The sequence below is a fragment of the Chryseobacterium sp. P1-3 genome, from assembly GCF_000738495.1.
In the GTDB taxonomy this organism is placed as follows: Bacteria; Bacteroidota; Bacteroidia; order Flavobacteriales; family Weeksellaceae; genus Chryseobacterium; species Chryseobacterium gallinarum.
The window spans coordinates 1-81367 of sequence record NZ_JPEQ01000006.1 but is presented as its reverse complement, the minus strand read 5'-3'; the positions used below and the strand labels follow the sequence as shown (position 1 = coordinate 81367).

Genomic DNA, 81367 nt, shown 5'->3' with positions numbered 1-81367 from the left:
TATCATTTTCCCAATGTTTAAAATGTTTTGATCTTTCATTGTGTATTTAAGTTTGGGTTAAAGTAAAAAAAACAGTAATTTCCGGACGGACCATAAACCTGAGCTGAAAAGAATGTCCGAGTGCCCGATTGATGTACAACCTCCTTCCATCTTCCAGATCAATTTCCCCTGAAACGTACCTTTTATTTTTTACAGGTAATACAGGAGTGATAATTCCGGGGACCCTGCATTGTCCACCATGCGTATGTCCACTCAAAATCCAGCCCTGATAGCCGTTCCAGATATTCCGGTCACAGGCATCCGGATTATGGCAGAGCACAATATTCGCTTTTGATAAATCATATTGATTCATAACTTTTGAGGGTCGAAAATTGGGAGACCACAGATCATCAAAACCTATAAAATTCAGGCCATGACTATGCTGCTGATCATTTCTCAATATTGTAATTCCATAATCCCTGAGAATCCTGCAAATATTTTCTGCACATCCGGTATCTTTCCAGTTTCTGCCGTAATCATGATTCCCCAGAATTCCAAAAGTTGCCAATGATCCCATAACTGCTTCTTTCATTACCTTTTTTAAGTCTTCCTGTTCCTGCGCTGTTCCATGGTTTACAAAATCACCTGTGTAGACTACAAAATCAGGGTTAAATCCTTTAGCTTCCCGGAAAGATTTAATCAAAAAATTCCAGTCGAAGCGGTCCCCAACATGCAGATCGGAAATCTGCATCAGTATTTTTCCTTCCAGCCACTGAGGCAGATTTTTAACGGGGAGTTTTCTTTGAACGAATTCTACCCAGAAAGGTTCTACCTGCCACGAGTATAATGCAGGAAAAGCCCCTGCTATTGAAAGATACGTAAGTCTTTTAATGAATTCTTTTCTCGTCATATTAAATAATAGTAAATCTGGTCTAACTTCCCGCAAACGGACTTCCGAAAACTCCTACTGCCAGCTCGAGCCAGATCAATGCAAGGGCGAGTAAAATTAAAATGCAGGCCAATGTCTTCCGGCTTTGTTTTTTGATTTTATTTCTGACCAGGTTGATCAGAAAGGCCGTTGTAAATAATAAGACTCCTGCAATCAGGAAATCTGATGCCGACCATCTCACTTCACTAGAAAACAGATTCCCCAGCAATGGTATGCACAGTAAAATCAATGGAACAATGTAAATTGCGAGTGTTTTTTGTTTTTGTGTCATCATATTATTTTATTTTTATTATAAAGTACTTTGTATTTCAAAGTTATTTTTTAAAAAAATATAGGGTTAACGTCCTAATAATTTTTCCAATGCATCAAGATGTGCTGTAAAAGCCTGTCTTCCAATTTGTGTTACACGGTAAGAGGTTTTAGGCTTCTTTCCTACAAATTCTTTCTTTACTTCAATATATCCTGCTTTTTCCAAAGCATTACTATGGCTGGCCAGATTTCCGTCAGTAATTTCGAGCAAATTTTTCATTTCTGAGAAATCAACCCAGTCATTCACCATAAGAACGGACATAATGCCCAGTCTCACACGGCTTTCAAATTCTTTGTTGAGTTGATTTATTTTTATCATAATGGGGTAATCAGTCGCTTATTCGGCAGCTACTTTAAAAAGTAAACAAAAGAGCTGCAAATTTAGCTTTTATTTATATTTCTTGTGCATAATAAGTCCATAAACAATATGCAGAACGCCAAAACCAACAGCCCAGAATACCAGTCCCCATCCCAAAAAAAATAAAGCAAGTAATCCCAGGATGATTTCACAATATCCTAAATATTTAACATCCGGCAGGGTATATCTTTCCGCACTCACCAGAGCCAGCCCGTAAAAAACCAAAGTTGCAGGTGCAATCCAGACAAAAAGATGACTTGACAGGAGTGCCAGACAAAAAATTCCTCCTGTCACTAAAGGTACTGCAAAGGTTATTAAAAGCCGTTTTGTAGTAGCATCCCATATTCTCAGGCCTTTCTTTTTACTTTTATGAGCTGTAAAAATATATCCGCTGAGAATGGCGACAACTAAAATCACAATCCCGATAAGTGCAAGTTCCTTTACTAAAGCCGGAGCAAAGAAATTTCTATTTCCTTCAAAGTAATTGATTCCTTCTCTCTCTAAAACAAGGTATACGTATACCGCTCCGATCAGCGCTGCCAAACCAGCAACAACGCCGGATAACCCGCTTAGCGAAATAAACCTGGAAGACCGTTCCATCATGGAACGGATATGGGATAAGTCTTCGTGATAGTTTTTTGTCTCCATAAAAAGAACTTTGAATTACAAAGTTAATATTTATTTTTAAAATGCAAAATATTTTTTTGAAATTTCCATTGCTTGTTTATTATTCTGTTGTGCTAAAAAAAGGACCCCGCCGAAGCAAGGTCCTACAATATATTAAAAAGTGTTGATTATTATAAAGGATTCTGAACAACTAATGGATTTGCATTGATTTCTGCTCTTGGAATCAGAAATTCCCAGCGGGGATCAGTATTAGCAACTGTCATCACGTTATTGGTAACTACTGAAGAATGGTTTGCTCCACTTCTGTCCAGCCCCAGATTTAACCTTTTCAGATCCAGGAATCTAAAGCCCTCTCCCCAAAACTCCAGTCTTCTGCTGTTAAGAATTTCAGTGATATAGGCTGCTCCTGTACTTGTAGCTCCCGGATAAGCAGTATTCCTGTTTTTTGCAAATTCATTAAAAACTATTTTTGAACCAGCCTCATCACCTAATCTGGCTAATGCTTCAGCCTCTATAAGATACATTTCTGCAGCTCTCATGTAAGGCACATCCACTCTGCTGTCCGCCTGGCTTGCAGCAAGAAATTTCTGACTTGTATAAGGAAACTTGGAATATGTTGAAGGCAATCCCAATGCCGTGTGTGCTCCTGAAGGATCAAAGTTTTTGGTTCTTATGTCCGTAGAAGGGAATGACAGAAATAGTTTACTGTTAATAGCCTTTGGAGCCTGTCGAATATTGGTTGAGTTAAAGTTTCGTGACATATAAGCTCCGAAGTTTGAAAATGTATCTCCTTGATCAGCAATAATCGTAGCTCCCCACATCCACTCATTATTTCCTGCAAGGCTATTAAAACCGGCTGTATATGTTGCATTGTCCATTAAAGGAAATCCTACTCTGGCAGATTTAGCAGCAGCTGCAGCTGCTGTATAATTCCCTTGTGTCAATGCAATTCTGGCTCTCAATCCAAGAACCACCTTATCATTAAAATGAGATTTCGTAGCTCTGGTTCCCGTAAGTCTGGCCGCTGCTTCATCAAGATCTTTATTGATCTGAGCATATACTTCTTCCACTGTATTTCTTGCCAGGGGGACTTCATTAGCTACCAGTCTGATGGGTACACCGAGCTGGGTATTAGCAGCGCCAGGTACATATCTTTTACCATAAATCTGAACCAGCATATAGTAACAAAAAGCTCTGAAAGCATAAGCTTCCCCAATAGCCATTTTTATTGTAGCAGCATCAGAAGCGTTTGGCGCAGGAACGGAAGGTCCATTAGCAATAACAAGATTGGCATTTCTGATAAGAGCGTAGTAAAACTGATAAGGGTAAAAATCATTGGATGCATTTTCATTTACCTGATCCTGCCATCTGACTGTAGAGACGTACCATCCATTTCCTGTAGATGGAAAGACCAGGTCATCAGCTAAAGCATCCATCATAATCATAATTCCACCCTGTCCATTTTGTCCTTGATTATCGTTTTGCCTGTAATACATATCTCTATGCATTCCATTAATAATGGCCATAAGATTTGAGGCACTTGAGTAAGCAGCCTCCTCTGAGGCAGCTGTAGTAGGATCCGTTTCAAGATAATCACTCTGACATGAAACCATTCCTGTAAAGACTGAAAGAACAACAGCCCATTTTATATATTGCTTTTTAACACTTTTCATAATTTATTTATTTAAAATGACACATTAAATCCTATAGTTACTACTCTCGCCGGAGTATACCTGTTTGATGCTGTACCGTTGAATGCCTGAGCTGGCTCCAACCCTTTTCTCGCCGTTTTACTCCATAGATTTTCACCGGAAACAAGGATTTTTAAGCCTGACACTCCAAGCTGAGATAAGGTTTCAGGACTAAAACTATAGCTTAAAGTGGCCTGTCTGAATGTAATAAAATCCGAACTCACCAACCATCTTGACGAATTACCAGCATTTGAACTGGTATACGTTGAGGAGTTCAATGCAGGAACATCAGTAACCTGTCCCGGAGTAGTCCATCGATCCAGAATATCTGTGCTTAAAGCTCCACCTTGTGAGTAACTGGACATTAATGCGGCATAGTTGGAATCATACGTTTTTCCACCTATCTGATAGGTAAACATTGCAGACAATGACCATTGTTTATAAGTAATTGATGTTCCAAAACTTCCAAACAAGTCAGGAATGGCTGTTCCTGAATAATCATACTTTGCTTTATTAAAATTGGTTGTTACTTTAGTACCGTTAATTGTTCTGATATCTGCAGCAGTGGTATTTGCATATGCATCAGCAGCCAGGAATAAAGGTGAGCCATCTGCAGGATCTACGCCATACCATTGTCTTAACCAATAGTCATATACAGAATGTCCTACAGAAATCTTTTTTGTACCATTGATGATTTCCGTTATTCCGTTGGAAAGTTCTGTAACCTGGTTTTTAAGAGTGGATGCATTGGCATTGATATTCCAGATAAAGTTCTGGTTTCTGATAATATCTGCATTAATACTGAATTCAAATCCACGGTTATACATGGTTCCCACATTTCTGCTGATCGTATTATCCGGAACTCCGGAAGAAACAGGAAGAGGAACAGGAAAAATCAAATCTTCCGTAACCCTGTTGTAATATTCTACAGAACCTGAAATCCGGTTATTCAAAAATCCGAAATCAATTCCAAAGTCTGTTTGTTTGTTCGCTTCCCAGGTAATGGTAGGATCCGCCAAGAATCCAAAAAGAATTCCAGGTTCCTGAGCGTTATTATACCCTAAAGTATAAGTACTTTTATACATATAATAGCTATCTGTCCTGTCATTTCCGACTTCCCCATAAGAAGCTCTAAGTTTTAATTCGCTTACAAGGTTGGAATCATTTAAGAAATCTTCTCCTTTTAATCTCCATCCAGCACCTAAAGACCAGAATGAATCCCATCTTACATCTTTATTGAATCTTGAAGAGCCGTCCCAACGAATAGAACCTGAAAGCAAATATTTCGATTTATAATCATAATTCAATCTTGAGAATACACCTTCTTTTCTGTAATTATCTGATCGGGAAGTAAGGGATGCAGGTGTTACGAAATTGATCAGCTCATCATTATCATCAACGATTTGTCCTTTTTTATATCCATATAGATATTCATAGGTAAACTTATAATTTTCATGTCCTAAAAGGAATTCAAAATTATGATTTCCAAATTTTCTTTTATAATTCAAAAGCTGGTTCCAGGTAAAAGTTTGCTCTGTAAAGCTATACTTTTCAGCCGAACCGCCTGGAGCTGCATCACCGATAATTTTATTTCCATAAGTGCTTCTTCTGTTATTTCTAATGTCATATCCTACATTGGTAGACAAGGTAAGATAAGGGTCCAATTTGATTTCAGCATATGCTCTGGAAATAATGTAATAATTTTTAGAAAGATCTTTATTCAGAAGGGTTTCCTGAATTACGTTTCTTCCGGCAGCAGCATCCGCCCCTCTGGCACTTCCTGCATCATAAATCACATTTCCTGCATTATCATAAAGTGTTGCAAACGTAACCGGGTCATGAGCATATGGGCTATAGATTGGCCCCATTGTTCTGGTCCATCGGTATGGATTGATATATGCCGTATTATTATCCACTCCCTCAACAGAGTTATTTCCATTAGAGGAAACCCCACTGATACTTGTTCCTAACTTTAGCCAGCTTTTAACCTGGGAATCTACCTTTAACCTGGCCGTAAATCTTTCAAAGTCAGACTTTATAAGATATCCCGTTTCGTTGGTATATCCCACTGAAGAAAAGTAAGTAGTCGTATTGCTTCCACCACTATAATTTAACTCGTAATTCTGTCTGAAACCTGTATTCATTAAAGGCTTTTGCCAGTCCAGATCTGTATATCTCAGCTTTGCATCCGGGTTTAGAACTCCGTTTACAACCAACTGATTATCCGGAACATTAAAGACATTAGTTTTCAGAACTCCGGGGATCAACTGTGCAGTTGCATATGCATTGGCATCGGCCACAGTAGTACCGGGAACCGAGGTCATTCTTCCATTTCTTATCGATTCCCAGATTAAAGGATAATACTGATGAACATTTACCCGATCATATTCAGGGATAGATCTACCCACAGCACCTGTACTCATACTGAAATTAAATGAATCCTTTCCTTTTCTTCCTGATTTTGTAGTGATTAAAACCACCCCATTGGCAGCTGCAGAACCGTATAAAGATGTTGACGCAGCATCTTTCAGGATATTGAAGGATGCAATATCATTCGGATTGATCGCTGCCAGGGAGCCTGTGTACACAGTACCATCTACTACATATAATGGCGACGTCGTAATACCATAAGATCCAATTCCCCGGATCTGAATACTTGGTGAACTTCCTGGTTGACCCGTTCCGGTACTTACCTTAACCCCGGCACTGGCACCATCCAATGCCTGCCCGATGCTTGTTATCGGACGGTCCGCAAATTGTTTTGCTTTAATTTCAGTATTCGATCCTACCATGGTTTCTTTTTTCTGGCTACCATAGGCTACCACAACAATTTCCTCAATCTTTGTGTCCTGAGGTATTGTGTCACGTTTTGTTTTTTGAGCTTCTACCAGATGCCCTCCTACAAAGAATAACACCGCTGTACTTGCAAATAATTTTATTCTCATATTTAACATATTTTAACATATCGAACGCAAATATATGCAATAATAATTATTACAAATGCAACAAAAACATTAATTTAATTAATTAAATACATTGTATTTAAAATTTAAATACATATTTTGATTTTAGTTAAAAAAAATAAACAAAAATTAAAAATACACACAGTGTTGAAAAACAAATACTCACATAAAATATGTTAAAATTTTAATCTTCTATCAAAAAAAACATATATTAAATAAAAAGATCCATATATTATATCAATTAATTTATAAAATCAAAATACAGATTATTAAAACTGATATAACATAAAAAAATCCGGAGAAACATAGTTTCTCCGGATCCTTTTTATCAAATCCATCCTATTCAGGACCTCGAATATATTAAATCATTTTGCTCTCAATCGTTCTTTAATAGCCTCTATATTCTTCTTTGCTGAATCTTCCAGGATAAGACTGGCGCTCATATGAATTCTTGCCGGCATCAGTTCATTAAAATGTTCTGTCCCTTCCCAGGATACTTTTTTTAATGAGGGCTAATGCATCGCTACTTCTGGAAGCTAATGTTTGTAAAAATTTTTTCTAGTTTTTCGTCCATTTCTTGAATATTTTCCGAAACAGAATGATAAATATTATGTTGTGCCGCCCAGTCTGCAGATCTGAAGTCAGCATCAATAGCCATAGCAGAAAACTGAGACTTTCCTATTTTTCTTTCTACATAAGGACCAATAACAAAAGGACCAATTCCTAAATTGATCTCAGTAAGAGCCAAAGAAGAATCTTTTGTTGCAAAACAATAGTCTGCTCCGCAAGCAATCCCAACTCCTCCTCCTGTAGTTTTTCCCTGAACTCTTACAACAACAATTTTTCCACAATTTTTCATAGCATTGAGTACTTTAGCAAAACCACCGAAAAATTGAGTAGAAACTTCTAATTCATCAATTGCCAAAAGCTCATCAAAGCTGGCACCGGCACAGAAGGCCTTTTCGCCTTCGCTTTTTATAAGGATTGCTTTCACCTCATCTTTACGTCCTTCTTCTAAAATAGTTTGTGCCAGTTTTTCCAGAATAGCTCCCGGAAGAGAATTACTTTTAGGAGTTCCGAATGTAATTTCGGCAATATTGTTTTTAATTTCTGATGCTACGAATTCGTTCATTTTTATTTTTATTGGATTCTTACAAAAATACTAAATACAGCTCTTCCAGAGAAACTTAAAGACTATAAATTCTGTTTAAATAGTTTCTTATAAAAGCTTGAAAATATACATTACGTAGAAATACGGACTCCCTAATTTGGTATTTTCTACTCTAGTTATGTTTTTCTATTCGTTGTTCCTTTGACTTACCCAATTAAATTTTATTTGGCGGAATCCGAAAAGCCATAAGAACAGAGTAGGAAAATTAAACTGAAAACTATTTATCATGGAAGAATACATTGGAATTATCAAATTATTTGCAGGGAATTTCGCACCCAGGGGATGGATGTTTTGTGACGGAAGTTTAATAAGTATTTCAAGAAATTCAGCTTTATTCTCTATTTTAGGAACCACTTATGGTGGAGATGGCATTACTACTTTTGCATTACCCAACTTAAAAGGGCGTATGGCCTTAGGGGCCGGAAATGTAAATGCCAATCAGTTTTATCCTTTGGGAGTGGTATCCGGTACTACGCAAAATACCCTTTTAGCTTCAAATCTTCCAAGCATCGGAAGTGGTTTTCAATTGAAAGTAGCTAATAAGAATGCCAACTCGTCCACACCTACAGCTACGTCATCTATTGCTATTTCAGGAACACAGGTAGGGAGAGATTTCAATGTGGTATCCAGCTTTGTAAACGATTCTAATCCTGACACCACCATTAATGCACAAAGTATCTCCTTTACAGGACAAAATTTACCAGTGAATAATATGCCTCCTTATTTGGGTTTAAATTATATCATCTGTGTTGAAGGTATTTACCCTCCAAGAGATTAATATTCATAATACCTAATATTTAAAAACAAGAAATCATGAAAAGCACTACTTTTTTAACAATTTGTAGTCTGCTCATTTCAATTCTCTCATTCGGGCAGACCAGTACAGAACAATTTGAAACGGAATCACACGGAAGTACAAGCTTCACCGATAATGGAGTGATTTTCAACATCATTTCACATGTCAGTGTTTTTGACATTCAGGGGAATTACCCGGGAACAGGCTGGAATGGAACAGCGAATGACAACAGATACATTGATAATTCCAACGACGCACAATTTCCACCCTCATTCAGTATTAAAACAACTTCAAATTTATTTAAGGTAAACAGATTCTGGATGTATCTTTCTGCCTTGAATCTGGACCTTAATGTAGCAGGAACTCTTACTGTCACCGGAAAGCTAAGTGGCATAACTAAATTTACCCAAACAAAAACCACAGGATTTGCAACAAGCTTAGGGACAACAAACGGATATACCCTCATAGATCTTACGAACTTAAACGGTCAAAATTACTCAAATATTGTGATTGACGAATTGCAGATCACTGCAAACGGGGCATTCCGGTATGTAGGTTTAGATGCCTTTAGCTGGGTAAAAGATAGTAATATCGTATTAAGTACTTCAGAAACTAAAAGCATTCAAAAAAAGTCTGATTGTTTACCCTAATCCAACCAACGGTCCTCTTTCTATTACGACAGAAAAAGCCAGCGAAGCTAAAATCTACAATGCAGAGGGCAAAGTATTGAAAACAGTACAAATTCAGAAAGGTAATAATGAAGTCAATATTTCAGAATTACCCGCAGGAATTTACTACATCAAAACCTCTGCAGAAACTACGAAAGTTATTAAGAACTAAGTTTACAGCTCATATTCATAACGTTCCCGATAAGATTCTAATGCACGAATGATAATCCCCTGATTCCTTCAGGGGGTTTATTTTTTTAGTGCTACAATGTATTTATCGATGTACAGTTGCTTCTCTTTTGATTTGTACTGTTGTATATAGCGAGGGTGTTCCAGAATTGTCATTTTATCGAATAATTCAGCTTCTTTATTCAGTCTTGAAATAAATTCCGCATTCTTTTTTCCCAGGACAAAAACTTCTGAAGTATCAAGATTCAGGCTTATATGCTTCTTTAATGAATCAATCATAAAATCTTTTACAGCTTCAAACAGAGCTTTGTCATCATAATAGTTGGCGTTAAGCCATCCGTTTTTTGTTTTTCTGACAATGGCCAATGGAAAAGGAGAGTTAATATAAATGTCTTTATAAAACAGATCAGGCCCGCCATATTCTGCGATCATATCATATACAAAAACGGAAGAAACTTCATGAGTATGCGCAGAATGCATTGGTATGCCGCAAACACTTTCCAGACGTTTGGTATCAGTGAAAGGGACTCCCGTAACTCCTGCTCCGTGGCGGCTGGGATTAATTCCCACTATAAATTTTCTTTTATTGGTATCATTATAATATTTATGATAAAACTTTTGCATTACCTCCATCGTTTCGGGATTATTCAAATAAGGATTGAGCACTTCAAACCCTTCAGGCAGTTCCCCTGAATAGATAAGATTTCTATTGAAATCAATGACTTTATCTGCAAAGTTTTTATTCATGGTAATTATTTTATCTTAGTCCTCAAAATCATCATCAGTAGTTAAGCCTTTAATAAATGTTTCAAAGTCTTTGGCAAGAAAAGTTTTTTTTATAATCATATTCCTGATCAACATGAACTACTTCCGGCTCACCATCTTTCCCGCATTTAGAATAATCCAGCAAGATCATATCGTGTCCTGCAGACGGACAATCACAAATATAAATTCCATCATCCGGATATCCCCACTTTTCAATCATAAACCGGCTCCCGAGTTCCCCACAAATAGAATACGTTTTTTGCCTTCCAATGCCCATAATTCCGGTAATAGCTACATGGTCATGAGCCCATGAAGTTCCCTCTGCGGTCGGGAAACAATTTTTTTCTACCAATCCTCCATTTTGAATCCTCATCAATTCAATATAAGAAGCAGGAAGTTTATAGCCTAACTCTTCCTCCACCGAGGTGATTATTTCATCATCTGGAAATTCTTCGATATAATCTCTTTGAGAATAAGTACTTTCATACCAAAAATCTGTAAAATCGAAGTCTTTGAAAAATTGTAATTCCATAATACTTTGTTTCATTAAAGAAGGGAGGTTTGGGGCTCAATACCCATGTTAAGGTTTTGAACCTTGACATGGGTATTGAGAATGTTAAAGGTAGTTTTTTTGGAAGAAAAAAAAGAATTCGTTCATCATATTTACAGCTTTATTTAGTAATTTATCCTTTCCTTAAGTTTCCAAACCATGTCAAGGTTTTGAACCTTGACATGGTTTATGGTTAATCAAAAAGTCCCTTTTAGCTTTACTGAAAGGGACTATAAATTTTATATTTTATTTTGGATTAAATCAACCCAAACTGTTCAAAGTGATGGGTGAAGTGTTTCTTATGCATCAGTTCCCACATTTCTTTATTCAGTTTTCCAAACACAAAGTTCATGTGTTCAGCTTCTGGATTTTCTTTGTAATAGATTACAAATCTTTTCAGGTTATCCAGGAATGATTGCTTTGCTGCTTCCAGGTTTTTATGGGCGGGTTCAGGAAGAGATCCATCTTGTGGCAAGAATGGAGCGGTAAAATCTTTTGGCATTTTTCTGTGGTTATATAAAGAGTCCTGCCATTTTTCAAGATGTTCTTCAGGAGTGAAACATTTTTCTGCTTCAGGTTCTCCCAAACTTACCAATAATGCCTGGTCAAGATGTTCAATCATTTGTTGTGGAGACATTTTTCCCCATAATGCAGGAGTGTTTTCTGTTAATCCATTCAATATTTTCTGAACATTTTTCACATTCAGATCAATAAAAGGAGATTGCTTGGCCACTAATGTTAAAATGGTAGCCACACAAACGATCTCATCTCTTTGATTAACAACTTCAACCAACCATTTTACAACTCCTGATGGAATGTTCCTTCCTTTTACCCCTCTGTTGATTTTTTCTTTTGCTGTTAAATAAACCGTGATTGTATCTCCTGCATATACAGGTTTGAAGAAACTACATTCTTCCAACCCATAATTGGCAATAACAGGTCCTTTTTTACCGGAAACAAATAATCCGGCGGCGGCAGAAAGGATGAAATATCCATGAGCTACTGTTTTATCAAAAATAGTTCCTGTTAAACTTGTAGCATCAGTATGAGCATAGAAATGATCCCATGAAACGTTGGAAAAATTGACAATATCAGCTTCGGTAACAGTTCTTCCTGCTGTTTCCAAAGAATCTCCTATTTCCACTTCTTCAAAATACTTCCGGAAAGGATGTTTGTCTGAGAATTTTTTCTCTGCACCAGGCTGGTAGATCTTAGTGATTGCTTTCAGTACATCCGGAGATCCCTGGATAGCTGTTTTTTGTAAGAAGAAGTGAAGTCCGTTCAGTCCTCCCATTTCTTCACCTCCTCCAGCTCTGCCGGGACCACCATGCATTAAGGTAGGAAGCGGAGAACCATGCCCCGTACTTTCTTTGGCACTATCTCTGTTTAGCACAAAAATTCTTCCGTGCTGGGATGCCATTTTCCATGATGTTTCTGCGATAAAGTTTTCGTCATGAGAAATAATAGATCCTACCAGGCTTCCTTTTCCTCTTTTTGCCAGGGCAGCAGCTTCTTCCGCATCTTTATATGGCATCAGGGTGGAAACCGGTCCGAAAGCTTCTACATCATGAGAGATATTTTTTTCAAAAGGCTTGTCATTCAGGAATAACTTCGGACTCATAAATGCACCTTTTTCATAATCTGCATCTATCAGTTCGTGTTTTCCGTCATATACAAGCTCTGTTTCAGCTTTTAATATGTTTACTTTTCTTACCACTTCTTCATATTGTTGTCTTCCGACCAAAGACCCCATTCTGGTTTCCCTGTTTAACGGATTTCCGATCTTAGTCTGATCTAACGCTTTGGACAAAGCGTTTTGAACATCACCAACCAGATGCTCAGGGACGATGATCCTTCTGATAGCTGTACACTTTTGCCCCGCTTTAGTGGTCATTTCATTACGGACTTCTTTGATAAACAAATCAAATTCCGGTGTTCCCGGTTTGGCATCCAGTCCCAGGATTGAGCAGTTTAAAGAGTCTGCTTCCATATTGAAACGAACTGCATTTCCGGCAATGGATGGAAGGGATTTTAATTTTCTTCCGGTGGCTGCCGAACCTGTAAACAACACAGAATCTCCATCCTGAACATATTCAAGAATATTTCCCGGCTCACCACACACCAGCTGAATGGCTCCTTCAGGTAAAATTCCGCTTTCTATCATATCCTGGAAAACGGCATTGGTGAGATAAGACCCGAATGGAGAAGGTTTTACAATGGATGGTACCCCTGCCAACAATGATGTGGATAGTTTCTCCAGCATTCCCCAAACCGGAAAGTTGTAGGCATTAATCTGTATGGAAACACCTTCACTTGGTGTTAAAATATGGGTTCCCAAAAAAGTTCCGTTGGCAGAAATTTTCTGCGTATCACCATCTACCCAAAACGGAGTATTGGGCAACATTCTTTTTGCCAGCCCAGAATAGGTAAAGAAGGTTCCGAAACCTCCTTCAATGTCTACCCAGGAATCTACATGGGTAGCCCCTGTTTTATATGACAATTCATAATATTTTTTCTTCCTTTCCAACAGGTAAAGTGCTACTTTTTTCAGCATTTCCCCACGGTCATAGAAAGTCATGGACGAGAGGTTTTTATAGCCTACCGTTCTTCCGTAGTCAAGAGCCTGTTCAAAATTAAGTCCTTCTGTATCCGAAACGGCTACCTGCTCTCCTGTAACAGCATTGTACAAAGGGATTCCGTTTCCGGTACCTTCTACCCATTGTCCGTAGATATAGTTTTTTAGTTTTTCCATAAAATATTTAATTTAGCAATGTATCAATCTAACAGTTTACCAATACTGAGATTCTTCGCTTTACTTCAGTTGACGGATAATTGTTACACTTAACATTGGTATATTGTTACACTTATTAATTATTTCGGTTCCTGATAGGGAAACATTTTCATCAGTCCCTCATACAAACTTCTGTGAAGAATGGTTGCATGATTATCTGTTTCCATCATTTTATATTCTACCGTCCAGTTTTTCTTTCCTGTTTTTATCAAAACATCATATAAAGCTTCCGCATCTTTGATCATTACCGGAGGTTCTCCTTTTCCAACAGAAACATAAACGAATTTTTTAGTATCCTGAGATTTGGACAGCAATTGCCCGGCCTGTTTCAGCAAGCTCTCATTATCCCACCATAAGCTTGGACTGATAATAAAATAATTATTGAACATTTCCGGTTTCTTCAAAAGAATCTCTGTTGCCAAAAGTCCTCCCAAAGACTGACCGAAAAGGTATTCATCTCCGGTTTTAAACTGGCTTGCAATATAAGGTTTTAACTCTTTTTCAAGGAAAGTAATAAATTTACCAGAATGTCCTGTTGTAGGATAATTTTTCTGTAAATCTTTTAAATCCGTATGAAAAGTAAAATCCCTTTTTCTGTCTACATTGGCAATGCCCACAACAATGGTTTCCGGCATGGAATACATTAGATTAAAGAACTGTACCAATCCTGTGATGTGAATAAAATCTTCATTCATACTTCCATCCAATAAATAGATCACCGGGTATGATTTTGTTTTATCAAATCCTTGAGGGAGATAAATATTTAATGTTCTTTCTTCATTTAAAGTTTTGGATCTGATAGTTCTTATTTCTCCGATGTTCAAAGACTTTACATTTCCGATCTGGGCAAAAACCATAGATTGAAATGCAAAGAGAATACTGCAGAAAATAATTAGTTTTTTAATCATACTTTTCTTAATTAATCGTCTTTTCAAAACCTCATAGGTTTTGGAAACCTATGAGGTTTGAATTGAACTCTATCCTATTGTTAGAAAATCATATTCAACATTTGATTTATGATATTCCACAAAATCGTTTATTGTATCAAAATAGGTCATCATTTGTTTTCTTTCAATTTTACTTTCTTTAGCCAAATTAATATAAGAATGATAAGATGAATATTTCCAGTCATTAATATCTTTAACAAATCCATGATTTACAGGATTATTGTGGATATAATGAAATAATTTAATCAAATACTTTTCATCGTCCACTCTTTTACGCTTTAAATAATCCAAAAAAAGAGAACCTTTTCTATTGTATTTCTTATTATATGCTTTTGCATAACCATTTAATAAATTACTAAATTGTTTCATTAAATATTTATGCTCATCCTCCGCCAATGTTTGGTTTGACTCTTTAAACCTTATTAACAGATGAAAATGATTCGGCATTAAACAATACGCATATATTTCAGCTACTGGAATGATGTATTTTAAAAGCTTACTTAAAAAATATTTATAATTTTCATTTTCCCGAAAAATTAAATCTTTTCCATTTGCATGAGTATAAATATGATATATATAGCCATATTCAAAGCTTTCTGTATTTGACATTTATTTTCTTCATTTGTGTGTTTTAATATTCAAACCTCATAGGTTTTAAAAACCTATGAGGTTTAGATGGAGATCTTTATTTCACATCATCCCAGATACTGTAATCCACAATTTTTGTAGGAATCTGCTGAATATATTCGGTAAATGGCTCACAAGGTAAAATGGCTTCTTTTCCTTCCCTTGCCAGTTCCTGATACAATTTTGTTCCTTCGGTTTTCCAATGAATCATTTCATCAGAAACATCACGGATAATTTTTGCAGGGCTTCCAACAATCAGTTTTCTGGGATCACATCTAAAGTTGGCAGGCACAAAAGCTAAAGCTCCGACAATACTTTCGTCACCAATATAGGCTTTATCCATTACCACTGCATTCATTCCGATTAAGCAGTTTTTTCCAATATGTCCGGAATGGATAATCGCTCCATGCCCGATATGAGCAGATTCTTCTAAAATCGTTTCTATATTGGGAAAAACATGGAGGGTACAATTTTCCTGAACGTTGGCTCCGTCTTTAATGATGATTTTCCCCCAATCCCCACGGATTACCGCGTTGGGGCCGATATATACTTCTTCACCAATTTCCACATTCCCGATAATCACCGCCTGCGGATGAATATAGGCAGAAGATTTGATAATGGGGCGAATTCCGTGGTATGAGTAGATGTTCATATTTTTTAATTTGAAAATCTGAGAATGGAATAATTTGAAAATGAATAATGCCGTTAAACATTTTCAGATTCTCAAATTACCTCATTTTCAAATTGATTATACTTTTTCAATGACCATTGCATATCCTTGTCCGACACCGATACACAGGGTACACAATGCATATTTTTTATCCTGTTTCTGAAGCTCCATCGCTGCAGAACCAATGATTCTTGCTCCGGAAACTCCCAGTGGGTGACCAATAGCAATGGCACCACCATTTGGATTTATTCTTGCATCATCGTCTTTTAAACCTAAGCTTCTTGTTACAGCCAAAGCTTGCGCAGCAAATGCTTCGTTTAATTCAATAATATCCATATCATCAAGAGAAAGGTTTAACCTTTTTAAAAGCTTTTGAGTGGCTTCTACCGGACCAATTCCCATAATCCTCGGCTCTACTCCTGCTACGGAAGAACCTAAAATTCTGGCTTTTGGTTTTAAACCATATTTCTTCACTGCTTCTTCACTTGCTAAAATCAAAGCAGCAGCCCCGTCATTCATTCCTGAAGCGTTCCCTGCAGTGACCGTACCTTCTTTTCTGAAAGCCGGACGAAGTTTTGATAAACCTTCCATAGATGAAGTTGGCTTGATAAATTCATCCTTTTCGAAAATAATAGGATCTCCTTTTCTTTGAGGAATTTCAACTTTTACAATTTCTTCCGCCAGCCTTCCGCTTTCCTGAGCCCTGGTAGCTTTCTGCTGAGACCAAAGGGCAAACTTATCCTGATCTTCCCTGTTGATCTGATGAATATCTGCTAAGTTTTCTGCGGTTTCACCCATTCCGTCAACACCATACATTTCTTTCATTTTTGGGTTAATAAAACGCCATCCGAAAGTGGTATCATACATCTGGCTGTCTCTTCCAAAAGCAACACTTGGTTTAGACATTACGTATGGAGACCGCGTCATATGTTCTACTCCTCCGGCAATATAAATTTCACCTTCTCCGGCAGCAATGGAGCGGAATGCGTTTGCTACTGCAGACATTCCTGATGCACAAAGCCTGTTTACCGTCTCGCCCCCTATTTTATAAGGGAGTCCTGCCAATAAAAGCCCCATTCTTGCTACGTTCCTGTTATCTTCACCGGCCTGATTAGCACAGCCAAAGATCACATCTTCAATTTCCTCAACAGGGATTTCAGGGTTTCTTGCTACCACTTCTTTGATAACAATAGCCGCCAAATCATCTGCCCTTACTTCTGATAATCCTCCCTGTAGTTTTGAAATGGGAGTTCTGACATAGTCTATGATGTATACGTTGTTCATAATTATTTTAGTGTAACAATTTAGCAATGTAACAGTGTAACAATACTAGATTATTTGTTTATATTTCGTAGTTCTAAAGCTTGTTTTAAAGTATAAGGCACGTACTTGAAGTCCTTTCCGAACATCCTTTTGGCACTTTCTTCAATAGTAGAATCGAAGCCTGCTTCTTTTCTTCTCTTATTAACATTTTTGGGATCTTTTACGGGCCATACAAAATTGACAAAAACTTGCTTTCCGTCCTGATCTTTTGTTATTTCACCTTTTCCCTGTGTTCCATAAATCTGTTCTTTATCTTTCTGCATCAGATATCGGTCTTCCATCATGGCAACCCATGTAAAAGGAATTTCTTTCTTTTTTCCAGCTTCCTTAATGAGAGGCAGATATTTTCCGATTTTCGTTGAATGCTGGATTACATACCAGGCAGCCTTATTCGTAGGTTCCCCTACAAGCGTTTTTCCGGGATAGCCATATTGGGCAATAATACTTTCAATTCTCTGCATGTTTAGACTATCATGTTCTGCAACCAATTGCCAACTTTTCTTTTTAAACTCCTCCTTATCAATATTGAGATCCTTCAACAGCTGTTCTTTTTTCTCCGGGGTTATTTCGGAGTCAAAAAGCATTCTGTATCCCTGGTCCACCTTCATGATGTCATCAAGATCTTTCTTCAATACTTCGTTTACTTTCTGCTGGGCATTTATCAGAAGGGTTGAAATCCCGAAAAGCAGTGCAACTATTTTTCTCATTCTTTTAGTCTGGCGCTTGGTTCTGGTTTTATAATTCGGTTACTTTTTTCCCGATTTTGTAAACTGTTCCGACAAATTTTGCAACCAGTTCATTATTTTGATTGGTTATTTTAATATCGTAAACTGCTGTTTTTCTCGTATCGTTCTCCAAAACACTTTCGGCTCTGAAAATATCTCCTTCTTTTCCTGCTTTGGTAAAATTGATGATACAGTTTAACGCCACTGCAGCATCTCCCGTATTATTGGATGAAAATGCCAATGCAGAATCTGCAAAAGCAAATGTAACACCGCCATGAACGGTTTTAAGCCCGTTCAGCATTTCTTTTTTAATAGGCATTTCTATTAAACAATAGTTTTCTTTTACCTCAATCATTTTAATATTCATCCATTGGGAAAAATAATCCTGATTGAACATATAATCTGCTATTTGTCTCGGATTCATTTCTGTTATATGTTTGTTATTTCTTCATACAGCTCATCAGATAACTTGTCATAAATGCTCATTGTTTTACCAAGGATTATCTGTTCATATGAAAATTTTTTTATCTGAATTTTCAGTGCTGTTATCAAAAGGAGCATATAAATCAATCCCACTTTCATCTGCTAATCTTTTGATCAGCTTTCTATATTTCTCATTAAACTGTCCTAACAGCTCAAGCCTTTCCTGACTTCTCATGGTGACAGCTTCCCGGATTAAATACTCTTTCTCAATTAAAAGTCTTACTTCTAATTCAGCTCTGAATTCATCTATATTCATTTTAATGTAACAATTTACCAGTTTACCAGTTTACCAATAAATGCTCTCGTAAACCCAGCATTGTTATATTGGTAAACCGATACATTGGTACATTTTATTATAATTTACGAAGCAAAGGACTTTGTCTGTATCTTTCTTCCTGATATTCTTCATAAAGGTTTTGGAGAGTCCCGGAGATTTTTGCATACCCGATTTCTTTTCCCCAGCTTAATAAGCCTTTCGGGTAGTTGACTCCTTTCTGCATCGCCAGTTCGATGTCTTCATCATTGGCAACTCCTAGTCTTTTGGCTTCAACGGCTTCGTTGATCAGCATTGATATAATTCTTAAAAAGATCTGCTCATATAATGCATCATCTTTCTGAGCAACCGGTTTTTCCGCTCCTTCACTGTAGTCGTAGAAACCTTTCCCTGTTTTTCTGCCATGAAGTTTTGCTTCAGACATTCTTTGTTGCAATAAGGAAGGTTTATATTTTGGGTCATAGAAGTAATCTTTATATACCGTAGTTGTTACGGCAAAATTGACATCTACCCCTATTAAATCCATTAATTCAAAAGGCCCCATTTTAAAGTTTCCTAATGTTTTCATCGCCTCATCCACCTGTTGGGGTGTTGCAATATTTTCTTCCACAATTCTTAATGCTTCACCATAGTAGGGACGGGCAATTCTATTGACGATGAATCCTGGAATATCTTTAGCAATGACAGGCATTTTCCCCCATTCTTTCATGAGGTTATACATTTTTTCTGCTAAAGTTTTTTCTGTTAATAAGGATGGAATAATTTCCACTAAAGGCATCAATGGAGCCGGGTTAAAGAAATGAATTCCGATGAAACGCTCCGGATTCTTTAATTCTGCCCCGAGGGAGGTGATAGAAATGGATGAAGTATTGGAACCGATAATACAGTCTTCAGAAACATAAGTTTCAAGTTCTGTAAAAACTTTGGTTTTAATATCTTTATTTTCAATAATTGCTTCAATGACTAAATCAGAGCCTTTTAAATCCTGCAATACTTCACCTTTAGCAATATTACTTCTGATTTCTGTTGCTTTTTCCTGGGATATTTTCCCTTTTTCAGCTAATTTTTGAAGGGTTTTCTCCAAGCCTGAAAGAGCTTTATCTATTTGCGGAGCATTAGCGTCGAATAAAAACGACCTTACATCCTGCTGTTGCAGCCACCTGGGCAATTCCTACGCCCATAGTTCCTGCCCCAATAATTCCAATATTCATAGTTAAAAAAGTAATGTAACAATGTATCAGTTTACCAATGTAACAATTTTATCAAAAATTGAATGTTGCCGGAGCATATTTATGGTAAATTGTTACATTGCTAAATTGTTATATTAATTTTATTTTCCTTTATAATTAGGTTTTCTTTTCTGTAAAAAGGCGTTTACGCCTTCTATGAAGTCTTCTGTTTCTGCAGCTTCCTGTTGAAGATCGCCTTCTAATTCCAACTGTTCCTTAAGGGTATTGGTATAAGAATTTGCAAAAGCTTTTTTCGTTAATTTAATAGCAGCTGTCGGCATATTAGCCATTTTTTCAAGAATCTCCATTGATTTCGGGCCGAATTCTTCTTCATTGAAAACTTCCGCCACAAGACCGTAGGATTTAGATTCTTCTGCTGATAATTTTTTTCCTGTAAATGCTAAATAGTTGGCCAATTGCCTTCCCAAAAGTTTCGGTAAAAAATAAGTACCTCCTGTATCAGGAATCAGTCCGATATTTGAAAATGCCTGGGAAAAGTATGCTTTATTATTTGCCAATACAAAGTCACAAATCAAGGCTAACATTGCACCTGCTCCTACTGCAGGACCATTCACTAAAGCAACAACCGGTTTTTTACAACGGGTAATTTCTGTTACCAATGGATTGTAATAATCTACTACAATTTTCCTGATAATATCATGATCATGGTGTTCTTTTCCTACCACGAATGCTTCATCCAGGTTCTGCCCTGAACAGAAGGCCCTTCCTCTTCCGGAGATGGCAACGCACCTTACCGTTTCATCATCACTGCATTCTTTGATAAAATCTTTCAAATCCGACAGGGCCGGTTTTGTAAGGGCATTCATCGTTTCCGGTTGATTAAGATATGCGATTTTAAGCTTCCCGTCAAAATGCGATTCAATATCCAGTTGTGTATACATAGTTTTTATATTTATATTTAACAATGCACTAATTTAACAATATAAATCAATGTAACCGCCTAACAATTTAACAATCTAACCATAACATCGTTATGTTTTGCATAGTCCGTAAACTTTATGAATAAACAGGCACTTGATTTATTGTTACCTTTATTTTAGTGACATTTAAAATAATCAAAAGGTTCCAGACAGTCCAAGCATTGATAAGAGGCCTTACACAGGGTAGACCCAAATCTGCTGATCTGTTTGGTGTGCTCAGAACCACAACGCGGACATTTTTTTCGGTTTCCCGATATGGTGTTCATCGGCCCCTTTTTCAGGTCGGCGTAATTCCGTAAGCCCTGAGTTTTTCTCTTGCTTCGTCTGTTAACCAGTCTGTTGTCCATATCGGAAACATTTTGGTCACTACTTTAGCCTCCCAGCCATTTTCTTTCATGATCTTCATGATATCTTCCTCAATGGTAAACATGGCAGGACAGGCGGAATAGGTAGGAGTAATCGTCACTTCGCAGGAGTTTTCACCTGTGATTTGCGCTCCTCTTACAATCCCCAACTCTACAATGTTAATCACCGGAATTTCCGGATCAGGAACTAATTTTAATATTTCTAAAGGATCTTTCAATCTTTATTTCTAATTTTTTAAACGCAAGGTGCGTTATGATTTTTTTGAAAGCTAAATGTTTCTAAGTTTACAAAAGTGCTTCACCTAACGAAGCTTACAAAACTGCTGATCAACATCTCAACTTTAAGGCTGTTATATTGATAACTTACATTGCTATGGACTACCAGGTACATCCAGGGTACGCTCTCTGCATATACTGAAGCTCACAAAGAATATATCCGAAATATTCTGTATGATATCCTGTTCTTGATTTTGGCTGCATGAACGGATTTTCAGGATATTCTAAACCGAAGTCTGCAAAATCTTTCTTTGTAATAGCAAGGAATTCTTCATAAAGAGCATCTGCATTTGGAGCAATATTCAAAGCTACCAGATTATCCTCACCTTCTGTTTTAGCAAAAAGTCCTTTCGTATATTCCCAGATGTTCTCAACAGCTTTTACCAAGCGTGACTTGCTTTCTTCTGTCCCCTGGGCAAAGATTTTCATCCATGACGCAGCATGGGTGTAGTGATACCTTACTTCCTTTAATGATTTTTGAGCAATAGCAGACAATTCTTCATTTGCAGAATTTGATAATGCTTCATACATCAGTTTCTGATACACAGAGAAAACATAAACCTTAAGAATCGTCTGAGCATAATCTTCATTTGGAAGCTCTGTCCAGTGTGCATTTACATATTCGTGTTCATATCTTAAGAAGGCAATATCATCTTCACTTTTACCATTATCAATAACTCTTGAAGCATACACATAAAAGTTATTCGCTTGTCCAAGCTCATCCAAAGCGATGTTTGTTAATGCAATATCTTCCTCCAAATAAGGACCTTCACCACACCACGCAGACAAACGCTGTCCCATAATGAAACTGTCGTCTGCTAGTTTTAATAAATAATTATATAATGGGTTCATTGTTTTTAGCTTCTAGCTTCTGGCATCTGGCTTCTGGCAATTAAAAGGCAAATTGCGAGCAGCTGATAGCCATGAGTTGTTTTACATATTTTTTACATCGTTTGGAATCTCGTAGAAAGTTGGATGACGGTATAGTTTGTCATCAGCCGGATCAAAGAAAGCTTCTTTATCCACTCCTTCTGAAGTCACGATATACTTACTTGGAACTACCCAAACAGAAGTTCCTTCTTTTCTTCTTGTATACACGTCTCTGGCGTTCTGTAAAGCCATTTCTGCTGTTGGCGCCTGTACAATTCCAACATGTTTGTGAGATAATCCCGGTTTAGTCTGAATAAACACTTCCCACATATCTAAATTTGCCATATCTAATTAATTTAACAATGCATCAATGTACCAGTTTATCAATGAGATGCTCAGCATAACAATTGATTGTTACATTTTTACATCGGTATATTGTTATATTACTTCTTTTTGTTGTTTTTTTGCAAAAGCAATCGCTGCTTCTTTTACCCAGGAATTTTCTCTTTGCGCTTTTCGTTTAGTTTCGATACGTTTTTTATTACAAGGTCCGTTTCCTTTTAGGATTTCCATAAATTCATCCCATGGAAGTTCCCCGAAATCATAATGCTGTCTTTCTTCATTCCATTTCAGATCTTTATCCGGAATAGTCAGCCCTAAGAATTCAGCCTGAGGTACAGTAACATCAATGAATCGCTGACGAAGGCTATCGTTACTTTCTCTTTTTACCCTGTAGTTCATAGAAATTTTAGAATTTGGAGAACTGTCGTCATTAGGTCCGAACATCATTAAGGCCGGCCACCAGAAACGGTTTAATGCTGCCTGGGCCATTTCTTTCTGTTGCTTGGTTCCACGGCAAAGGGCCATCAGGATTTCATATCCTTGTCTCTGGTGGAATGATTCTTCTTTACAGATTTTTACCATTGCTCTTGAATAAGGGCCATAAGAATTCCCCATCAGCATTACCTGATTCATAATTGCTGCTCCGTCAACCAACCAACCGATGGCGCCGATATCAGCCCAGCTTAAAGTAGGATAATTGAAGATACTTGAATATTTTGCTTTTCCTTCCAGCATATCATCGTAAGTAGCATCTCTGTCTGCTCTGATGCTTCCGTCTCCTAATGTTTCAGTAGCAGAATAAAGGTATAAGCCATGTCCTGCCTCATCCTGAACTTTAGCCAAAAGTGCCATTTTTCTTCTCAATGAGGGTGCCCTGGAGATCCAGTTGGCTTCCGGCAGCATTCCTACAATTTCAGAATGGGCATGCTGTGAAATCTGGCGAACCAATAGTTTTCTGTAATCATCTGGCATTACATCTTTCGGCTCTACTTTATTTTCTTCGTGAACGTATTGAACAAATTTTTCTAAGTCCATAATCTTTCAATTTTACAATGTATCAGTCTAGCAATGTACCAATGATTATTACACTGGTAAATTGTTACATTGTTACATTATTACATTAATTTTTTAAACATCATAATTAAGCATCACCACATTCGTTGTCGGGTGACATTGACAGGTAAGAACATAGCCTCTGGCTACTTCATCTTCGGTAAGCGCATAGTTTTTCTCCATAAATACTTCCCCTTCCAAAACCTGTGCTTTACACGTACAGCAAACGCCTCCTTTACATGCGAAAGGAACCGGAAGCTGGTCTTTCAATGCTTTATCTAAGATACTCTCTTTTTTAGAATTAAGGTGGAATGAATATTCATCATCATCAATGATTACTGTTACCATACTTTCGATATTGGCAATCGCTTTGAATTCGTCACTCATTTCTTCCGTATTTTCCTCATCAGGAGCCGTGAAATATTCAAATAAAACCTGAATAGCAGGAACTTTTTTATCTTTTTTCAGATAATCTGCAATTCCTTTAATCATTTCTGCCGGCCCACAGATAAAATAAGTAGCTTCTCTGACATCAATATCGGAATATCTTTCAAACAGCTGATCCAGTTTTTCAGGAGAGATTCTCCCTTCAAAAACCGGGTCTTCATGTTTTTCACGGCTTACCAGGTATACAACTTTAAGCCTTCCGTTAAACTGCTCTACCAGTTTATCAATTTCAGCTTTTCTTAAAACATGGTTCATACTTCTGTTGCTGTAAAACAGATAAGCATTACTGTTAGGCTCCTGATAAAGGCTTTCTTTAATGTTTGACAATACCGGAGTAATACCGCTTCCTGCTGCCAGCCCCACATAGGTTTTTACGTTGGTAGGATGATAAGAGGTATTGAAACCACCCATCGGAGGCATTACTTCCAGCATCTCATCCATATGAAGATGCTCATTAAAATATCCTGATACCTTTCCTCCTTCCAGTAACTTTACCAGCACTTCCAGGGTATTGCTTTTTTCACTTGGAGCATTACAGATTGAGTATGACCGTCTTTCTTCATTACCGTTGATCATCATCCGGAAATTGAGGTACTGCCCCTGTTTGAACCTGAACTTATCTTTCAGCTCTTCAGGAATTTCTACCGCTACGTTTACTGCATCCGGAGTATCTTTCTGAACTTTAACTGTTTTAAGTTTATAAAATGAATTCATTATTTTTTTAGTATTCTATTAATTTTCCCACCTTCACACTTGGGTAAACTGTCCTGTGTATGAATATTTACTTTTGTGGTGATTCCTACCCGTTTTTTTATTTCGTTTTCTATTGTTTTTCCAAAGCTTCCTACAAAATTAAAATAATCATCGGTATTGACTTTTAATTTTTGGTCTTTTACAAAATCATCATCAACTTCCACATCGATATCCAATGCCACACACATATGTTCCTTTTCAACAGGAGTCAGATAATAATTAGGAACTACTCCCTTTACATGGGAAAAAGCTTCTTCTATCTGGCTCGGATAGACATTTACTCCTCTTACAATCAGCATGTCATCTGCCCGTCCAATGACAGGCTTCATTTTCACCATAGTTCTTTTGCCTTTTTCGTCATAGTAAAGGCTTGTAATATCGTTTGTCCAATATCGCAAAAGCGGCATTGCTTTTTTCGTCAGCGTTGTTATTACCAATACCCCTTCTTCTCCGAAAGGCACCGGTTTTTTGGTTACCGGATTTAAGATTTCAGGATAAAAATGATCTTCCCAGATATAAGCTCCTCCTTTTTCTTCAAAATCTTCCATTGAAACTCCTGGTCCTATAATTTCACTTAAGCCGTAAATATTTGTTGCATGAACTCCCAGCCTTTCTTCAATATGGCTTCTGATGATCTCCGTCCAGGGCTCTGATCCCAGCACAGCATATTTCAGACTGATATCGCCTGCCGAAATTCCTCTCCTGGCAAATTCATCCGCAATAGTAAGTGCATAAGAAGGCGAACAACAGATAACTTCAGGTTTAAAATCTATGATCAAATCCACCTGCCTTGCCGTCATGCCTCCTGAAATAGGAAGAACACTCATCCCCAGTTTCTCTGCTCCGTAGTGTAAACCCAACCCTCCTGTGAAAATGCCGTAACCGTAGGCATTGTGCAATTGCATCCCCGGCCTGGCTCCTGCAGCATGTAAAGACCTTGCCACGACTTCGCTGAAAAGCTCCACATCTTCTTTTGTATATCCTACTACCGTTGGCTTTCCTGTTGTCCCACTTGAGCAATGAATTCTCTGAAGTTCACTTTTAGGAACCGTAAATAGACCGAACGGGTAATTTTCCCTCAAATCCTGTTTGTAAGTAATCGGAAGTTTCGTGATATCTTCAATCGACCTTATATCTTGCGGAGATATTCCTGATTCATTAAATTTTCTTTTATAAAACTCCGACGCTTCCCCCAAATAACCGATCAAACTGATCAGCCGGTCGGTTTGAAGCTGTCTCAACTGATCCAGCTTCAGATATTCAACTGAAAAATCCATAAAACTAACTAACATTTGTTAGGTGTAAATTTAAAAAGATTTTGGAAGCTGGCAAAATTTTTATGACTTTCGTCATATTTTGACTGATTCTAAATAATTAAGCCAGAATTAAAAGAGAAAGGTTGAAAAAATTATTAAGTTATAATACTATTTCTGATTTCCCAGCAGACCAAAAAGAATCTTATTTCTTATTTCATCCGTTATTTCATCGGTAGAGTCACTGCTTCTTTTGAACCAGAAGTACGAATTATTTAAAGTATGAAGAATGAATCTCGTGGTAAAAGATGGCGATTTCAGTTCCCAGTTCTCCGCTTTATAGATTTCTGAAATCAGAGATTCTACTTCCTGCTGGTAATTTTTTCTTAGTTCCACAAATTCAGGAAGTCTTTCTTCCAGATGCTTCCATTCATTAGAATAGATATGCGTCACATCGCGGTTTTGGAGAACCACGGATAGATGCTTATCCAGAAATAAGTTGAGTTTTTCTTTAGGATTAATAGGGGTATTTTTTACCTCCTGAAGCTTTTCAAAAAAATCCTGTGCAATGCCAAAACATATCCATTCCAGAATTTCTTCCTTTGAACGGATGTGTGCATATAATGAGGCTGCCTTGATATTGAGTTTTGTAGCCAAATCCCTTACCGAACTTCCCATATAGCCTTTTTCTTTAAAAAGCTCAACGGCTACGTCTAATATTTTCTTTTGTTTTTCTTTAAGTTCCATCTGGTAAAATGCAAAAGTAATTATTCTAAAATAAAAATCTGAAATTTAACGTCGTCTTTAAGCGAATTCATTGGTTGTGGGTTTTGTTTCCCCTGTATTCCTGCTCAGACTGACTATTGTTCATGAATTTCCAAGAAAATGATCAAGAACCGGAAAATTTGTCAAGTTAATTTTACGTTAAAAATAGTAAATTCGGAAATTTTGTCTTATTTTTTTGTAAATTTAATAATTGAACAATTTTTGCGATACAGTCATCGAATAAATGATTAAATAATTGATGGCATTAAGAAACTAAGCCTCAGAATTTAGTTTCTTGATGTTTTTACCACTCCATTTTAAAAACGAATCATTACAAAAAATATATAGAATATGAATTTAAACCAATATACCGTAAAATCACAAGAAGCCATCCAGGCAGCTCAACAGGTTGCTATGGAATTTGGTAATCAAAGTATCGAGCCTCAACATCTCCTTGAAGGTATCTTCCAGGTAGATGAAAATATATCTCCCTTCCTGTTAAAAAAATCTGAAGCTGATGCCAGCCTGGTAAGGGAACGCAACCGGGAAAGTATAGAAAAACTTCCCAAAGTACAGGGAGGAAATATCTATCTCTCACAATCTGCCAATAAAGTTTTGCTGGATGCCCCGAATATCGCCAAGAAAATGGGTGATGAATTCGTAACCATTGAACACTTATGGCTGTCCCTTTTAGAAACCAGTTCGGAGGTATCGAAAATGTTGAAGGACATGGGCGTTACGAAAAATTTACTGGAAGGAGCTATTAAGGAATTAAGGAAAGGAAGTAAAGCAACCTCTGCAAGTTCTGAAGAAACGTATCAGTCTTTGAACAAATACGCTAAAAACTTTAACGAGCTAGCAGCAGAAGGAAAGCTGGATCCGGTAATCGGACGGGATGAAGAAATCAGAAGAGTGTTACAGATTCTTTCCAGAAGGACCAAAAACAACCCTATCCTCATCGGGGAACCGGGTGTAGGTAAAACGGCCATTGCGGAAGGAATTGCCCACAGGATCATCAGTGGAGACGTCCCAGAAAACCTGATGGATAAAACATTATATTCATTGGATATGGGAGCTTTGATTGCGGGAGCAAAATATAAAGGTGAATTTGAGGAGCGTTTAAAATCCGTTGTAAATGAAGTTATCAAATCTGACGGGCAAATTATCCTTTTCATTGATGAAATTCATACTTTAGTAGGTGCCGGAGGAGGTGAAGGAGCGATGGATGCGGCTAATATTCTGAAGCCTGCTTTAGCGAGAGGTGAACTGAGAGCAATCGGGGCTACCACTCTGAATGAATACCAAAAATATTTTGAAAAAGATAAAGCGTTGGAAAGACGTTTCCAGAAAGTAATGGTAGAAGAGCCGGATACAGAATCTGCCATCTCCATTCTTCGTGGAATCAAAGATAAATACGAAGCCCACCATAAGGTACGAATTAAGGATGAAGCTATCATTGCTGCTGTAGAAATGTCTCAAAGATATATCTCCGACAGGTTTTTACCGGATAAAGCCATTGACCTTATTGATGAGGCTTCTGCAAAATTGAGAATGGAAATCAATTCAAAGCCTGAAGAGCTGGATGTTTTAGACAGAAAGCTTATGCAAATGGAAATTGAATTGGCTGCCATTTCAAGAGAGGGCAATCAAACCAAAATAGATCATTTAAAAGAAGATATTGCCAAGATTTCCGAGCAAAGGAACGAAATCAATGCTAAATGGCTGAAAGAAAAACAAAAAAGCGAAGACCTTACCCAGATCAAAAAAGAAATTGAGTCTCTGAAACTTGAAGCAGAACGGGCTTCCAGAGCCGGTGATTATGCTAAAGTAGCGGAAATCCAGTATGGAAAACTTCGCGAAAAAGAAGAAGAACTGAGTAAAGTGGAGCTTGAAATGCAGAACCACCAGAATGAGCTGATCAAAGAAGAGGTTACTGCCGAAAATATTTCTGAAGTGATTGCCAAATGGACAGGCATTCCTGTTACCAAGTTACTGCAATCTGAAAGAGAGAAATTATTAAATCTGGAGTCTGAACTTCACCACAGGGTAGTAGGACAAGATGAAGCCATCCAGGCTGTAGCCGATGCAATCAGAAGAAACAGAGCCGGATTAAGTGACGATAAAAAGCCTATCGGATCTTTCTTATTCCTGGGAACAACAGGGGTAGGTAAAACCGAGCTGGCAAAGGCATTGGCAGAGTTTTTATTTGATGATGAAAACAATATGACCAGAATCGATATGAGTGAATACCAGGAACGTCACAGTGTTTCAAGGCTGGTAGGAGCGCCTCCGGGATATGTTGGATATGATGAAGGCGGACAATTGACTGAAGCGGTAAGAAGAAGACCTTATTCCGTTGTTCTTTTGGATGAGATTGAAAAAGCCCATCCGGATGTATTCAACACTTTACTTCAGGTATTGGATGACGGACGTCTGACAGATAATAAAGGCCGTGTGGTAAATTTTAAAAATTCAATTATCATCATGACTTCCAATCTGGGATCTCATCTGATTCAGGAGAATTTTGAAAATATCACTGATGCCAACCAGGATGAAATTGTTGATAAAACGAAGGAAGAAGTTTTTGATTTGTTGAAACAAACTTTACGTCCCGAATTCCTGAACAGAATTGATGAAATTGTACTGTTCCAGCCTTTAAGAAAAAAAGAAATCGGAAAAATTGTTCAATACCAATTAAGGGGATTCAACGATATGCTGGCTAAACGAAATATCATCATGACGTTCACCCAGGACGCTGTAGACTACCTGATGGAAAAAGGCTATGACCCTGTATTTGGGGCAAGACCTTTAAAAAGGGTAATCCAGCAAGATGTCCTGAATAAATTATCCCGTGAGATTCTCGCAGGAAAAGTGAATGATGGCGACAGAATCACTTTAGATTATTTTGATGAAACAGGTTTGGTTTTCCGACCTACTGAATAATAAATAGTTTTTTTTCATATACATTATTTTTGTAAGTAAGTGCTGTGGATTCCTCTGCAGCACTTATTTTTTTTAATTAATTATCAAAATATAGTGAAATAATATTATATTTATTGACTTATAAATTATTAACTAAAAAAACAAATTATTATGAAAAAGCTAAAAAGAAATGAATTGAAAAAAATCAGTGGTGGTATTACCTCAGCGATTATCATGTGTGACGAAAATATGAACTGCCCCGCAGGATTGTGTTGTACAATAGACTATGTCTGCAGGGATAAGAACAAATACCCATGTGTGTAAAACAGTAAACCGGAGAAATTCTCCGGTTTTTTTCATTGATTGCTACATTTTTATAAGGTTGAAAATGTATTCTTTTTACAGTTGTTACACAATCCGTAAAAACCCGGAAAAGAAACAGTATAATTCCCCATTTTTTAATGTATTTTCTAATGCATTTTTTTGCGAAATTTGCAAATCAACTAATATATTCCTTATAAACAGTTAAGTTATGAAAAAAGAATCTACTCACGACCGCGATCCTCTTCGTCCGGGGACCATGTCCAATACACTTATCCGAAATCTTGTCGGAAATTACCGTCAAAACCACATGAGCGCTATCAAAAACAGCATGGGAATAGATGATGCCCATTCTATATGGTTTGATCTGCCCAAACTTAAGAGATTCATATCTATGATAGAAGAAGAAGCCGGCAAAATAAATCCCGAAACTACAGAAGAAGACTTAGGGATCAGGTTTTACTATGCCGCCTATCCGAAAGCTGAGAACTGGGACATTATGGCTACCCATCCTGTTGACAGAGAATATGCTGAAAAACATACGTTAGTGATGATACCTACATTAAAAAGAACAAGCGAAACAGGTGAAAGCCTTCATTATGATTTCAACCCGTTATCCGGCAATGGAGAAGTAATGGCTATGACACAAAAGTCCCGTGGCCTCGACGATTCTGACGATATTGGTATCGGAGAAAATAGTGGGCAACTAATACCTCCTCAAGACTCCATAGTTGAACTATTTTAACAATGACCTCTATAAAACATGACTGATTTTCAGGAATTTATAAGCAGAAGCATGCTGTGGGTAGAAGGACTAGCCGCCTTTATCGCCCTTTTTCATTATAATCGTATCAAAAAACAATACTGGAAGTTTTTTGTGTTTTATTTAATCCTTATTTTTCTTTGTGAAGCTTTTGGCAGATGGGGAAACTTCACCTATTTTTCAAAAGCCCAATATTACAACTACTTTGTAATGCCTATCCAATTTATTTTTTTCTACTGGTTATATGCTGCAAAGTCTTTAAAAAAGCCAAAACTTTTTTTCATCTTATCAGCTATTTACCTGCTTTCCTTCATCCCTAACGAATTGTATTTTTCGGGTAGTAAAATAGTTTTTGCTTTTAATTACACCTTCGGTTGCCTTATTTTAATGCTTCTTATTGTGATGGAATATTACAAACAAATTACTTCACAGGAGATTCTTAATTTTGGCAGAAACAGAATGTTTTATATCAATCTGGGAGTAACGCTGTCTTATATTGGAACGCTTCCTTTTTTTGCACTTTATTCTCCATTAAGAAAGCATTTGGAAATCTGGAATATCTATTTTGACTATTTTCTGATTTCAGGTATTGTGATGTATATTTTATTTGCAAGTTCATTTATATGGGGAAAACAGAGCTCTTAATCGTTATTATTTTATTCAATATTTTTTTTTGTAATGTTTGTCGTTGCAGTGGTGATCTATATCAGAAACTACAGGCAGCGTAAAAAAGAATACCTGAATGAAATCGAGATGAAAAATGAGATTCATCAAAGAGAGCTTCTGGCTACCCAGTTAGAAATCCAGCAGGCCACCATGCAGCAGATCGGGCGTGAACTTCATGATAATATCGGCCAAAAGCTTACACTGGTAAGCCTTTACGTTCAACAAATGCTTTATGAAAACAAAGTACCGGAAGTAAATGAAAGAATAGATCAGGTTTCTCAAATTATCAACCAATCATTGCAGGATTTAAGAAGCCTTTCAAAAACATTAACGGATGATAATATCAACCAAAAGGAAATTGTAACTTTAATCCAGGAGGAAGCAGACAATACCAACTCTTTTAAAAAATGCAAAGTAAGTTTTGAACATAACTTTAAACAGTTGGACCTTGACTTTGTCCATAAAAATGTACTCCTGAGAATTACCCAGGAATTTATTCAGAACAGTATAAAACATTCCCAATGCAGGAATATTTCCATTACCCTGAATACCTCTGAAGATATTCTTTGGGAACTTAAAATTAAAGATGATGGGATCGGTTTCGATGAGGATAAAATAACATCCGGCGGAATAGGTCTTACCAATATGAAAAACAGAGCCGAAATTATCGGTGCCGATTTTAAACTTGAGAGCAAGGAAAACATCGGAACGGCACTCCATATTATTTTAAAAAAACAAGCATGAAAAAAACAATAGTCATTGTAGACGATCACGTACTTATCGCTAAAGCACTGGAAGGAATCATTGATAACTTTCATGATTTCGAAGTCATTTATGTATGTGAAAACGGAAAAGACCTGATTCAGAAATTTGAAGAGGGCGAGAAAATTCCGGACATTATTCTTTTAGATATCAGTATGCCCATTATGGATGGTTTCGAAACAGCTTCATGGCTTGCAAAAAATCATCCGAGAATTAAGGTTATGGCGCTGAGTATGCAGGGTGATGACAGCAGTGTCATCAAAATGATCAAAAACGGCGCAAAAGGATATCTTCTTAAAAACACACATCCGAAAGAACTGGAAACTGCCCTCACAGGATTAAACTCCGATGGCTTCTTTTATCCGGATTGGGCTTCAAAAATTATTTTATCCAATCTGAACAAAGAACAGGAATCTGAAAATACCGTAAAAATTTCTGAACGGGAAAAAGAGTTCCTTAAATATACAGTCACCGAGCTCAGCTATAAGGAAATTGCAGACCGGATGTGCTGCAGCCCGAGAACAGTAGAGAGCTACCGCGACCAGCTCTGTGATAAGCTGGATTTAAAAACCCGTGTAGGCCTGGCTGTTTTTGCCATTAAAAATGGTTTTGCCAATTAACCTAATAAATTTAAATCATTCTAATAAAGCACATAATATGTTAATTATTTAAATTAAAAAATCAATTAGCAATAAACCAATTTCACCCAAGTATTCAAATTGATTAAAAATCAATACATAATTGATTTTAGTGAAAATTAATCAATCATTTGTATAAAAAAAATAACAAAACAATAAATATGTAGCGAAATTATTTGCACATTAATTTTAAATGATATAATTTCATATTCTCAACTAAAAAAAAATTGTGATATGAAAAAACTACTATTTGGAGCTCTTATGCTCGGCGTAATGTCTGCCTGTAACAGCGACAGCCTTAGTACTCAAAATGAAACGCCTTCTGATCCTTCAACAGCTTCTGCTGATCTGGTTAAAAGAGGCTGTGCATCTGAAGAAATAAGACAGGAAGCCTTACGTAACAGTGCAGAGCTCAGACAAAGATATTCAACGCTGGAAGCTAATACTGAGAAATTTACCAATGACTTAAAGCTGGGTAAAGTCCTTGCAGACGGCAGTGTAGAAATTCCTGTCATTGTGAATGTAATTTATAAGACCTCTGCAGAAAAACGTTTCTGATGCAAGAATTGCTGAACAAATTGCTGTACTGAATGCTGATTATTCAGGTACCAATAGTGATGCCAGTAAAATTCCTTCCGAATTCCTTCCTGTAAGCTCCGGAGATACAAAAGTAAAATTCAGGCTGGTAAATACAGTGAGAAAATCTACCACAAAAACAAGCTGGTCTACCAATGATGATATGAAAAAAGCCTCCAAAGGAGGTATTGATGCAACTAACCCAAGCAATTATTTAAATATCTGGGTAGTAGGCAAAATGACAAGTCAGGGACGAACAATCCTTGGTTATGCAACATTCCCTGAGTCTGCAGGATTATGGAATGACGGCGTTGTAATTGGCGCACCGTATTTTGGTAAAACCGGAGCATCTTCTCCTTTCAATTTAGGAAGGACTGCAACGCATGAGGTAGGACATTATCTCAATCTAAGACACATCTGGGGAGACGCCAATTGTGGAAACGATCTGGTGAGCGACACCCCTACTCAGACAACAGCCAATTACGGAAAACCTACTTATCCTCTTTATAACACATGTAGTGGTGTACAGAGGTCAGTAATGTTTATGAATTATATGGATTATGTAGACGATGGCGCTATGTTTATGTTCTCTGCAGGACAAAAAACAAGAATGCAGTCTGTGGTAGCTTCTACAGGTCTGAGATCCGGCTTAAGAACTTTATAAAAGATATAATTTTAATATATTAAGAATCTGTCTCACAACTGAGGCAGATTTTTTTTTGTTAAAAAAATTTGAGTAATACCTAATCATAATATAAAATCGGATCAAGCGTAAAAGTTGTGGTCTTATAATATTTAGATCTATTTAATTTTTAAAAGTCACGCAAAGCTTTCTTTTTGATTACTCTTTATTTTAAGTAAGCTAAGAAATGAATCGATTTTTAATCGATTCTGATGAAGCGAAGACTTTGCATGCGCTTAGTCAGCAGCTATGCTGCCTTCTTTGCCTACTTGAAATGGAACATTATTTTTTTTTTAACTTTGCGTGAAAAACGATCTCAATAATTTTTAAAATTCACGTAAGATTCCTTTCTGATTACTCTTTATTTTAAGTAAGCTAAGAAATGAATCGATTTTTAATCGATTCTGATGAAGCGAAGACTTTGCATGCGCTTAGCCAGCAGCTATGCTACCTTCTTTGCTTACTTGAAATGGAACATTATTTTTTTTTAAACTTTGCGTGAAAAACGATCTCAGTAATTTTGACGCTAATCAATCATGAACAGAATTTTTTATATTCAGACCAATTTATTATGTCCCAACTTTTGCTACTGATCCATAAAATCTCTTTCGAGATGGATTCTTAATATCAGTTGTCTATAAAAATGACCGTATAAGTTATTATCGAAAAATAATATTTTGCTTAAAAAAAACAAATTAAAAAATTTACACAAATAACATACATATAGTTAAAATAAAAATATAAAAACTATTATTTCAACGAAACACAAAAACACAACTAACCAAATTGATTAAAACAACAATAAATTCAAATTTCATTATCACTATCACAAGTAAACAGCTTAAATCCTATGAATAATTAAATAAATTGAAAAAAAAATTTGCACATCACAGTAATTTGAATTAATTTCACAGCCCAAACCACAAAATACTACTTATGAAAAAACTTCTTTTTGGAGCCAGTATTATATTTCTGGCATCATGTAACAATGACATGAGCTCTGTCAATGACCAGACAGCAGAGTCAGAAAACACACAACAAATAGCCGGCAAAAGAACCTGCCCGTCAGATGTAATGAGGGAAAAAATCCTGAATTCTGACCCCGCTGCTAGAGCAAGAGTAGAAGCCATTGAACAGTACACCGAAAGGCATCTCAATGATATAAAAGTGGGCAAGGTACTGGCAGATGGTACTGTAGAAATTCCGGTTGTTTTCAACGTTATTTACAACACAAGCACCCAAAACGTATCGGATGCAAGGTTACAGTCCCAGATTGATATCCTGAATCAGGATTACGCTGGTACCAACAGTAATATCGGAAATACCCCCGCAGAGTTTGTTCCGGTAAAAGCCGGGGACACTAAAATCCGCTTCAGACTTGCCAAAACGGTAAGAAAACAAAGCTCAGTCACTTCATGGAATCCTGATGAAAACAAAATGAAATCTGCCACCACCGGTATTGCAGCTACATCTCCTGACAATTATCTGAACATCTGGATTGTTAATAATATGACTGGAGGTACTCTGGGATATGCCTATTATCCTGGGACAATTTCAGCAGCTTTGGACGGTGTTGTACTGGCAGCCCCTTATGTAGGAACTGGCTCCGGAACATCAGCTCCGTATAACCTGGGAAGAACTGCTACTCATGAGGTGGGGCATTATCTGAATCTGCCACACCTTTGGGGCTCCACCGACACAGGCTGTCAGACAGATTATTCTAATGATACTCCTGTTTCTCCAGGCCCAAATTACGGAGTGCCTACTTACCCTCTTAACCGTGTATGTGGTGGAGTAAGCCGTTCTCAGATTTTCATGAACTATATGGATTATGTAGACGACAAGGCAATGTGTATGTTTACAGCCAATCAAAAACAAAGAATGCAGGCTGTAGTAGCTGCCTCCGGCCCAAGGTCAGGATTAAGGCTTTATTAAATTTTACATCCATATTATTAATCATTTTTTAAACACCACTTAAATCATTAAAAAAGTCTATCTCATCAGCTGAGATAGATTTTTTTTTTTATTTTTACGCAACTTTAAAAACAAGGAGTCACAAGATGAAAAAAATAGCGGTAGCATCCGGAATAATATTCAACTTATGTTGCTATAATGCACAAGACACATTACAATCACGAAATCTTCAAAAAGACATAGCGCTCCTCTCTTCCGGTTCTTCTATTGAGGTAAAAACTCCTTTTTTTCAAAAAGGACTGGGTAAAAAAATCAATGGCACCGGCTATACTTTTTACCGCAGCAGCCGCTACATGGGGTGAAAAGGAAAACATCCGTGAAGTTCGTAACCGGTATCTTCCGACCTTCAAGGCTAAATATGATGATTATCTTCAATATACTCCTGCCCTTACCGTATATGGATTAAAACTAGCCGGAGTAAAAGGTAGGAACAATCTGGGCAGGGCAACCCTCTCGTATGCTACCAGCCTGGTTATCATGGGAATTCTTGTCAATTCTATAAAATATACCGCAAAAGTTGAGCGCCCGGATGGTTCAAAAAACAATTCATTTCCATCAGGGCATACCGCTATGGCCTTTGCCAATGCCAGCTTTTTGCACAAAGAATATGGAATAGTAAACCCTGCCTACAGTATTGGTGGATATAGCGCTGCCACCCTTACAGGCCTTGGGCGAAACTTAAACAACAGGCACTGGATACCAGACATTCTTGCTGGCGCAGGAATCGGGATCATTTCTACAGAACTGGGCTATTTCTTCATTGATAAAATTTATAAAAACAAAGGAGATAATTTAAGTGTTTTATCCAGAATACAGGGAAATGATTACCCTTCTTTTCTTGCTATAAAGCTTGGAGCGGCATTGGGAACTACAAATTTCCTTAAAGAATCCGAGCTTGATGATAAAAAACAGAACGGTTTCGAAGGCGGGCTGGAAGGCGCTTATTTCTTTTCAAAAAAATGGGGTATCGGTGGAGACATCAGTTTCAGCAGCTTCCCGATTAAACCGCAAAGAATCAGCCTGGATGATGCAGAAGATTTTGGAGAACATAGTATTGTTACACAGTCTATGGGCTTTTTGGGAGCCGGGATAGGCCCTTATTTTTCTCATGAATTTTCAGATAAATGGCAGCTTACTTTAAAAGCGACAGCTGGATATTCAGCGACAGCGAGTGGAAAAGTGTTTATAAAAAGCGACAGCATAGACACTCCTACTCACGAGCTTCCCATAGCCACATATAAACCTAAACCAGCCTTCCGCTGGAATACGGGAGCCTCCCTGACGTATAAATTCAATCCCGGATTAGGCCTTACTTTATATACCGACTACAATGAAATCAAATCTACCATCCGGTATCATTTCAGTGATGAAATAAAAGAAAGTGAAGAGCTGGATGAAGAACTTAACAACATCACTGCTAAAGAAAAAATCAATTATATCACTTTGGGTTTAAGATTAACTGCTTATTTCTAAAAAAAGAAAGCCTTCATATATCTGAAGGCTTTGTTTATGTTAAAACATTTTACTGTTATCTTCCGGTGTATAATCCATAAAAATATCTCCATCCAATTGCACTGACTTCACCTTTTTCTTAATGGGAATCATCAGATCGGTCAGTTTCTGGTCTTTTTCCCAAACAGAAGGTGAAAAATGGATCTTTTCGGTAGTTCCATCTTCATAGGAAAGTATAGCATCAAACGGAATGGCAAAACCTCCTGTATTCACAACATTTACCGTCAACAGATCATTCATCTGAGAGGCTCCCCCCACTTTTAAATCGATGTAATTATTGGTATAAAACCAATTCTGGAAAAACCAGTTCAGGTTTTTACCGGAACCAGTATTCATAGAATTGAAATAATCCCAGGGAACCGGATGCTTTCCGTTCCAGTTATCCATATAATGATGCAGGGCTTTTTTAAACAGTTCATCTCCAAGATAATCCTTTAAAGCAAGGTAGGAAAGAGATGCTTTCACATAGGAATTGTTTCCGTAGCCTGCTCCGCTTACCTGTGTACTCATGGTAATCAATGGCTGGTCCTGTTCTGCAGCCGGGCTGCTGATCCATTTTTTAACACGGAAATTTTTATAAAAGTCTTTTGCTGCCGCTTCTCCGTTTTCATCAATTCCGATCAGATACTCCAGAGTAGTTGCCCAGCCTTCGTCCATGAAGGCATATCTCGTTTCATTGATTCCCATGTAGAAGGGGAAATAGGTATGGGCAATCTCATGGTCTGCCGTCAGTCTTGCATCCTGAAGGTTGTCCGGAATACTGCTATCGTTAATCATCATCGGATATTCCATATCTGCAAATCCCTGGATGGCCGTCATTACATTATAAGGATACTCTACCCCCGGCCAGTTTTTGGAAAACCAATCCAGATTGTAGCGCATCCAATCCACGTAGTGTTCAAAGTCTTTTGCTCCTGCCTTGTATCCCGCCTGTACACTGACTCTTTTGCTTTTTAGTTGTACACTGGCCGCATCCCACACATAATGATTACTCAGGGCAAAACAGAAATCCGTGATGTGATTAGCCTTAAATTTCCAAACATTCCATTTATTCTGCCGGGTTACTTTCCCGGATTTCATTTCCTGCTCCGAAGCAATATGCATTACCTGATCACTTTTCAATGAAGCTTTATATCTTTTTAAATATTCCAGCTGAAGTACAGCTTCAGGATTCAGAAATTCTCCCGTTGCCCAGACCACATAGTTTTTGGGTGCCGTAATGGCAAAACTATAATCATTAAAGTCATTATAAAACTCCTGCCTGTCTGAGTGCGGCAGCATATCCCATCCGTTGTAGTCATCATAAACGGAAATCCTCGGGAAGGAGTAAGCCACATAAAACGTTTCAGGATCAATCTGCCCTTCCCTTCCACTCTGTACAGAAAGCGGGTACTCCCACTCTATTTTTACTTCAGTTTTGGTTTTTGATTGTATAACTGATTTTAACTTCACTTTTTCTACAGTACTCCAATCATCACTATTGATATCGTATTTCTCTCCATTGACAATGAATGATTTGATGGTCAGCCCGGAGGAAAGGAAATCTTTGGAAACGAAGCCTGATCTTGGAGATTGTGGCTTGTGAAGATTATTCACAAAACGAATAGCCAACTCATCAAGGTCGTCCGGACTGTTGTTGGTATATATGATTGTTTCTTTTCCGGAGACTATCTTTGTAGCAGCATCCACTTTTACCTCAACATTATATACTCCTTTATTTTGCCAATAGTTTTTGCCGGGAGCACCCGAAGCATCACGGGTTCCTTTTTCAAAGGCTTTTTTGATGTTTCTCGGCATATATAATTCCTGGGCAGAAAAATGCAATAGCGAAGCTACCAACATTATTCCGGAAAAAATTCTCTTCATAATAACGATCTTTTTAAGATTGGTATCAAAAATAACGAAAATGTAACATAAAGCAGTTATTTATACCCTAACAACATTTTATAAAAATTGATTTTTCACGTAAAATATTTTACACGAAACAACTATAAGTAAACAATCCACTCCTTAAAGGACTTGGGCTGAAATTGTTTTTCAAACAATTATTTTTTTTAAAGGGAAAGAGTTACAATTACAGGAAAATGATCGGAAGGATAAAGCAGGTTTTCCCTCCTGTCATTGATATGCCTGTGGGATTTTATGGTAAAGCCTTTGGTAAAGATATAATCGATTCTTTCTTTAGGTACTTCATTTACATTAAATGCCGTAAAGGTCCCAACCGGCCCGTAATGTTTTTTTTCCGAATGATAGAAAGTATCTTTCATTTCCCGGGAAAGAATTTTTATGGGCTCCGTATCATCTGTTAAATTAAAATCCCCGCTTAGCGTTACCGGAAGATTTTTCGGATTGAGCTCTTTTATCTTTTTCAGAAGAAGTTCCGATGATTTAACCCTTGCCACATTCCCAACATGATCAAAATGAAGATTCATGGCCAGGAATTCTTTTTTTGACTTTTTATCTTTAAAAACAGCATACGTACAGATCCTGTTCAGGGCAGCATCCCATCCTCTGGAAGGTTTTTCTGGAGTTTCAGAAAGCCAGAATGTTCCTGATTTCAGCACTTCAAGTCTATTCATATCATAAAAAATGGCTGAAAACTCACCTTTTTCTTTACCATCATCCCTGCCTACTCCTATGTAATCATAATTCTTCAATCCGCTTTTGATGTCTTTCATCTGGTCCGGAAGTGCTTCCTGTACTCCAAAATAATCAGGATGGTAATACATCAATAAATCAGCAACCTCCTGCTTTCTTTCCGGCCATGCGTTTTCTTTGTCTGACGCAACATTAAGCCTGATATTAAAACTCATTACAGTAAAATCCTGTGAAAACCCTAATACATATAGCATCAGGAATACAATTGAAAATCTAAAATTCATATGCTGGTTATTTAACTTGTCTACAAAAATAAGGCTTCTCCACTATAGAGAAGCCCTGGAAATATCATGATATTATTAATTATTCCGTCAGGATATTTATTACTCTTTTGTAAACGTAAAATTCTTTCCGTTTTCCGTGAGGGTAATTGTTTTTTTGTCTTTACTGAATACAATATCAATATCCGCCAGATCAAAAGTAAATTTATTATTCCCCTGGTATTCAAGAGGGAATTCCTGCTGCCCATCTACCATTCCAAAGAGCTCACCGCTTTTTTCAATAAATTTGATCCTGAGTGAAATCTTTTTATCTCCATATGTTCCTGTAAAATCTTTTGCATTGATCTTTTCCATAGGTTTAGCACCGGAAGATGACCAGGTATTGTTTTTCGCATTAATATCCGGAATCATAGAGTCCGGATCCAGTTTCACCTCATCAATTTCTTTATTGGAATTTACCTTAAAAGTCCATTCCGTATTTCTTTTCCATACTTCAACAGGTATTTTTACGGTTTGGGATGTTCCATCTTTAAATTTCAGACTGACTATAGTTGGCATAGGTAACTGTCCCAGGTTTTCAACGGTAATCTGGGCCCCGTTTTTAAAATCTCCACTGATGTATTTTACGTTTTTGATACCCTGATCAATTTTCCATTTATTAAAAAACCATCCTCTCCAGAACCAATTCAACTCTTCTCCTGAAACGTTTTCCATCGTATGGAAAAAATCCCATGGAGTAGGATGTTTAAAAGCCCAACGGTTAATATACGCCCTGAAAGCCTTATCAAACTTTTCAGGTCCAAGGATTGATTCCCTCAAAATGGATAATCCTGCGCCGGGTTTATAGTAGGCTAAAGAAGCAATATTTCTTTCTCTCATATTATCCGGTCCTACCATAATAGGCTCCAGATCATCACTCATTAAAAAGCTTCCTGACCGGGCCATATTTTTCTTGATATGATATTCCCCTTTATTAAAAGCTTCCGTTGAAATTTCATTGATAAAGGTATTAAAGCCTTCATCCATCCAGGCAAATAACCTTTCATTGGATCCTACAATCATAGGGAACCAATTGTGCCCGAACTCATGATCTGTAACACCCCAAAGGTCGCCTCCTTTTGAATCCATATGGCAGAAAACAATGCCCGGATATTCCATTCCACCTTCATTTCCTGCCACATTGGTGGCTGCCGGATAAGTATATTCATACCACTTTTGGGAATAATGCTCTATAGCTGCTTTGGTATATTCTGTAGATCTGCCCCATGCTTTTTCACCGGCACTTTCAGCAGGATAGGCAGAAATTGCCAAGGATTTCTTACCGCTAGGCAGGTTAATTCTTGCAGCGTCTAGTATAAATGCAGCAGAAGATGCCCATGCAAAATCCCTTGCCTGCACAATTTTAAATTTCCATGTTTTTGTTCCGGAAGCTTTATTCTGATTTATTGCAGACTCAGGGCGTATGACAACTGTTTTATCACTGTTTCTGGCCTGGTTCCACCTGTTGATCTCTTCTTTGCTGTATACTTCTTTCTCATTCAGGAGCTCGCCCGATGCCACTACATAGTGATTAGCTGGCACCGTAATATTGGCTGTAATATTTCCATATTCCAGATAGAATTCAGAGGCTCCGAGATAAGGCAAAGTGTTCCATCCCATTACATCATCATAGACACACATTCTCGGATACCATTGTGCCATGGTAAAAATTTTGCCATTTTTAGTTTCCTGCACTCCCATTCTGTCTGAGCCATATTCAGGAGAAATAAAAGAATATTCAATAGCAATCTTTGCCACACCTCCTTTAGCTTTAAGTTCTTTGGGAAGATCAATCTGCATTCTTGTATCTGTAACAGTGTATTTCACTTCTTTACCGTCAAGTCTCACAGACTTTATCGTATATCCTCCCTGAAGTTGTTCTCCATGCGCCCCGTTCCGGCTTCCTGAAAGTGGAACAACCGCATTTCCACGGGAATCATTTGCAAATAAATTCTGATCCAATTGCAGCCATAGAAAGCTTAGCTTATCTGGACTGTTATTGGTATAAGTAATTTCAGCGGTTCCTGCAATTTCTTTTTTATTTTCATCCAGGCTTACATTCAAATGATAATCTGCCGAATTCTGCCAATAGGCATGCCCCGGCTGTCCGCTCGCAGATCGGGTTTCTGTACCTGTCTGAGGATAAAAAAAATGGCTTAAAAGCCTCAACATAATCATATTTCGGCATTTCCTGCGCATAAGCAGATTCTGAAAAAAAGAACAATGCAACAGTAGAAATGAGGATGGGAAGTTTACAATTCATTTGAAAAAAATTAATATCCAATACATAGGTAAAAAAAATCTCCCGGAATTGTGGCAATTCCGGGAGATTTTTTCTGTAAATTTTAATTAATTTGACTTCTTTGCCTTAATCATAGCTTCCAAAGCATCCCACATTTCACCTGGAATCGCCTCAAGCATGTTAAATTCGCCTGCTCCCTGAAGCCATTCGCCTCCATCAATAGTCACTACTTCACCGTTCATATAGGCGGAATAATCTGAAACCAGATAAGCGGCTAAATTGGCCAGTTCCTGATGTTCTCCCACCCTTCTTAGCGGAACTTTCTTTTTCATATCGAATTTTTCCTGAAGATCCCCCGGAAGAAGCCTATCCCAGGCTCCTTTGGTAGGGAAAGGCCCCGGAGCAATAGCATTAAAACGGATTCCGTATTTTGCCCATTCTACAGCCAGTGACCTGGTCATTGCCAGGACTCCCGCTTTTGCACATGCTGATGGGACCACATAAGCAGAACCCGTCCAGGAATAGGTCGTTACAATATTGAGGACAGTTCCCGGGGTTTTGGATTCTATCCAATGCTTACCTATGGACAGTGTACAGTTTTTAGTTCCTTTTAATACAATATCCAGGATAGAATCAAACGCGGAATGTGTCAATTTTTCTGTGGGGGAAATAAAGTTCCCTGCAGCATTATTCAGAAGGATATCAATTTTACCAAACTCTTTTAGGGTGGCATCTTTCATTGCTTCTACCTCATCCCAGTTTCTTACATCGCAGGCAACACAAAGAACTTTACCTCCTGTTTCATCTTCCAGCTCTTTTGCTGTTGCCTGAAGTTTTTCAAGATTCCTGGAAGTGATCACCACATTAGCTCCCAATTCAAGAAAATATTTAGTCATTGCTTTTCCAAGACCGCTTCCGCCTCCCGTTACAATAGCCACTTTATCTTTTAGCGCGCCTTCACGCAGCATGGGTTGTGTATATAGACTCATAAAATATTTTTTTCTTAAAAAATAATAAATATTACCACGCAAAGTTTTAAAATACCCTGATAAATAATGTTATAAATAATTATTCTTTACGCCAGCGGGAAAATAATATCTGCTGCACAAAAACAGCCCGGTGATTGGTCACCGGGCTGTTTTTAATTTGTTTAAAAAAATAACAATCAGGAAACGACTACTCCTTTGAAGGAAAGCGTTTTAGGTGTTTTACTGTCACTTGTAGTAACACTAACTGTTTTCATAAACTGACCTTTGGCTGCTGCATTATAGCTTGCTTCCACGAAACCTTTTTTCCCTGGAAGAATTGGGGTTTTTGTATAATCTGCTGTTGTACATCCGCATGACGGTGACACATTTTCTATGACAATTGGTTTGGAAGAAGTATTGGTAAATTCAAATCTGATTAATTTAGGTTTCCCTTGCGGAATATTTCCCACATCAATAGATTCTGATTTCCATTTGATAGCATCCGCCATTATTTTTACCACAGAAGTATTTTCAACAGGAAATACACCGGCATAAAAAGAAGAACAGGCTAACACTGCTAAAAGAGCTGTAATTTTTTAATTTTTTCATGAGTACAAATTTTTTTGTTAATAGTTAAAAAAAGGAAATGATGATTATCTTTTTGATATAACAAATATAAAATTGATTCCGTATCCGGCTTGTTAACCGCTATCAAACATTTGTTAATAAGTTGTTAATGACCAAAGATAAATAGATAATTTTGGATAATATTGCTTCTATAAATGGAGATTAAAAAACTCAATATTATTATAACGCTTGGATTTGTCGCTATCATCGGAATTTTGATAGCACAACTTTTGTGGACCCGCCAGGCCTATAATCTGGAAGATAAGAAATTTAACCAAACCGTTAATATTGCTTTGCTGGAAGTAGCGGAAAAGCTTTCAGGAGGTAAGACTTCTTTTACAGAAAGTCCTGTACAGAATATTTCCAATGACTATTATGTTGTCAATATTAATAATGATTTCCATCCTGCCGTACTTGAGCATTATCTGAAAACAGAATTCACCCGCTTTCAGATTAATACCAACTATGTGTATGCATTATATAATTGCCATAGTGACAGGATGATCTATGGGAAATATATTTCCAGTCATCAGAAAAATTCAGGTAATAAGACCATTCAGTTTCCCAAACATAAAAATCTGGTTTATTATTTTTCCATACGTTTCCCGGATAAAGCCACCTACCTGATAAGCTCATTACGGTTCTGGTATTTGCTTACATTCGCCCTGATCATTATTCTTCTTGTCTATGTGTACTCTATATATACGATCATCCAGCAGAAAAAATTCTCAGAACTTCAACGGGACTTTATCAATAATATGACCCATGAATTCAAGACTCCCCTTTCTTCCATTCTTTTGGCTTCGGAAGCCCTGACAAAACAGGAACTAATAAAGGAGAATCCCAGACTCCAGACTTATACATCCATTATTACCGATCAAAGCTATAAACTGAATCATCATATTGAAAAAATATTAAATATTGCTAAAAATGATGCTTCAGGACTTTCATTAAAGTTCCAAAAGATCACTCTGTTACCATTCATTACGGAAATTGCTGACACAATAAAGCATAAGAATGAAAATCTTACGATCCGGATAGAAGTCGGAGACACGGTTTCTGTCATTGCTGATGAATTTCATTTTACCAATATCATTTACAATATCCTGGATAATTCCATTAAATACTGTGATACAGCACCTCATATTATTATTTCCGCCTTTAAGGATTCAAAAGGCTTATATTTAAAGTTTAAAGATAACGGAATCGGTATACCTCCTAAAAATATTCCTCATATTTTTGATAAATTTTACAGAGTACCTACCACAAAAAGTGATGAGGTAAACGGCTTTGGATTAGGGCTGTTTTATGTAAAAAAGGTAGTTCAGCAGCACAACTGGAAAATTTCAGTGGAAAACAACGCTGATAAGGGAATAACCATTAGCCTGTTTGTACCATTTTAAATGTTTAAATTAGTAATGGAGAAATCAAAAATCTTATATGCAGAAGACGACAAAACAATAGCCTTCCTTATTCAGGACAGCCTGGAAAGCTATTATGAAATTTTCTGCTATCCTGATGGCAAATCTGCCCTTGAAGCATTCAATAGCGAAAGCTTTGACATTTGTCTTCTGGACATTATGATGCCAGAGATCAACGGATTTGAACTGGCACAATACATCCGGGAAAAAAATGCGGAAATCCCTATTATATTTATTTCTGCAAAGGCTTTGAAGGAAGACAGGATCAAGGGCTTAAAGATTGGTGCGGATGATTATCTGGTAAAACCTTTCAGCATCGAAGAGCTGATCCTGAAAATTGAAGTTTTCTTAAAACGTTCAAAGAAAACAATTCTCCACCCTTCCCAATATAAAGTCGGAAAATATGACTTTGACCCTCAGAATTATACTTTACAGGATTCTTCCGGCACCATTACCCTTACCCAAAGAGAGTCTGAACTGCTTCTATACTTTATCCTTCATAAAAATACGGTAGTAAAAAGGCAGGATATTTTAAAAGCGATCTGGGGAGATGACGATTATTTTATGGGAAGAAGCCTGGATGTTTTCATTTCAAGGCTGAGAAAAGTTTTTGTGAATGAAGAAAACATAGTCATCGAAAACCTGCATGGAATTGGTTTCAGATTTTCCGAGCGATAGTTTGCATAAATTGAAACAAGAATGGATTATTATTTTATTTTTTAATTAATTTTATCATTTAATAATCTACTTTTCATGAAAAATCCCGGAATTATTATTCTCCTTTCATTTGTGTTTTTTACCCCGACCTTGAAAGCACAAAAATCCGAAAAACTTTACCAATATGTAAATCCATTCATAGGAACCGAGAAAATGGGGCATACATATCCGGGAGCCACTACTCCTTTTGGGGCCGTACAGCTTAGCCCGGAAACAGATACCATTTCTTATGAACTGAATGGCAAATATAATGGAGAAGTTTATAAATACTGTGCAGGCTACCGCTATGAAGACAAAACCATTACAGGTTTTAGCTCTACACACTTCAGCGGTACGGGACACTCTGATCTGGGAGATTTTCTGATCATGCCCACTACCGGATCACTTCAATTGAATCCCGGAACTGCTTCAAATCCTGAAAAGGGATACAGAAGCCGGTTTTCCCATCAAAACGAAAAGGCTGAAGCCGGCTATTACAAAGTAAAACTGGATGATTATAATATCCTCGCAGAACTCACCGCAACCCCACGGGTGGGAATCCATCGTTATACTTTCCCAAAGTCTGACCAATCTCATATTATCCTCGATCTGATGGCAGGAATTTATAATTATGACGGTAAAAATGTATGGACTTACGCTCGTGTGGAAGATGAAAATACCATTACAGGATACCGCCAGACCAATGGTTGGGCAAGAACCAGAACGGTTTATTTTGCCATGAAATTCTCAAAACCATTCAAATCATACGGGCAAAAAAACTATGATGAGAAACAAGTATACAAGGGTTTTTGGCGAAAATTCGATCAGACTAAAAACTTTCCTGAAATCGCAGGCAGGAACCTGAAAATGTATTTTGATTTCGACACTCAGGAAAATGAAACCATCGAAATCAAACTGGCCATTTCTCCCGTAAGCCAGGCCAATGCATTGGAAAACCTTGAAAAGGAAGCCGGAAATTTATCCTTTGATCAGATCAAGGCCAAAACTCAGGAAAGCTGGAATAAAGAATTAAATAAAATTGTGATCCAAGGATCAGAAACTGAAAAAATCAATTTCTATACAGCCATGTACCATACCTTCATTAATCCTACCATTTACATGGATGTGAATGGAGAATACAAAGGTTTAGATCAAAATACTCACAAAGCAGAGGGATTCACCCATTATACCACTTTCTCATTGTGGGATACTTATCGTGCTCTTCATCCCTTCTTTAACATTATCCAGCCTCAACGGAACAATGATATGGTAAAGTCTATGATGGCTCACTACAATCAGTTTTCCATGAAAATGCTGCCCATCTGGTCTCATTATGCCAACGATAACTGGTGCATGAGTGGTTATCATAGTGTAAGCGTAGTAGCAGATGCTATTATCAAAGGAAATTATAACGGCGACCCTAAAGAAGCGCTGAAAGCTTGTGTGGAAACAGCAAACAAAAGAAGTTATGAAGGGATCGGGCAATATATTGATTTAGGCTATATCCCTGCTGAAAAAAATGGAACTTCAGTCTCCAATACCCTGGAATATGCCTATGATGACTGGGCGATTGCCCAATTGGCAAAACATCTGGGAGAAACTGAAATTTATAATCAATTTATCAGGCGTTCTGAAAACTGGAAAAATAATTTTGATCCGTCAATCGGATTTATGAGGCCCCGTTTATCTGACGGAAGCTTCAAGAAAGATTTTGATGTACTAAGCACCCATGGACAGGGCTTTATTGAAGGAAATTCATGGAATTACAGCTTCTTCGTTCCCCACAACCCTGATGAACTGATCAAAATGATGGGAGGAAAGAAAAAATTGGCTTCCAAACTGGATGAATTATTTACAATGCATCTCCCTGATGAATTCTTTGCAGATACGGAAGATATTACAAGAGAAGGAATTATCGGAGGATATGTTCACGGAAACGAACCGGCCCATCACGTAGCATATCTCTATAATTGGGCCGGGCAGCCCTGGAAAACACAGGCACAGATACGTCATATTTTAGAGATGCAGTATAAGGCTACACCGGACGGATTGGGAGGAAATGATGACACGGGTCAGATGAGCGCATGGTATATTCTGAGCTCTCTTGGTTTTTATCCTGTTGCTCCGGGTTCTGATCAATACGCCATCGGCAGTCCTGCTGTAGACTATGCTATTCTGAATTTAGAAAATGGAAAAACCTTTGAAATCGAAGCGATCAATCAAGGTCTAAAGAATGTATATGTTCAGAAGGTTCTTTTGAATGGAAGAGCAATCAAAAGTTTTACACTGAAACATTCTGAGATTATGAATGGAGGGAAGCTAACGTTTTACATGGGAAATAAAGCGAAAAGATTTTAGATTGAAAAATTTGTTTCAACCAGAGGAAAGTATCTATTTCTTTCCATTGCCAGGTTTTGGCTAAAGCCGATGAATATTTTCACATTAAAAAAGCGGGCTAAAGCCCGCTTCTGTTGATTTTATATTTTCTTAATCTCTTGTTTCAAAAAGCAAACGCTCACCGAATTTTTCATCTGCAATTTTACCATTATCATACACAAGATGTCCGTTTACAAAGGTATGGGTTACTTTAGAATGGAAATTCATTCCTTCCAACGGGCTCCATCCGCATTTATACAGTAAATTATCTTTAGCTACCGTCCAATCAGCGTTAAGGTCTACCAATACAAGATCTGCCTTGTAACCTTCTCTTACGAAGCCTCTTTTTTCCACCCTGAACAGGATAGCCGGATTATGGCACATCTTTTCAACAATTTTCTCAAGAGAAATTTTCCCGTTTTTATAGTTTTCCAGCATCACGACCAGTGAGTGCTGTACCAAAGGAGCTCCTGACGGGCATTTTGTATAAACGTTATTTTTCTCTTCCGCAGTATGAGGAGCGTGATCCGTAGCAATTACATCAATTCTGTCATCCAGCAACGCTTCCCAAAGGCTGTCCTTGTCTTTCTGGGTTTTTACTGCCGGGTTCCATTTGATGAGGCCTCCTTTCGTTTCATAATCTTCGTTGGTAAAAGTCAGATGATGTACACATACTTCAGCCGTAATTTTTTTATCTTGTAAAGGAATATCATTTCTGAAAAGTTCCATTTCCTTAGCTGTAGAAAGGTGGAATACATGAAGTCTTGCACCTGTTTTTTTTGCTAGTTCTATAGCTTTTGATGAAGACTTATAGCACGCTTCTTCACTTCGGATCAGATGATGAAACTTAACCGGAATATCTTCCCCATATTCATTGATGTACTTTTGGGTATTAGCCTTAATAGTGGCTTCATCCTCACAATGCACAGCAATCAGCATTTTGGTATTGCTGAAGATATTTTCAAGCGTTGCCGGGTTATCTACCAGCATATTTCCTGTGGATGAGCCCAGAAACAATTTTATGCCGGGAACATTTCTTGGATTTGTTTTTAAAACCTCTTCCAGGTTATCATTGGTTCCTCCCATCATAAAGCCATAATTCGCATAAGCTTTCCGAGATGCAATTTCGTATTTATCTGCCAATAATTCCTGAGTAACGGCATTAGGTACCGTATTGGGCTGATCAATAAAACTTGTAATTCCTCCTGCAATGGCAGCTCGTGATTCACTTTCAATATCGCCCTTGTGGGTTAATCCCGGCTCACGGAAATGTACCTGATCATCAATTACACCGGGAAGAAGATATTTTCCTGAACCGTCAATAATCTGATCAGCATCTTCAGAAATACCGGAACCTATTTTAGAAATCAGGTCATTTTCTATTAAGACATCGCTTTCAAAGACCTGCCCTTCGTTTACGATATGTACATTTTTGATAAGGATTTTCATTTTTTACGTAGAAATTAGATTTAGATTACGGAAGCCGGCTACCAATTTACAGTTAAAATGACATACTCATTTCTAACCATCAATATCCGGTTTTTATAAAAAACAAAATTAAGGTTTATGAATGAATTTTATGGTCACTCCTGAAAAATCAATTTCTAAATATTTACATTTGCATAAAATTTCACATTTTGAAAAAACTTCTCAACGAGACTATTATATATGGAATTGGGGCAATCATGCCAAGAGTCATCTTATTCATACTCAACCCCTTATATATTAACCAGATTGAAAATACAGAATTTGCTAAATTTTCCAATCTTTATGCACTGATTTCTTTTGTCAACATTATGTTGTCATTCGGATTTGAAACAGCGTTCTTCCGTTTCTCAGCGGAAAAAGAAAACGAAAAGAAAACATTCAACACATCTTTTTGGTTTTTGTTCGGACTGTCTACCTTTTTCTTATTAGGTTGTTTACTTTTCAGCCAGTCAATTGCCGATACTCTGGAGTATTCTTCCAATCCGGAATACATCCGTTGGTTTGCATGGATTGCTTTCTTTGATAATCTATGTGTCATTCCTTTTGCATGGCTGAGATATAACAATAAACCTATAAAATATTCCCTGGTACGGGTTTTACAATCTTTTTTCCAAACTATTATTACAATTGCCTTATTCCTGTATATTCCTTTCAGTGTATCACAGGACTTCGGTTTGAAGGAGAAGGTTTCATTTCCTTTTTACAGTAACCTTGCAGCCAGCTTCTTGGGTTTTGTCTTGCTTCTGCCGGTTGTTTTCAAAGTACAGTTTCAATTCTCGGCAGATCTTTTCAGGAAAATGATCAGATATTCATGGCCGGTTATGATTGCCGGTCTGGCTTTTATGTTTAATGAAAATTTTGACAAGGCTATCCAGATTTATTATATTCCGGGAGAAGATGCCGGAGCTTATGGCGGATGTTATAAATTGGCCGTTTTAATGACTTTATTTGTTACAGCATACAGAATGGGTATTGAGCCGTTTTTCTTCAAACAGATGAATAATGACAATGCTAAAAACACCTATGCAAAAGTAACAGAATATTTCACGTTCTTTGCCTCTACAGTTGCAATGGGGATCATAGCCAATATTTCCTGGCTGAAACAGATCCTGATCCCGAACAGTTCTTATTGGACTGCTATTGATATCATCCCTATTATTGTGATTGCCAATCTTTGTTTTGGTATTTATTATAATTTTTCAACGTGGTATAAAGTGACTGACAGGACTAAAGTAGGAACGGTAATTTCCTGGCTGGGGGCTGGACTTACGATTGCCTTAAACCTCATATTTCTTAAAAAATACGGGTTTATGGTTTCAGCCTGGGTAACTTTTATCGCCTACTTTGTTATGATGATCACCTCTTACCTGCTTGGTCAGAAATATTACCCCATTCCTTACCGTATCAGAAAAATGACAATATTCCTGGGACTTTTGATGGCTTTCAGTTTTGCCATCGTTTATTTCTTTGACTATAATTTCTGGATCGGGAACCTGCTGTTTATCCTGTATGCCGGGACTCTCATTTATACGGAAAAAGATATGTTATTATCAAAAGTGAGAAAAAGTTAACTTTGGTCTCTATTTTGATAACTAAGCTTACAATATAACAGATTTGTTAAAGACAAACCTTAAAAATATTTTAATGAGTATCTTTAACAAAAATATAAATAACATTTAAACAAAAACTACTTATACATCATCTATGAAAATTATTGTTCCGATGGCTGGACGCGGCTCCAGATTACGTCCACATACTCTGACCGTTCCAAAACCTCTTATCCCAATTGCCGGAAAACCTATCGTACAAAGACTGGTGGAAGATATAGCGAAAGTGGCAGGGGAAAAAATTGAAGAAGTAGCTTTTATCATCGGAGACTTTGGCCCTGAGATCGAAAAATCCCTTATTCAGATTGCTGAGAAACTGGGAGCAAAAGGAAGTATTTATTATCAGAATGATCCTTTGGGAACTGCCCACGCCATAAAATGTGCTGAAGAATCTATGAAAGGGGATGTTGTAATAGCCTTTGCTGATACACTTTTCCGCGCTGACTTCCAGCTGGACAAAAATTCAGATGGTGTTATCTGGGTAAAAAGTGTGGAGGATCCCTCTGCTTTTGGAGTAGTAAAATTAGACAACTACGGCTTCATTACAGATTTTGTTGAAAAACCTAAAACTTTTGTTTCAGACCTTGCCATCATTGGTATTTATTATTTCAACAGTGCCGAAAAGCTGATGGAGGAAATCAATTATATCATGGAAAATGATATTAAAAACGGAGGTGAATACCAATTGACAACAGCTTTAGAAAATCTTCGGACAAAAGGAGCTAAATTTACTCTTGGAAAAGTAAACGACTGGATGGATTGTGGTAATAAAAATGCCACAGTGGAAACCAATAGTAAAATCCTTGCCTATGAACAAGAAGAGATGGGACAATATCCTGCTTCAGCTGTGATTGAAAACTCGTTAATCATTCCACCGTGTTTTATTGGAGAAAATGTGAAAATCTCTAATTCAAAAGTAGGTCCCGGAGTTTCATTAGGAAATAACACGGTGATTGTAAATTCCAATATAGAGAACTCTTTGATTCAGGAAAATACAAGGATCAATCACGGAAATCTTTCCAACTCAATGATTGGTAATTCTGCACAATACTTTGGAGTAGCAAGGGAAATTTCTTTGGGAGACTATTCAGTTTTAGATTTTCTATCCAAATAAATAAATTTAGAAATTAATTAACTTAAACAAGATATAATCAAACCACACAAAATCTTTTGTGTGGTTTGGCGTTAATATTGCAACGTATTTTTAAAAAGATAAATACATGAAAAACTGGATTCCATTCCTTTTATTGCTTCTTGCCCTTTCGTCATGTAAGACCCGTAATGCCGTTAAAAATGAATCGGCAAATACACGGGACAGCATCACTACAGAAGATAACAGAAATCCCAAAGATGTAAACGAACCGGTAAGAAATAAACTTACTTTTTACGAGCATGTATTGATCAAGCCTAAGTTTGACCAGATTAAGATCGATAGTAAAGTACGGGTCGAAACAGGCAGCTATGTACCTACTCTGGACGCTACCATCTATATTGAAAATGATAAAAAGGTATGGATGAACCTAAGGGCTTTATTCATCAATGCTGCCAGGGGAATTGCAACTCCTGAAGGGATCAAAGGTCAGGATAAGGTAAATAAAACATATATTGACTCGGACTTTGATTACCTTAATAATCTGTTGAACGTTAACTTTATTGATTACAAATCACTGGAGAACATTCTGCTCGGAAGAACTTTTGTAAAGATCAACGATTCACAATTTACATTAACTCAAAATGCCCAGGGATATAAAATGGTTTCCAATACCAGCCAGAAAATCGTTACTGATGAAAAAACCAGGGAGTATAAAATTGCCTTACAGTATGACACTAATTATGACTTATTAACTGTCAATTTGAAGGATGTTTTGTCTGCAGATGAGTTGGAAATCTCTTATAGTGACTGGAATGAATATAACGGAATCCGGCTTCCGAAAAATGTTAAAATAATTATAAAAGGCTCAAAATCGAGTCAAATCTTACTGGAAAATACGAAATTTGACTTTTCGAGGATGGAAACACCTTATTCTGTACCATCCAGTTATAAGAAAATTGAGATTAAATGATTAAAAAATTTAGCTTTTTAATAGGTGTTCTTATATTCGGACTCCATCAGGGGCAACAGAAAAAAGAACAGTTGCAGAAGCAGAATGCCGAACTTAAAAAACAAATTGCACAAATAAATACGGATTTAGCTAAAACCAGAAGCGAATCTAAACTTTCTATAGCCTACCTTACCAGCGTCAATCAAAAATTAATTTTGAGAGAAAAGGTCTATAATAATACTCAAAAAGAAAAGAGATTTATTGAAGATGACATCTACTTACGTCAGCTTGAGATCAACCGGCAAAATAAGGAACTGGCTGTTCTCAGAAAAAATTATGCTGAAGTACTGGTAAATGCTTATAAAAATAAAGGCGTTCAGAATAAAGTGACTTTCATTCTTTCTTCTAAAAATCTGGGGGAAGCTATCCGGAGAGTACAGTATTTAAAACAATATGCTGACTATCAGGATAAAAAAGCAGCTGAAATCACAAATGCCGCCAACCAGATCAAAAAAACAATTGCTCAAAGACAGAATTCTGTAAAAGAGAAAGAAAATCTTTTGTTGACCCAGCAGAAAGACCTGGCAACAATCAATGCAGAAAGAGCGCAGAAAGAACAGCTTGTCGCCGAATTCAAAAAGAACGAATCCAAGCTGACTGCCGAATTAAAGCAGAAACAGGTACAATCCAAAGCTCTCGAAGGGCAGATCAGGGCCATTATTGCTGAAGAAATCAGGATAGCAAAAGCTGAAGAAGAAGCTAGAAAAAAGGCTGAGGCGGAGAAAATACGTTTAGCAAAACTTGCTGCCGAAAGGGAAAAGGCAAGAATTGAGGCAGAAGCTAAAGCAAGAGCAGAGGCATTGGAAAGAGAAAGAAGAATAGCTGAGGCAGAAGCTAAAAGAGCCGCCGAGCTGGCTGCTAAAAGAGCTGAAGAAGAAAGAAAGCGTAATGAAGAAGCAGCAAGAACAGAAGCCAACGCAAGAGATGAAGCCAGAAAATTAGCTGCTAAAAAAGCATCCGATGAGGCTGCCGCAAAAGCTAAAGAAGCAGCTAACAAGTTAGAGGCGGCAAGAGCTGCTGAACTGGCGCTGGCCAAGAGAAAAGAAGAAGACAAAAAAGCGGCGGAATCTAAAGCGATGACCAACTATGGTGTTTCTACAGCATCAGGAAGCAGCTTTGCAGAAAACAGAGGAAGACTTGGTTATCCTGCAGACAGGGCCGGGCAAATTACCCACCGCTTCGGAAGACAGCCACACCCTGTGTTCAAAAATATCACAGAGGAAAATAACGGTATTAAAATTTCCGTACCTTCAGGAACACGTGCAAAATCGGTATATCCCGGGTCTGTATCTTCCGTATTGGCAAATAATGATGGAACGAAAACCGTTATCATTAAACACGGAAGCTATTTTACGATCTATTCCAACTTAGGAAGTGTGAGCGTTTCCAAAGGGCAACAGGTTTCTTCAGGCACTCCGGTAGGAACTGTTGCACAGGATTTCGACGGTGCTTATACGCTTGATTTCCAAGTATGGAACGGAAGTACACCAGTTGATCCATTAGGTTGGATTTCATATTAAAAAAAGCGTAACTTTGCAAAAATTTTAAGAGATGAATACACTAACAATACTTGCCTTATCTTGGCAGCATATCCTGATCGTAGCCATACTTTTGGTATTACTATTTGGAGGAAAGAAAATTCCGGAACTTATGAGAGGGGTAGGTTCAGGAATTAAAGAATTTAAAGATGCGGTAAAGGAAGAAGACAAACCAGGTTCCGAGAATAAAAACGTCTTCTACGAATAACAACAACCCTTCCGGTAACTAAATTCCTTAGAATTAATGAATTTCACTGAGACTGCATGGAAAGTCTTCAATCAATGTATTGAAGACTATCACGTGTCTGATGACGTTAACGCTCTAATTAATAACCCGTTCGAAAAAGATACTTTGGAACGGATTTTGTATGCAAAGAACTGGATTGATACCGTTCAATGGCATCTGGAAGATATTATTAGAGATGAAAATATTGATCCGGTTGAGGCTCTTCAACTGAAGAGAACTATAGATGCTTCCAATCAGAAAAGAACTGATCTGGTAGAATATATAGACAGCTGGTTCCTTAATAAGTTTGAAAATATAACTCCGAAATCTGACGCAAAAATAAATACCGAAACTCCCGCCTGGGCTGTAGACAGACTATCTATTCTTGCATTGAAGGTTTATCATATGTCATTAGAAGCCAATAGAGAATCCGCATCTGAAGAGCACCGAAACAATTGCCAGGCAAAACTGGATGTATTGCTTGCTCAGAAAGAGGACCTATCAACTTCTATAGATCAGTTGCTTACTGATATTGAAAACGGTGACGTTAAGATGAAAGTATACAAACAAATGAAAATGTATAACGATGAAAGTCTTAACCCAATCCTTTATCAAAAAGGGCAACAGAAATGAAAAGACTAGTTTTTTTTGGAGTACTGATACTATTAACATCTTCCTGCGCAACGGAGAAGTTTAACCTTTCCCCGCTGTCTAATAATTTTTATAGTGAAACAAAAGGCTCTGATTCTGACAGAGGCTCAAAGAAGAGTTTTAACATTAACATTAAAGAAAATGTAAACGCTTCTGAAATTTCAAATCTGATTTCAACTTTTCCAAAATTCAAGAATGACGGACTAAACGAAGAGATAACCAGTTTGAAATACAGCCTTCAGAATTATTTATATGCTATCGATGCCAATAATTCTACAGGCAAAAGCAGAGCCCTTAAAAGCTTCGAAAAATCTTATAAAAAAATTCAGAAATCAAGACAGAAACTGGACAAAGATGATGACGAAGTTCTCAACAGATACCTGGTTCGTTTAAAAACCAATGTTTCTGTTATTGAAGATGCTTTACCAGGAAGTTAAAAACTAATTCAACTATCAATGATTAAAATTCAGGCGGAAGCCAATGTTCCTACAGAACACGGCACATTCCGAATGATCGCTTTCTCCGAAAATGAAAACGACTGGATGCCCCACATGGCTATCGTGGCAGAAAATACAGATTTCTCAAAACCAGTCAATGTCCGTTTTCATTCGGAATGCATTACAGGAGAAGTTTTCCATTCAAAAAAATGTGAATGTGGCCAGCAATTAGATGCTGCAATGAAATACATTCATGAAAACGGAGGGATCATTATCTACCTTCGCCAGGAAGGTAGGAATATCGGAATCATCAATAAGCTAAAAGCATACTCGCTACAGGAAAAAGGACTGGACACCGTACAGGCCAACCTTGAATTAGGACTTCCCGCCGATGACAGAAACTTTGGCGTAGCGATTGAAATCCTCAACGTACTGGAAGTGAAAGATATTAACCTTTTGACTAATAACCCTGAAAAGGTAAAGTATGTGGTGGACAGTAATGTTCATCTTAATTCAAGAATACCATTACAGATTCCTGCGAATGAAATAAGTAAAGGCTACCTGCAAACCAAAAAAGATTTCTTTGGACATCTCCTGGATGACAATGACAATTAAATAAATAAAAGCTTCAGATAAAACTGAAGCTTTTTTATTTAAAAAAGTTATCCGGCAATGGATACATTCTTTTATCAGATATTGGTTACGCAAGGAATCATTCAAATCCTGTTGTCTGTTATTCCATTTTTTGTCTACCAATCAAAAGCCCCGGAAGAATTCTCCCGGAGCTTTTTTTAATTATAAAAAACTGAAAAGATATTTCTTACTTTACTTTTGTCGAAGGAACATTAGAATCATTAAGATTATAATATTTCACCACGGCATTATAGTCGTTGTAATCAACAGGAGCTGTTGCACTTTTAGCTGCAGCGGTCTTAATAAGTACAATTCTGAATGTCTGATTATTCAAATAGGTATTTGCTTCCACATTCGTCATTGTATTCTGATCAAAATTCGCACGGGTTGTAATATCTATATTTCCTGCATTGAAAGTATAGTTATAATCCAATTCTCTGCCATTAGTCAGGAAGTAAGTTTTTGGAATAAGCTGCCATTTTGCAGAAAGGTTTGAATTTGAATTTTCGTTTCTATATACAAGAACTACCTGGCTAGATGACGCATCAATACCCTGATGGATAGTCCAGTCAGCATTATTGGCTCCGGTGAAAGTTCCTGTAATGTCTCTCATTGGAGAAGGATTATCCTGTACCACTACATTATCATCACTATTATCACAGCTATAAGATAAAAAAACCAATACCTGCTAGTAATATAAATGGAAGAATTTTTTTCATTTTTATAAAGTTTAGTTATTATTTATATTGCGTATTCAAATCATATACCAAAAATTTCAAAAACGTTGTTTTCGTCATTTTTTTTAATCGTATTTTTGTTCTTATTCAAAAAGTCATGAGGAAACTAATATATACTTCACTCTTTATTGCAGCATTGGTAAGTCCTAAGGTTAAGGCTCAGTACCAACCTAAAAATGCAACTAAAGAAGATTTGAAAAAAGCTCAGCAATGGGTGGATAAAACGTACAAAAATCTTTCTCAGGATGAAAAACTGGGCCAGCTCTTTATCGTGGCGTTGTATACCAACAAGGGTGGAGACTATATCAATCAGGTCAGAAATATTGTGACACAGGATAAAATCGGTGGTTTAATCCTGATGCAGGATGATGCGGCAAGGGAGATCAATCTGGTTAATGAATTCCAGCAAAAGTCCAAAGTCCCTTTAATGATCGGAATGGATGCGGAATGGGGATTATATCAGAGGATTGCAACCGCCCATAAATTTCCATGGGCCATGACATTGGGAGCTATCCAGGATAAAAACCTGGTTTATCAGATGTCTGCAAAAATTGCAGAAGACTGCCACAGAATGGGAATCAATTGGGATTTCGCTCCGGTAGTTGATGTGAATACCAATCCGAATAATCCTATTATCGGGAACAGAAGTTTTGGATCTGAGGTATCCAACGTCATCAGCTCTGCCCTCTCCTATTCTAATGGCCTTCAGGACAACAATATACTGGCGGCTATTAAACATTTTCCCGGTCATGGTGATACCAGTACGGATTCTCACCTTGATCTTCCGGTAGTTTCTCATTCTCTGGACAGGCTTGAAGCAGTAGAACTTGCTCCTTTTAAGGAATTAATGGATAAGGGAATCGGAGGTGTAATGGTGGCGCATTTATATGTACCAAGTTTAGAATCAGGAAAAGGAATTCCGGCTTCTGTTTCTAAAAACATCATTACAGGAGTATTGAAAGATAAATTGGGATATAAGGGTTTAATTATTACGGATGCATTGAATATGGGAGCCGTAGCCAATAAGTATAAACCGGGTGAGCTGGATGCAATGGCATTTAAAGCAGGAAATGATATTATGCTGTTCTCACAAGGGGTTTCCGAAGGAAAAAAATTAATTCAAAAAGCAATTGACAAGGGAGAAATTCCTCAATCCAGAGTGGAGGAAAGTGTCAAGAAAATACTTTTAACCAAATATTTTCTGGGGCTTACCCAGTACACCCCGAAAAATCCGGAAAATATCAATGCCGACCTTAATAATGATTCTCATAAGGCATTAGTTCAAAATTTATATTCCAACGCCTTAACTTTATTAAAGGATGATAAAAAACTGCTTCCCATCACCGGAAAACAGGTATACTATATTCCTTTGGAGGAAGCTCCGTACCAGACTTTTGCCAATAGATTGGGTACCAACGTCATCATTAAAAAAGCCGCTGAGATCAATACAATTCCCGCAGGATCTACCGTGATTGTTGGTTTCCATAAGGATAATTCAACGGCTTACAAGCCTTATAAGATATCAACGGAGTCAAAAAAAGTCCTTGCTGATCTTACTAAAAATCAAAATGTGATTCTTACTGTGTTTGGAAGCGCTTATGCTTTAAAGGATATTGATATTTCAAATGTTTCAACAGTGCTTGTAGCCTATGAAAACAATGATGATTCAATGAACGCCACAGCTGATGCATTAAACGGAAAAACAAAAATATGGGGTAAGCTTCCTGTACTGGTAAACGACCAGTTAAAAGCAGGTATGGGAATAGATTTTACCCCTGCCTTATAACAACATCAAAACAACAATAATCTAATGAAAATAGGCATACTTTGCTATCCTACCTACGGAGGAAGCGGAATTGTAGCAACAGAGCTGGGAATGTCCCTTGCCAATAAAGGATATGAAGTACACTTTATAAGCTCTGCACTTCCTGCAAGATTAGACATTACGAATCCTAATATTTTCTTTCACCGGGTGAATGTTCAGACTTATCCGCTTTTCCAGTATCAACCTTATGATATTGCGTTAAGCTCAATGATATACCGGGTTGTCAACCTTTATAAACTGGATCTGCTTCATGCCCATTATGCTATCCCTTATGCATATGCAGCATTTACAGCTAAACAGATGCTTCAGGAGGATCATAATGACATACCGCTTGTAACCACCCTTCATGGAACAGATATTACCCTTGTGGGGCAACATCCGAGTTATAAGCATGCAGTAGAGTTTTCCATCAACAAATCGGATGCTATCACCTCAGTTTCTGAAAGTCTGAAAAAAGATACTCTTCAGTTTTTCAATATCAAAAAGGAAATCCAGGTGATTACCAATTTTATTGACAATTCTGAATTTGATGACTGCTCTGAATGCCAGAGAACCCAGTTTGCGAATCCTGATGAGAAAATATTGATCCATGTGTCTAATCTCCGTCCTGTAAAACGAGTGGACGAAGTTCTGCAGATTTTTAAAAACGTAGAGAAGAAAGTAAAATCAAAACTGATTATCATCGGAGAGGGTCCTGATATGGAAAAGGTGAATCAGTTCCTGGAAGAAAATCCGGATCTTATTTCCAAAATCCGTCTTTTAGGAAAAGTAAATGATCTTTATAAGATTCTTCAGCTTTCGGATGTATTTCTGCTTCCTTCAGAGCAGGAAAGTTTCGGTTTGGCAGCCCTTGAAGCTATGGCGGCCTATACTCCGGTCATCAGCTCCAATGCAGGCGGGATTCCGGAAGTAAATATACAGGGGGAAACAGGATTTTTAGCAGAAATCGGAAATGTGGAAGCTATGAGTAACTACACCATTAAATTGTTGAGCAACGAAGAGCTTTTAACCAAAATGAAGCAAAACGCGAAAGATCAGGCGGTAAAATTCGATTTGAAAAACATTCTTCCTATCTATGAAAAAATGTATAGGACAACGATAGAAAATTTTAAGAAAGAGCTGACGAAAGTATAATATTTCTTTATATTTACCGTCACACTTATGACGGAAAAATTGCTTCAATATCTTTGGAACTATAAGGTTTTCAAACATTTTGACTTCAAGGATATTGAAGGCAATTCTGTTGAGATCATCCATTTCGGAAAATGGAATAAAAATGCAGGACCGGATTTTCTGGATGCCAAAATCAAATTCAATGGCCTTATCCTTGCCGGAAATATAGAGCTGCACGTGCGGTCTTCCGACTGGATTTTCCATAACCATTCCCGGGATCCAAATTACCAGAATATTATTCTGCATGTTGTTTTCGAACATGATTTGGAAATCAACGAACTTACCGGCAGGAATGTTCCTGCTCTTGAACTGAAAAATTATATTGATGAAAGCATACTGTGGAAGTATGAAAAGCTTTTACCGCAAAATCAGTTCATTGCCTGCGAAAATATTTTTGATAATACAAAAATCCCTATCAATTTCCATGAAGAGAATATTCTGAAAAAGCTGGATGAAAAATCGTTGGAGCTTGAAGAGCAGCTCATTGTGCATAAAAATAATTTTGAAGCCGTTTTATTTCACAGTTTTGCCTACTCTTTCGGCTTAAAAGTAAATGCCTTTATTTTCAGACAGATCGCAGAAAGTGTCGATTACAGTATCATCAATAAAATCCGGCTGAACCCTTTACAACTGGAAGCGTTATTTTTCGGTATTGCCGGATGGCTGAATATTCCTCAGGACGGGCAAATGAAAATATGGAAGAGGGAATTTGAATTTATTAAGGCAAAATTCAATATTGCAGACCTTCAGTTTTATCCTAAATTTTTAAGGTTAAGACCGCCTAATTTTCCAACAATTCGTCTATCTCAACTGGCTGACCTTTATAGCCGGCACCAAAATTTATTTTCAAAAATAATCCATGCACATCATACCGATGAATGGTATAGCATTTTTAAGTCTGTAAAAGCTTCGGAGTATTGGGATTATCATTTTAATTTCGGGACCCTGTCAAAAGCTCAGCCTAAAATATTAAGCCGGGATTTTATTGATCTTCTGATTTTAAACACAGTTCTTCCTTTAAAATATGCTTACCACAGATATCATCGTGAAGAAATTACTGACGAGATCATGGAATTTTATGAGCAAATTTCTGCAGAAAAAAAATTCAGTCGTCACAGGCTGGAAAAATCTGGGAATACATGTAAATAACGCTTTAGAAAGTCAGAGCCTGATTTATCATCATAAAAATGCCTGTGAAGAAAAAAAATTGCTTAACTTGCAGTATTGGATTTAAACTTTTAAACGAAAATTGAAATGTTTGATAACATCCGTCATAAAATGGAGAGAGAATGGTTTGGTGTACTGACAAGAATGGGGGCTAAACTAGGGATTCCCGTTTCTAAACTGAGAGTCTTCTTCATCTATTCCACTTTTGCCACAGCAGGCTTTTTCTTTTTAATTTACTTGGGTCTGGCATTCACACTTTGGATTAAAGATATTTTTATTACCAGAAGGCCAAGCGTTTTTGATTTATAATTATGGAATTTTCACCTATTACTTCTGCAGCGGACCATAGAGTCCAGGAAATCTATGCGTCTTATATCAACACATTTCCTATTGACGAGCAAAGAAGCAAAGAACTGTTTTTGACCTTATTTTCAAATGCCCAGGCAAAAGTAATGTCTGTCCTTCATGAGTCTCAACCGGTAGGTTATCTCATTTTATGGGAGCTCAGTTCTTTTGTTTTTGTAGAACATTTTGAAGTGTTTGAGGCTTTCAGGAGCAAAAAATTAGGTTCACATATTATGGGACATTTATTGGAAAGCTATCCAAACATTATCCTGGAAATTGAGCCTGCAAATCTTAACGAAAATGCTGAGAGACGCTATTCTTTCTATCAGAGAAACAGCTTTAGCCTGATTGACAACACTTATGTACAGCCAAGCTATGGAGAGGGAAAGAAATCTTTACCTTTATGGCTTCTTGCCAATTATTCTCCTGAAAATGTGGAGGAGATTAAAAATGAGATTTATAATATTGTTTATCCTTAAAAATGCCGGAGGAATTCCGGTGTTTTATATTTTTTTAAGTTTTGGCTAAAGCCAGAAGGATTCTTTTTTAATAAACGGGCTAAAGCCCGTTTCTATTGATATACAATGACTTTTTTTTAACTTCTTAGTTTACTTCATATTCCAGTTTTATCGTAATACTGGCTTCTTTTTCTTTCGATGAAGTATTGAAGGTTCCTCCGTAAGAATAGTCTTCATTTGAATTGGGTGCTGTAATCTGGATCACGCCCATTGTTGCCTTTTTGAGGTTTCCAAGGCTGCTTCCCGAGTTTTGCGCAATTTTCTCTGCGCGCTCTTTTGCATCTTTCGTAGCACTGGCAATCATCTCCTGCTTTACAGTAGCCAGCTTAGTATAAAAGTAAGAAGGGGATGATGAAGTAAATTCTATTCCCCGATTGATAATTTCGGTAATATTCCGGGAAAGGTTTTCGATTAAAGCAACATCTTTACTTTCAATAGAAACTTTCTGGGTAAGGTTGTATCCTGAAAATTCACCCTGCACGTAATTGCCGTTAGCATCATTATAGCTTCTGAACTGCTTTTGAATATCTACGGATGAAAATACAATTTCATTTTGCTTTATCTTTTTGGAAAGCAGATAGTCGTTAATAACTTTCCGATCTAATGCGAGCTCATCATAGGCTGATTTCAGGTCAATATTATTTTTAGAAAAACTTCCGGACCAGGTAATCAGATCCGAGGTAAACTGTTTTGTTCCTAAACCTGTAACGGAAATTGTATTTTCTGATTTATTCCTGTTTTTGATAGCATTGCCCAAAAAACCGAGACCTATGACAAAGCCTAAAGCTGCTATTGCTACTGCAATAATATTTTTATTCATAGAATTTGTGGATTTGATTGATTTCAATTGTAAAGCATCAATTACTATTCCAAAATTTTAAGATTTTTTAACATTACTTCCCTTGGCCATTCTATCAAGGTAAAGCGGGATAGTTTCTTCCAGCCTGAGCAAAACGCCCGATAGATTCCTGGCTTTTACATAAGTTCTTACCTGAGGCTTAGCTCCAAATGAAAATTCAATAAATTCCGAAATCCGGTCGGCCGGAATTCCTGCTTTTGTAAAATATTCGTCTTCTACCCTGTTTCGGATCCAGGCGATATGTTCCTGCAAATCATCATATCTGTATAATCTCTTCTGCCGCCGGGCTTTTCCACTGATAAGGTCGTATACTCCCTGTACATTCAGGTTTCCCAAAAGGATAGGTAATAAGACCTGTTTTACTTCTGCCGGCTTTTCTCTCATCTTTCCCACAGGTTGTGGCAGCCCAACTGCATTTCTTACCAATTCTCCCTTATCTGTTTTTGCAACTATTCTGGAATCTTCATTCAAATCCCCGGTTAGCTTTTTTACAATTTTCACTTCCCCGATTTCTTTGGGAATCTGGAAAAGAGTAATCAATAATGGAGAATTAATTCCATCTGTAAGGACTCTGCGGGAGACCCTTCTGAAATCTTCTTTTACAAATCTCAATTCATCATTGGCGGAAGCTTCAATAGAAAACTCACCCTGTGAGTTGGAATATACCTTTTTATCTGTAGCCATATTGATAATTGTTACGGCACTTAAACTTTCTCCATTATCATCAATAGTTCTCCCCGTAACTATTTGCTGGGAAAATAAACAATTGCAAATAAAAACCAGGAAAAAAAACATTTTCCCTTCATATGCATTTCTGATATTTTTGATCACGTCCGGCTTTCTTAATTAAAGTTTTAATATACCCAATTACATTCCAATCTTATTGGTTTTACGATATTCAGCGAAGGCTTCTTTAATTTCAGCTTCTACAACGGATTTATTAAAATCTTTTCTGTATTTTCTGGCCAGCTGCTTTGTATCGTCAGCATACATCAGAAATGCATCAATCTCATCCTCTCCCATTCCGTACTTCCTTAGAAAATCAAAATTAATTTCTTTTCTTATCCTTGTCATAAAAGATCCGTGTTTCATTATAAGTAGGTTTTGTAATTTTAGGTTTTGTAGCTTTTTTTAAATAATCCCGCCGCTGCGCTTAATACACCCATAACATCTACCTGCCCCGCATTGAAATCAAGCCCCCTAAAAGTTTTCGAGATCGATCGATCGGGCAATGGGGCATTCAACGGGCTTTTCATATATATCTCCAGGTCTGATTTAAGGCCGGAAATCTTCCTTGATCCATTAAGGTTCCTGCTATCCCTTTCCAGGTTTCCCGTGGGTTTATAGGCAATTTTCACTTCCGGGATTTCTATTTCGTTTTTTTTAAGAATAATAAGTAAGGGTGTATTGAAATCTTCTTTCGAAATCTTCTTGTCTGAGCGATAATAACCTTCTTTTACAAATCGTATTTCATCTTTCTCTTCCGCATCTATAATAAACTTTCCGGAAGCATCACTAAATACGCTTTGCTGTTTGGAAACATTTAGGACCAAGACAGGATTGATATTGATATTGCTGTTATCGGTAATGATTCCCGTTATTTTTTGCTGTGAAAATACTGCAGTCGATATTAGGAATACAGCAGTACATAAGCTTTGTTTACTATACGTTTTCATTCCGCTTATCTTTGAGTCTGAGGAGCCCTGTAAGAAGAGATTCTTGTCAGTACAAAACGCTGAAATCTATTCAGATCCGCATCGCTGCAAAATCCATATTTCAATATTTTTTTTCTTTCAAATCCGCCGGCAAAAACGTAATAAATAAAGTGATCAATCTGTGGCTTTTCTATTTTAAGATCGGTAAAATATTCATCCCCCAGGCTTGCCCGCAAATATTTCATCAGGTCTACATCATCCCATTTATCTTTCACTTTTCCAATAGAAAATCCTTGTCCTTTCGGCTGTACAAATTCTCCTGGTCTTGCTGCCAGTACCCGGGGATCTGTTTTTTGTACAATATACCGGTCGATTTCTTTAGTAAGCTTTTCCACTTTTCTGGAGGGCCCGAAATTTCTGGAATCTATTTTTAAATTACCAGTAATTCCTTGTTTTACTGCAACTTCAGGAATCTGAATAGTTCCTCTTACAAGGGTTATATTCAATGGAGATTGTACGTTTTCCGGGGTAACTTTTTTCATCAAACGGTCATAACCTGCTTTTACAAAACGGAGTTCATCTCCTGCCCTGCCGGAAATCATAAAATGGCCATCCCTGTTGGACATTGTCATTTCGTCGGTTCTGATATTGATCACGGTAACATCCTGCATTTCGGCTCCGTCTTCGGAAGTTACCTTACCAAAAATATAACTTTGGGCTTGGGCTGATGTACAAAAAATAAGGAATAAAAAAAAGAATAGTTTAAGTTTCACAGGTTATTTTTTATAAAACAAAGCTAAAATTATTTTTAATGTTCACCAGAAGTTTAACCACAGTTAACGCCTTTTAGTATTTCTTTTTGATTTTTGCATTGAAAACTGTTAAATAGCCGGATATAATTGTTAAATTTTCTTTTAAATTTTAGCTAACTTGCAGTCTCAATTCCACTTTTAACAATGCAAAATTCTTATACAGTCATCAACGCATCCGCAGGATCAGGAAAAACTTATGCCCTGGTTCAGAGACTTCTGATGATCTGTCTCCGGTATCCTAATCAGCAACAGTCGATCAGGAATATTCTCGCCCTGACTTTTACCAATAAAGCAGCCAATGAGATGAAGGAAAGAATTTTGTCCTGGCTGGGGAATTTCTCTGCTAATAATTTTGCAGAAAATGCAGATCTTAAAAATATTCAGAAAGCGTTTGAAGATCAGGGTTTGAAAATCACCATTGACGAGCTTCACATTCGTTCTAAAAAGCTGCTGGATTATATTCTCCATAATTATTCCACCTTGAACATCGGAACCATTGACCGTTTTAATTCAAGATTGGTAAGAAGCTTTTCCTATGAATTGGGCCTAGCCAAAAATTTTAATCTTGAAATAGAAGCTGAACCGTTTCTGATAGAGGCTGTGGATAAAATGCTGGACCAGATTGGTGAGAACGAAACCATTTCCAATTCTTTCATGGACTATGTAGATTATAGCCTTGAAAACAATGAAAGGATTAACCTCAACAAAAACCTTTATGATTCTGCAAAGGAATTTGTAAAAGATATTCATTATGAACATCTGAAAAACAACAATAGTTTTGATGATACCCATTATGAAAATATAAAAAATACTCTCCGTAAAGAGATTATTCTCCATAAGAAACAGTCTGCAGAACTTGCTGTAAAATCTGTAGATCTATTCAAATCCAGAAATATTGAGATTGAAGATTTTGCCCAGGGAAAAAACGGGATCGGAGGCTTCTTCATCAAAGTTATTGATTTTTACCAGCAAAAGAGGCCCGCTTTCCCCTTCCCTACTACCCAGGAAGAATCCGTAGTTAATAATTACAAAAAAGGCGCGTCTTCAAAATCAAAACATAAAGAGTCTGAAATTCTGGAAATTCTGGACCAGCTTCTGGAGAACAGGATGCAGCTGATTCTCTGGCATATTGAAACGCAAAAAAAAGAAAAAGTTTTATCTGCCCTACTTCCACTGAAGGTAAACAAAGACATTCAGGACGAACTCAAAAAAATTGAGATAGAGAATGACCTGGTTCTTCTTTCAAAGTTTAATATCCTGATTAATGAAAACCTTAAAAATGAGCCTTCTGCATTTATCTACGAAAAAGTAGGAGCGCAATTCCTGCATTACTTCTTCGATGAGTTCCAGGATACTTCGGAATTGCAGTGGCAGAATTTTGTTCCCTTAAGGGATCACAGTGTCTCTACAGAATATACTTCCTTTACTTTAGTGGGTGATCCTAAGCAAAGTATTTACAGATTCCGGGGAGGCGAAAGCAAGCTGATGCTGGATATTATCAATAAAAAAGAATTTTCTCCCAAAGAAGCTGATCTGCTTGTGTTGAAAGACAACTGGAGAAGTGCCAGGAATATTGTTCAATTCAATAACGAACTTTACCGTTTTCATTCTGAAGGACTGGAAGAAGAGCACCGGAATATTTTTGGAACTGATGCTGAACAAAATCCGAAATCAGGGATTGAAGGGAGAGTAAAAATAAACCTCATCGAAAATCTCACCAACGAAGAATTCTATGATGATACATCGGAAAGAATGAGAAAAGATATTCAGGAATGCCTGGATAATGGCTTTAAGTTCTCTGACATTACGATTCTTTGCCGCGGAAATTTTTGATATTTTCAGTTATTCCCAAAAGCTGGGAAACTTAAAAGTGACCTACCGCGGAGAGGAAACCAATATCAGAACCATTTCTGATAAAGGACTTACCCTGGAACTTTCCAATACCTTAAAAGCAGTTATTGAATTTCTGAGATGGGAAATTAACCCTAAGAACAAGCCGTGCCTGATCATGATGATGTATTATCTGAATGCACTGGGTAAAATTCATATGGCGGATTTTACACTGGAAATGAAGGAAATCTTAGATATTCAAGGGCATGAGGAAACTCTTCAGTTTATTGAACAAAAATATTCGCTTCAGCTTAAGCAGGATAATTTCCCGAGATTCAATCTTTATAATTTTGTAGAATATTATATCAATGAATTTTCTGTAGAGAATAAGGAAACCGATTTTCTTTTAAACTTCCTGGAAATGCTTTTTAATTTTACCCAAAATGCAGGCGCAAGCACAAAAGAATTCCTGAAATACTGGGATGAGGAAGCGTCGTCCTATACGATCCAGGCATCGGAAAATATTGATGCTATCCAGATTATGACTATTCATAAGTCTAAAGGACTGGAGTTCCCAATCGTTTTTATTCCCATGATGAACAAAAACCGGGACAATGAGTTTACCAACTGGTTTGATACTCATGAAAATGAGGCATTAAAATCTGTGAATATTAACCAGTTCAGTAAAAATCTTGAGGCTTATGATGAAGAAATACAGGCATTCAACAAGAAAAACGCCTATAAAAACCTGATCGACAGGCTATGTCTTCAGTATGTTGCCACCACAAGGCCTGTTGAACAGTTATTTTTCTACCTCCAAAAACCTAACAAAACTTCTAATAATCTTGAACTGCTTGATTTTTTAAAAACCAGGAATACAAATGATGCAGATGAGTTTGACTTGTATGAAGTACGTCCGGAAATACTGAAAAAACATTCAAAAAATAAAAATTCACCTTTTCAAACACAAAATATCCACAATCTCAAAAATATCAACGAAAAGAGTACTTCAATAAAGATTGCCACGCCATCTAAAAATTACCAGGTCCGGAACGAAAAAGTAAGAATCGGGCTTTTCGTCCATGAGCTTTTATCCAAAATCAATACAGAAAAAGATATTGCCAGGGTTTTGGAAGGCTATGTTCTGGAAGGTCAGATCACCCTGGAAGAAAAAGATGAGATTCAGGGAACTTTACAGGAAATTGTACGGACCTACGCTGAGTTTTTTGATGAAAAATGGGAAGTGATCAATGAGCGGGATATTATGATCTCAATGAATGGAGAGAGTCATATTTCCAGACCCGACCGTATTTTAAAAAGTGAAGACGGATATATCATTGTTGATTTTAAAACAGGGGAGCAGAAAACCAGGGACGAAGCCCAGATCGAAGGATATAAAAACATCCTGGAAAGTTTGGGAAGAAAGGTCCTTAAAACCCAGATTATTTACCTTTAATCCTGTAGGATTGTCGTAGAATTACGACATCAAATCGTAAAACTACGACAAAAATTGAAAGTTACCTTTAAAAATTTTTACAGTTAAGTAAAGAAATATACATTTGTAATACAATTACTAAAGCATATTATATTAATTAACCATAAAATTTACAATCATGGCAGGAAACTCAAGAGGAATTTTAAAATTCAACGGAGGTGAAGGTCAAAAACTGTTAAACCTTCATTACAGTGTATCAAGATCTACCGATGTATCCGGACGTGTAGCATCGGATCCATCTAATGCATTGATTAAAATAACCGTGGAAGCTACTGAAAAAGCTGATATTTTGGAAAGCTTATTAAACGGGAAATACAAACCTACCACAGGAGAGGTTACCTTTAACAAATCCCATGAAGAAGGAACACTGATTACTTTAAGCTGGGAAAACGGATATGTCATTCAGCATGAAGTAGATTTCGATGCTGTTGACAGTAATAGTATGCTGATCACATTCATTGTGAGTGCAGAAATTATCCGTTACGGAGGCTCCGAGTATAACGGTCTGTGGCCTACTCCTTAATCTTGTCTATCAAAAAAATAAACATGATCATCCTTATTTTTAAGGATGGTCTTTTTGTCTCTTTATTATCCTGTAAATAAAAAGTTCGTTCTATGACATGTACCATATTTCCAGATACAGAAAGTCGTACTTCTACTACAATTTTTAAAATTTAACAGTTTATATAGACAAATAATCCAAAACATTTCTAATTTTAGTGACTTAACCACAAAAAAAATGCGATGAAAAATAAGACGACCAATGCAGATAAAATTGCTGAAAACCATATTGCAGGTATCCAGCGTGTGGTAAAGCTGGATATTGTTATTGAAGGTAAAATCATCAAGCACTTCAAACATTTCCGTTTACAACAAAGCATACGGACACACCATAATTTCGAACTTACCCTGGCCCATGACAGTCTTGGGGACACACAGGATCATAATCTGGAAGAGGCACAACAGTTTTTAGGAAAACGCTTAACTGTTGTTTTCAAATATAAGGATGCCGAAAATGAAAGCCCTGAAAGGACGTTTGTGGGCTTTATCACACAGGTAGCCTTCAGCCAGGAAAAGGCCAGTCTGGGGAATATTGTATTGAAAGGGAAAAGCCCAACAATTCTGATGGATTCAGCACCGCATACCCAAAGTTTCGGAGGCAGCCAGGCAGTTAATACTTCCATTATTGCAGATAGGGTCATTAAAGAAACCCTGGGCTCAGGTAAATACGATTATAAAGTAGATACTAAAAATGCAAGTTATATCAACTATAGCGCCCAATACAAAGAAACTCATTATAATTATCTTGCCAGATTGGCTGAAACCTATGGAGAGCAATTTTATTATGATGGTGAAGTTCTTCATTTTGGAAAGCTTCCGCCGGGAGAACAGCCTATCCGGCTTACCTATGGGAGTAATGTAAGTGATATTTGTATTGAGCTCAAGGCTGTTCATACCAAACCCGAGTTTTTTGGGTACAACAGCAGTAAAAATGAAAAGTTATTAAGCTCTACCGCCAATATTAAACATCTCGGCCAGCTTGCTTCAAAAGCATATGAGCTGAATGACGGTATTTATAAAACCAGAGCTTTAAACCCATCTCCTGTGAATGCCAACATGTCTTTAAATGTAGATGATGCCCAGAAAAGTGCTGCAGGAAGTGCTGCCGTAGAAGTTTTTACGGTTTCAGGAAATACAACAGTTCCTTTTCTTCATCCCGGCTGTATTGCAGACATTGAAATGAGAAAGCCCAACAGTAACCAGACATCTTATTTCACCAAGCTTATGATTACGGAAGTCTCCCATGAAGTGAATACCCGCGGATATTATACCGGATCATTTGAAGCCATTGCAGAAGGAACGGGATATATTCCTACCCCTGAATTTGTAGCTCCTCAGGCTGAGCCTCAGATCGCAACAGTAATTTCCAATACCGATCCTTTAAACCAGGGACGTATACAGGTACAATTTGACTGGCAGCTGCATGATACCACTCATTTTATAAGGGTGATGAGCCCTGATGCAGGAGGTACTGATGCCATTACCCAGAACAGGGGGTTTGTTGCTATTCCGGAAGTAGGTGACCAGGTCATGGTAGGTTTTGAATATCATCACCCTGATTTTCCTTTTGCCATGGGAGGAATGTTCCATGGAGCGGTAGCTTTAGGTGGTGGTGTTAATAACCATATCAAGTCTATCCAGACCCGAAGCGGAAATAAAGTAATCTTCAATGATGCTGAAGGCAGTATTTATATTGAAGATCCGAGTGGAAATACCTACTTCATGGATGGAAAAGGAAATATTACCGTCAATGCTCCGAAAGACATGACGTTTACGGCAGGTAATAATATTAAAATGACAGCAGGCCGCGATATCACCTCCATCGCCGGAAACAGTATGTACTCGACCGCCAATGTGAATATCGTTTCCAATGCCGGGGTAAATATGATAGACACCGCAGGGAAAGACCTTATGCAAAGTGCCACCGGAAATATCCATGAATCCTCTGATATGCGGACGGAAATTTCTGAAAATGAAAGAAACATCCAGGCTAAGAAAAGTGATTCATATGCCGAAAAAGTGACAGTAGTAAGCACCAAAGAGAATATGGTTTTACAAAGTGAAAAAACCGTAAAATCTCAAAGCGGAGAACAAGGGAATTCCCATTAAAAAATCATGAGAAACCTTGTTGTTATGGTATTCTTTACTTTGGCATCTTACAATATTGCGGATTATATCAGCCCCCCGGTCACGGAAGACAAACACCGGTATATGCCGGTGGGAAATCTAATGAAATCGATCATCTGTGGTTTTATATCTGCAGTTGTAGCTTTTCTTGTATCGGTAAAAGCATTGAAACAAAGAAAAAAGAATAAATATCCATTTGACAGACCTTTAAGGTAACAACTTATAAAATTACAGTCATGGCTATTATAAAAAAACGCAAAAAATATCAACATACAGGTTGCCAACCATTATACCTCACTCAGCAAGATCTCTCATGAGGAAGCTCAGCAGGTGATTATTGAAGCGACCAAGCAAAACCTTGAGCTTTCCAGCCAGAAAAGGACAATAATGCAGGGGTTTGGGAAAGGAGAAGCTTTAACAGATGATGAGTCCGATGGAAAAATAACAAAAATGTATTGGACATATGGCGATAAAAAAACTCCTTTAACAGATTCTTCTAAGTTTTATGTGGATATGAACCTTATTGTAGAAACTGAAGGTTACAAAGACGGAGAAACCGTAGAAGTAGCCATTAAAGCTGAAGATGGGGAGCCAATAGCAGAAGGTATTGATGAACTTACCCTTACCGGAACTGTAGAAAAAGGACAGGTTATATTCAAAGAACCGCTAAAGGCTTATACTTTAACGATAATGGATGATAAAGAAGACTCTTAAAATACAGACTATGAATATAGAAAAATTGATTCCTATTATATTAGAACAGCGAAGAAGTTTTGTTGCACAGTCTGGTAGCCAGACAACAAAACCTGTACAGGTGAAGAGACCAAGTTGGGCGGATATGATTAAAAACTATCCCAATACTTCTGTGAAAACTATCCCCTTATATAATGAGATTGGAAACGGACTTACAGATTTATTTAATAAAGCACCTGATGATTGGGAAAATACTTGTTCATTTAGAATGAGCAAGGGGCTAAATTATAGTGGCTTTAAATTACCTTATAATAATGCTAAGTATAGAGCTAAAGGAGCAAAAGGAGGTGTACATATTGGAAAAGATAAGCTCAATTATTGGTATAGAGTAAAAGAACTAGGAAAATATCTTGAAGAGCATTTAGGTACTCCTGAATTTGACGAAAAATTAAAAAAAGTAGGATTAGGACAAATTAAAATAGGCTTATCAAAAGATAAATGGGACAGTTTGTATAAAATCAAAGGTATTATTATGTTTAAAGTATCAGGATGGGGAAAACGCCTCGGGCCATTTCACTTTATGGGATGGTAAAAATTTAATATATCCAGGCGAAAGTGTGCACGACGATCCTAATAGTGAATATTATTATTTTCATATGAAATATGAACAAAACGGCAAGGTAATACAAACAGATGAAATAAAAGTATGGGAGCTAAAATAGATATATTAAGATTGTCATTGATATTAGTATTATTGTTTTCGATAAATTTATCAGCACAGTATAAAATAACTGAAATAAAAAAGTATGCATTTAACAGGTGCCTTCAATATAACTATTCAAAAATGGACTCAACATTTTATGATGTTTATAAAGATGCTTCAGGAGTACAATATTCAGTTAATGGTAAATTTATCGAGAATGAAGATTTGAAAAATAAAATCAATGATTATGTAATTGCAAAAACAAAAGGCTATTATTCAAAAAAGAATAACCTTCATTTTGAGTCGGGTGAAAAAAATACCATTACGTACGATTGTTTTATTTTTTATGAATCGAAAGAATTAGACTCATTTATAAAGAAAGTTATTGGGATAAATAACAGGAAAAAGATAAACTAAAATAGAACTGTTTATAGTTAAAAATCACAATGAAAAATAATTTAATTCTTTTCGTAATTATGTTATTCTCTCATTTATTTAATACGCAGAATAGAACATACTCTCTCTATGATGGGAAGGAATTAAATCAGTTATCCATTACTAATAAAGAGATAAAATTCAATAATAAAGATAGAGCTGTCATCTACACTGTGGAAAAACAAAATCCTGAAACATTGAAAGTTAACAATGATAGCTTCTCCTTTTCTATTTCTTTCGAAAAGGAAAATATAATTAAGATATTACCTTTTAATCTCTTGATTGAAACGAATTCGGATCTTTATAAATATTTAAAAAGAAAGTATTTTAAATAAAAATGAAATTCAAAAGTTAGGGTTACTATTTTATCCCGTCAACAGATTTTATGATGATTGTTGTTTATACTTCAACCATGACATTTTTATAAAAGACTGGGATCAGGATATGTATTCTACAAAGTTTAAAATATTTTCTATTGAAGAATTAAATGAAAAAAAAGTAACAATGAGAGGAGTATATCAATACAAAGGAGATACCCTGGATAAGATTAATTATTATAGAGATGCTGAAGGAAGCTTATTTGAATTTTATAGTGAAAAATTAACAAATCCAACTGCTAAGTACAATCAATATACCTTCAAATATTATCCTTCAAATGAAAAATATATATTGACAGGCAAGCATTTTAGAAATAAAAATAGCCGAGTTATGAAAGCAGTTTTTAACTATGAAAATATGGCTGACACCAGTAAATCGAACACTAAAACATTAAATTACCCTTATCCTAAAGTTAAGATAAATTAATTTAAAAGCAAATAAAAAAAGCAGCTTAGAAATAGAAGAGTATAAACGACAATGAAACAATCTGGTATTCTCTTTTTGATTATTCTTTTTAATTATTGTTTTTCTCAAGAAAAACATGAAACAATAAGCATTAAAGAGGAATACACCCCTTTAAAAACATATGAAAATGATAAAATTGTAAAAAATGATCGTAAAAAGGAAGTCCTTTCATATGTTTATAAGATCAGCGCAGGAAAAGATACTGTTAAATATTATAATGATACTTATACTCCAATAGATAAAACAATCCCAATAACCTTTATCTTAAAAAATGATAAAAAAAATGATAATCTAATTCTGCTTATTAATGAAGAAGAAAAAGACTCGGACAGTATGATCATTAAGTTTACAGATCAATTTCAAATGATTAGCATCAATCAAAATGACAATTATCAACTGAATCCGATTTATTATTCTGAACTTAAAAATAGTATCTATATTAACAAGAATATATTAGACTTAACGGATTTATTAGATGACAACTTAGGAGATTATCCGTATCAATTGAGATATTTAAACAGGATTTCTTCTTATAAAAAAATATAAAAATCAGGATTTTAAAATAATAAAAGCCACGGTAAAAACGAGCAGAACACAATCTGATGAACAAGACACATGGAATGTAATTTATAAGTATGATAAAAGCAATATTCTCCAATCTGTTGCAAAAACTTCGACTGATGGGGAGATTTCTTTTGAAAAAAAAATTATTATCGAAAAAAAATACAGAATATAAATTTAAAGTTCACAATAATGTTGAAAGCAGATATGAAGATAATGACGAAATAACTTTTGATGTTAACAAAAACACTTATTCTAGGATGCAAAGCCATTTTCAATTTGGATTAGTGAAGGAAGAAACATCCCAATTAAAAACGATATTGTTCAGGAAGGAATAATACTGATGCAGCCGGAAAAATAATTAAAATTTATTAGATAAGCTTATAGAGAAAACAACTTCTGATTATTATAAAATGGGAATTACGGAAAATATCGAGGATAGTAAAGCCAATTATATTTTTTGGTATTGTATGGATTTTTATGAATCCAAAGAATTAGATGCTTATATAAAAAAAAACTTACTGGAATGAAAAACAGTAAAAAAGTAATCTTTTTATTACAGTAGAACAAATAATGACATTGTTATAAAGCATGATGCAGCTGGGAAAAGATAGACAATATTATTATGATTAAAAAACAACTCAGATTAGAAAAAAAAACATCATGGCTATTATAAAAGACGCAAAAAATATCAACATACAGGTTGCCAACCATTATACCTCACTCAGCAAGATTTCTCATGAGGAATCTGAAGAAGTGATCATTGAGGCGACTAAGCAAAATCTTGAGCTCTCCAGCCAGAAGAGGGCCATTATGCAGGGATTTGGGAGAGAAGGAGCAATAAGCAATGATGATAATGCCGATGAGAGTTCAAAAGATGAAGGACCAATCATAACAATAACAAATCAAAAAGTAGGATGGGGCTACATTAAATTAATTGGAGCAGACGATAGAAAATTAAAAGGAAATTATATAACCATAGGAATACCCTTATACAAAATGTTAGTTACACACTCAACTGATAAAACATTTAAATTAGAAACCATGGTATCAAGGGACTCTTGGATTGTAAACAGAATTGAAGGGAAATATGCAGAAATATATAATTGTGCATTTGAGCCTAAAGACAATAATGAATATGAGGGAGTCTTTATTGATGTATACCCTCATCATAATGATACTGCAGCGTATAAATTGGAACAAAATAATTCTGAGACTCTTCACTCTGAAGAACGATTTAATGACAGAAAAGAAAAAAGTTTTTTTCTGCAAAGAGTATAATGATACATGTAGGCGGCTTCTATCATAATGAAAAAGATCCAACTTATGATAATAAACCACGTATAAGAGCAGGAGGGTCATTGGGATGTTTTGGAATTACAAACAAAGACAATTCATCTAAAAGTCCATCTGATAATGAGACTAAAAATATTATTAATAAAATTAGAGAAAAGTCAGATGATGATAAAATATTTGGATACTCAAAAGTTAAAATAATCATTGAAAAAAGAAAAGATGTTGAAAGAATTAAAAAAGTTATCCTTCCTTATTAGCAGCTTTTTAGCACTGGTAAGTTGTACACAGAAAAAGGTTTTAATAGTTAGAGGAGAACCTATAGATAGTTCGACATCTAAAGTATATGCTCCGGATTGTTATATAAAAAATTTTAATCAGGAAATATTGATTAGAGAAGGTTTTTTATATAAGAATAATGTGCTAGAAAAATATATCACTCCTCAAACTGAGAGTATTTTAATTGATAATATTAAAAAAAATGGAAATAGCAACGAAACAGAACCGTATAAAAAAACTTGAATTAGAAAAAATAAACAATAATAAAATAAAATTATTTAATGAAACACACGACATTTTACGTAAAAGCGGAGATACTCTTTTCCTTTCTCAGAATATAATCATTATAGAGTCACCAAAGAATATTGAATAAATTCATACAAGTGTTGTCCCGAAAGTTTGATTATTGGAGAACCTCCGATAAGGATTAAAGATTATGAAAAATTTAATAATTTTATTTACAATATTCGTGGCATGTATTCAAAACAAGTCGGAAGACTTTCAATTGACAGCTTTATCTCCGGTGACCTATGAGTTTAAGGCTGGAGAAAATAAAAATAGGATCGACTATTTTTATGCAGAAGGAAATTTATCATACAACACAGCGATGTATGAAAAACTGAAAAAGGCAATTGATGACAAAACAGCATCTGTACCTATAAAAGGTTATCATTTGTATTCAATATACGTATATAAACAAACTGATGTTATCAATAAACAGTATAAAGGCGGAAAGGAAGGTTTAGACGGACACAACGCAGATCTTCTCGCTTATGTAAGATACAGCGGAGGAAAACCTGATATTTTTTATATCACCGAAAACGGCAATGTGATCTATGATATGCTTTCCGGAAAAGAAGAAAATTTTGAATTTGATCAATAAAAAAACAATAACAACATGGCAGCTCCAGGAGTAGAATTCGGCACAAAGACCCCTATTTCGAGAAAAGGAATAGAGCCCACACAAGTTAAAAGTATCAAACTGATTTCCGATCTGGATGATGGTGCAGCTAATGATAGTACCAGAACCATTAAGGAAAAAAGTGGTATTGTGTTCGGTAAAACTTATACTTTCAAAGTAGAATCATATACTAATGGAGATCCAAAGGACGTAAACCTGGTAAAATGGGCTGTAAGTTACACAGATAGAGAAACTGGAAAACTGTATGAGAACGTCCTGAAAGATGTCTCTACTGGAGATGAAATCAACATCACATTTAATGATGCCAATGGTTGCGGAAATAATCTGGAAATCAAGGCTTATATTAATGATGTTGACAATGAAGGTAAACTCACTGTTTTTAAGCATAACAGATTCAGATTTTTTGATAGAAAGACGCTAAAAACTGAAATTCAACAAAGGATAAATACTGGTAAAGATATAGATCAGGGACAAAGTTCAATGTGTGCTATAGCCTTGATCGGACACTTTATGGCTATTCAGAATCCTACAGAATATGAGAAAGTTATTCTTGATTTACATCGTAAAGGGGAAGCCATCATTACTTCTACCCAATACAAAATTAAACTGGATAGTGATGATCATTTGATAGAAATGAAAGATTCGGATGTCAAATATCCTAAGAATAGCTATGGAGGTAAAATGTCATATGCCGACTACATCTATTTATTCTCAATCAAAGATTTTTTGAACGGAATCTTCGATTATGATCCTGATGGTCCTGGTGCCGGAGGGTTTGTAGAAGGAGGTACAGGTCTTACGTTCCCTAACGAAGTGGAAAAAATGATGAAAAATATTCTGGGGTATAAAGATGTGAAAAACGAGACTAACCTCATCACCAGTAAATGGGCGAATGCAAAAGATTCGGCTAATGAACTTTCTCAACTCTTGGCAGACGGGTATAGTATAGGCTTACTTATTACTGCTGAAAATTTTCAGCATAATAATAAGGCAACATTCTCAATTCCTAATCACTGGGTAGGGCTTAAAACAATTACAATTGATGAGCAAGGAGGTAAAATAATACTTACTTTGTTCACTTGGGGGGATATTAATAAAGTATGGACTGTCTTATATGATCCTTTCGAAGATGGATATTTTGGATTTGTAGCCGGAAAATAATTAACAAATAACTTTAAAACTATGCTAAAGAATTTTATAATTAGAAACTGGAAAAGCATTTTTAATATTCAGTTTATAATTTTTATAACTTTTATCCTCCTAACCTTTATTTATTATTGGGATAAACCAGCACACCAGTATTTCAACAAAACTCCGTATATATTGAATGTTCAGAGTCTATTTTCTCTGATAATGACCTACCTTTTTATATTTTTTATTATTATCGTAGTCATCTACCCCATTCTTTTCATTTTACAATTAATTGGAATTCGCGGTGAAAAGGAAACTGGTAAAATAAAAAAATTAATCCTGCTGTTATTTTTATATATATTAAGTATAATCTCAGTTTTTGCATTATTTACCATTCATAATTCTCAAGCCATTAAAGCCATAAACTAATTAATATGACCTCTTCAGTTTCCGACATATTCCCAACATCTACCTACACCGTACAGGATAAATGTACGGTAAAGTTCGGCCAGGAGCAGCATCAGGCACAGCTCTCTTATACCCTGTATGTAGAACCGGGGAAAAAGGATACCGGTGAAATTTTGATCAACAGGTCCAATTTAAAAGTGAACAATCAAAAAATAGACACCAAATTTCTTGAAGTATCCAATAATTATATGGAAGCCCTTTTTCCTTTAGTCTGTAAAATAAACAAATATCAATTTTCTATAGAAAACATTGAGGAGATCAGAAACCGTATCCGGAAAGCCGATGTTGCTATTCATGATCTCTATAACGGGGAAGCAATAGACCACATCAGTACTCATTTCTTTACTGCAACCCAGACTGATGAAAAGCTTACTTCTTTCATCAGGCAACTCCATTTTATGAAGGTCCTGGAATATGGATTGCAAAAATTCAATCCTAAAAAACAGTATGAAACATCCTGGAAAGTCCTGCCTGTCGGAACTACAGAATGGAAAGGAAATATTCAATATCAAAAAGATAAAAATATATTGTCTTTTGAGCCTAAAATCGACAATGCCCAGGATATCATGAATGATATTATCCGATACATCCATAAACATGATTATTACGTCAGTTTTGACGAAGAAAGCCTTCCACTCTATGCAGATTTTCAGAACACCATCAATTACACGGGTAAAACCGGAAGAATAAAAGAAGCAGAAGTCAGTGTCTGTATAGAAGCAGAGGATAAATTTTATTACCTGCAAACAATCACCATAGAAACAAAATAAGAATATGTCAGCACCCATCCCATATACGGTTCAGAGCGGAGAAACGCTGCAGGATATCGCCAGGAAACTGGGTATCAAAGACTGGACGAAACTCAAAGATTATCATAATGCCAATTCCGGAACGAAGGTTGGCAATACTCCCTATACAGGGTTTTCCCTGATGACCCCTCCGCCTGACGAGGTTTACGCCCTTAATGGTGAAACACCACCTCCTGATCCCGAAGAAGAACAAAAAACAGCAGAGCAGAAACAGGAAGAGGAAAAGAAGAA

At 36.7% G+C, this 81367-nt stretch carries 80 protein-coding genes and 5 pseudogenes; 47 read left to right on the top strand and 38 right to left on the bottom strand.

Annotated features, from left to right (window positions below):
* Nucleotides 1-46: 46 nt before the first annotated feature.
* The 7 genes and pseudogenes from HX13_RS08460 to HX13_RS08430 all read right to left on the bottom strand — a co-directional run bounded on the left by HX13_RS08460 (nt 47) and on the right by HX13_RS08430 (nt 8008).
* Nucleotides 47-889: a metallophosphoesterase gene (locus HX13_RS08460; RefSeq protein ID WP_050020729.1), complete on the bottom strand. Its 843-nt coding sequence runs from the start codon at nt 887-889 to the stop codon at nt 47-49.
* 22 nt (nt 890-911) lie between these two features.
* A complete protein-coding gene (locus HX13_RS08455) occupies nt 912-1202 on the bottom strand; it encodes a hypothetical protein (RefSeq protein ID WP_050020728.1) in 291 nt (96 codons plus the stop codon).
* A gap of 63 nt (nt 1203-1265) precedes the next feature.
* Complete coding sequence (locus tag HX13_RS08450) at nt 1266-1556, bottom strand: winged helix-turn-helix domain-containing protein (protein WP_050020727.1); 291 nt, start codon at nt 1554-1556, stop codon at nt 1266-1268.
* 69 nt (nt 1557-1625) lie between these two features.
* Nucleotides 1626-2243: a hypothetical protein gene (locus tag HX13_RS08445; protein WP_050020726.1), complete on the bottom strand. Its 618-nt coding sequence runs from the start codon at nt 2241-2243 to the stop codon at nt 1626-1628.
* A gap of 149 nt (nt 2244-2392) precedes the next feature.
* Entirely contained in the window at nt 2393-3895 is a 1503-nt protein-coding gene (locus tag HX13_RS08440) for a RagB/SusD family nutrient uptake outer membrane protein (protein ID WP_050020725.1), read from the bottom strand.
* 11 nt (nt 3896-3906) lie between these two features.
* Nucleotides 3907-6858, bottom strand: a complete 2952-nt coding sequence (locus HX13_RS08435) for a SusC/RagA family TonB-linked outer membrane protein (protein ID WP_128572280.1) — start codon at nt 6856-6858, stop codon at nt 3907-3909.
* A gap of 383 nt (nt 6859-7241) precedes the next feature.
* Nucleotides 7242-8008: pseudogene (locus HX13_RS08430) on the bottom strand (enoyl-CoA hydratase/isomerase family protein).
* A 265-nt stretch (nt 8009-8273) separates the two neighbouring features.
* On the opposite strand from HX13_RS08430, the gene HX13_RS08425 reads away from it, so the two are divergent.
* Genes HX13_RS08425 through HX13_RS23845 form a run of 3 tightly spaced genes read left to right on the top strand, consistent with a single transcriptional unit; the run spans nt 8274 to nt 9683 of the window.
* Nucleotides 8274-8825 (top strand): phage tail protein, encoded by a 552-nt coding sequence (locus HX13_RS08425; protein ID WP_050020723.1) that lies wholly within the window; start codon nt 8274-8276, stop codon nt 8823-8825.
* Nucleotides 8826-8860: 35 nt separating this feature from the next.
* The gene (locus HX13_RS08420) at nt 8861-9493 is read left to right on the top strand and encodes a T9SS C-terminal target domain-containing protein (protein WP_238555177.1); all 633 of its coding nucleotides are present in this window, start codon (nt 8861-8863) and stop codon (nt 9491-9493) included.
* Complete coding sequence (locus HX13_RS23845) at nt 9477-9683, top strand: T9SS type A sorting domain-containing protein (protein ID WP_316931276.1); 207 nt, start codon at nt 9477-9479, stop codon at nt 9681-9683. Before HX13_RS08420 ends, HX13_RS23845 begins: the two co-directional genes overlap by 17 nt.
* Before the next feature lie 77 nt (nt 9684-9760).
* Here HX13_RS23845 and HX13_RS08415 read toward each other — a convergent pair whose 3' ends face one another.
* The 19 genes and pseudogenes from HX13_RS08415 to HX13_RS08320 form a co-directional block, all read right to left on the bottom strand.
* Nucleotides 9761-10447, bottom strand: coding sequence for an SMUG2 DNA glycosylase family protein (locus HX13_RS08415; RefSeq protein WP_050020722.1), 687 nt, complete (start codon nt 10445-10447; stop codon nt 9761-9763).
* Between the two features lie 61 nt (nt 10448-10508).
* Nucleotides 10509-10997 carry an SMI1/KNR4 family protein gene (locus tag HX13_RS08410; RefSeq protein WP_202962913.1) on the bottom strand — a complete coding sequence of 163 codons (489 nt, stop codon included), beginning with the start codon at nt 10995-10997 and terminating at the stop codon, nt 10509-10511.
* 274 nt (nt 10998-11271) lie between these two features.
* On the bottom strand, nt 11272-13767 hold the full coding sequence (gene paaZ / locus HX13_RS08400) for a phenylacetic acid degradation bifunctional protein PaaZ (protein ID WP_050020720.1): 2496 nt from the start codon (nt 13765-13767) through the stop codon (nt 11272-11274).
* A gap of 119 nt (nt 13768-13886) precedes the next feature.
* Entirely contained in the window at nt 13887-14714 is an 828-nt protein-coding gene (locus HX13_RS08395) for an alpha/beta hydrolase (protein ID WP_050020719.1), read from the bottom strand.
* 69 nt (nt 14715-14783) lie between these two features.
* Complete coding sequence (locus tag HX13_RS08390) at nt 14784-15362, bottom strand: transposase (RefSeq protein ID WP_050020718.1); 579 nt, start codon at nt 15360-15362, stop codon at nt 14784-14786.
* 76 nt (nt 15363-15438) lie between these two features.
* Complete coding sequence (locus tag HX13_RS08385) at nt 15439-16032, bottom strand: transferase hexapeptide repeat family protein (RefSeq protein WP_050020717.1); 594 nt, start codon at nt 16030-16032, stop codon at nt 15439-15441.
* A gap of 96 nt (nt 16033-16128) precedes the next feature.
* Nucleotides 16129-17334, bottom strand: a complete 1206-nt coding sequence (pcaF, locus tag HX13_RS08380) for a 3-oxoadipyl-CoA thiolase (protein WP_050020716.1) — start codon at nt 17332-17334, stop codon at nt 16129-16131.
* Between the two features lie 50 nt (nt 17335-17384).
* Nucleotides 17385-18080: a DUF6624 domain-containing protein gene (locus HX13_RS08375; RefSeq protein WP_050020715.1), complete on the bottom strand. Its 696-nt coding sequence runs from the start codon at nt 18078-18080 to the stop codon at nt 17385-17387.
* A 28-nt stretch (nt 18081-18108) separates the two neighbouring features.
* Nucleotides 18109-18522, bottom strand: coding sequence for a PaaI family thioesterase (locus HX13_RS08370; protein WP_050020714.1), 414 nt, complete (start codon nt 18520-18522; stop codon nt 18109-18111).
* Between the two features lie 84 nt (nt 18523-18606).
* Nucleotides 18607-18837, bottom strand: coding sequence for a hypothetical protein (locus HX13_RS08365; RefSeq protein WP_050020713.1), 231 nt, complete (start codon nt 18835-18837; stop codon nt 18607-18609).
* Nucleotides 18838-18934: 97 nt separating this feature from the next.
* Nucleotides 18935-20066 (bottom strand): annotated as a pseudogene (locus tag HX13_RS08360) (3-hydroxyacyl-CoA dehydrogenase NAD-binding domain-containing protein).
* 119 nt (nt 20067-20185) lie between these two features.
* Nucleotides 20186-20986, bottom strand: coding sequence for an enoyl-CoA hydratase/isomerase family protein (locus HX13_RS08355; protein WP_050020712.1), 801 nt, complete (start codon nt 20984-20986; stop codon nt 20186-20188).
* A gap of 155 nt (nt 20987-21141) precedes the next feature.
* Nucleotides 21142-21608 (bottom strand): annotated as a pseudogene (gene paaD, locus HX13_RS08350) (1,2-phenylacetyl-CoA epoxidase subunit PaaD).
* Nucleotides 21609-21768: 160 nt separating this feature from the next.
* Nucleotides 21769-22518: a 1,2-phenylacetyl-CoA epoxidase subunit PaaC gene (gene paaC, locus HX13_RS08345; protein WP_050020711.1), complete on the bottom strand. Its 750-nt coding sequence runs from the start codon at nt 22516-22518 to the stop codon at nt 21769-21771.
* Nucleotides 22519-22599: 81 nt separating this feature from the next.
* The gene (gene paaB / locus HX13_RS08340; RefSeq protein ID WP_002981782.1) at nt 22600-22881 is read right to left on the bottom strand and encodes a 1,2-phenylacetyl-CoA epoxidase subunit PaaB; all 282 of its coding nucleotides are present in this window, start codon (nt 22879-22881) and stop codon (nt 22600-22602) included.
* A 93-nt stretch (nt 22882-22974) separates the two neighbouring features.
* Nucleotides 22975-23913 carry a 1,2-phenylacetyl-CoA epoxidase subunit PaaA gene (gene paaA, locus HX13_RS08335; RefSeq protein ID WP_050020710.1) on the bottom strand — a complete coding sequence of 313 codons (939 nt, stop codon included), beginning with the start codon at nt 23911-23913 and terminating at the stop codon, nt 22975-22977.
* A gap of 93 nt (nt 23914-24006) precedes the next feature.
* Nucleotides 24007-25092: a 2Fe-2S iron-sulfur cluster-binding protein gene (locus HX13_RS08330; RefSeq protein WP_050020709.1), complete on the bottom strand. Its 1086-nt coding sequence runs from the start codon at nt 25090-25092 to the stop codon at nt 24007-24009.
* The gene (locus HX13_RS08325; protein WP_050020708.1) at nt 25092-26408 is read right to left on the bottom strand and encodes a phenylacetate--CoA ligase family protein; all 1317 of its coding nucleotides are present in this window, start codon (nt 26406-26408) and stop codon (nt 25092-25094) included. The genes HX13_RS08330 and HX13_RS08325 overlap by 1 nt, the downstream gene beginning before the upstream one ends.
* 147 nt (nt 26409-26555) lie before the next feature.
* Nucleotides 26556-27131: a TetR/AcrR family transcriptional regulator gene (locus HX13_RS08320; protein WP_050020707.1), complete on the bottom strand. Its 576-nt coding sequence runs from the start codon at nt 27129-27131 to the stop codon at nt 26556-26558.
* Between the two features lie 369 nt (nt 27132-27500).
* Between HX13_RS08320 and clpB the strand changes: the two genes are divergently transcribed.
* From clpB to HX13_RS08280, 10 genes and pseudogenes are all read left to right on the top strand, one after another.
* Nucleotides 27501-30092 (top strand): ATP-dependent chaperone ClpB, encoded by a 2592-nt coding sequence (clpB, locus tag HX13_RS08315; RefSeq protein ID WP_050020706.1) that lies wholly within the window; start codon nt 27501-27503, stop codon nt 30090-30092.
* A gap of 150 nt (nt 30093-30242) precedes the next feature.
* Nucleotides 30243-30395 (top strand): hypothetical protein, encoded by a 153-nt coding sequence (locus tag HX13_RS22450; RefSeq protein WP_156173266.1) that lies wholly within the window; start codon nt 30243-30245, stop codon nt 30393-30395.
* Between the two features lie 307 nt (nt 30396-30702).
* On the top strand, nt 30703-31137 hold the full coding sequence (locus tag HX13_RS08310; RefSeq protein WP_238555175.1) for a hypothetical protein: 435 nt from the start codon (nt 30703-30705) through the stop codon (nt 31135-31137).
* A gap of 18 nt (nt 31138-31155) precedes the next feature.
* Nucleotides 31156-31800, top strand: coding sequence for a hypothetical protein (locus tag HX13_RS08305; protein WP_050020704.1), 645 nt, complete (start codon nt 31156-31158; stop codon nt 31798-31800).
* A 33-nt stretch (nt 31801-31833) separates the two neighbouring features.
* Nucleotides 31834-32565, top strand: a complete 732-nt coding sequence (locus HX13_RS08300) for a sensor histidine kinase (protein WP_238555174.1) — start codon at nt 31834-31836, stop codon at nt 32563-32565.
* Nucleotides 32562-33203: a response regulator transcription factor gene (locus HX13_RS08295; RefSeq protein ID WP_050020703.1), complete on the top strand. Its 642-nt coding sequence runs from the start codon at nt 32562-32564 to the stop codon at nt 33201-33203. The genes HX13_RS08300 and HX13_RS08295 overlap by 4 nt, the downstream gene beginning before the upstream one ends.
* Before the next feature lie 252 nt (nt 33204-33455).
* Nucleotides 33456-34461, top strand: a pseudogene (locus tag HX13_RS26305) (zinc metalloprotease).
* A 954-nt stretch (nt 34462-35415) separates the two neighbouring features.
* Nucleotides 35416-36414: a zinc metalloprotease gene (locus HX13_RS08285; RefSeq protein ID WP_050020702.1), complete on the top strand. Its 999-nt coding sequence runs from the start codon at nt 35416-35418 to the stop codon at nt 36412-36414.
* Nucleotides 36415-36539: 125 nt separating this feature from the next.
* Nucleotides 36540-36755 (top strand): hypothetical protein, encoded by a 216-nt coding sequence (locus HX13_RS22765; RefSeq protein WP_185113599.1) that lies wholly within the window; start codon nt 36540-36542, stop codon nt 36753-36755.
* On the top strand, nt 36709-37926 hold the full coding sequence (locus tag HX13_RS08280; protein ID WP_050020701.1) for a phosphatase PAP2 family protein: 1218 nt from the start codon (nt 36709-36711) through the stop codon (nt 37924-37926). The genes HX13_RS22765 and HX13_RS08280 overlap by 47 nt, the downstream gene beginning before the upstream one ends.
* A gap of 39 nt (nt 37927-37965) precedes the next feature.
* Here the strand turns inward: HX13_RS08280 and HX13_RS08275 are convergent, their stop codons facing one another.
* From HX13_RS08275 to HX13_RS08255, 5 genes and pseudogenes are all read right to left on the bottom strand, one after another.
* The gene (locus HX13_RS08275) at nt 37966-39831 is read right to left on the bottom strand and encodes a M1 family metallopeptidase (RefSeq protein WP_050020700.1); all 1866 of its coding nucleotides are present in this window, start codon (nt 39829-39831) and stop codon (nt 37966-37968) included.
* Nucleotides 39832-40019: 188 nt separating this feature from the next.
* Complete coding sequence (locus HX13_RS08270; RefSeq protein ID WP_050020699.1) at nt 40020-40847, bottom strand: endonuclease/exonuclease/phosphatase family protein; 828 nt, start codon at nt 40845-40847, stop codon at nt 40020-40022.
* A gap of 99 nt (nt 40848-40946) precedes the next feature.
* Nucleotides 40947-43146 (bottom strand): annotated as a pseudogene (locus HX13_RS08265) (M1 family metallopeptidase).
* 86 nt (nt 43147-43232) lie between these two features.
* Entirely contained in the window at nt 43233-44114 is an 882-nt protein-coding gene (locus tag HX13_RS08260; RefSeq protein ID WP_050020698.1) for an SDR family oxidoreductase, read from the bottom strand.
* A gap of 176 nt (nt 44115-44290) precedes the next feature.
* A complete protein-coding gene (locus tag HX13_RS08255) occupies nt 44291-44668 on the bottom strand; it encodes a DUF1573 domain-containing protein (protein WP_238555173.1) in 378 nt (125 codons plus the stop codon).
* A gap of 207 nt (nt 44669-44875) precedes the next feature.
* Here HX13_RS08255 and HX13_RS08250 point away from each other — a divergent pair, with 207 nt between their 5' ends.
* The 3 genes from HX13_RS08250 to HX13_RS08240 all read left to right on the top strand — a co-directional run bounded on the left by HX13_RS08250 (nt 44876) and on the right by HX13_RS08240 (nt 49195).
* Nucleotides 44876-46123, top strand: coding sequence for a sensor histidine kinase (locus HX13_RS08250; RefSeq protein WP_050020696.1), 1248 nt, complete (start codon nt 44876-44878; stop codon nt 46121-46123).
* Between the two features lie 15 nt (nt 46124-46138).
* On the top strand, nt 46139-46819 hold the full coding sequence (locus HX13_RS08245; RefSeq protein ID WP_050020732.1) for a response regulator transcription factor: 681 nt from the start codon (nt 46139-46141) through the stop codon (nt 46817-46819).
* 75 nt (nt 46820-46894) lie between these two features.
* Complete coding sequence (locus HX13_RS08240; RefSeq protein ID WP_128572279.1) at nt 46895-49195, top strand: GH92 family glycosyl hydrolase; 2301 nt, start codon at nt 46895-46897, stop codon at nt 49193-49195.
* A gap of 129 nt (nt 49196-49324) precedes the next feature.
* On the opposite strand, the gene HX13_RS08235 is transcribed toward HX13_RS08240, so the two are convergent.
* The gene (locus HX13_RS08235) at nt 49325-50662 is read right to left on the bottom strand and encodes a dihydroorotase (RefSeq protein WP_050020695.1); all 1338 of its coding nucleotides are present in this window, start codon (nt 50660-50662) and stop codon (nt 49325-49327) included.
* A gap of 188 nt (nt 50663-50850) precedes the next feature.
* Here HX13_RS08235 and HX13_RS08230 point away from each other — a divergent pair, with 188 nt between their 5' ends.
* The 8 genes from HX13_RS08230 (at nt 50851) to ribA (ending at nt 57877) form a co-directional block, all read left to right on the top strand.
* Nucleotides 50851-52272, top strand: a complete 1422-nt coding sequence (locus tag HX13_RS08230; RefSeq protein WP_050020694.1) for a lipopolysaccharide biosynthesis protein — start codon at nt 50851-50853, stop codon at nt 52270-52272.
* A 133-nt stretch (nt 52273-52405) separates the two neighbouring features.
* Nucleotides 52406-53422 (top strand): sugar phosphate nucleotidyltransferase, encoded by a 1017-nt coding sequence (locus HX13_RS08225; RefSeq protein WP_050020693.1) that lies wholly within the window; start codon nt 52406-52408, stop codon nt 53420-53422.
* 106 nt (nt 53423-53528) lie between these two features.
* Nucleotides 53529-54371, top strand: a complete 843-nt coding sequence (locus HX13_RS08220) for a DUF4292 domain-containing protein (RefSeq protein ID WP_050020692.1) — start codon at nt 53529-53531, stop codon at nt 54369-54371.
* Nucleotides 54368-55930, top strand: a complete 1563-nt coding sequence (locus HX13_RS08215) for a peptidoglycan DD-metalloendopeptidase family protein (protein ID WP_050020691.1) — start codon at nt 54368-54370, stop codon at nt 55928-55930. The genes HX13_RS08220 and HX13_RS08215 overlap by 4 nt, the downstream gene beginning before the upstream one ends.
* A gap of 31 nt (nt 55931-55961) precedes the next feature.
* A complete protein-coding gene (locus tag HX13_RS08210; protein ID WP_050020690.1) occupies nt 55962-56156 on the top strand; it encodes a twin-arginine translocase TatA/TatE family subunit in 195 nt (64 codons plus the stop codon).
* 36 nt (nt 56157-56192) lie between these two features.
* Nucleotides 56193-56807: a DUF4254 domain-containing protein gene (locus HX13_RS08205; RefSeq protein WP_050020689.1), complete on the top strand. Its 615-nt coding sequence runs from the start codon at nt 56193-56195 to the stop codon at nt 56805-56807.
* Nucleotides 56804-57262: a hypothetical protein gene (locus HX13_RS08200; protein ID WP_050020688.1), complete on the top strand. Its 459-nt coding sequence runs from the start codon at nt 56804-56806 to the stop codon at nt 57260-57262. Before HX13_RS08205 ends, HX13_RS08200 begins: the two co-directional genes overlap by 4 nt.
* 18 nt (nt 57263-57280) lie before the next feature.
* Nucleotides 57281-57877 (top strand): GTP cyclohydrolase II, encoded by a 597-nt coding sequence (gene ribA, locus HX13_RS08195; RefSeq protein WP_050020687.1) that lies wholly within the window; start codon nt 57281-57283, stop codon nt 57875-57877.
* Nucleotides 57878-58082: 205 nt separating this feature from the next.
* Here ribA and HX13_RS08190 read toward each other — a convergent pair whose 3' ends face one another.
* Entirely contained in the window at nt 58083-58577 is a 495-nt protein-coding gene (locus HX13_RS08190; protein WP_050020686.1) for a hypothetical protein, read from the bottom strand.
* 152 nt (nt 58578-58729) lie between these two features.
* On the opposite strand from HX13_RS08190, the gene HX13_RS08185 reads away from it, so the two are divergent.
* From HX13_RS08185 to HX13_RS08165, 5 genes are all read left to right on the top strand, one after another.
* Entirely contained in the window at nt 58730-60418 is a 1689-nt protein-coding gene (locus HX13_RS08185) for a glycoside hydrolase family 3 protein (protein ID WP_050020685.1), read from the top strand.
* Between the two features lie 24 nt (nt 60419-60442).
* Nucleotides 60443-61591 carry an N-acetyl-alpha-D-glucosaminyl L-malate synthase BshA gene (gene bshA / locus HX13_RS08180; RefSeq protein ID WP_050020684.1) on the top strand — a complete coding sequence of 383 codons (1149 nt, stop codon included), beginning with the start codon at nt 60443-60445 and terminating at the stop codon, nt 61589-61591.
* A gap of 27 nt (nt 61592-61618) precedes the next feature.
* Nucleotides 61619-62779 carry a DUF2851 family protein gene (locus tag HX13_RS08175; protein WP_316931273.1) on the top strand — a complete coding sequence of 387 codons (1161 nt, stop codon included), beginning with the start codon at nt 61619-61621 and terminating at the stop codon, nt 62777-62779.
* A 105-nt stretch (nt 62780-62884) separates the two neighbouring features.
* Entirely contained in the window at nt 62885-63106 is a 222-nt protein-coding gene (locus tag HX13_RS08170; protein ID WP_034712816.1) for a PspC family transcriptional regulator, read from the top strand.
* Between the two features lie 2 nt (nt 63107-63108).
* The gene (locus HX13_RS08165; protein WP_050020683.1) at nt 63109-63621 is read left to right on the top strand and encodes a GNAT family N-acetyltransferase; all 513 of its coding nucleotides are present in this window, start codon (nt 63109-63111) and stop codon (nt 63619-63621) included.
* Nucleotides 63622-63745: 124 nt separating this feature from the next.
* On the opposite strand, the gene HX13_RS08160 is transcribed toward HX13_RS08165, so the two are convergent.
* Genes HX13_RS08160 through HX13_RS08145 form a run of 5 tightly spaced genes read right to left on the bottom strand, consistent with a single transcriptional unit; the run spans nt 63746 to nt 66947 of the window.
* Nucleotides 63746-64480 carry an SIMPL domain-containing protein gene (locus HX13_RS08160; RefSeq protein ID WP_050020682.1) on the bottom strand — a complete coding sequence of 245 codons (735 nt, stop codon included), beginning with the start codon at nt 64478-64480 and terminating at the stop codon, nt 63746-63748.
* Between the two features lie 57 nt (nt 64481-64537).
* The gene (locus tag HX13_RS08155; protein WP_238555172.1) at nt 64538-65350 is read right to left on the bottom strand and encodes a carboxypeptidase regulatory-like domain-containing protein; all 813 of its coding nucleotides are present in this window, start codon (nt 65348-65350) and stop codon (nt 64538-64540) included.
* Between the two features lie 36 nt (nt 65351-65386).
* Nucleotides 65387-65611, bottom strand: coding sequence for a hypothetical protein (locus HX13_RS23840; protein WP_238555171.1), 225 nt, complete (start codon nt 65609-65611; stop codon nt 65387-65389).
* Between the two features lie 20 nt (nt 65612-65631).
* Complete coding sequence (locus HX13_RS08150; RefSeq protein ID WP_238555170.1) at nt 65632-66195, bottom strand: hypothetical protein; 564 nt, start codon at nt 66193-66195, stop codon at nt 65632-65634.
* Between the two features lie 5 nt (nt 66196-66200).
* On the bottom strand, nt 66201-66947 hold the full coding sequence (locus tag HX13_RS08145) for a carboxypeptidase-like regulatory domain-containing protein (RefSeq protein ID WP_050020681.1): 747 nt from the start codon (nt 66945-66947) through the stop codon (nt 66201-66203).
* Between the two features lie 183 nt (nt 66948-67130).
* On the opposite strand from HX13_RS08145, the gene HX13_RS26300 reads away from it, so the two are divergent.
* The 18 genes from HX13_RS26300 to HX13_RS08050 form a co-directional block, all read left to right on the top strand.
* Nucleotides 67131-68819: a UvrD-helicase domain-containing protein gene (locus HX13_RS26300; protein ID WP_410493115.1), complete on the top strand. Its 1689-nt coding sequence runs from the start codon at nt 67131-67133 to the stop codon at nt 68817-68819.
* Nucleotides 68770-70272 (top strand): 3'-5' exonuclease, encoded by a 1503-nt coding sequence (locus HX13_RS26295; RefSeq protein ID WP_410493114.1) that lies wholly within the window; start codon nt 68770-68772, stop codon nt 70270-70272. Before HX13_RS26300 ends, HX13_RS26295 begins: the two co-directional genes overlap by 50 nt.
* Before the next feature lie 157 nt (nt 70273-70429).
* Nucleotides 70430-70834, top strand: a complete 405-nt coding sequence (tssD, locus tag HX13_RS08135) for a type VI secretion system tube protein TssD (protein WP_174441953.1) — start codon at nt 70430-70432, stop codon at nt 70832-70834.
* A gap of 221 nt (nt 70835-71055) precedes the next feature.
* Nucleotides 71056-72981, top strand: coding sequence for a type VI secretion system Vgr family protein (locus tag HX13_RS08130; protein ID WP_050020679.1), 1926 nt, complete (start codon nt 71056-71058; stop codon nt 72979-72981).
* Nucleotides 72982-72987: 6 nt separating this feature from the next.
* Complete coding sequence (locus tag HX13_RS08125) at nt 72988-73215, top strand: hypothetical protein (RefSeq protein ID WP_050020678.1); 228 nt, start codon at nt 72988-72990, stop codon at nt 73213-73215.
* 114 nt (nt 73216-73329) lie between these two features.
* The gene (locus HX13_RS08120; protein WP_050020677.1) at nt 73330-73713 is read left to right on the top strand and encodes a hypothetical protein; all 384 of its coding nucleotides are present in this window, start codon (nt 73330-73332) and stop codon (nt 73711-73713) included.
* Between the two features lie 10 nt (nt 73714-73723).
* Complete coding sequence (locus HX13_RS08115) at nt 73724-74284, top strand: T6SS effector amidase Tae4 family protein (RefSeq protein WP_202962912.1); 561 nt, start codon at nt 73724-73726, stop codon at nt 74282-74284.
* Between the two features lie 114 nt (nt 74285-74398).
* On the top strand, nt 74399-74812 hold the full coding sequence (locus HX13_RS08110; RefSeq protein ID WP_128572277.1) for a hypothetical protein: 414 nt from the start codon (nt 74399-74401) through the stop codon (nt 74810-74812).
* Between the two features lie 462 nt (nt 74813-75274).
* Nucleotides 75275-75634: a hypothetical protein gene (locus HX13_RS08100; protein WP_050020674.1), complete on the top strand. Its 360-nt coding sequence runs from the start codon at nt 75275-75277 to the stop codon at nt 75632-75634.
* 51 nt (nt 75635-75685) lie between these two features.
* Nucleotides 75686-76219 carry a hypothetical protein gene (locus HX13_RS08095; protein ID WP_050020673.1) on the top strand — a complete coding sequence of 178 codons (534 nt, stop codon included), beginning with the start codon at nt 75686-75688 and terminating at the stop codon, nt 76217-76219.
* Between the two features lie 134 nt (nt 76220-76353).
* Entirely contained in the window at nt 76354-76572 is a 219-nt protein-coding gene (locus HX13_RS08090) for a hypothetical protein (RefSeq protein ID WP_050020672.1), read from the top strand.
* A gap of 325 nt (nt 76573-76897) precedes the next feature.
* Nucleotides 76898-77515 (top strand): hypothetical protein, encoded by a 618-nt coding sequence (locus HX13_RS08085; protein WP_050020671.1) that lies wholly within the window; start codon nt 76898-76900, stop codon nt 77513-77515.
* Nucleotides 77515-77787, top strand: coding sequence for a hypothetical protein (locus tag HX13_RS08080; protein ID WP_050020670.1), 273 nt, complete (start codon nt 77515-77517; stop codon nt 77785-77787). Before HX13_RS08085 ends, HX13_RS08080 begins: the two co-directional genes overlap by 1 nt.
* Nucleotides 77750-78049, top strand: a complete 300-nt coding sequence (locus HX13_RS08075) for a hypothetical protein (RefSeq protein WP_050020669.1) — start codon at nt 77750-77752, stop codon at nt 78047-78049. The genes HX13_RS08080 and HX13_RS08075 overlap by 38 nt, the downstream gene beginning before the upstream one ends.
* Nucleotides 78050-78242: 193 nt before the next feature.
* A complete protein-coding gene (locus HX13_RS08070) occupies nt 78243-78689 on the top strand; it encodes a hypothetical protein (protein WP_050020668.1) in 447 nt (148 codons plus the stop codon).
* 15 nt (nt 78690-78704) lie between these two features.
* Nucleotides 78705-79889 carry a hypothetical protein gene (locus tag HX13_RS08065; RefSeq protein WP_050020667.1) on the top strand — a complete coding sequence of 395 codons (1185 nt, stop codon included), beginning with the start codon at nt 78705-78707 and terminating at the stop codon, nt 79887-79889.
* A 404-nt stretch (nt 79890-80293) separates the two neighbouring features.
* Nucleotides 80294-81097 (top strand): hypothetical protein, encoded by an 804-nt coding sequence (locus HX13_RS08055; RefSeq protein WP_050020665.1) that lies wholly within the window; start codon nt 80294-80296, stop codon nt 81095-81097.
* Nucleotides 81098-81101: 4 nt separating this feature from the next.
* On the top strand, nt 81102-81367 hold a 266-nt coding region (locus HX13_RS08050; RefSeq protein ID WP_157837422.1), incomplete at its 3' end, for a LysM peptidoglycan-binding domain-containing protein.

Bases quoted from the DNA above. Each gene is read 5' to 3' on its own strand.
- ribA (WP_050020687.1), top strand. From the start codon at position 57,281: ATGATTAAAATTCAGGCGGAAGCCAATGTTCCTACAGAACACGGCACA.
- HX13_RS08090 (WP_050020672.1), top strand. From the start codon at position 76,354: ATGGGGAGATTTCTTTTGAAAAAAAAATTATTATCGAAAAAAAATACA.
- paaZ (WP_050020720.1), bottom strand. From the start codon at position 13,767: ATGGAAAAACTAAAAAACTATATCTACGGACAATGGGTAGAAGGTACC.
- HX13_RS08415 (WP_050020722.1), bottom strand. From the start codon at position 10,447: ATGAATAAAAACTTTGCAGATAAAGTCATTGATTTCAATAGAAATCTT.
- HX13_RS08385 (WP_050020717.1), bottom strand. From the start codon at position 16,032: ATGAACATCTACTCATACCACGGAATTCGCCCCATTATCAAATCTTCT.
- HX13_RS26295 (WP_410493114.1), top strand. From the start codon at position 68,770: ATGGCTTTAAGTTCTCTGACATTACGATTCTTTGCCGCGGAAATTTTT.
- bshA (WP_050020684.1), top strand. From the start codon at position 60,443: ATGAAAATAGGCATACTTTGCTATCCTACCTACGGAGGAAGCGGAATT.
- tssD (WP_174441953.1), top strand. From the start codon at position 70,430: ATGGCAGGAAACTCAAGAGGAATTTTAAAATTCAACGGAGGTGAAGGT.
- paaA (WP_050020710.1), bottom strand. From the start codon at position 23,913: ATGGACTTAGAAAAATTTGTTCAATACGTTCACGAAGAAAATAAAGTA.
- paaB (WP_002981782.1), bottom strand. From the start codon at position 22,881: ATGGCAAATTTAGATATGTGGGAAGTGTTTATTCAGACTAAACCGGGA.
- HX13_RS26300 (WP_410493115.1), top strand. From the start codon at position 67,131: ATGCAAAATTCTTATACAGTCATCAACGCATCCGCAGGATCAGGAAAA.
- HX13_RS08130 (WP_050020679.1), top strand. From the start codon at position 71,056: ATGAAAAATAAGACGACCAATGCAGATAAAATTGCTGAAAACCATATT.
- HX13_RS08280 (WP_050020701.1), top strand. From the start codon at position 36,709: ATGGCACCGGCTATACTTTTTACCGCAGCAGCCGCTACATGGGGTGAA.
- HX13_RS08445 (WP_050020726.1), bottom strand. From the start codon at position 2,243: ATGGAGACAAAAAACTATCACGAAGACTTATCCCATATCCGTTCCATG.
- HX13_RS08320 (WP_050020707.1), bottom strand. From the start codon at position 27,131: ATGGAACTTAAAGAAAAACAAAAGAAAATATTAGACGTAGCCGTTGAG.
- HX13_RS22450 (WP_156173266.1), top strand. From the start codon at position 30,243: ATGAAAAAGCTAAAAAGAAATGAATTGAAAAAAATCAGTGGTGGTATT.
- HX13_RS08365 (WP_050020713.1), bottom strand. From the start codon at position 18,837: ATGAATATAGATGAATTCAGAGCTGAATTAGAAGTAAGACTTTTAATT.
- HX13_RS08270 (WP_050020699.1), bottom strand. From the start codon at position 40,847: ATGAATTTTAGATTTTCAATTGTATTCCTGATGCTATATGTATTAGGG.
- HX13_RS08235 (WP_050020695.1), bottom strand. From the start codon at position 50,662: ATGAAAATCCTTATCAAAAATGTACATATCGTAAACGAAGGGCAGGTC.
- HX13_RS08295 (WP_050020703.1), top strand. From the start codon at position 32,562: ATGAAAAAAACAATAGTCATTGTAGACGATCACGTACTTATCGCTAAA.
- HX13_RS08440 (WP_050020725.1), bottom strand. From the start codon at position 3,895: ATGAAAAGTGTTAAAAAGCAATATATAAAATGGGCTGTTGTTCTTTCA.
- HX13_RS08185 (WP_050020685.1), top strand. From the start codon at position 58,730: ATGAGGAAACTAATATATACTTCACTCTTTATTGCAGCATTGGTAAGT.
- HX13_RS08390 (WP_050020718.1), bottom strand. From the start codon at position 15,362: ATGTCAAATACAGAAAGCTTTGAATATGGCTATATATATCATATTTAT.
- HX13_RS08210 (WP_050020690.1), top strand. From the start codon at position 55,962: ATGAATACACTAACAATACTTGCCTTATCTTGGCAGCATATCCTGATC.
- HX13_RS08225 (WP_050020693.1), top strand. From the start codon at position 52,406: ATGAAAATTATTGTTCCGATGGCTGGACGCGGCTCCAGATTACGTCCA.
- HX13_RS08250 (WP_050020696.1), top strand. From the start codon at position 44,876: ATGGAGATTAAAAAACTCAATATTATTATAACGCTTGGATTTGTCGCT.
- HX13_RS08450 (WP_050020727.1), bottom strand. From the start codon at position 1,556: ATGATAAAAATAAATCAACTCAACAAAGAATTTGAAAGCCGTGTGAGA.
- HX13_RS08300 (WP_238555174.1), top strand. From the start codon at position 31,834: ATGTTTGTCGTTGCAGTGGTGATCTATATCAGAAACTACAGGCAGCGT.
- HX13_RS08085 (WP_050020671.1), top strand. From the start codon at position 76,898: ATGGCTATTATAAAAGACGCAAAAAATATCAACATACAGGTTGCCAAC.
- HX13_RS08160 (WP_050020682.1), bottom strand. From the start codon at position 64,480: ATGAATAAAAATATTATTGCAGTAGCAATAGCAGCTTTAGGCTTTGTC.
- HX13_RS08125 (WP_050020678.1), top strand. From the start codon at position 72,988: ATGAGAAACCTTGTTGTTATGGTATTCTTTACTTTGGCATCTTACAAT.
- HX13_RS08215 (WP_050020691.1), top strand. From the start codon at position 54,368: ATGATTAAAAAATTTAGCTTTTTAATAGGTGTTCTTATATTCGGACTC.
- HX13_RS08245 (WP_050020732.1), top strand. From the start codon at position 46,139: ATGGAGAAATCAAAAATCTTATATGCAGAAGACGACAAAACAATAGCC.
- HX13_RS08375 (WP_050020715.1), bottom strand. From the start codon at position 18,080: ATGAGAAAAATAGTTGCACTGCTTTTCGGGATTTCAACCCTTCTGATA.
- HX13_RS08080 (WP_050020670.1), top strand. From the start codon at position 77,515: ATGATACATGTAGGCGGCTTCTATCATAATGAAAAAGATCCAACTTAT.
- HX13_RS08325 (WP_050020708.1), bottom strand. From the start codon at position 26,408: ATGGATTTTTCAGTTGAATATCTGAAGCTGGATCAGTTGAGACAGCTT.
- HX13_RS08070 (WP_050020668.1), top strand. From the start codon at position 78,243: ATGAAAAATTTAATAATTTTATTTACAATATTCGTGGCATGTATTCAA.
- HX13_RS08100 (WP_050020674.1), top strand. From the start codon at position 75,275: ATGTATTCTACAAAGTTTAAAATATTTTCTATTGAAGAATTAAATGAA.
- HX13_RS08220 (WP_050020692.1), top strand. From the start codon at position 53,529: ATGAAAAACTGGATTCCATTCCTTTTATTGCTTCTTGCCCTTTCGTCA.
- HX13_RS08395 (WP_050020719.1), bottom strand. From the start codon at position 14,714: ATGATTAAAAAACTAATTATTTTCTGCAGTATTCTCTTTGCATTTCAA.
- HX13_RS08330 (WP_050020709.1), bottom strand. From the start codon at position 25,092: ATGAATTCATTTTATAAACTTAAAACAGTTAAAGTTCAGAAAGATACT.
- HX13_RS08310 (WP_238555175.1), top strand. From the start codon at position 30,703: ATGAGCGCTATCAAAAACAGCATGGGAATAGATGATGCCCATTCTATA.
- HX13_RS08435 (WP_128572280.1), bottom strand. From the start codon at position 6,858: ATGAGAATAAAATTATTTGCAAGTACAGCGGTGTTATTCTTTGTAGGA.
- clpB (WP_050020706.1), top strand. From the start codon at position 27,501: ATGAATTTAAACCAATATACCGTAAAATCACAAGAAGCCATCCAGGCA.
- HX13_RS08275 (WP_050020700.1), bottom strand. From the start codon at position 39,831: ATGAAGAGAATTTTTTCCGGAATAATGTTGGTAGCTTCGCTATTGCAT.
- HX13_RS08170 (WP_034712816.1), top strand. From the start codon at position 62,885: ATGTTTGATAACATCCGTCATAAAATGGAGAGAGAATGGTTTGGTGTA.
- HX13_RS08285 (WP_050020702.1), top strand. From the start codon at position 35,416: ATGAAAAAACTTCTTTTTGGAGCCAGTATTATATTTCTGGCATCATGT.
- HX13_RS23840 (WP_238555171.1), bottom strand. From the start codon at position 65,611: ATGAAACACGGATCTTTTATGACAAGGATAAGAAAAGAAATTAATTTT.
- HX13_RS08460 (WP_050020729.1), bottom strand. From the start codon at position 889: ATGACGAGAAAAGAATTCATTAAAAGACTTACGTATCTTTCAATAGCA.
- HX13_RS08065 (WP_050020667.1), top strand. From the start codon at position 78,705: ATGGCAGCTCCAGGAGTAGAATTCGGCACAAAGACCCCTATTTCGAGA.
- HX13_RS08110 (WP_128572277.1), top strand. From the start codon at position 74,399: ATGGGAGCTAAAATAGATATATTAAGATTGTCATTGATATTAGTATTA.
- HX13_RS08115 (WP_202962912.1), top strand. From the start codon at position 73,724: ATGAATATAGAAAAATTGATTCCTATTATATTAGAACAGCGAAGAAGT.
- HX13_RS08240 (WP_128572279.1), top strand. From the start codon at position 46,895: ATGAAAAATCCCGGAATTATTATTCTCCTTTCATTTGTGTTTTTTACC.
- HX13_RS08355 (WP_050020712.1), bottom strand. From the start codon at position 20,986: ATGTATACACAACTGGATATTGAATCGCATTTTGACGGGAAGCTTAAA.
- HX13_RS08370 (WP_050020714.1), bottom strand. From the start codon at position 18,522: ATGAATCCGAGACAAATAGCAGATTATATGTTCAATCAGGATTATTTT.
- HX13_RS08420 (WP_238555177.1), top strand. From the start codon at position 8,861: ATGAAAAGCACTACTTTTTTAACAATTTGTAGTCTGCTCATTTCAATT.
- HX13_RS08305 (WP_050020704.1), top strand. From the start codon at position 31,156: ATGACTGATTTTCAGGAATTTATAAGCAGAAGCATGCTGTGGGTAGAA.
- HX13_RS08175 (WP_316931273.1), top strand. From the start codon at position 61,619: ATGACGGAAAAATTGCTTCAATATCTTTGGAACTATAAGGTTTTCAAA.
- HX13_RS08410 (WP_202962913.1), bottom strand. From the start codon at position 10,997: ATGGAATTACAATTTTTCAAAGACTTCGATTTTACAGATTTTTGGTAT.
- HX13_RS08200 (WP_050020688.1), top strand. From the start codon at position 56,804: ATGAAAAGACTAGTTTTTTTTGGAGTACTGATACTATTAACATCTTCC.
- HX13_RS08425 (WP_050020723.1), top strand. From the start codon at position 8,274: ATGGAAGAATACATTGGAATTATCAAATTATTTGCAGGGAATTTCGCA.
- HX13_RS08095 (WP_050020673.1), top strand. From the start codon at position 75,686: ATGAAACAATCTGGTATTCTCTTTTTGATTATTCTTTTTAATTATTGT.
- HX13_RS08455 (WP_050020728.1), bottom strand. From the start codon at position 1,202: ATGATGACACAAAAACAAAAAACACTCGCAATTTACATTGTTCCATTG.
- paaC (WP_050020711.1), bottom strand. From the start codon at position 22,518: ATGAACCCATTATATAATTATTTATTAAAACTAGCAGACGACAGTTTC.
- HX13_RS08205 (WP_050020689.1), top strand. From the start codon at position 56,193: ATGAATTTCACTGAGACTGCATGGAAAGTCTTCAATCAATGTATTGAA.
- HX13_RS08165 (WP_050020683.1), top strand. From the start codon at position 63,109: ATGGAATTTTCACCTATTACTTCTGCAGCGGACCATAGAGTCCAGGAA.
- HX13_RS08075 (WP_050020669.1), top strand. From the start codon at position 77,750: ATGTTGAAAGAATTAAAAAAGTTATCCTTCCTTATTAGCAGCTTTTTA.
- HX13_RS08150 (WP_238555170.1), bottom strand. From the start codon at position 66,195: ATGAAAACGTATAGTAAACAAAGCTTATGTACTGCTGTATTCCTAATA.
- HX13_RS22765 (WP_185113599.1), top strand. From the start codon at position 36,540: ATGAAAAAAATAGCGGTAGCATCCGGAATAATATTCAACTTATGTTGC.
- pcaF (WP_050020716.1), bottom strand. From the start codon at position 17,334: ATGAACAACGTATACATCATAGACTATGTCAGAACTCCCATTTCAAAA.
- HX13_RS08260 (WP_050020698.1), bottom strand. From the start codon at position 44,114: ATGAGTCTATATACACAACCCATGCTGCGTGAAGGCGCGCTAAAAGAT.
- HX13_RS08055 (WP_050020665.1), top strand. From the start codon at position 80,294: ATGACCTCTTCAGTTTCCGACATATTCCCAACATCTACCTACACCGTA.